Origin of the sequence: Pseudomonas sp. Root562, from assembly GCF_001427125.1 — a bacterium.
Taxonomy (GTDB): domain Bacteria; phylum Pseudomonadota; class Gammaproteobacteria; order Pseudomonadales; family Pseudomonadaceae; genus Aquipseudomonas.
In genome coordinates, this window is record NZ_LMGK01000009.1 from 1 (window position 1) to 84,783 (window position 84,783).

At 59.3% G+C, this 84,783-nt stretch carries 75 protein-coding genes, 9 tRNA genes and 4 pseudogenes; 26 read left to right on the plus strand and 62 right to left on the minus strand.

What is annotated here, in order from left to right; genetic code table 11:
- The 7 genes and pseudogenes from ASD60_RS08925 to ASD60_RS08950 all read left to right on the plus strand — a co-directional run.
- A pseudogene (locus ASD60_RS08925) lies at window positions 1-164 on the plus strand (electron transfer flavoprotein subunit beta/FixA family protein); the annotation flags it as partial.
- Window positions 165-305, plus strand: a pseudogene (locus ASD60_RS28790) (electron transfer flavoprotein subunit alpha/FixB family protein); the annotation flags it as partial. It abuts the pseudogene before it with no gap.
- A 1-nt stretch (window position 306) separates the two neighbouring features.
- Window positions 307-1,454: pseudogene (locus tag ASD60_RS08930) on the plus strand (electron transfer flavoprotein subunit alpha/FixB family protein); the annotation flags it as partial.
- 26 nt (window positions 1,455-1,480) lie between these two features.
- A complete protein-coding gene (locus ASD60_RS08935; protein WP_056853662.1) occupies window positions 1,481-2,323 on the plus strand; it encodes an FAS1-like dehydratase domain-containing protein in 843 nt (280 codons plus the stop codon).
- Complete coding sequence (locus tag ASD60_RS08940) at window positions 2,320-3,135, plus strand: HpcH/HpaI aldolase/citrate lyase family protein (RefSeq protein ID WP_056853663.1); 816 nt, start codon at window positions 2,320-2,322, stop codon at window positions 3,133-3,135. The genes ASD60_RS08935 and ASD60_RS08940 overlap by 4 nt, the downstream gene beginning before the upstream one ends.
- 61 nt (window positions 3,136-3,196) lie before the next feature.
- A complete protein-coding gene (locus ASD60_RS08945) occupies window positions 3,197-4,588 on the plus strand; it encodes an aldehyde dehydrogenase family protein (RefSeq protein WP_056853664.1) in 1,392 nt (463 codons plus the stop codon).
- A gap of 95 nt (window positions 4,589-4,683) precedes the next feature.
- Complete coding sequence (locus tag ASD60_RS08950; RefSeq protein ID WP_056853726.1) at window positions 4,684-5,598, plus strand: transporter substrate-binding domain-containing protein; 915 nt, start codon at window positions 4,684-4,686, stop codon at window positions 5,596-5,598.
- Window positions 5,599-5,768: 170 nt separating this feature from the next.
- On the opposite strand, the gene ASD60_RS08955 is transcribed toward ASD60_RS08950, so the two are convergent.
- From ASD60_RS08955 to thrS, 9 genes are all read right to left on the minus strand, one after another.
- Window positions 5,769-5,845: transfer RNA gene (locus tag ASD60_RS08955), tRNA-Pro, on the minus strand.
- Between the two features lie 89 nt (window positions 5,846-5,934).
- The gene (locus ASD60_RS08960) at window positions 5,935-6,291 is read right to left on the minus strand and encodes a MerR family transcriptional regulator (protein ID WP_003179985.1); all 357 of its coding nucleotides are present in this window, start codon (window positions 6,289-6,291) and stop codon (window positions 5,935-5,937) included.
- On the minus strand, window positions 6,272-6,574 hold the full coding sequence (gene ihfA, locus ASD60_RS08965; protein ID WP_002553164.1) for an integration host factor subunit alpha: 303 nt from the start codon (window positions 6,572-6,574) through the stop codon (window positions 6,272-6,274). The genes ASD60_RS08960 and ihfA overlap by 20 nt, the downstream gene beginning before the upstream one ends.
- 3 nt (window positions 6,575-6,577) lie before the next feature.
- A complete protein-coding gene (gene pheT, locus ASD60_RS08970) occupies window positions 6,578-8,959 on the minus strand; it encodes a phenylalanine--tRNA ligase subunit beta (RefSeq protein WP_056853665.1) in 2,382 nt (793 codons plus the stop codon).
- 26 nt (window positions 8,960-8,985) lie between these two features.
- Window positions 8,986-10,002 (minus strand): phenylalanine--tRNA ligase subunit alpha, encoded by a 1,017-nt coding sequence (gene pheS / locus ASD60_RS08975; RefSeq protein WP_056853666.1) that lies wholly within the window; start codon window positions 10,000-10,002, stop codon window positions 8,986-8,988.
- A gap of 109 nt (window positions 10,003-10,111) precedes the next feature.
- Window positions 10,112-10,468, minus strand: a complete 357-nt coding sequence (gene rplT, locus ASD60_RS08980; protein WP_007905879.1) for a 50S ribosomal protein L20 — start codon at window positions 10,466-10,468, stop codon at window positions 10,112-10,114.
- Window positions 10,469-10,496: 28 nt separating this feature from the next.
- The gene (gene rpmI, locus ASD60_RS08985; RefSeq protein WP_002553160.1) at window positions 10,497-10,691 is read right to left on the minus strand and encodes a 50S ribosomal protein L35; all 195 of its coding nucleotides are present in this window, start codon (window positions 10,689-10,691) and stop codon (window positions 10,497-10,499) included.
- Between the two features lie 60 nt (window positions 10,692-10,751).
- Window positions 10,752-11,303 carry a translation initiation factor IF-3 gene (infC, locus tag ASD60_RS08990; RefSeq protein WP_169843736.1) on the minus strand — a complete coding sequence of 184 codons (552 nt, stop codon included), beginning with the start codon at window positions 11,301-11,303 and terminating at the stop codon, window positions 10,752-10,754.
- A complete protein-coding gene (thrS, locus tag ASD60_RS08995; protein WP_056853667.1) occupies window positions 11,303-13,225 on the minus strand; it encodes a threonine--tRNA ligase in 1,923 nt (640 codons plus the stop codon). Before thrS ends, infC begins: the two co-directional genes overlap by 1 nt.
- 377 nt (window positions 13,226-13,602) lie before the next feature.
- Between thrS and ASD60_RS09000 the strand changes: the two genes are divergently transcribed.
- Entirely contained in the window at window positions 13,603-13,905 is a 303-nt protein-coding gene (locus ASD60_RS09000) for a hypothetical protein (RefSeq protein ID WP_056853668.1), read from the plus strand.
- Between the two features lie 292 nt (window positions 13,906-14,197).
- Complete coding sequence (locus ASD60_RS09005; RefSeq protein ID WP_003179963.1) at window positions 14,198-14,410, plus strand: cold-shock protein; 213 nt, start codon at window positions 14,198-14,200, stop codon at window positions 14,408-14,410.
- 73 nt (window positions 14,411-14,483) lie between these two features.
- On the opposite strand, the gene ASD60_RS09010 is transcribed toward ASD60_RS09005, so the two are convergent.
- On the minus strand, window positions 14,484-14,804 hold the full coding sequence (locus ASD60_RS09010) for an I78 family peptidase inhibitor (protein ID WP_056853669.1): 321 nt from the start codon (window positions 14,802-14,804) through the stop codon (window positions 14,484-14,486).
- A 167-nt stretch (window positions 14,805-14,971) separates the two neighbouring features.
- Window positions 14,972-15,277 carry a hypothetical protein gene (locus ASD60_RS09015; protein ID WP_056853670.1) on the minus strand — a complete coding sequence of 102 codons (306 nt, stop codon included), beginning with the start codon at window positions 15,275-15,277 and terminating at the stop codon, window positions 14,972-14,974.
- 132 nt (window positions 15,278-15,409) lie between these two features.
- Here ASD60_RS09015 and ASD60_RS09020 point away from each other — a divergent pair, with 132 nt between their 5' ends.
- A complete protein-coding gene (locus ASD60_RS09020) occupies window positions 15,410-15,622 on the plus strand; it encodes a hypothetical protein (protein ID WP_056853671.1) in 213 nt (70 codons plus the stop codon).
- 32 nt (window positions 15,623-15,654) lie between these two features.
- Here the strand turns inward: ASD60_RS09020 and ASD60_RS09025 are convergent.
- The 9 genes and pseudogenes from ASD60_RS09025 to ASD60_RS28795 form a co-directional block, all read right to left on the minus strand.
- Window positions 15,655-16,596 (minus strand): annotated as a pseudogene (locus ASD60_RS09025) (nucleoside hydrolase); the annotation flags it as partial.
- An 8-nt stretch (window positions 16,597-16,604) separates the two neighbouring features.
- Complete coding sequence (rbsD, locus tag ASD60_RS09030; RefSeq protein ID WP_056853673.1) at window positions 16,605-17,009, minus strand: D-ribose pyranase; 405 nt, start codon at window positions 17,007-17,009, stop codon at window positions 16,605-16,607.
- Window positions 17,006-17,923: a ribokinase gene (gene rbsK / locus ASD60_RS09035; protein WP_056853674.1), complete on the minus strand. Its 918-nt coding sequence runs from the start codon at window positions 17,921-17,923 to the stop codon at window positions 17,006-17,008. The genes rbsD and rbsK overlap by 4 nt, the downstream gene beginning before the upstream one ends.
- Before the next feature lie 40 nt (window positions 17,924-17,963).
- A complete protein-coding gene (locus ASD60_RS09040) occupies window positions 17,964-18,983 on the minus strand; it encodes a LacI family DNA-binding transcriptional regulator (RefSeq protein WP_056853675.1) in 1,020 nt (339 codons plus the stop codon).
- Between the two features lie 3 nt (window positions 18,984-18,986).
- Window positions 18,987-19,964 carry an ABC transporter permease gene (locus ASD60_RS09045; RefSeq protein ID WP_056853676.1) on the minus strand — a complete coding sequence of 326 codons (978 nt, stop codon included), beginning with the start codon at window positions 19,962-19,964 and terminating at the stop codon, window positions 18,987-18,989.
- A complete protein-coding gene (locus tag ASD60_RS09050) occupies window positions 19,961-21,514 on the minus strand; it encodes a sugar ABC transporter ATP-binding protein (protein ID WP_056853677.1) in 1,554 nt (517 codons plus the stop codon). The genes ASD60_RS09045 and ASD60_RS09050 overlap by 4 nt, the downstream gene beginning before the upstream one ends.
- A 55-nt stretch (window positions 21,515-21,569) precedes the next feature.
- A complete protein-coding gene (locus ASD60_RS09055) occupies window positions 21,570-22,529 on the minus strand; it encodes a sugar ABC transporter substrate-binding protein (RefSeq protein ID WP_056853678.1) in 960 nt (319 codons plus the stop codon).
- A 174-nt stretch (window positions 22,530-22,703) separates the two neighbouring features.
- Complete coding sequence (locus ASD60_RS09060; protein WP_056853679.1) at window positions 22,704-23,144, minus strand: hypothetical protein; 441 nt, start codon at window positions 23,142-23,144, stop codon at window positions 22,704-22,706.
- Window positions 23,135-23,488 carry a hypothetical protein gene (locus ASD60_RS28795; protein WP_156386257.1) on the minus strand — a complete coding sequence of 118 codons (354 nt, stop codon included), beginning with the start codon at window positions 23,486-23,488 and terminating at the stop codon, window positions 23,135-23,137. The genes ASD60_RS09060 and ASD60_RS28795 overlap by 10 nt, the downstream gene beginning before the upstream one ends.
- Between ASD60_RS28795 and ASD60_RS09065 the strand changes: the two genes are divergently transcribed.
- From ASD60_RS09065 to ASD60_RS09075, 3 genes are all read left to right on the plus strand, one after another.
- A complete protein-coding gene (locus ASD60_RS09065) occupies window positions 23,472-24,560 on the plus strand; it encodes an asparaginase (RefSeq protein WP_056853680.1) in 1,089 nt (362 codons plus the stop codon). The two genes, ASD60_RS28795 and ASD60_RS09065, sit on opposite strands and share 17 nt — an antisense overlap.
- Before the next feature lie 162 nt (window positions 24,561-24,722).
- Window positions 24,723-25,013, plus strand: coding sequence for a DUF1654 domain-containing protein (locus tag ASD60_RS09070; RefSeq protein WP_056853681.1), 291 nt, complete (start codon window positions 24,723-24,725; stop codon window positions 25,011-25,013).
- Window positions 25,014-25,017: 4 nt separating this feature from the next.
- Entirely contained in the window at window positions 25,018-25,707 is a 690-nt protein-coding gene (locus ASD60_RS09075) for an endonuclease (protein ID WP_056853682.1), read from the plus strand.
- Window positions 25,708-25,796: 89 nt separating this feature from the next.
- Here the strand turns inward: ASD60_RS09075 and ASD60_RS09080 are convergent, their stop codons facing one another.
- Window positions 25,797-26,162 (minus strand): hypothetical protein, encoded by a 366-nt coding sequence (locus tag ASD60_RS09080; protein WP_056853683.1) that lies wholly within the window; start codon window positions 26,160-26,162, stop codon window positions 25,797-25,799.
- A gap of 250 nt (window positions 26,163-26,412) precedes the next feature.
- Between ASD60_RS09080 and csrA the strand changes: the two genes are divergently transcribed.
- The gene (gene csrA / locus ASD60_RS09085; protein WP_007938114.1) at window positions 26,413-26,607 is read left to right on the plus strand and encodes a carbon storage regulator CsrA; all 195 of its coding nucleotides are present in this window, start codon (window positions 26,413-26,415) and stop codon (window positions 26,605-26,607) included.
- A 91-nt stretch (window positions 26,608-26,698) separates the two neighbouring features.
- On the opposite strand, the gene ASD60_RS09090 is transcribed toward csrA, so the two are convergent.
- From ASD60_RS09090 to ASD60_RS09100, 3 genes are all read right to left on the minus strand, one after another.
- Complete coding sequence (locus ASD60_RS09090) at window positions 26,699-27,154, minus strand: DUF2214 family protein (RefSeq protein ID WP_056853684.1); 456 nt, start codon at window positions 27,152-27,154, stop codon at window positions 26,699-26,701.
- Window positions 27,155-27,299: 145 nt separating this feature from the next.
- On the minus strand, window positions 27,300-27,494 hold the full coding sequence (locus ASD60_RS09095) for a hypothetical protein (RefSeq protein ID WP_056853685.1): 195 nt from the start codon (window positions 27,492-27,494) through the stop codon (window positions 27,300-27,302).
- Between the two features lie 717 nt (window positions 27,495-28,211).
- Window positions 28,212-28,288 (minus strand) — tRNA-Val (locus ASD60_RS09100).
- Between the two features lie 183 nt (window positions 28,289-28,471).
- Between ASD60_RS09100 and ASD60_RS09105 the strand changes: the two genes are divergently transcribed.
- Window positions 28,472-29,755 carry an NAD(P)/FAD-dependent oxidoreductase gene (locus ASD60_RS09105; protein ID WP_056853686.1) on the plus strand — a complete coding sequence of 428 codons (1,284 nt, stop codon included), beginning with the start codon at window positions 28,472-28,474 and terminating at the stop codon, window positions 29,753-29,755.
- A gap of 75 nt (window positions 29,756-29,830) precedes the next feature.
- Here the strand turns inward: ASD60_RS09105 and ASD60_RS09110 are convergent, their stop codons facing one another.
- The 5 genes from ASD60_RS09110 to ASD60_RS09130 all read right to left on the minus strand — a co-directional run bounded on the left by ASD60_RS09110 (window position 29,831) and on the right by ASD60_RS09130 (window position 36,522).
- Window positions 29,831-30,802 carry an XdhC family protein gene (locus ASD60_RS09110; RefSeq protein ID WP_056853687.1) on the minus strand — a complete coding sequence of 324 codons (972 nt, stop codon included), beginning with the start codon at window positions 30,800-30,802 and terminating at the stop codon, window positions 29,831-29,833.
- A gap of 1 nt (window position 30,803) precedes the next feature.
- Window positions 30,804-32,039, minus strand: a complete 1,236-nt coding sequence (locus ASD60_RS09115) for a c-type cytochrome (protein ID WP_056853688.1) — start codon at window positions 32,037-32,039, stop codon at window positions 30,804-30,806.
- 2 nt (window positions 32,040-32,041) lie between these two features.
- Entirely contained in the window at window positions 32,042-32,581 is a 540-nt protein-coding gene (locus ASD60_RS09120) for a (2Fe-2S)-binding protein (RefSeq protein WP_007982256.1), read from the minus strand.
- Entirely contained in the window at window positions 32,574-35,405 is a 2,832-nt protein-coding gene (locus ASD60_RS09125; RefSeq protein WP_056853689.1) for a xanthine dehydrogenase family protein molybdopterin-binding subunit, read from the minus strand. The genes ASD60_RS09120 and ASD60_RS09125 overlap by 8 nt, the downstream gene beginning before the upstream one ends.
- Window positions 35,406-35,580: 175 nt before the next feature.
- Window positions 35,581-36,522: a LysR family transcriptional regulator gene (locus ASD60_RS09130; RefSeq protein ID WP_056853690.1), complete on the minus strand. Its 942-nt coding sequence runs from the start codon at window positions 36,520-36,522 to the stop codon at window positions 35,581-35,583.
- A gap of 124 nt (window positions 36,523-36,646) precedes the next feature.
- On the opposite strand from ASD60_RS09130, the gene ASD60_RS09135 reads away from it, so the two are divergent.
- The 4 genes from ASD60_RS09135 to aldA are packed head-to-tail and all read left to right on the plus strand — an operon-like array spanning window position 36,647 to window position 41,428.
- Window positions 36,647-37,942, plus strand: a complete 1,296-nt coding sequence (locus ASD60_RS09135; RefSeq protein ID WP_056853691.1) for an MFS transporter — start codon at window positions 36,647-36,649, stop codon at window positions 37,940-37,942.
- Window positions 37,943-37,974: 32 nt separating this feature from the next.
- Window positions 37,975-39,159 carry an L-rhamnonate dehydratase gene (gene rhmD / locus ASD60_RS09140; RefSeq protein WP_056853692.1) on the plus strand — a complete coding sequence of 395 codons (1,185 nt, stop codon included), beginning with the start codon at window positions 37,975-37,977 and terminating at the stop codon, window positions 39,157-39,159.
- A gap of 14 nt (window positions 39,160-39,173) precedes the next feature.
- Window positions 39,174-39,974 (plus strand): aldolase/citrate lyase family protein, encoded by an 801-nt coding sequence (locus ASD60_RS09145; protein ID WP_056853693.1) that lies wholly within the window; start codon window positions 39,174-39,176, stop codon window positions 39,972-39,974.
- Window positions 39,975-39,994: 20 nt separating this feature from the next.
- Window positions 39,995-41,428, plus strand: a complete 1,434-nt coding sequence (aldA, locus tag ASD60_RS09150) for an aldehyde dehydrogenase (RefSeq protein ID WP_056853694.1) — start codon at window positions 39,995-39,997, stop codon at window positions 41,426-41,428.
- Between the two features lie 117 nt (window positions 41,429-41,545).
- Here the strand turns inward: aldA and ASD60_RS09155 are convergent, their stop codons facing one another.
- The 3 genes from ASD60_RS09155 to ASD60_RS09165 form a co-directional block, all read right to left on the minus strand.
- On the minus strand, window positions 41,546-43,969 hold the full coding sequence (locus ASD60_RS09155; protein ID WP_056853695.1) for a TonB-dependent receptor: 2,424 nt from the start codon (window positions 43,967-43,969) through the stop codon (window positions 41,546-41,548).
- Window positions 43,970-44,036: 67 nt separating this feature from the next.
- A complete protein-coding gene (locus ASD60_RS09160; RefSeq protein WP_056853696.1) occupies window positions 44,037-44,981 on the minus strand; it encodes a FecR domain-containing protein in 945 nt (314 codons plus the stop codon).
- Window positions 44,978-45,487, minus strand: a complete 510-nt coding sequence (locus ASD60_RS09165; protein ID WP_056853697.1) for a sigma-70 family RNA polymerase sigma factor — start codon at window positions 45,485-45,487, stop codon at window positions 44,978-44,980. The genes ASD60_RS09160 and ASD60_RS09165 overlap by 4 nt, the downstream gene beginning before the upstream one ends.
- A 29-nt stretch (window positions 45,488-45,516) precedes the next feature.
- Here ASD60_RS09165 and ASD60_RS28800 point away from each other — a divergent pair, with 29 nt between their 5' ends.
- A complete protein-coding gene (locus tag ASD60_RS28800) occupies window positions 45,517-45,696 on the plus strand; it encodes a hypothetical protein (protein ID WP_130907834.1) in 180 nt (59 codons plus the stop codon).
- A gap of 32 nt (window positions 45,697-45,728) precedes the next feature.
- Here ASD60_RS28800 and ASD60_RS09170 read toward each other — a convergent pair.
- The 19 genes from ASD60_RS09170 to leuC all read right to left on the minus strand — a co-directional run bounded on the left by ASD60_RS09170 (window position 45,729) and on the right by leuC (window position 64,980).
- Window positions 45,729-45,805: transfer RNA gene (locus ASD60_RS09170), tRNA-Asp, on the minus strand.
- 94 nt (window positions 45,806-45,899) lie between these two features.
- Window positions 45,900-45,976: transfer RNA gene (locus ASD60_RS09175), tRNA-Asp, on the minus strand.
- 53 nt (window positions 45,977-46,029) lie between these two features.
- Window positions 46,030-46,105 (minus strand) — tRNA-Val (locus ASD60_RS09180).
- A 129-nt stretch (window positions 46,106-46,234) separates the two neighbouring features.
- Window positions 46,235-47,008, minus strand: coding sequence for an SDR family oxidoreductase (locus ASD60_RS09185; protein WP_056853698.1), 774 nt, complete (start codon window positions 47,006-47,008; stop codon window positions 46,235-46,237).
- Window positions 47,005-48,216, minus strand: coding sequence for an O-succinylhomoserine sulfhydrylase (locus ASD60_RS09190; RefSeq protein WP_056853699.1), 1,212 nt, complete (start codon window positions 48,214-48,216; stop codon window positions 47,005-47,007). Before ASD60_RS09190 ends, ASD60_RS09185 begins: the two co-directional genes overlap by 4 nt.
- A gap of 132 nt (window positions 48,217-48,348) precedes the next feature.
- Complete coding sequence (gene purF / locus ASD60_RS09195; RefSeq protein ID WP_034150926.1) at window positions 48,349-49,854, minus strand: amidophosphoribosyltransferase; 1,506 nt, start codon at window positions 49,852-49,854, stop codon at window positions 48,349-48,351.
- 41 nt (window positions 49,855-49,895) lie between these two features.
- Window positions 49,896-50,456: a CvpA family protein gene (locus tag ASD60_RS09200; protein ID WP_056853700.1), complete on the minus strand. Its 561-nt coding sequence runs from the start codon at window positions 50,454-50,456 to the stop codon at window positions 49,896-49,898.
- Window positions 50,457-50,554: 98 nt separating this feature from the next.
- Entirely contained in the window at window positions 50,555-51,256 is a 702-nt protein-coding gene (locus ASD60_RS09205; protein WP_056853701.1) for an SPOR domain-containing protein, read from the minus strand.
- The gene (gene folC / locus ASD60_RS09210) at window positions 51,240-52,547 is read right to left on the minus strand and encodes a bifunctional tetrahydrofolate synthase/dihydrofolate synthase (protein WP_056853702.1); all 1,308 of its coding nucleotides are present in this window, start codon (window positions 52,545-52,547) and stop codon (window positions 51,240-51,242) included. Before folC ends, ASD60_RS09205 begins: the two co-directional genes overlap by 17 nt.
- A complete protein-coding gene (gene accD, locus ASD60_RS09215) occupies window positions 52,544-53,464 on the minus strand; it encodes an acetyl-CoA carboxylase, carboxyltransferase subunit beta (protein WP_056853703.1) in 921 nt (306 codons plus the stop codon). The genes folC and accD overlap by 4 nt, the downstream gene beginning before the upstream one ends.
- 238 nt (window positions 53,465-53,702) lie before the next feature.
- Window positions 53,703-54,329 (minus strand): phosphoribosylanthranilate isomerase, encoded by a 627-nt coding sequence (locus ASD60_RS09220; protein WP_056853704.1) that lies wholly within the window; start codon window positions 54,327-54,329, stop codon window positions 53,703-53,705.
- Window positions 54,330-54,392: 63 nt separating this feature from the next.
- Window positions 54,393-55,217 carry a tRNA pseudouridine(38-40) synthase TruA gene (gene truA / locus ASD60_RS09225; protein ID WP_056853705.1) on the minus strand — a complete coding sequence of 275 codons (825 nt, stop codon included), beginning with the start codon at window positions 55,215-55,217 and terminating at the stop codon, window positions 54,393-54,395.
- 280 nt (window positions 55,218-55,497) lie between these two features.
- Window positions 55,498-58,224, minus strand: a complete 2,727-nt coding sequence (locus ASD60_RS09230; RefSeq protein WP_056853706.1) for a FimV/HubP family polar landmark protein — start codon at window positions 58,222-58,224, stop codon at window positions 55,498-55,500.
- A 205-nt stretch (window positions 58,225-58,429) separates the two neighbouring features.
- Entirely contained in the window at window positions 58,430-59,440 is a 1,011-nt protein-coding gene (locus tag ASD60_RS09235) for an aspartate-semialdehyde dehydrogenase (protein WP_056853707.1), read from the minus strand.
- A gap of 215 nt (window positions 59,441-59,655) precedes the next feature.
- The gene (gene asd, locus ASD60_RS09240) at window positions 59,656-60,768 is read right to left on the minus strand and encodes an aspartate-semialdehyde dehydrogenase (RefSeq protein ID WP_056853708.1); all 1,113 of its coding nucleotides are present in this window, start codon (window positions 60,766-60,768) and stop codon (window positions 59,656-59,658) included.
- A gap of 68 nt (window positions 60,769-60,836) precedes the next feature.
- Window positions 60,837-61,919, minus strand: a complete 1,083-nt coding sequence (leuB, locus tag ASD60_RS09245) for a 3-isopropylmalate dehydrogenase (RefSeq protein ID WP_056853709.1) — start codon at window positions 61,917-61,919, stop codon at window positions 60,837-60,839.
- A gap of 68 nt (window positions 61,920-61,987) precedes the next feature.
- Complete coding sequence (locus ASD60_RS09250) at window positions 61,988-62,755, minus strand: class I SAM-dependent methyltransferase (RefSeq protein WP_056853710.1); 768 nt, start codon at window positions 62,753-62,755, stop codon at window positions 61,988-61,990.
- A 151-nt stretch (window positions 62,756-62,906) separates the two neighbouring features.
- A complete protein-coding gene (leuD, locus tag ASD60_RS09255; protein ID WP_056853711.1) occupies window positions 62,907-63,551 on the minus strand; it encodes a 3-isopropylmalate dehydratase small subunit in 645 nt (214 codons plus the stop codon).
- 10 nt (window positions 63,552-63,561) lie between these two features.
- Complete coding sequence (gene leuC / locus ASD60_RS09260) at window positions 63,562-64,980, minus strand: 3-isopropylmalate dehydratase large subunit (RefSeq protein ID WP_056853712.1); 1,419 nt, start codon at window positions 64,978-64,980, stop codon at window positions 63,562-63,564.
- A 146-nt stretch (window positions 64,981-65,126) separates the two neighbouring features.
- Between leuC and ASD60_RS09265 the strand changes: the two genes are divergently transcribed.
- The 3 genes from ASD60_RS09265 to ASD60_RS09275 all read left to right on the plus strand — a co-directional run bounded on the left by ASD60_RS09265 (window position 65,127) and on the right by ASD60_RS09275 (window position 71,994).
- Window positions 65,127-66,017 carry a LysR family transcriptional regulator gene (locus ASD60_RS09265; RefSeq protein ID WP_056853713.1) on the plus strand — a complete coding sequence of 297 codons (891 nt, stop codon included), beginning with the start codon at window positions 65,127-65,129 and terminating at the stop codon, window positions 66,015-66,017.
- Window positions 66,018-66,083: 66 nt separating this feature from the next.
- Window positions 66,084-69,362 carry a PAS domain S-box protein gene (locus ASD60_RS09270; RefSeq protein WP_056853714.1) on the plus strand — a complete coding sequence of 1,093 codons (3,279 nt, stop codon included), beginning with the start codon at window positions 66,084-66,086 and terminating at the stop codon, window positions 69,360-69,362.
- 355 nt (window positions 69,363-69,717) lie between these two features.
- Complete coding sequence (locus ASD60_RS09275) at window positions 69,718-71,994, plus strand: nitric-oxide reductase large subunit (protein ID WP_056853715.1); 2,277 nt, start codon at window positions 69,718-69,720, stop codon at window positions 71,992-71,994.
- A gap of 51 nt (window positions 71,995-72,045) precedes the next feature.
- Here the strand turns inward: ASD60_RS09275 and ASD60_RS09280 are convergent, their stop codons facing one another.
- The 10 genes from ASD60_RS09280 to gltX all read right to left on the minus strand — a co-directional run bounded on the left by ASD60_RS09280 (window position 72,046) and on the right by gltX (window position 77,931).
- Entirely contained in the window at window positions 72,046-72,492 is a 447-nt protein-coding gene (locus ASD60_RS09280; protein WP_056853716.1) for an Hsp20 family protein, read from the minus strand.
- Window positions 72,493-72,624: 132 nt separating this feature from the next.
- Window positions 72,625-73,584, minus strand: coding sequence for a tRNA dihydrouridine synthase (locus ASD60_RS09285; protein ID WP_056853717.1), 960 nt, complete (start codon window positions 73,582-73,584; stop codon window positions 72,625-72,627).
- Between the two features lie 75 nt (window positions 73,585-73,659).
- On the minus strand, window positions 73,660-74,097 hold the full coding sequence (locus ASD60_RS09290; RefSeq protein WP_056853718.1) for an acyl-CoA thioesterase: 438 nt from the start codon (window positions 74,095-74,097) through the stop codon (window positions 73,660-73,662).
- A 48-nt stretch (window positions 74,098-74,145) separates the two neighbouring features.
- Window positions 74,146-74,979, minus strand: coding sequence for an alpha/beta fold hydrolase (locus ASD60_RS09295; protein WP_056853719.1), 834 nt, complete (start codon window positions 74,977-74,979; stop codon window positions 74,146-74,148).
- Window positions 74,980-75,008: 29 nt separating this feature from the next.
- Window positions 75,009-75,548 (minus strand): TetR/AcrR family transcriptional regulator, encoded by a 540-nt coding sequence (locus tag ASD60_RS09300; RefSeq protein WP_056853720.1) that lies wholly within the window; start codon window positions 75,546-75,548, stop codon window positions 75,009-75,011.
- A gap of 184 nt (window positions 75,549-75,732) precedes the next feature.
- Window positions 75,733-75,808, minus strand: a tRNA-Glu gene (locus ASD60_RS09305).
- An 80-nt stretch (window positions 75,809-75,888) separates the two neighbouring features.
- Window positions 75,889-75,964, minus strand: a tRNA-Ala gene (locus tag ASD60_RS09310).
- A gap of 53 nt (window positions 75,965-76,017) precedes the next feature.
- Window positions 76,018-76,093, minus strand: a tRNA-Glu gene (locus tag ASD60_RS09315).
- 79 nt (window positions 76,094-76,172) lie between these two features.
- Window positions 76,173-76,248 (minus strand) — tRNA-Ala (locus ASD60_RS09320).
- A gap of 201 nt (window positions 76,249-76,449) precedes the next feature.
- Complete coding sequence (gene gltX / locus ASD60_RS09325; protein ID WP_056853721.1) at window positions 76,450-77,931, minus strand: glutamate--tRNA ligase; 1,482 nt, start codon at window positions 77,929-77,931, stop codon at window positions 76,450-76,452.
- A 220-nt stretch (window positions 77,932-78,151) separates the two neighbouring features.
- Between gltX and ASD60_RS09330 the strand changes: the two genes are divergently transcribed.
- Window positions 78,152-79,240, plus strand: coding sequence for an HlyD family secretion protein (locus ASD60_RS09330; RefSeq protein ID WP_056853722.1), 1,089 nt, complete (start codon window positions 78,152-78,154; stop codon window positions 79,238-79,240).
- A gap of 49 nt (window positions 79,241-79,289) precedes the next feature.
- Window positions 79,290-80,780: an MDR family MFS transporter gene (locus ASD60_RS09335; protein WP_177336562.1), complete on the plus strand. Its 1,491-nt coding sequence runs from the start codon at window positions 79,290-79,292 to the stop codon at window positions 80,778-80,780.
- A 125-nt stretch (window positions 80,781-80,905) separates the two neighbouring features.
- On the opposite strand, the gene uvrB is transcribed toward ASD60_RS09335, so the two are convergent.
- Window positions 80,906-82,921 (minus strand): excinuclease ABC subunit UvrB, encoded by a 2,016-nt coding sequence (gene uvrB, locus ASD60_RS09340; RefSeq protein WP_056853724.1) that lies wholly within the window; start codon window positions 82,919-82,921, stop codon window positions 80,906-80,908.
- Window positions 82,922-83,257: 336 nt separating this feature from the next.
- Between uvrB and ASD60_RS09345 the strand changes: the two genes are divergently transcribed.
- Window positions 83,258-84,454 (plus strand): amino acid aminotransferase, encoded by a 1,197-nt coding sequence (locus tag ASD60_RS09345; RefSeq protein ID WP_056853725.1) that lies wholly within the window; start codon window positions 83,258-83,260, stop codon window positions 84,452-84,454.
- Window positions 84,455-84,783: the final 329 nt, after the last annotated feature.

Here is an 84,783-nt window from a genome sequence, read left to right on the forward strand (position 1 = left end):
AGAAGCCTCTCGAGACGCTGACTCCGGACGCTTTGGGCGTTTCCACCGCCTCCACCAACAAGACCCTGAAAGTCGAAGCGCCTGCTGCACGCAGCGCGGGTATCAAGGTCAAGTCGGTGGCTGAACTGGTGGAAAAACTCAAGAATGAAGCGAAGGTGATCTGAATGACGATCCTGGTTATTGCTGACTATTCAACCGACCAGCAGGACAACAAAGTGCTGGCCCCGGCCACGCTGAACACCGTTGCTGCCGCTGCCAAAATCGGCGGCGACATCCACGTGCTGGTTGCAGGCCAAGGCGCTGGCNGACAACAAAGTGCTGGCCCCGGCCACGCTGAACACCGTTGCTGCCGCTGCCAAAATCGGCGGCGACATCCACGTGCTGGTTGCAGGCCAAGGCGCTGGCGCCGTGGCTGAAGCCGCTGCGAAAATCGCGGGCGTGAGCAAAGTCCTGAACGCTGACAACGCCGCTTACGCGCATCAGCTGCCGGAAAACATTGCTCCACTGGTCGCAGAGCTTGGCAAGGGCTACAGCCACATCCTGGCTGCCGCCACTTCCAACGGCAAAAACATCCTGCCGCGCGTTGCCGCTGCACTGGACGTTGACCAGATCTCCGAGATCATCCAGCTGCCGGAAAACATTGCTCCACTGGTCGCAGAGCTTGGCAAGGGCTACAGCCACATCCTGGCTGCCGCCACTTCCAACGGCAAAAACATCCTGCCACGCGTTGCCGCTGCGCTGGACGTTGACCAGATCTCCGAGATCATTTCGGTAGAAAGCGCCGACACCTTCAAGCGTCCGATCTACGCCGGTAACGCCATCGCGACCGTTCAATCGAACGCTGCGGTCAAGGTSATCACCGTGCGTGCCACCGGTTTCGACCCGGTTGCCGCTGAGGGTGGTTCGGCTGCCGTTGAAGCGGTTGCTGCTGCTCACGACGCTGGCATCTCCAGCTTCGTCGGCGAAGAACTGGCCAAGTCCGATCGTCCGGAACTGACCGCTGCCAAGATCGTCGTTTCCGGCGGCCGCGGCATGCAGAACGGCGACAACTTCAAACACCTGTACGCCCTGGCCGACAAGCTGGGCGCTGCCGTTGGACCGCTGCCAAGATCGTCGTTTCCGGCGGCCGCGGCATGCAGAACGGCGACAACTTCAAACACCTGTACGCCCTGGCCGACAAGCTGGGCGCTGCCGTCGGTGCTTCGCGCGCCGCGGTCGACGCAGGTTTCGTACCCAACGACATGCAGGTCGGCCAGACCGGCAAGATCGTTGCTCCACAGCTGTACATCGCGGTCGGTATCTCCGGCGCGATCCAGCACCTGGCCGGCATGAAAGACTCCAAGGTGATCGTTGCGATCAACAAGGACGAAGAAGCGCCGATCTTCCAGGTGGCCGATTACGGTCTGGTGGCGGACTTGTTTGAAGCGATTCCTGAACTGGCCGCCCTGGCCTGATCACCGACCAAACTGGAGAAACCAATATGAGCAATTCCGATTTTTCTTCATGGGTCGGTCGACGTCAGGAAAGCCAGGATCGGATCAGTTACACCCTGGTCAAACGCATAGCCGCCACATTGGGCGAGTCGGCGCCACAACCAGGTGAACCGCTGCCGCCTCTCTGGCACTGGGCATTTTTTCAGGAGCCGGTCGGCGCCAGTGAACTAGGACCGGATGGCCATCCAGCGCTTGGCGGCTTTTTGCCGCCTGCCCATAACCGCAATCGCATGTGGGCTGGTAGCAGAATCGAGTTTTACCAGCCGTTGACGGTGGAAGCTGAAGTGACCTGTGTGTCGACCATCCTCAACGTCGAGGAGAAGCACGGTCGCACGGGTTCCTTATTGTTCGTCACAGTACGCCATGAGTTTTTCCAGGACGGCAAACGCGCCCTGCAAGATGATCAGGACATTGTTTACCGAGAACCTGTTCCACCCAAACTGGGCGGCACCGAACCGTTACCGGAAGGCCAATGGCAGGAATCGATCGAGCCCACCCCGACACTGCTGTTCCGCTATTCCGCAGTCACTTTCAATGGTCATCGGATTCACTATGACTGGCCCTATGTGACGGAGACCGAAGGTTATCCAGGCCTGGTAGTACATGGCCCGTTGATTGCCACGTTGAACCTGCGAGCCTTTACCAAAGCGCATCCAACTGCACGCCTGGAGCGTTTCGTCTTCCGCGGAGTGAGGCCGCTGATTTCACCACACCCCTTCGAAGTGGGCGGACGTTTGATCGAAGAAGGCAAAGCGCAAGTATGGGCTGGCAATCAGGACGGCACGGCACAGATCGGAGAAATCGAGTTCAGCAATGGAGCAAAGCCATGAGCACATCAATTATTCGATCCGCCCTGTTTGTGCCGGCCACTCGACCCGAGCGTATCGCCAAAGCTCTCGCCACCGGCGCCGACCGGGTCATCGTAGACCTGGAAGACGCGGTACAGGAAAACCTGAAGGAGCAGGCAAGAAACAATCTTGAATCCTTCCTCAGCGAAAACCCGGAGGCGCGGATTCTGGTGCGGGTGAATGCCCCGGATCACTGGGCGCATGGCGCAGATCTGGATCTTTGCCAGCACCACGCGGGAGTGATCGGCATCCTGCTGCCCAAAGCAGAAAGCGCGGCTCAAGTAAAGACTGCGGCAGGTTGCAAAAAACCGATCTGGCCGATCATAGAAAGTGCCAAGGGCTTGTCGGCACTCACCGAGATTGCCGGCACTGTGGGAGTCGAGCGTTTGTCGTTCGGGAGTCTGGACCTGGGTCTGGACATGAACCTGACGGTTGGCAGCCCTGCCGCTGAAGCAATCCTCAGCCACGCCCGTTATGCGGTTTTGCTCGCCACGCGAGTTGCCGGGCTCGCTCCAGCGCTGGACGGCGTGTTTCCCTCGATCCAGGACACCACCGGGCTACTGGGCGCTGTGCAATTTGCCCGGGACATGGGTTTTGGTGGCGCGCTGTGTATCCACCCAAGCCAGGTCGCGATCATTCATCAGGCGCTCAAACCCAGCCTGGAAGAGTTGAATTGGGCGCAACGCATTATCCAGGCCGCCCGCTCGGGTGAGGGCGTTTTCGTGCTGGATGGGCAGATGGTCGATGCACCTGTCATAGGTCGTGCGCAATCGATCATGGCTCGCGCAACCTGACCCCACGCCAACGCTTTTGCTTCGATGCTGTGCATCCCTCCACTCTCTGCAGGACGGTGTCATGACCCACGTTTCCAGCCACACCCATGCCATATCGATCAACCCCACCAACGGTGAGCAGATAGGCCACTACCCCTTCGAGTCTGCAGCAGAACTGGAAGCCTCACTGTCCCGCGCGATCAAGGGGTTTTCCCTCTGGCGCAGCCAGTCTGTCGAAATGCGTTCCCGCGCCCTGATCGCTCTGGCAAGGGCATTACGCGACAACGCAGATTCAATGGCGAAAATGATCACTCAAGAGATGGGCAAACCCACTACTCAGGCGCGCGCTGAAATTGAAAAGTGTGCGCAGCTATGCGAGTGGTACGCCGAACACGGTCCTGCCATGCTGACCGCCGAACCTACTCAGGTTGAGGGAGGGAAAGCACGCATAGAGTATCGTCCCCTGGGTCCTATTCTCGCCGTGATGCCGTGGAACTTTCCCATCTGGCAAGTATTGCGCGGCGCCGTTCCTGCATTGATTGCCGGCAACACCTACGTACTCAAACATGCGCCGAACGTGATGGGATGCGCGTACTTGCTGCAAGATGCGTTCAAGCGCGCCGGCTTCGCCGAGGGTGTGTTTGATATCATCAATGTCACGCCCGAAGTTGTTTCCATGGCAATCCAAGACCCTCGCATTGCCGCGGTAACGCTTACAGGCAGCGTCCGTGCGGGCATGGCCATCGGTGCGCAGGCGGGTGCAGCCTTGAAGAAGTGCGTGTTGGAACTGGGTGGCTCGGATCCCTTTATCGTGCTTGACGACGCCGATCTGGACGAAGCCGTCAAAGCTGCTGTGATTGGCCGTTATCAAAACACCGGACAAGTCTGCGCGGCTGCCAAGCGCTTGATTGTCGAGCAAGGCGTTGTCGAGGAATTTACCCGCAAATTTGTGGAGGCCGCTTCGAGGTTGGTTATTGGCGATCCACTGGCCGAAGACACTTACATAGGACCCATGGCTCGCTTTGATTTGCGCGATGAACTGGATCGTCAGGTCCGAGACACCCTGGAAGAAGGTGCGACCTTGTTGTTGGGAGGCAGAAAGGCCGAAGGCCCTGGCAACTACTACGAGCCTACGGTATTTGGTGATGTCACCGACCAGATGACCTCATTCAAACAGGAATTGTTTGGGCCCGTGGCATCAATCATCACCGCGCGGGACGCAGCACACGCACTGGAACTGGCCAACGACAGTGAATTCGGGCTTGCCTCGACCATCTACACACGCAACGTCGAACTGGCCCAGAAGCTGGCCGGCGAACTGGAAACCGGAGGCGTATTCATCAATGGATATTGCGCAACCGACCCACGCGTCACTTTCGGGGGTGTAAAGAAAAGCGGTTTTGGCCGTGAACTGTCGCATTTCGGTGTGCGCGAGTTCTGCAATGCACAGACTGTCTGGCTGGACCGTCACTAATAATAAGCAAGACGCCAAGCCCAGCAAGAACGTCCGCTGAGCCAAAGATGGGCGAGTCAGAGAAAGACTCGCCTCACACTTATGAGGAGCTTTTGATGCGAGTCTTCCCTGCAATCCTGGGCGTTACCCTGACTGCGGCCTTAAGTAGTACTGCCCTCATGGCTGCCGAACCCACCGGCACGCTTAAGAAAATCAAGACCTCGGGGACCATCACCCTGGGTCACCGAGACTCGTCCATTCCCTTCTCTTATATTGCCGACGGATCCGGTCAGCCGGTGGGCTACTCCCATGACATTCAATTAAAGATTGTCGAGGCTATCAAGCAAGAACTCGGTATGCCCAAGCTGAACGTACAATATAACCTGGTGACATCACAGACGCGTATCCCACTGGTGCAAAACGGCACTGTGGACCTGGAGTGCGGCTCAACAACCAATACCGCTGAGAGAGCTCGGCAGGTCGACTTCTCGGTCGGCATTTTTGAAGCCAGCACCCGCCTGTTGGTCAGGAAGGATTCGGTTTACAAGGACTTTCAAGATCTCAACGGCAAGAACGTAGTGACTACTGCTGGCAGCACCGCCGAGCGGATGCTCAAGGTCATGAATGCCGAGAAAAAGATGAATATGAACGTAATCTCTGCCAAAGACATTGGCGAGTCTTACCAAATGCTCGAGTCCGGCCGCGCCATTGCGTTTATGCAGGACGACGCATTGCTAGCGGGCGAGATGGCCAAGGCAAAGAAACCGGAAGATTGGGTCGTGACCGGCACCCCGCAATCCAACGAAATCTATGGTTGCACAATGCGTCGGGGTGATCCGGATCTCAAAAAAGTCGTGGATGACTCGATCAAGTCACTTTTCGTCTCGGGCGAAATCAACGCCATCTACGATAAATGGTTTACTCAGCCCATCCCTCCCAAAGGCTTGAATCTCAAATTCCCCATGAGCGCAGAGCTCAAAACAATCATCGCCCAACCCAACGACCAACCGGCGCCGGAAAAGGCTCTTTAACGGTCGTCCCTTTCTGCTCGAGTGACCAGGACACAGCGAGACAATCTTATCGCGCCATTACCTTTGCATCAGCTGAAGACTCCACCAAGAGCCAGAGTTTTTGTAGGGGCAGTAACGCCTAAAAATAAAAAAGGGTCGCGAGATAAAATCTCGCAACCCTTTGAATTATATGGTCGGGACGGAGTGATTCGAACACTCGACCCCTAGCACCCCATGCTAGTGCGCTACCGGACTGCGCTACGCCCCGACTAGGCGTGAAACTTGTTCCTCTTCTCGAGGAACGCTCAAGAATATATCGCAAGCTTTTGAAAACTGGAAGTATTTAAAAGCAGGAATTTATTTCTTGAGGACTACCAGGACATCTTCCAGCTCAGCGATCATCTGGCGAATCATTTGCTTGTATTGGGTGGTGTCGTCTTTGGCTTCATCGCCGGACAAGCGCAAGCGTGCGCCGCCGATGGTGAACCCCTGATCGTAAAGAAGCGCGCGGATCTGCCGGATCATCAGCACATCCTGGCGCTGATAATACCGGCGGTTTCCGCGGCGTTTGACGGGGTTGAGTTGAGGAAACTCCTGCTCCCAATAGCGCAGTACGTGCGGTTTTACCGCACACAGCTCGCTAACTTCACCAATGGTGAAGTAGCGTTTGCCTGGGATGACGGGTAGCTCGTCGTTATGACTTGGTTCCAGCATAAGCCTCAACTCGGGCCTTCAACTTCTGCCCTGGACGAAAGGTGACCACACGGCGAGCCGTGATAGGGATTTCTTCTCCCGTTTTCGGATTGCGGCCAGGCCGCTGGCGTTTGTCCCGAAGGTCGAAATTGCCGAAACCGGACAATTTGACTTGTTCGTTGTCTTCAAGAGCGTGCCTGATTTCCTCGAAAAACAGTTCAACCAATTCCTTGGCTTCCCGCTTGTTCAGGCCCAGCTCTTCATACAGACGTTCCGCCATCTCAGCTTTCGTCAAAGCCCCCATACGTCACTTCCTTAACGTGGCGTCCAACCTTTGTTCGAGCGAGGTGAGGATGTTTTGCGTCGTGGTATTCACCTCATCGTCATTAAGAGTGCGCGATGGATGCTGCCAGGTCAAGCCAACTGCGAGGCTTTTTCTATCAGGATCAATGCCTTTACCCTGATATACGTCAAATAGCCTGAGGTCTGTCAGCCATTCGCCTGCATTTTCACGGATAACGTCCAATACAGCCGAGGCTGCAACGTCTTTGTGCGCAATCAGTGCAAGGTCACGACGCACTTCAGGAAAGCGCGACAACTCGTGGAATTTAGGCATTTTGCCCGACGCCACTTCAGCCAGAACCATCTCGAAAACAAATACCGGACGATCGAGACCCAGGGTTTTCGACAACTCAGGGTGGATGGCGCCAATGAAGCCCACCAGACGACCTTCGCGTTCGATGCGCGCGGTTTGACCCGGGTGCAATGCCGGGTGCTTGCCAGGCACGAACGTGAATGCATCCAGAGCACCGGCGAAGCCCAGCACCGCTTCAACGTCAGCCTTGACGTCGAAGAAGTCTACGGTGTCGCGACCTTGCGCCCAGCCTTCCGGCAGGCGGCTACCGCAAACCACACCGGCCAGCATCGGCTCTTGTTTCAAACCTTCGAGCTGGCCGATGAAACGCAGACCGCTCTCGAACAGGCGCACCCGATCCTGTTGGCGGTTCAGGTTGTGCTGAAGCGCCTTGACCAGGCCTGGCCACAGCGACGAACGCATGGCAGCCATGTCATTGGAAATCGGGTTGGCGAGCAGCAACGGCTCTACACCCGGATTAAACAGCTCGAATTGTTTCGGATCGATGAAGCTGTAGGTGATCGCTTCCTGATAACCACGGGCAACCAGCAGACGACGCAGTTCCGGCAAATCGCTACGTGCTTCTGCCTTGGCTTGCGGCGCAAGACGCGCTTGCGGGTAACGAACCGGCAGGCGGTTGTAGCCGTACAGACGCGCCAGCTCTTCGATCAGGTCGACTTCCAGGCTGATATCGAAGCGGTGGCTTGGCACTTCTACGCGCCACTGCCCTGCCCCGTCTGCGGTAATGGTCAGGCCCAAGGCGCTGAGCAGACGCTCAACTTCAGCCGGGTCCATTTCCATGCCCAGCATTTGGGTGATGCGCTGAGCGCGCAGGGTCACCGGTGCGATCGACGGCAGGTGCTGCTCACTCACGGTTTCGATGATCGGGCCGGCTTCGCCACCAGTGATTTCCAGCAGCAGGCCAGTGGCGCGCTCCATGGCTTCACGGGCGAGCTGCCAGTCCACGCCACGCTCGTAGCGGTGCGATGCATCGGTGTGCAGGCCATAGGAACGAGCCTTGCCAGCAACCGCGATTTGATCGAAGAACGCGCTTTCCAGGAAGATATCGCGAGTGGTCGCGGTATTGACGCCGCTGTGCTCGCCCCCCATGACGCCGGCAATTGCCAGTGCGCGGGTGTGGTCGGCGATCACCAACGTATCGCTACGCAGGCTGACTTCCTGACCGTCGAGCAGTACCAGCTTCTCGCCTTCTTCGGCCATGCGCACGCGGATGCCGCCATTGATTTCGGCAAGATCGAAAGCGTGCAGCGGCTGACCCAACTCAAGCATCACGTAGTTGGTAATGTCGACCGCGGCATCGATGCTGCGCACGTCAGCACGACGCAGGCGCTCTACCATCCACAGCGGCGTAGGCCTGGACAGGTCGACGTTACGGATCACACGCCCCAGGTAGCGCGGGCAAGCAGCCGGTGCCAGGACTTCAACCGAACGCACTTCATCGTGGACAGCTTGAACGCTGGCAACGACCGGACGCGTGACCGGGGTGGCATACAGCGCGCCGACTTCACGGGCCAGACCGGCCAGGGACAGGCAATCACCACGGTTCGGGGTCAGATCGACCTCGATGCTGGCGTCTTCCAGGTTCAGGTATTCACGAATGTCCTGACCCACTGGCGCATCGGCCGGCAATTCCATCAGGCCATCGTTGCCCTCGCCCACTTGCAATTCGGCTTGCGAGCACAGCATGCCGTTGGACTCAACGCCACGCAGCTTGGCTTTCTTGATTTTGAAGTCGCCCGGGAGTTCGGCGCCGATGGTGGCGAATGGAATCTTCAGGCCAGGGCGCACATTTGGCGCACCGCATACGACCTGAAAGGTTTCCGAACCGTTGCTGACCTGGCAAACACGCAGCTTGTCGGCATCCGGGTGCTGTTCGGTGCTGAGCACCTCGCCCACGATTACACCACTGAATACGCCGGCGGCCGGGGTAACGCTATCGACCTCAAGACCGGCCATCGACAGACGAGCAACCAGCTCATCGCGACTTACCTGCGGGCTAACCCAGCCACGCAGCCATTGTTCACTGAATTTCATCCTGCTCTCCTAAGAATTCGTTACGACTAGCGAAATTGCGCGAGGAACCGCAAGTCGTTGTCGAAGAACAGACGCAAGTCGTTCACGCCGTAACGCAGCATGGCCAGACGCTCAACGCCCATGCCGAAGGCAAAGCCCGAAAACTCTTCCGGGTCGATCCCGGACATGCGCAGCACGTTCGGGTGGACCATGCCGCAACCCATGACTTCCAGCCAGCCAGTCTGCTTGCAGACACGGCAGCCTTTGCCGCTGCACATCACGCATTCCATGTCGACTTCGGCGGATGGCTCGGTGAACGGGAAGTACGAAGGACGGAAGCGCACCGCCAGTTCTTTTTCGAAGAACACCCGCAGGAACTCTTCGATGGTGCCTTTGAGGTCGGCAAAATTGATGTCGCGATCAACCAGCAGGCCTTCGACCTGATGGAACATCGGCGAGTGGGTGATATCCGAGTCGCTACGGTACACACGGCCTGGGCAGACGATGCGGATCGGCGGTTGTTTCGACTCCATGGTGCGGACCTGTACCGGCGAGGTATGGGTGCGCAGCAACATGTTGGCATTGAAATAGAAGGTATCGTGCATCGACCGGGCCGGGTGATGGCCTGGGATGTTGAGCGCTTCGAAGTTGTGATAATCGTCTTCGACCTCAGGGCCTTCGGCGATGCCGTAGCCGATGTGGGTGAAGAATTGTTCGATGCGTTCCAGAGTGCGGGTAACCGGATGCAGACCACCGGAGGTCTGACCGCGGCCCGGCAGGGTCACGTCAATGGACTCGGCGGACAGTTTGGCAGCCAGGTCGGCCTCTTCAAACAACGCCTTGCGCGCATTGAGAACGTCTGTGACACGCTCCTTGGCAACGTTGATCAGCGCACCGACTTGCGGCCGCTCTTCTGCCGGCAAATTCCCCAGGGTCTTCATCACCTGAGTCAATTCACCCTTTTTGCCAAGGTAGTGAACCCGGATTTGCTCCAGGGCATTGATATCTTCAGCGCTTTGCACAGCCTCTAGTGCTTGAGAGACGAGCGCATCCAGGTTTTCCATGTACAGACTCCAGATACAAAATAGGGGAAGAGCTTGAAGGCTCTTCCCCTATTTATGACGTTTAACACCTGGCCCCACAGAGGTGAGGCCGGGTGACTGTCGGGGGTACTTAAGCCAAGGTGGCTTTAGCTTTCTCGACAATCGCAGCAAACGCCGCTTTTTCGTTCACTGCCAGATCAGCCAGAACCTTACGGTCGATCTCGATGGACGCTTTTTTCAGGCCGGCGATGAAACGGCTGTAGGACAGACCGTTGATACGAGCACCAGCGTTGATACGAGCGATCCACAGAGCGCGGAACTGACGTTTTTTCTGACGACGGTCACGGTAGGCGTATTGGCCTGCCTTGATTACCGCTTGCTTGGCAACACGGAATACGCGGGAGCGTGCGCCGTAGTAGCCTTTAGCAAGTTTCAGAATTTTTTTGTGACGCTTACGGGCAATGACGCCACGCTTTACACGAGCCATGAGTTACTTCCTCTATTCTTGACTAAAATTAACGAAGGCGCAGCATGCGCTCGACTTTTGCCACGTCAGACGGATGCAGCAAGCTGCTACCGCGCAGTTGACGCTTACGCTTGGTCGACATTTTGGTCAGGATGTGGCTCTTGAAAGCGTGCTTGTGCTTGATACCGTTAGCAGTTTTCAGAAACCGCTTAGCAGCACCACTTTTGGTCTTCATTTTTGGCATGTTCGGATACTCCGCATTCAGTTGATAAACATAATCAGAAGGCCTGCCGTGCCCTGTTGATTACTTCTTCTTTTTCGGGGCGATGACCATGATCAGCTGGCGTCCTTCCATCTTAGGATGCTGTTCGACCGAACCGTACTCGAGCAAGTCACCTTCAACTCGCTTGAGGAGTTCCATCCCCAGCTCCTGGTGGGCCATCTCACGGCCGCGGAATCGCAAGGATACCTTGGCCCTGTCCCCGTCACTCAGGAAACGTACCAGGTTGCGCAGTTTTACCTGGTAATCCCCTTCCTCCGTCCCTGGACGAAACTTGATTTCTTTTACCTGAATCTGCTTCTGGTTTTTCTTCGCTGCCGCAATCTGCTTCTTCTTTTCGAAGATCGATTTGCCGTAGTCCATCACCCGGCAAACTGGCGGGACTGCGTCGGCGGAGATTTCTACCAGATCAAGCTTGGCTTCTTCAGCAATACGAAGCGCTTCATCAATCGAGACGATGCCAATCTGCTCGCCGTCAGCGCCAATTAACCGAACCTCGCGTGCCGAGATATTCTCGTTGATCGGGGCTTTCGGTGCAGCTCGTTTATCTTGTCTCATTTCACGCTTAATAATAATTACTCCGAATCTTGGCGACCACGCCGGGAAACCGCTTGCGCGAGGAACTCGGCGAACTGGGCGACGGGCATCGAGCCCAGGTCAGCACCTTCACGAGTACGCACAGCGACAGTCTGCATCTCGACTTCCTTATCTCCAATAACCAAGAGATAGGGAACCTTGAGCAAGGTATGCTCGCGGATTTTAAAGCCGATCTTTTCATTTCTCAAGTCAGACTTGGCACGAAACCCGCTTTCGTTGAGAGTTTTTTCTACTTCGGCAACAAAATCTGCCTGTTTATCAGTGATATTCATGATCACTGCCTGGGTCGGAGCCAGCCACGCAGGGAATGCACCCTCGTAGTGCTCGATCAGGATTCCGACGAATCGTTCGAAGGAGCCCAGGATCGCCCGATGCAACATCACCGGATGCTTGCGGCTGTTGTCTTCGGAGACGAATTCGGCGCCCAGACGGACAGGCAGGTTAAAATCGAGCTGCAGGGTACCACACTGCCAGACGCGACCGAGGCAATCTTTCAGCGAGAACTCAATCTTCGGACCGTAGAACGCACCCTCGCCCGGCTGCAGGTCGTACGGCAGGCCAGCGCTATCAAGGGCTGCAGCCAATGCCGCTTCGGCGCGATCCCAAAGCTCGTCGGAGCCAACGCGTTTTTCCGGACGAGTGGACAGCTTCATTTCGACGTCTTTGAAGCCGAAATCGGCGTAGACATCCATGGTCAGCTTGATGAATGCCGCGGATTCGGCCTGCATCTGCTCTTCGGTGCAGAAGATGTGGGCGTCATCCTGAGTGAATGCGCGCACACGCATGATGCCGTGCAATGCACCCGATGGCTCGTTACGGTGGCAGGCACCGAATTCGGCCAGACGCATCGGCAACTCGCGGTAGCTCTTCAGGCCCTGATTGAACACTTGCACGTGGCAAGGGCAGTTCATTGGCTTGATCGCGTAATCGCGGTTTTCCGACTGAGTGGTGAACATGTTGTCGGCGTAGTTGGCCCAGTGCCCGGATTTTTCCCACAGGCTGCGGTCGACAACCTGAGGCGTTTTGATCTCCAGGTAACCGTTGTCGCGTTGAACCTTGCGCATGTACTGCTCAAGCACTTGGTACAGGGTCCAGCCATTGGGGTGCCAGAACACCATGCCCGGCGACTCTTCCTGGGTGTGGAACAGGCCCAGGCGCTTGCCGATCTTGCGGTGATCGCGTTTCTCGGCCTCTTCGATGCGCTGAATGTAGGCGGCCAGTTGCTTCTTGTCCGCCCAGGCTGTGCCATAAACGCGCTGCAATTGCTCGTTCTTGGCGTCACCGCGCCAGTAGGCGCCAGACAGCTTGGTCAGCTTGAAGGATTTCAGGAAACGGGTGTTCGGCACGTGCGGACCACGGCACATGTCGACATATTCTTCGTGATAGTACAGGCCCATGGCCTGCTCGTTCGGCATGTCCTCGACCAGGCGCAACTTGTAGTCTTCGCCACGGGCCTTGAATACTTCGATCACTTCGGCGCGCGGAGTGACTTTCTTGATCACGTCGTAATCTTTCTCGATCAGCTGCTGCATGCGCTGTTCGATCGCGGCCAGATCGTCCGGAGTAAAAGGACGCTCGAAGGCGATATCGTAATAGAAGCCTTCATCGATGACCGGACCGATGACCATTTTGGCCGTCGGGTACAACTGCTTGACCGCATGCCCCACCAGGTGAGCGCAAGAGTGGCGAATGATCTCCAGCCCCTCTTCATCCTTTGGCGTGATGATTTGCAGCGTAGCGTCGCTGTCGATGATGTCACTGGCATCGGCCAGTTTGCCATTGACCTTGCCGGCCACGGTGGCCTTGGCCAGACCGGCACCGATGGATGCGGCGACCTCGGCGATGGAGACCGGGTGATCGAATGAACGTTGACTGCCGTCGGGAAGAGTAATAGTTGGCATGGCGCCTCCTCTCCTAGTGGTGACCCCTACCAAAGGTCACGTGGGTTGGGATGAGCCAGTACAAGATCCGGTCCAGGCCATTCAATGACGAACGCCTGCCTTACAGCGGCAGGAGCCTTGCGGCCAACCGGAAAACCGAACCAGAGTGACTGGGATTCAAATCAGGGTTATTCAGGCAGTTGCCGCGTCCGGGACTGAAGGTCGACCGGAGCCAGCAACGAAAAGCCTGAGCGGGGCATGCTAGCACAGATGAACGGTCGTGGCTGTGGGTGGCTTTCAGCCAAGGCAAATATGGCGTTTTTGTGCCAGAGTGCTGAACTTGATTCGCGCTTTACCCCTCAGATAAAAGACATTGACCCCACAAGGAGCATCCCGGCATGCGTCTGAATCGTTTGTTCGCTGTAGTCGCACCTATCGTTCTGCTGTTGCCTCTGGCTGCGCACGCCGATTGGCCCAAGGGCGAGCGCGAAAAATACATGGCCCAGTGCACTGAAGCGGCGACGCCGCAGATCGGCGCTGCGGCGGCCAAGTCTCACTGCGCCTGTGGTGCCGATGCAATCAAATCGTACCCGGCCAAGGACCTTCAGTCCTTGATGGACAACACTGCCAGTGACTCACTGAAACAGCAGGCCCTGACTCAGATTTCCAAGTGCAAGGCCAACGCTCCGGCGAAAAAGTGAGCCTTGAAACGGGCTTGAATTGCGATTTGAGCCGGTAAAAAGCCTCTGAAAATCGCGTTTTCCTACAATTTATGCAGGTTTTACAGCTTTTTTTATCGTCTTTACTTTCGGCTGAAAGCCTTTTAAATCGGGGCTTTCAGCCATATCAGGCAACAAAGAAAGCGTGACTGCAGGGCAAACAGCACCTGCGGGGGGGTGCCAAAGCGCACATTTCGACTATGATACCCCGGTGTGCCCAGTTGGCCTGAGCAGCACAGTACTACTGAAAATATATGTTTCTTGGAGATACACCATGTCTAATCGCCAAACCGGCACCGTTAAATGGTTCAACGATGAAAAAGGCTTCGGCTTCATCACTCCTCAAGGTGGCGGTGACGACCTGTTCGTACACTTCAAAGCTATCGAAAGCGACGGTTTCAAAAGCCTGAAAGAAGGCCAAACCGTTTCCTTCGTGGCTGAGAAAGGCCAAAAGGGTATGCAAGCTGCTCAAGTTCGCCCAGAGTAATTTCCAGGCGCACTAAAAAAACCCCGTCCATGTGACGGGGTTTTTTGTGGTCAATGCAAAAGCCTGGGGGTGATCAGCCGCAGTTGACGCGGGTGACGACCCGATTGGCGTCAGTGTTGAGATTCAAGCGATCAGAGCGGTACTCCAGCGTCACCATATCGGTCGGCAGAAGGAACCGCGCATTCTGCGCGCCGGCACGCGTACGCGCCTGCTCCAGCAACTCGGGCGAAGCTTGTTTGCCGATGGTGAACTCGGCCGCTTTGGCCTCGCAACGGCTGTGACCTGTGTCAGTCGTCGTGACAGGGTCTGTTGCCGACTCGGTGGTGCCGGTGCTGCAACCGGCCAACGTGGCAGCGGCCAACAAAGTACCCAATGACGCGAGCTTCCAAGGCATGAAGCCTCCTTTTTTCATTAGTTAAGCTGAGATCGTGCGACCGCCAATCCGGCGTTTGGTTTCACAGGGAGGCCAGGTACCCTGCCCTTCGCCGCGGACAAACGGCAAGTTTGCCTGAGCATTGCCACACCCTTCACCCTGCAATCGTGACTGAATATTTACAAGGCTCAATACACGTCGATGTAATCGAATGCCGGTCGTGGCCAGTTCTCTTTCAATGCATTGAAAATCTGCATGACCCAGACTTCGTCGCTGGCCGCAACCAGGCCGACGTATCCCGACCCTTTAGCCCACGTTTCCAGGCGAAACAGAAGGCCGTCGATGTCGCTACCACCCACAACACCCGATGAAATATAGGCGATGCCGCCCTTGGTCACGCGCAGCTGCGTATGCTCATCATCACTGGCCGACGCCAACAGCTGGCGAACGGTTTCAAGGGTCAAGCCGTCAGGAGTGTTCAAATCGATCTGCACAGCGCAGTCCTTGAATGGTAATCAAAGACCAAGTGTCGCATAGCCCTGCGCTCATGCCTAAGTCGGAGTGCCAAAAGCGCCACGAAATGGTTAACTCGAGGCTCAGACTCTTCCGACCGTACGAGCGCCATCATGACCACTGTAAGTATCGACGCCGACATCAAAGCAAAGTGGCAGGACGGCCATAGCTCTTACAGCCCAGGCTCTACGGAGGAACTTGTCATCATCGGCATCGACCTGTTGGTCAGAGACCTGGGGACCGAGGCTGCGCAATCCTTCATAGAACAGGTTTTCGAGAAGCACCTGGCAGACCAAAAGGGCGCGACAAAATCAGCGCAGGAATAAGCTGCACCGGCATGCATCTGCAGCAATGAACGTTACTTCAGACGACCCAGGCGCTCAGTCAGCAGATTGAAGAACCCCTGGGCGTCGCCGCTATCAACCCAGAAAGCATTCTTTGGCGCTTTGAGGCGGTCGTGCCAGTCGACAATGGTCTGCCCGAAAGTCGGCCCCTCGCGACTGTCGATCACCACATTGACCGCGCGGCCGCTAAACAGCTGCGGCTTGAGCAGCCAGGCGATGACCGCGGCGTCGTGCACCGGACCGCCCGGAATATCGTAGTGCTCCATGTCGGCCTTGATGTAATCATTCAGGATATCGCCTACCAATCGGCTGGCTTGGTTGTTCAATGCGGCAATCTGCTTCAGGCGCTCGTCACTGGTGAGGATCTTGTGAGTTGCATCCAGAGACAGATACGTCAGTTTCATACCGCTGTTGAGTACCACTTCGGCCGCATGCGGGTCAGCGAACAGGTTGAATTCGGCCACCGGTGTGATGTTGCCGCCATTGAAGTGCGCACCACCCATGATGACTACTTCCTTGATGCCCTGAATGATTGCCGGCTGCTGCATGAGCGCCAAGGCCAGATTGGTCTGCGGTCCAAGCATCGCAATAGTGATGCTGTGGGGGCTGGCCGACATCAACGTATCGATCAGGTAGGCGACCGCATTGCCCTCGGCCAGGGCGGCTTTCGGCTCGTATACAGAAACACCTGACAGGCCTTCCTTGCCGTGGATGTCCTCGGCATAGATAGGCGTGCGCATCAGCGGCCGAGACGCGCCGGCGTAGACTGGCACGTCCTCGCGCCCTGCCCACTCGCGCGCCAGCCGCGCGTTTCGTGATGTCTTGTCCAGGCGCACGTTGCCGGCGACCGTGGTCAAAGCAAGGATATTCAACTCCTGAGGCGACGCCAGCGCCAACAACAAGGCCACCACATCGTCGGCACCAGGGTCGGTGTCGATGATCAGGTCGACCCTTTCCATGCGAATCAAAACGTGACCCCGGCAATCAGCACAACATTGCAGTACGGCTGGCATTCCCCGGTACGAACGACTGCCCGTGCCTGCCGGGTGAGGACTTTGAATTGCTCATGACTGAGCAACTCGCGCCGCCCCAGCGCCCCTTCCGCATTGAGGGTATCCAGGGTTGTCAGTGCCGCTGGCCTCTTCTCGAGGATTTCCTGCGCCAGCACATGACTTTCAACCTGCATTTCGCTGAGCACAACCTTCAGAGTACTGACGAAATCCGGGATGCCATGGGTCAGTGCCAGGTCGATCAGCTCGATGCCTGGCGGCACCGGCAGACCGGCGTCGCCGATGACCACGATGTCGCCATGGCCCAGCGATGCGATCAGGCGCGACAGTGCGACATTGAGCAACGGTGTTTTTTTCATGATGTCTTGAATGCCTGAACGTCGGACAAGGTAGGAATCGAGGGTTGCGCGCCGGCACGGGTTACCGACAACGCCGCGGCAATCTGACCGAAGCGAATCGCTTCAGCTTCGCTCTGGCCGCCGGCCAGTGCAGCGGCAAAACCACCCACGAACGTATCGCCGGCCGCCGTGGTATCAATCGCTTTCACCGCAGGCGCCGGGAAATGCGCACAGCTTTTTCCATCGGCAAACAGCGAGCCCTCGGCGCCGAGGGTGATGATCACCTTGCCGGCCCCCATTTCGATCAATCGCGTCGCGGCAGCTTCTGCACTTTGCCGAGACTCCACCGCCAAGCCACTCAAGGCCGACGCCTCGCTTTCGTTGGGTATCAGGTAATCGATGTTCGCATACCAATCCGTCGGCAATGGCTGACTGGCGGGTGCCGGATTGAGAATCACCACTTTGCCCAACTCTCGAGCGCGCTTGAGCGCGTGGCCCACCGTGACATCCGGCACTTCAAGCTGACAGATGATGACATCGGCAGCTTGCAGCACCGCATCGAAACAACCGATCAGCGCAGGTGTCAGAGCACCGTTGGCGCCTGCGACGATCACGATTGTGTTCTGGCTGTTGTCATCGACCACAATCAGCGCCACGCCACTGGAGCCTTCGACGGTGCTGACTGCCTGGCAATCGATCTGCTCGGCCAAAAGAGCCTCGCGCAGTTCTTTGCCATAGGCATCGCTGCCGACGCAGCCGACCATTGACACCTGTGCGCCCAGTCGTGCGGCGGCCACAGCCTGATTGGCGCCCTTGCCACCGGAAACCGTGGCAAACGACTCACCGATCAGCGTTTCTCCGCCGCGCGGCAATCGCGGCGCCCGCGTCACCAGGTCCATGTTCAAGCTGCCTATCACCACTACTTTTGCTGGCATACATCAATACTCACTCATTCGATTTCAGCGGCACGCCGGGTTAGCGGAACTGCGCAAACAGGCCGGTCAGGGGCGCGGTCGATTCGCGCATGACAATGCTCGGCGTGACGATCCGCTGGCTGGTGGCCAGATCCGGCGTTGCGATTCGCCGTAGCAGCACTTCGGCCGCCATCTCGCCAAGTTGCAGGATTGACTGCCCCACCGTGGTCAACGCCGGATAGACATAGCGGCTCATCTGGATATCGTCGAAGCCAATGACCGACAACTGCGTCGGCACACGAATATTGCGCTCGGCCGCTGCGCGCAGCACGCCGATACCAATCATGTCGTTGGCTGCGAAAATGGCGCTGGGCGGATTGCGCTCCAGCAAGATCGCGGCGGCGTTGTAACCGCCGGTGCTGGTGAAATCGCTTTCCAGCATTCGGTCACCCGGCACCGCGAGGCCCGCATCGCTGAAGGCACGACAAAAACCGGCCAAACGCATTTGCGCCACGCTGGTGGTTGCCGGACCGCTGATGGTGGCGATATCCCGATGCCCCAACTCCAGCAGATGTCGGGTCGCCAGATAAGCGCCGTACTCGTGGTCGATACGGACCAGGTCCGCATCGACGCCCTCCAGACCACGGTCGACGATCACCATGGGTGTACGCACGCCAGCCAAACCTTGCGCCAGGCCGCTGTCGCCACCGGCCGAGGCGACGATCAGTCCGTCGACACGTTTTTCCAACAGTACGCGCAGGTAGCTGCGTTGTTTGTCGGGGTTGTCGTCGGAGTTGCAGAGGATGACGCAGTAGCCGTTACGCTCGCAAAAGTCCTCAATACCCCGGGCCAGCTCGGCGAAGTACGGGTTGAGGCTGTTGGGCACCAGCAAACCGATGGTGGCCGTTGTTTTGGCCTTCAGGGAACGCGCCACGGCACTGGGGACGTAGTCGAGGGTTTTGATCGCCTCCTCCACCTTGAGCCGCACTTCTTTGCTGACTGGCCGAGTCTTGTTCACCACGTGGGAAACCGTGGTGTAGGAAATACCCGCGAGCGCTGCCACATCTTTGATCGTTGCCATGACTCAGGTCCGCCGACTTGCGCGCTGGCTGCGGTAGGTATCGAGCACCACCGCAACCACGATGACCGCACCGGTGATGATGCGCTTGGTCGGTTCGGTGGCACCGATCTGGGCCAGGCCGGCCGCCAGCACGGAAATGATCAACACGCCAAAAAAAGTACTGATGACCGAACCGCGCCCACCCATCAGGCTGGTACCGCCGATGACGACGGCGGCGATCACCTGCAACTCCAGGCCGGAGCCGGCGTTCGGGTCCGCCGCTTCCAGTCGCGAAATCTGGAACAGCGCGGCGATACCGGCCAGCAAGCCCATCAGGCTGAACACCAGAATCTTGTAGGGCTTTGGATTGATACCGGCCAGCCGCACCGCCTCTTCGTTGGTACCGATGCCAATCAGGTAGCGACCGAACACGGTCCGGGTCAACACGGCCTGGGCGATGAAAATGATCAGCAAGGCGATGATAAACGATGGCGAAATCCCGAAAGCGATCGGGTTGGACAACCAGGCAAACGCATCGCCGATGTACGCCGTGCGCGATCCGGTCATCTGATAGGCAACCCCGCGTGCCATTTCCAGCACGCCGAGGGAAACGATAAACGATGGAATACGCCACGCCACGGTAATCGAGCCGGTGATGGTGCCCGCGAGGGCTGCGGCCGCCATGCCGAGCAACGCTGCCGGCAGCACACTCCAGCCCCAACCGAGAATCGCCACACTGACCGTCGAGGCTGCCAGCGCCAACACTGAACCCACCGACAGGTCGATGCCGCCGATAATCAGCACGAAGGTCATGCCGACCGCCAGGACCATCAGGTCCGGAATCTGGTTAGCCAAGGTGCTGAAGGTGTCGTAGGACAGGAAATGGCTGCTCAGGAGCGAGAACAGCACGACCATCGCCAGCAAGGCACCGGCCAGCCCCAGATAAGTGCCCAAGCCGTAAAAATTGCCACTGCGTGGACCGACGCCAGATACGGTTTTCATGAAAGATCCCTAGGCGCGGCTTCGTTGAGCAGCGCATCACGTTTTTGGTAGCCGGCAAAAGCGGCGGCAAGCAAATCATCCTGAGTCCAGCTGTCGCGCTCGAACGTATCGATCAGACGCCCCGCCGAGAGCACGCCGATCCGGTCGCAGATCAACATCAATTCGCGCAGGTCACTGGAGACCACCACCAGCGCTTTGCCCTGGCGTGTCAACTCGCCGAGCAGGGCATAAATGTCGAACTTGGCGCCGACGTCGATACCACGGGTGGGTTCGTCAAACAGCAGGACCGAGCAATCACGCTCCAGCCAACGGCCGATCACGACTTTCTGCTGATTGCCACCGGACAGCTCGGACACCACTTGCGCCGGGCCGGAACTGCGAATGCGCATGGCGTCGATCTGACGCTGGGCCAGTGCAGTTTCGTCATCTTTGTTGACGAACCCGCCACTGGAGATGCCCGGCATGTTGCCCAGGGCAATGTTGGCGCCGATCGACTGAGTCAGCAGCAAGCCTTCGCCCTTGCGGTCTTCAGTGATCAGGGCGATGCCGTGGGCAACCGCATCCACCGGCGAGCGAATGCTGACGACTTGCGCGGGAGAGCCTAGCGCTACGGTGCCGCTGTCTGCGGCGTCGGCACCGAAGATCAGCCGCAACAACTCGGTGCGCCCTGCCCCGATCAATCCGGAAATACCAAAGATTTCTCCGGCACGCACCTCAAAGGACACATCCCGAACTTTGTCGGCGCGGGACAAGCCCTTGACCGTCAATGCCGGAGCACCGATGTTGCGCACGCCCATGTCGATGTGTTCGCCCAGCTCCCGCCCCACCATCAAGGTGACCAGTTGTTCACTGTTGTAACTGGCCATCGGCTCGACGCACACCAGGTTGCCGTCGCGCAGCACTGCAATGCGCTGGGCGACTTGGGCGAGTTCTTCCAGGCGATGGGAAATGTAGATGATCGACACGCCACGCGCTTGCAGACGGGTGATCTGCTCGAACAGCATCTCGACTTCGCGGGCCGTCAGCATCGCGGTCGGCTCGTCGAGGATCAGAACATGACAGTCGCCGATCAGGTTGCGGGCAATCTCGACCATTTGCTGATGACCGATGCCCAGTTCGCCAACCAGCGTGTCCGGATCGATTGCATCGAGCCCGACTTGTGCCATGGCTTCGATCGCCGCCTTGCGCAGTTGCTTGCGGCTGATCCAGCCGCCGTTGTTCGGCAGGTTATCGAGAAACAGGTTTTCCGCCACCGACAAGGTCGGCAACAGATTGAGCTCCTGCATGACCATGCGAATGCCCAGATTCTCAGCCTGGGTGCGGCTGCCCGGGCGATAGTCCTGCCCCTGAAATTGCATCTGGCCGGTGGTCGGCGTGACCAACCCGCCGATGATCTTCGACAGGGTGCTTTTGCCAGCGCCATTTTCACCGGTCAGCGCCAGCACTTCCCCGCGCATCAGCGTCAGGTCGATGCCGGTCAGGACCGGTTGCGCATAGGTTTTGCCGATGCCGCTGACCGAAAGGACAGCGTTCGGGTCGCGAACGGACATAAGAACTCTCCATGTGCTCGCCCGGACGGGCGAGCACCGTTGTGTCGCCAGAGGACTACTTTTTAGTGACCAGCTCTACCGGCGTCTCGATCACGCCACTGGCGCTGCTGTCGACTTTCTCGCCCTTGATGATTTTCAGCGCGGTCTCGATGCCGAACACCGCTTGCTTGGCGGCAAACTGATCCGCCGTGGCCAGCACGCGCCCGTCAGCGAGCATCGGCTTGATGGCGTTGATATTGTCATAGCCGACCACTTCAACCTTGCCGGCCTTGCCCGCGGCGCGTACCGCCGACACGACACCGAGCGCCATGCTGTCGTTACCGGCCAGCAGGGCTTTGGTTTGCGGGTATTCGCTGAGGATCGACGCGGCGACTTTGTTGCCCTTGTCGATCTCCCAGTCACCGGACTGAACCGAGACGACCTTGATCTGCGCCGCTTCCATCGCATCCTTGAAGCCGGCAGTGCGGGCCTGAGCGTTGGTGGTGGTGGACACGCCTTCGATGATGCCGACTTCGTCACCCGCCTTGAGCTGCTTGGCCAGGTACTCACCCACCAGTCGCGCGCCTTTACGGTTGTCCGGGCCTACGAACGGAACATTGAGGTTCTTGCTTTTGACCACGGTCGGATCAAGCTGATTGTCGATGTTGATCACGGTGATACCGGCATCGATGGCTTTCTTGATCACAGGAACCATGGCCTTGGAATCTGCGGGAGCGATCACCAGCGCATTGACCTTGGCCAGAATCATTTGCTCGACGATGCGCGTCTGGCCAGCGGTATCAGTCTCGTCCTTGATCCCGTTGGAAATCAGATCGAATTCACTGGAGTGTTCTTTCTGGTAGGCCTTGGCGCCATCTTCCATGGTCAGGAAGAATTCGTTGGCCAGGGATTTCATGACCAGGGCGACTTTAGGTTTTTCAGGCGTTTCGGCGAAAGCCGAAGAGACAGGCAACGCGGCGGATGCAGCAGCCAGCATTGCGACAGCGAGAAGACGTCCAGCGAATGGCAGCTTCATGGGTTCACTCCGATCTTATGATTATTGTGAGCAACGCTTGCGCTGACGTAAGCTGCGAGGCCTTCGCCGATGGTTTTAACCCATCAGTGAAGGCGCGCAAACGTTTGCGTAGACCGGACTATGCGAATCTTGTCGAGATTTGTCAATGCTGTGAAACGTTGTCAGGGTAGCCGCTCACGCCGTAGTGCTGATCACGTTTCCAGAGCTTGTCAGCTCTTTCGCCAGCGCGGCCGCCACTTGCATCAATGCCGCAGACGTATCGGCAATCTGTGCCTGAATCGACATGACGGCAGTGGCCTTGGCTTCTGCCGACTGGAACGACGCGGCTTGGGTTGCTGCCAATTGCTGTTGTTGCTCGCGCAGTTGTTGCTGCAACTCCTGCATGCGTTTGAGCAACATCTGCACCGCAATGCTTTGCTGGCTGTCGGTGCTTTGCGCTTTCTCGCTGCCCTGAGCGCCGCCGCCTAGACTTACCGACTTTTTATCGCCCCCTTCCAGCCCCAGGCGCTGCGTCGAAGATTCGGATGTCTCGTCAGTCAATGTCGCGACCGTCGACGGCGCTTTACCACCGATGTTTATCACGGACGCATTTGGAAAACCGACGGTCAACGACATGTGAACTCCCTGAAAAAATGATTCCTCAAGGACAGATCGGCGTGCGCAGCGATTTCTTTAACGCTCTTCGACAACCCACGCTTAAACAAACTTTCGGAGAGCCGAACGACAAACTCAAAATCAGTCGGAAACCCGGACGACAGCGCGGTGAACCGCGTTGAAAATTTGTTTGAATCTTTAAACAAATCAGTTACTTGAATAGCTTTCTCAATACGAAGTGTAATTGGTACGGATTCTGCTCTTCTCAAGCACCCCTGGCGTTCAGATCCGCCGGGGGCGCATCTAGATGAACCTGCATCAGCACCGTCACTACTAGAGAGAAAAATAATGACATCTGCTTTCAAGACCTTTGTTCCGGGCGCATTGGCCCTCCTGCTGCTTCTACCGACTGCCGTTCAGGCAAAAGAAGTCGACACCCAACAGAAACTGGCAAACGTGGTGATCCTGGCCACCGGCGGCACCATTGCCGGCGCGGGTGCGAGCGCTGCCAACAGCGCCACTTATCAAGCCGCGAAAGTCGGCGTCGACAAACTGATCGCCGGCGTTCCGGAGCTCAGCCAGGTGGCCAACGTTCGCGGCGAGCAAGTGATGCAGATCGCGTCCGAGAGCATCACCAACGAAAACCTGCTGCAACTGGGTCGCCGCGTCGCCGAACTGGCCGACAGCGAAGACGTCGATGGCATCGTGATCACCCATGGCACTGACACCCTGGAAGAAACTGCCTATTTCCTGAATCTGGTGGAAAAGACCGAGAAGCCGATCGTTGTCGTCGGCTCCATGCGCCCGGGCACCGCAATGTCGGCTGACGGCATGCTGAACCTGTACAACGCGGTGGCGGTGGCCAGCAGCAAAGAAGCGCGGGGCAAAGGCGTACTGGTGACCATGAACGATGAAATCCAGTCGGGTCGCGATGTCAGCAAGATGATCAACATCAAGACCGAGGCGTTTAAAAGTGCCTGGGGGCCGCTGGGAATGGTGGTCGAGGGCAAATCCTACTGGTTCCGCCTGCCGGCCAAGCGCCACACCATGGATTCGGAATTCGACATCAAAACCATCAAGAGCCTGCCTGACGTCGAAATTGCCTATTCCTATGGCAACGTCAGCGATACCGCCTACAAGGCACTGGCTCAGTCTGGTGCCAAAGCGATCATTCACGCCGGCACCGGCAATGGCTCTGTCTCTTCGCGAGTTGTTCCAAGCCTGCAAGCCTTGCGCAAGGATGGCGTGCAGATCATCCGCTCTTCTCACGTCAACGCTGGCGGTTTCGTTCTGCGCAACGCTGAACAGCCTGACGACAAGTACGACTGGGTCGTGGCGCATGACCTGAATCCGCAGAAGGCCCGCATCCTGGCCATGGTCGCACTGACCAAGACCAACGACAGCAAAGAGCTGCAACGGATGTTCTGGGAATACTGATTCGCCCTCGCCCCACTGAATCCGGTCGGGCACCGTACAAGCCACTCGCCTGCGTCGGCGAGTGGCTCGCATCTAACGACTGACAAAAAAATCCCTTCTTCCTACACCAAACGGAACAAATCGCTGTCAGAGGATTTTCTTGAATTTTAAGCAGTTGCGAAAATGCCTACAGTTAAATACTGTATGCACGTACAGCTTAATAAGGATAATTCCGTGGACACCACTTCTGCCTCACCTGACTCCTATGTACGCATGGGCACGCGCGTTCAGAAAATCATCAACTCCCCCACCGCTCAAAAAGCCAAGGCTGCGCTGATTTTCCGTCTCCCGGACGAACCGGTGGATGAGTGGGAACGTTTGCTCGAAGAAATCGATGAAAACGACAACGTCACCCTCGCCTATCGCGATGACGGCGGTGTGCAGATTTTCTGGGTTGTGCCGAAGGAAGACTGAGTCAATGAGTGTCCGTTGTTTCGCTTTGCTGTTTCTGCTGTTCACCATGGGCGCCCATGCCGATGCTCCACGCACTTTCAGCGAGGCCAAGAAAGTCGCCTGGAAGTTGTATGCGCCGCAATCCACCGAGTTTTATTGCGGCTGCAAATACACAGGTAACCGGGTGAACCTCGCCGCCTGCGGCTATGTACCGCGCAAAAACGCCAAACGTGCTTCGCGTATCGAGTGGGAGCATATTGTTCCAGCCTGGCAAATTGGACATCAGCGCCAGTGCTGGCAGGAAGGCGGTCGCAAGAATTGCACACGGTATGACCCCGTTTATCAGAAAGCCGAGGCAGACTTGCATAACCTGGTGCCGAGCATCGGCGAGGTCAATGGCGATCGCAGCAACTTCAGTTTCGGTTGGCTGCCGGAGCAATCAGGCCAATACGGTTCGTGCCTGACTCAAGTTGATTTCAAGGCGAAAAAGGTCATGCCGCGCCCATCCATTCGCGGGATGATCGCCCGGACTTACTTCTACATGAGCAAACAGTACGGCTTGCGCTTGTCGAAACAGGACCGGCAACTGTATGAAGCCTGGGATAAAACCTATCCGGTCCAGGCTTGGGAACGTCAGCGAAATCAAAGCGTGGCGTGCGTCATGGGGCGCGGCAATGAATTTGTCGGCTCAGTCGATATGAAAGCCTGCGGTTAAATGCTTTCTGAATGACAAAAGGCCTCGGATCCGCCATCCGAGGCCTTTTTTGTTTTCTAGCGCAGGCTTTGTTGCAGCGCCAAACGGTATTACTGAACTGCCGGGCGCTCAAGCACCAACACTTCAATGTTCTGCTTCTTCGCCTTGACCAGCGCTGCGTTCACCTGCGCTTGCTTGGCGTCGGCTTCGGCCTTTGAGTTGTATGGCCCCATCAGAATCCGGGTCTTGCCGTTTTCGCGAATCACGTTGGATATGAAACTATGCTCGATCAGCCAGCCGCTGAGATCGCTGACCGCCTGCGGCGTTTCACCTCGCACTTCCAGATCCCATTGTGGACCCGAGACCTGAGCCGGGGTACCCACCGCTGTAGCCTGCGGCTTTGGCGCATCCACTCGCTTGCCCTCACCGCATCCCGCCAGCGCCAATACTGCAATCACCAAGACCATTTTGCGCACTGCGTTTCCCTCTGAATGCTTAAAGCGCGGATTTTAGCACCCATGAATACTTCTCGAGTGCCGCAAAATGGGCTCAAAACAACGAGAATGATGGTTACGGCCTCTGTATAGTTACACCTTGGGAATTAATGCTGCATCTGCGCGTCAGAAAGAGGCACCCAAATTGTGAGACTTCGCACTAATCTATACATACCACCGACCTCTGCACTGTCCGAATCAGGTGCCCCAGAAAGCAATCAAGGAGAAGACCATGCTGATACTCACCCGCAAAGTCGGTGAAAGCATAAACATTGGTGATGACATAACGATCACCATCCTCGGCGTAAGCGGCCAGCAAGTCAGGATTGGCATCAACGCCCCGAAAGACGTTGCGGTGCATCGCGAAGAGATCTATCAGCGCATTCAGGCTGGCCTGACTGCTCCGGACAAGCCGCAAACTCCCTGAATCCTGATGCAGTCAGTAGCCAGCCCGTTCACCCCCGGAACGACGGCTGGCTAAAGATTCTCGAAATGCAGCGCCGTTCCCCCCACACTCGTTACCCAAACGTCACGCCACGCGCCATACCAGTGGCTGCCATGACCATCAGCAGCATCAACATCCCTTCAACGTGACTGATGCGCGCAAACAGCTTCGCCCGCCCAGCCTCGATCGCCGTACCGCGCGCCAGCGCTACTCGCCATTTGATCAGCGTGATCATGGGCGCTACTTCCAGCAGCAGAATCAGTACGAACAGGGTCATCTTCAGATGAAACAACGGCTGTTGCAGGTAATAGTCCGTGCCCTTTTCAAATCCGCCAAACGCTCGCATCCCACCGGTTACCAACAGAATGAGCGCGGAAATTCCCCAAAGGTTGTCTGCGATCAGCACACTGCGAACTTCCCCCGTGCCAGCCGCCAAACGTCGAAAATTCGTACCACGCACAAGAACCGCCCAGAATCCCAGCACAACCGCTAAAAGATGCACGGCCGCAAGAAGCCAGTGAGTCAGCATCGAGACACTCCTTTCAGGATGAGTTGAATCAGCCTGTCAGTAGTAGCCCATCAATCAAAGGATTGCACTGGCGAGAAACTGCCGGGTTTGCCATAGCGGTCCATACGCCAGATACGAAGAGCCCAGCGCAATGGCTGGGCTCTGGTTATTTTCTGTTTTCCATCATTTTATCGGCGAGGGCCTTGGCCCTTTCGATCAATAGATTCTGCCTGTCTTCGTGAGTGGCACCGCCGACGACAGGTGCCGTCAGATTACTTTCGGCAATCAACGCAGCGCAAAAATATTGATCCCAAACAGTCCTGTTTTCGGACGACTGCTGGTTCGTTTGATCGGAGATCATTGGTGACTCCTTTGGATCAGATCACGCCCGAGTCACAGCGTTACAGGATCCATCTTAGAAGTACATGAGTGGCGATCCACGGTGATGCTTGAACCACAGCCCATTGAAGCAGAAGGCAAATGAACAGGTAAGCCGCAAAGAATTGCATCATCGCACGCTTCCCCATTAACACCTCTCCTGCCTCATGAACCAAGTCATGCGCCTGGCCGCCCGTTCTGATTGGATGAAGTTTGATGGTCGCAGTTCAATATCGAGCTGAAATGATTGTCATTTGGACTGCATCGAAGGTGCAGAAGCCTTCTTTTCCTCCAGGCTGGCATTCTTGCCTTCGGCTCGGCAGCGCCTGCAAGTGGTGGGTACGGGAGCCCAGCTGCAGTGATAGCGAAATTGCTCGCCGCATACAGAACAAATTGTCTCCGGCCACTCCCTGTTTCTACGTTCGCTCGTCAACGTTGCTTTCAGCTTTCGCATCGACTCGAGATTCTTCGCGCCCATGAAAACTCTCCGGTTTTTTTGTTCACGGCCAAACGTTTTTTTCTTTAATCACCGACTGGCGCACTGCCGACGAGTTCAATGCAGTAGCTTGAGCGGTATGATGTTTTAGAGGGACGCGCTGAACTGGCGTTCTGAGATGGGTGTTTTGCAAATCGCAAAAAGCAAAAAGGGGTTACCGTTTCCGGTAACCCCTCTAGACCGCCCAGCAGAGCGGATTTTGTTTGGTAGGCGCGATTGGACTCGAACCAACGACCCCCACCATGTCAAGGTGGTGCTCTAACCAACTGAGCTACGTGCCTGCTGTGAGGCGGCATTCTACGGAATTCCGGAGGGGTGTCAACACCTTTTTTCGAGCTAACCCTATGAATATGCAAAATATTTAATTTTGCCGCTGCAAAGAAGATTTTCCGGTGGCTGGCGGTGGATTTTTAACTCGGGTAGGATCGACGCACTCGTAAAATATATTAAACAGAGGCTGCAGGATGGCGCACACCCCCTACCCAGAGTCCTATTACGCTGCGTCGGCCAATGCGGTTCCGCCTCGCCCGGTGCTGCAGGACGACGTTGAGACTGATGTCTGTGTAATCGGTGCCGGTTATACCGGTCTGTCCTCTGCCCTGTTCTTGCTGGAGAACGGTTTCAAGGTCACGGTACTGGAAGCCGCCAAAGTCGGTTTTGGTGCGTCCGGGCGAAACGGTGGCCAGATCGTTAACAGCTACAGCCGCGATATTGATGTGATCGAGCGCAGTGTCGGCCCCAAGCAGGCTCAGTTGCTGGGGCAAATGGCGTTTGAGGGCGGGCGGATCATTCGCGAGCGCGTGGCCAAATACAATATCCAGTGCGACTTGAAGGACGGCGGCGTGTTTGCCGCCATCACCCCCAAGCAAATGGGTCATCTCGAATCCCAGAAGCGTCTGTGGGAACGTTTCGGTCACACGCAGCTGGAGTTGATGGATAAAAGCCGTATCCGTGAGGTGGTGGCCTGTGATCAATACGTCGGCGGTATGCTCGACATGAGCGGCGGACATATTCACCCGCTTAACCTGGCGCTGGGCGAAGCGGCGGCTGTAGAGTCGCTGGGTGGCGTCATTTATGAGCAATCGCCGGCGGTACGCATCGAGCGCGGCGCCAATCCGGTGGTGCACACGCCGCAAGGCAAAGTCCGGGCAAAATTCATCATCGTGGCGGGCAACGCTTATCTGGGCAATCTGGTGCCGGAGCTGGCGGCCAAGTCGATGCCTTGCGGCACCCAGGTCATCACCACAGAGCCCTTGGGCGACGCGTTGGCGAAAAGCCTGTTGCCGCAGGATTATTGCGTCGAGGACTGCAATTACCTGCTCGATTACTACCGACTGAGCGGCGACAAGCGCCTGATATTCGGTGGTGGCGTGGTGTACGGCGCGCGTGACCCGGCCAACATCGAAGCGATCATTCGACCGAAAATGCTCAAGGCTTTCCCGCAGCTCAAGGATGTAAAGATCGATTACGCCTGGACCGGTAATTTCCTGCTGACGTTGTCGCGTCTGCCGCAAGTGGGGCGGCTGGGTGACAACCTCTATTACTCCCAGGGTTGCAGCGGCCATGGCGTGACGTACACACATCTGGCGGGCAAGGTCCTGGCCGAAGCGTTGCGTGGCCAGGCCGAGCGTTTCGACGCGTTCGCCGACCTGCCCCACTACCCGTTCCCCGGTGGGCAATTGCTGCGCACACCGTTTGCAGCGTTGGGCGCCTGGTATTACGGGCTGCGGGATAAGTTCGGATACTAATGCAAAAAAAGGGTCGCTGAATGCGGCCCCTTTTTTGTAGGAGTGAGCCTGCTCGCTCCTACAAGGGATCAGTGATTACAGCTTGTCCCGTGCGATACCACTGCGGATTCGCAGGATGTCGGCCAGTACCGCAAGAGCAATTTCCGCTGGCGTCTTGCTGCCCAGGTTCAAGCCGATTGGCGCATGAATCCGCGCCAGTTCGGCATCGCCCAAGCCACCAATGCGCCGCAAGCGCTCGAAGCGCTTGCGCGAAGTCTGCAGCGAGCCCATCACGCCGATGTAGAACGCCTCGGTGCGTACCGCTTCCATCATGGCCAAATCGTCGATACGCGGATCGTGGGTCAGCGCCACCACGGCCGTGTCGCTGTGGCAGCCGCCGTCGGCAATGAATACGGATGGCAATTGACGACGAATCTCTACGTTTTCCAAGACCACGCCTTCCAGCACTTCATCCCGCGGATCGCACAGAATCACTTCGAAGCCCAGGCCCACGGCAAACTCCGCACAGGCCTGGGCCACGCTGGAGTAGCCGGCGAGCAACAAGCGCTGAGCGGCACCGATGCGCAGCCGCACACGGTCGACCTCACGCTCGACGCGAACACCCTGCTCGCGATCATCGAGCAGACTGCGCGCCCCACTGGCCAGATCGACTTCACGGATCAAGCGGCGTCGGCCCAATAGCGCCGACTCCAGCTCCCGCAAATGCGCCTGAACATCGCAATCAGATTCAAGCGTCTCTACCAGTACGTCGAGCACGCCACCACAGGGCAAGCTGACCCGCGAGCGCGGATCGTCACCTTCGCCGTAACGCACGACGCCGACGGCGTCGTCAAACGCGCCTTCGGCGACGCGCTCAAGAAAGTCTTCCTCGACACAGCCGCCAGACAGCGAACCGATCCACTGGCCGTCGGTATTGACTGCCAACAGCGAACCCGGCGCACGGGGCGCCGAGCCGTAAGTGGCGAGCACCGTGCACAGCCAGACGCGTTGCCCGGCCAACGACCACTCCAGCGCCCGCCGCACCACTTGCAGATCGAGATGCTGCATGTCAGTGCGCCTTGTGCTCGAGCGGCGCATCGGCCCGCAGCTTCTGCACGTCGTTTACCGCCAGGTCGCCCGGTAGACCACCCCAACCCTGACGCAGGTAGTTCAGCAAGTCGGTGAGTTGTGCATCGCTGAGTTTTTCCATGAAACCGGGCATCGGTTGCATGTGCTCGAACCCGGAGAATTTCTGTTCACCGATACCGTCGTCGATTACCCGCACCAGATTGCGCGGATCTTCCAGACGCAGCGTGGTATTGCCGCGCATGGCCACGGCGATGTGTGGCTTGCCTTCGCCATCGACCGCGTGGCAACCGGCACAGACGTTCAAGTAGTCCTGACGCCCGCGCTGGGCGCTGGCGCTGAGTTTTTCCAGTGGTACGTCGGTCAGCACTTTTGCCGCTGGCGGCTGATCGCCGAGCAGGAAGGTGGCCATGGCGGCCAGATCCAGGTCAGTGAGGCCCTGAGTGCTGTTGTGGAACACCGGGAACATCTCGTTGAACATCGTGCCCTGGGCGCTCATGCCGTGCTTGAGGAACGAGCTCAGGTCCTGATGATTCCAGCCACGCGCGGCCAGGTCAGTGGCCAACAGGCTCGGCGCCAGATAGCCATTGAGAACGCCACCGGTCATGCGCTTGTCCATCTGCATCGCACCAGGCAAACCGCGTGGCGTGTGGCACTCGCCACAGTGACCGAGCACGTCGACCATGTACTGGCCGCGCTTCCAGGCTTCGCTCTTGCCTTCGGCGGATTCCAGCTTCACGTCCTTGCCGTACATCATGTTCCAGCCCATCAGGCCAGGACGCACATTGAACGGAAAGCTCAGGCTGGTGACCGGAGCGGCGCGCTCTATCGGCGCGATGGTTTTCAAGTAGGCATGAATCGCGTCGGAGTCTGCACGCGGGATCAAATGATACGAGGTGTACGGCATCGCCGGGTACAGGTTCGCCCCATCGCGGCGCTTGCCTTCGGTCAACGCAGCGAAGAATTCGTCATCGTTGTACAAACCGATGCCGTGCTCTTTGCTCGGCGTGATGTTGGTGCCGTAGATCGTGCCGAACAGCGAGACGATCGGCAGGCCGCCCGCATACGGCGCGCCACCCGGCGCGGTATGGCACGCCATGCAGTCGGCGGCACGGGCCAGGTATTCGCCCTGCTTGACCTGCGCATCGTCAGCGTGAGCCAGCAACACAGGCGCTGCCAGGCCGACCGTCAACGCGAGACGGCTAAGTAGTTGTTTCATGCTTAACCCTCCTTGACCAGGCCGAGATCAGTCAGCACGTTGCGCGTGGCGCTGTAGTAGCGCACGTAGCCGGTGCAACGGCAGATGTGATGACCGAGGCTGTCCTCGATGACTTTTTCCAGTTGGCTTTTGACGATGGGCTGTCGCTGCAGCTTCTCTACCAGCACCGTCGCGGCATTGACGAAGCCAGGCGCGCAGTAACTGCACTGGAAGGCGAATTCGTCGACGAAGCGCTGCTGGATCGGGTTCAGTTCAGTGACCTTGCCCTGCTCGTCGCGGGTCGCGTGGCCTTCGATGGTGCGCACCTTCTTGCCTTCGAAATAGTGCGCGCCAGTAATGCAGGTGCGCACTTCTTCGCTGGTGCCGTCCGGGTTATCAACGATCACCACGCAGGCGTGGCAAATGCCCTGGCCGCAGCCCAGGCGTGAACCGGTGAGGTTCTTGTACTCGTGCAGGTAATCGATCATCGGCAGGTCATCAGGGATGTCCACCGGGCCGACGGATTGACCGTTGAGGGTCAGTTGAAGCGGACGGTTAGCCATTGAGGGCCTCCTTGATGCGGGCAGAAGTGATAGGCAAGTCGCGGACACGTTTGCCGATGGCATGGGCCACAGCGTTTCCGATGGCACCGACCACCGGGATCATCACCACTTCGGCGATGCCTTTGGACGGGTCGCTCGGCGACAATGGCGGCAGGATTTCCGCGGTCTGTTTCCACACCGCAACGTGACGCGCCATCGGCAGGCGATAACGGTTGAAGTTCCAGTCACCCTCCCCCGGCCCGCCTTCGTACAGCGGCATTTCTTCCATCAGCGCATGGCCGATGCCCATGGCGATGCCGCCTTCGAGCTGACCCTTGACCAGTTCTGGCACCAGCACCCGACCGCACTCGACCCACGAGTGATGGTTGAGCACCGACACTTCGTGCGAACCCTTGTTGACCTTCACTTCCACCAGCGTCGCCACCGGGCTGTAGTAAGTCACCGCCGCGTTGTTCAACTGGGTCGCCGGGTAGGCGATGTTCTGCCGATCCAGCAGGTGGAAACCGGCACTGTTCATCTGCGCTTTCTTCGCTTTCGGCGCACCATCACCGTACTTCACCGCCAGGCCATCGAGCGGCAGACGCTCGCGCACGCCATCGATGCTGAACTCGGCCTCGGCCCAGCTCCAGCGGTTGAAACCATGGACCGTCGCGCCAGTGACCAGACCGCGCTCGTGAGCACGTTTGGCCAGCACTGCAAAAGGCAAAGGTTCCATGCCGTTGGCGGTGAGCTTGCCGTCGACCCAATGGGCGTCTTCACGGCGTACCACATAAGGGTTGGCCTGGCCGCCGTAAGGGCCTTGGCGCCAGATCTCCAGCGCCGCTGGCCACAAGCCGTGGTTGAACAGCACACGCGCCGCTTCACGGGTGGCGTGGCTGAAGTAGTACGCCGAGTTGGTCGCCGACGACGCCGAAGCGACCTTGCCGACCCAGCGCGGGTTGCGCAGGAAGTTGTCCTGCTCGGCCTGGCTCATGATGTAGGGGTTGCCGCCACTGATCAGCTGCAACTCCTTCCATTCGGTTTCGCCAGTCTTCACTTCGTGTGCCGGGTTGCCGAGGAAATCGGCCACCACCATTGCCTGGGAAGTGGACATGCCGGTGCCGATTTCAATACCGATGTGGCGCAGGGTGATACGACCGTCAACGGTGTATTCGATGCTGGCCATCGGCGCTTCCGAACCGGTGCCGAAGTCTTTCTGGCAGATGGCGAAACCGACGCCGTACCAGTTGTCCGGGTCGGCTGATTCGCGTTGTTGCTTGATCGCGTGACGATTTTTCCAGGTGTCGTGAACGGCAGCCTTGTCGAGAATTTCATGCAGGCGCAAGGCACCGGCCGGGATCGCGCCCTGGGTGTTTTTCATGCCCGAACGCAGCGCATTCTTGCGCCGCAATTCGATGGCATCGACACCGAGGCGATCGGCAATTTCGTCGACCATCATCTCGGTGGACGCCATGCTTTGCAGGGTGCCGTAGCCACGCATCGAACCGGCTTCCACCGCGCGCGAATGATAGGCCGTGACCTGCAAATCGTTCTGCGGCATGTAGTAGATCGACTGCGCCGCCGTAGCGCCAACCGCTGCCACGGATGGGCTGTAGTTGACGCGTCCACCGCCGTCGACGCTCATCTCGGCGCGGAAAATCCTGAAGCTGTGATCGGTCTTGTCCACGGCCAGTTGATAGCGGATATCGAATGGATGGCGCTTGATGCCGCTCTGGAATTGCTCGTAGCGGTCGTTGGCCAGACGCACCGGTACACCGGCGCCGTACAACGCTGCGAGGGCGGCGTAGTAGACGAAAATGTTGTGGTCTTTGGAGCCGTAACCAACGGTGTAGCCCGGGTGCATGTTGAGGTTGGCCAGGCCGAAGCGCGACGGCGCGATCATCTTCGCGGTCTCGGTCGCGGTTTCCAGCGGACATTGGGTAGCGACGACAAAGTGCAGGGTCTTGGTGGCCGGGTCGTACCAGCCGTTGCCGTTGTCCGGTTCCATCGCGGCAGGTTCGATCGACGGCGTCTTGTAGCGCTCGTCGAACACCAGCCAGTTATCCGGCGGGGTGTCGATCTGCTGCTTCATGCGCTCGGCGTAGAACAAGCCGCGCTCGGTCAGGTTGCCGTGCAGGTTCGGCTGGGAATTCCACACCGGGCGACGGTTTTTCAGCATCGGAAACAGGATCGAGTCCTTGAGGCTGGCGAATTCGTCTTCGTCCGCCGAGGTCGGCCCGCCCACGCGCACATAGCGGAAGCTGCCGTAGGGATCGCCTTCGTAATACGGCACCTTGGCACCGTAACGAATCGCTTTGTCATTGAATTTGAGTTGAGCCTTGGCCTTGCGGAACCGCTCGAAATCGTTCCAGATCAGGATCGCCACCGGGTGACCGATGAACATCGGCACCTTGCCTGCCGGCAGCAGCGGATCCGGCGCGTGTTCTTCAGGGAACACGATGCCGTCCTTGACCAGGTCTTCGGCGGTGACGATGCGATCCGGTTGCAGATCGGCGCCAAGCCACGCCAGGTCGATGCCGGCAAAGATGTGGTCGGCCTTGATGGTTTTCAGCAGCATGGCGTGGCCTTGCTGCTGCGGCCAGCCCGGCATGTCCTTGGCGCGGATGTCGCGGGCAAAAACCTTGCTGCCGCAAACCTTGGACAAGGCATCGTTACGGGCGCGCGCCTGGCCATTGTTGCCGAGCCACTGCTCGGACGGCACGGTCACGCTGTTTTCCATCAAGGCGGCCAGCGCCTGGCTGCTCAATGGCGTGAGCGTCACGCTCACACCCGCTACCAGCCCGCCCTGAAGGAACGAGCGCCGGGATATATCACGGTTGGACATGGATCATCCTCTGGGCGGTTATGGGGTCCGCCCTTCTGGTTATGTACTGGGAATCTCGAGTCTTGCAGAAGCCCTTCTTGACGATGCAAAGGGCTGTGTCGACAGTGCAAAGCTGACCGAAAGGTTAACTTTAAAGGTTTATGCGCGCGCGGAAAACAAAAAACTGACCATGAGATCAAAAAACCGCGGCTTTTCGCCGCAGCAGGTCAATGAACAAACCCAACTCCCGACTGATGTGCTCCCCCTTGCGCAACAACAGTCCGAATGGCGCCAATTGCACATCCAGCTCCACCGGCAGCGCCACCACCAGGCCCATTTTCAGGTAGTCGCGCAGTGCGGTTTCCGACAGCACCATGATCGCGTCGGTCAGTTGAATCAGTTGCTGCATCGAGTACACCGAGCTGCATTCAATAATGTCTGCCGGCAGCGGCAGCGCCAGGCGCTGCAAGGCTTGATCCAGGCCGATGCGCGCCGGACTGGTTTCAGGTTGCAGAATCCAGGGCCAGCCGTTGACCAGTTCCGCCATTTCCAGCTTCTTGCGTCGGGCCAGCGGATGGCCGGCGTGCACCACCACCAGCAAACGTTCATTGCCCAGTTGTTCGAAGACGTAGTGCTCACTGTCGGTGGCGGCGTTGCGCCGGGCGATGGCGAGGTCGATACGGCCCTGTTCCAGCAACTGGATCACCTGGTCACTGGTGTCACCCATGATGCGAATCCGCAATTGCGGATTGAGCGACTTGATCTCGGCAATCGAATCCATGACCAGATCCGGCGCTGCGCCCATGATGGTGCCGATCGACAAGTAGCCGTAACCGCCCTGCTGCCGCGCCATCAGGTCCTCGGCGCAACGGTCAAGACCGCTGAGGGCCGATTCGGCAAAACGCACCAGTTCCTGGCCCAGCGCCGTCGGTCGCATGCCCCGGGGCAAGCGTTCGAACAGGTCGCAACCGAACATGTCTTCAATTTCATGGAGCATGCGCGTGGCCGCCGGTTGCGACATGTTCAGGCTTTGCGAAGCGCGGTGCAGGTTCTGGCTGGTGCTGAGCGTCACCAGCATGTGCAAATGCTTGTAGCGCAGGCGATTGAGCAGGCTGCGGGAGATGATCGGCGTGGTCATGGCAAACCTTTATATCGATACCCTCAAGGTATCAGTTGTGAGCTAGATTCGATTTGTAACGCATCGATCAGCGGCCGTACAGTCTTCCCCATAAGAACAAATGCCCTACCAAAGGAAAACTGCGATGAAGACTCTACCTGCGCCTCTGCTCGCCAAAATTTCCTGGCGGCTGCTGCCGTTTCTCTTGTTGATGTACATCATGGCCTTCCTCGACCGCGCCAACGTCGGGTTCGCCAAGCAAGCCTTCCAAGCCGATACCAACATCAGTGATGCCGCGTTCGCCTTTGGCGCCGGGGTGTTCTTTGTCGGTTATGCGCTGCTCGAAGTACCGAGCAACCTGATCCTGCACCGCGTCGGCGCCCGTTTGTGGATGTGCCGGATCATGGTCACCTGGGGCCTGGTTTCTGCAGCCATGGTCTTTGCCCACAACGAAACCACCTTCTACGTCCTACGCTTTTTGCTGGGCGTGGCTGAAGCCGGGTTCTTCCCCGGGGTGATCCTTTACCTCACCTACTGGTTCCCCAGCGCTGTGCGCGGCAAGGCCATGGGTTTCTTTTACTTCGGTGCGCCGCTGGCGTTCATCTTCGGTAGCCCGTTGTCCGGTCTGCTGCTGGAACTGGACGGCTTTGCCGGGTTCCACGGCTGGCAATGGCTGTTCGCCGTTGAAGGCTTGATGGCCTCGGCAGTGGGCGTCTGGGCCTACTGGTATCTGGACAATCGCCCGGCCGATGCCAAGTGGCTGACCGTCGAAGAGCGCCAACAAGTGCAGAGCCTGCTCGATCAGGAAGACAGCCATAAACAGAACCACGGCCGCAGCCTGCTCAACGTGATTTGCCAGCCGTCGATACTTTACCTGTGCCTGATCTACCTGCTGATCCAGGCCAGCGTCTACGGCGTGGTGTTTTACCTGCCGACCCAGGTCGGTGGACTGCTCGGCACCAAGGTCGGGCTGATGGTTGGACTGGTCACCGCGATCCCATGGATCTGCGCTCTGATCGCGGCCTACCTGATTCCCGGCTACAGCGACCGTACCGGCGAACGTCGCCGCACCGCATGCCTGACTTTGCTCATGGCCGCCGCCGGGATCGCCTGCTCGGTAACCTTCAGCAACCCGCTGCTGGGCATCATCGCCCTGTGCTTCGCTGCTTCAGGTTTCATCGCCGTGCAACCGGTGTTCTGGACCTTCCCTTCCAGCTACCTCGCCGGCAGCGCCGCCGCGGCCGGGATCGCCCTGATCAACTCGTTCGGCGCCCTCGGCGGCTTCATCGCCCCGGTGCTGAAGAACTGGGCCGAAGGCGCTTTCCATTCACCGGCAGCCGGCTTGTATGTGCTGTCCGCTACCACTGTCATCGCCGCGTTGCTGGTGCTGGGCGTACGTGCGCCCGGGCATAAAGCCTCGAACAAACCGGCCACCATCTAACCTGACCGCCGTTTAAAAAAAGGAATCACACCATGGGCATTCCAACCATCAAGCACGTCCGCGCTTTCACCCTGCGCGGCGGTGGCGCGGATTATCACGATCAAGCGGACGGCCACTGGATCGACGATCACATTGCCACGCCAATGAGCAAATACCCCGAATACCGCCAGAGCCGCCGCACCTTCGGCATCAACGTGCTCGGCACCTTGGTGGTCGAGATTGAAGCCAGCGACGGCACCGTCGGTTTCGCCGTGACCACGGGCGGTGAGCCTGCCGCTTACATCGTCGAGAAACACCTGGCGCGCTTCCTCGAAGGGGCTCGCGTCACCGACATCGAAAAAATCTGGGACCAGATGTACCAGTCGACCCTGTATTACGGGCGCAAGGGCATCGTCATCAACACGATCTCCGGCGTCGACCTGGCGCTGTGGGACTTGCTCGGCAAGATCCGCCAGGAGCCGGTGCATCAGTTGCTCGGTGGCGCGGTACGCGACGAATTGCAGTTCTATGCCACCGGCGCCCGCCCGGACCTGGCGCAGAAAATGGGCTTCATCGGCGGCAAGATGCCGCTGCACCACGGCCCCGCCGAAGGCGAGGAAGGCTTGCGCAAGAACCTCGAAGAACTGGCGACCATGCGTGAACGCGTTGGCCCGGACTTCTGGCTGATGCTCGATTGCTGGATGAGCCTGGACCTCAACTACGCCACCAAACTGGCGGTCGGCGCCCACGAACATGGCTTGAAATGGATCGAAGAGGCCCTGCCGCCGGACGATTACTGGGGCTACGCCGCCCTGCGCAACAACGTGCCCAAGGGCATGCTGGTGACCACCGGCGAACACGAAGCCACGCGCTGGGGCTTCCGCATGCTGCTGGAAATGGGCTGCTGCGACATCATTCAGCCGGATGTCGGCTGGTGCGGAGGCCTCACTGAACTGGTGAAAATCTCGGCCCTCGCCGACGCGCACAATGCGTTGGTCATTCCGCACGGTTCCTCGGTGTACAGCTATCACTTCGTCGCCACTCGCCATAACAGCCCGTTCGCCGAATTCCTGATGATGGCGCCCAAGGCAGACGAAGTGGTGCCGATGTTCCATCCGCAATTGCTCGGCGAACCGGTGCCGGTCAATGGCCGCATGCGTCTGTCGGAACTTGATCAGCCCGGTTTCGGCGTGACACTCAACCCCGAATGCCAACTGCATCGGCCCTACAGCCGCTGAGAAAGGAGCTCGACATGAACATGCCGCACAACGCTTTCAAGGCTGCGCTGAACAAACCCGCGACCCAATACGGCATTTGGGCCGGGTTCGCCACCGGCTACGCCGCCGAGATCGTCGCCACCACCGGTTACGACTGGATGCTGATCGACGGCGAGCACGCGCCGAACACCGTGCCCGGCGTACTGACGCAATTGCAGGCAGTCGCCCCCTACTCCACCGCACCAGTCGTGCGCGCGGTGAATGGCGATGCCAACCTGATCAAGCAACTGCTGGATATCGGCGCGCAGACACTGATGATCCCGATGGTTGAAACCGCCGAACAAGCCCAGGCACTGGTGCGCGCCATGCGTTACCCGCCCCACGGCATTCGCGGTGTCGGCGGCGGCCTGACCCGCGCCACACGCTGGGATGGCGTACCCGACTATCTCAATACCGCCCACGAACAACTGTGCCTGATCGTGCAGGTGGAATCGCGGATCGGCGTGGAAAACGTCGAAGCGATTGCTGCCGTCGAAGGCGTGGATGCGGTGTTTATCGGCCCGGCGGATCTGTCGATTGGCCTGGGCCACGCCGGCAATCCTGGCCATCCGGACGTTCAGCAACGTATCCGCCACGCGGTGGACGCCACGCTCTCGGCGGGCAAGGCCTGCGGCATCCTCGCCCCCAACGAAGAAGACGCCCGTCGCTACCAAAGCTGGGGCTGCCAGTTCATCGCGGTAGCCATCGACATCAGCTTGCTGCGTCAGAGCGCCATGGCCACCCTCGCCCGTTACCGCGAACCCGCCAGCACTCAAGCGCCTTCACGCACTTACTGAACTGCCAAGGAGTCGTCCCCATGTCGTCCGTGCCTGTTTACGAAAACTTCATCAACGGCCAGTTCGTGGCCAGCGCTGCCCACATCGATGTGATCAACCCGGCTACCGGCGCCGTGTTGTCGAAAGTCCCCGCCTCAACCGCCGAAGACGTCGAACGCGCCCTCGCCGCTGCCCGTGCGGCGCAAAAGGACTGGGCGCGCAAACCGGCCAATGATCGCGCCGGCTACCTGCGCCGCATCGCCACCAAGCTACGGGAAAACGTGCCGCACCTGGCACGCACGATCACCTTGGAACAAGGCAAGATCAGCAGCCTGGCCGAGGTCGAAGTCAACTTCACCGCTGACTACCTCGACTACATGGCCGAATGGGCGCGGCGTATCGAAGGCGAAATCATCACCAGTGACCGCCAGAACGAAAACATCTTCCTGTTCCGCAAACCGCTGGGTGTGGTGGCCGGGATTCTGCCGTGGAATTTCCCGTTCTTTCTGATCGCCCGCAAAATGGCCCCGGCCCTGTTGACCGGCAACACCATCGTCATCAAACCCAGCGAAGAAACCCCGAACAATTGCTTCGAATTCGCCCGCCTCGTGGCCGAAACCGACCTGCCGCCCGGCGTGTTCAACGTGGTATGCGGTGACGGCCAGGTTGGCGCGGCGCTCAGTGGGCACAAAGGCGTGGACATGATCAGCTTCACCGGCAGCGTCGCCACCGGATCGCGCATCATGGCCGCCGCCGCGCCGAACATCACCAAGCTCAACCTGGAACTGGGCGGCAAAGCCCCGGCGATTGTACTGGCTGACGCTGACCTCGATCTGGCGGTCAAAGCCATCCGCGACTCACGCATCATCAACAGCGGCCAGGTGTGCAACTGCGCCGAGCGGGTGTATGTAGAGCGCAAGGTAGCGGATCAATTCATCGAACGCATCGCTGCGGCGATGAGCGCGACTCGCTATGGCGACCCGATCGCACAGCCCGACGTCGAGATGGGACCGCTGATCAACCGCCAAGGCCTGGATAGCGTCAACCGCAAAGTCCGTACTGCGTTGAGCCAGGGTGCAAACTTGATCAGTGGCGGACAGATGGCCGATCTGCCCAATGGTTTCCACTTCCAGCCCACTGTTTTAGCCGGTTGCCGCGCCGACATGGAAATCATGCGCGAAGAGATTTTCGGTCCGGTGCTGCCGATCCAGATCATCGATGACCTGGACGAAGCCATCGCCTTGGCCAACGACTGCGACTATGGCCTGACCTCGTCGATCTACACCCGTGACCTTGGCAAAACCCTGCATGCCATGCGCGAGCTGGATTTTGGCGAAACTTACGTCAACCGCGAGAACTTCGAAGCGATGCAAGGCTTCCATGCCGGTGTGCGTAAATCCGGGATTGGCGGAGCGGATGGCAAGCATGGGCTGTATGAGTACACCCATACCCATGCGGTTTATTTGCAGGGCTGAACGTTGCTTTGAACCTGTGGCGAGGGAGCTTGCTCCCGTCGGGGTGCGAAACGCCCCATGCGGGGACTGCTGCGCAGTCCAGCGCGAGCAAGCTCCCTCGCCACACTTGCTCAATGCTCAAAAATCCACAGTCGCCGACAGCAAATAGGTCCGCGGCGTCGACAGCGTCAAACCCGGCTCGCTGTCATCCGAAGCCCCGGCCGAACTCCAGTAGCGCTTGTCGGCCACGTTCTCGACATTGGCCCGCACGGTGATGGTCTTTTCGTCGACCCTGAACGCATAGCGTGCGCCGACGTCGAATCGCACCCAAGAGTCGATTTCTTTGTTGTTGGACTGATCCAGATACTGCGAACTGGAATAGATCCCGCGACTGGTCAAAGTCAGGCCCTGCTCGTTCGGCACGTCCCACTCGGCACCGAGGTTGACGTTGTATTTCGGCGTCGCGGGCGCCCGGTTGCCGTCAAATGTGCCATTGGTGGTATCGGTCAACTCGCTGTCGATGTACATCACACCGCCGAGCAACCGAAACCCTTTGAGCGGTTCGCCAAAGACGCTCAACTCGACACCCTCGTTATTGCGTTTGCCATTGGGGCCAAAGACTCGCGTCGTGGCGTTGGTCTCGTAGGCCGGCTGCTTGATGCGAAACACCGCAGCGGTGACGGCGAATGCTCCGGCGTCGTACTTGGCACCGACTTCGACCTGGCGACTGATGAACGGCGGAAAAATCTCGTCCTCGTTCACCGAGGTCGACGGCGCGATCTTGCCCTGGCTCAAGCCTTCCATGTAGTTGGCGTACAGCGACAGCTTGTCGGTCGCCTTGAACAGAACGCCGCCCGATGGCGAGAACTTTTCTTCGTCGTAGGCGGTATCGCCTTTGACGTCATCCGACCAGTCATCAACCTTGACCCGCTGCCAACGGCCACCGAGTGTCAGCAAAACTCGATCATCAAAAAAGCCCAGGGTGTCGGACAACGCTACGCTGCTGAAGCGGTTTTCGGTGTAGACCTCTGGATCCTGACGCGTCGGGCGCACTGGCGTTGGCGTTTCCACAGGGTTGTAAAGGTTGCTCGGAGCAGCGGCATAACGGGCGCCGCCGTTTTCGAAGTCCATGTAGAAATAGCTGGCCGCCAGGTTGACCTGATGGCTCACCGGCCCGGTATGGAACCAGTTGCGCACGCCCGCCGTGGCCGTGCGGACATTTTCGTCGCGGGTAAAGTCGCGCGGCTGCACGCTGAAATCGCCAGCGTCATTGGTGACCGCAACGGCATGCCGGAGGAAGTCATGGTTGCTTTTGCGCGCGCCCACGCCGCCGTACAGCATGACTGAATCGCTGACATCGAACTCGCCGTTCAGCGTGCCGAAGGTGTCCGTGGTTCGCGCCTGACTCCAGGGCTGCGCATAGTTGTCGCGAACATCGTTGGCATTCGGCACCTTTGCATTGGGGCCGATTTGCACGCGCTCTTGCGGGGCATCGGTATCGCGCTCAGTGTGGCCGATGTCAGTCGAAAGCCGCAGGCGCTCACCGCGAAAATCCAGACCCAGCACGGCCATCTCGCGGTCAACACTCTGGTGATCCCAGTCGGTGTCGCCGGACTGTTTCACGCCGTTGAAGCGAATGCCGAACATGTCACCTTCACCGAAACGCCGCCCGACATCCACGGCACCGCCGAGTTGGTTATCGGATGCATAGCTGCCGGTAAACGATGTGATCGGCTGGTCAGTGGCGCGCTTGGGCACCACGTTGATCCCGCCGCCCACGCTGCCTCGCGGCGAGATGCCATTGATCAGTTGGCTCGGGCCTTTGAGAATGTCGACGCGGTCGGCCATTTCCATATCGATCGTATAGGTTGGCAAGACGCCGTAGAGACCGTTATAGGAAACGTCGCTGTTGAACAGGCTGAGCCCGCGAATGGTGAATTGCTCGTAACGCCCGCCAGCCGGGTTGGTGGTGCGCACTGATGGATCGCTGGCGACCAGGTCGCCCAAGGTCCGTGCCTGTTGGTTTTTCACCGTTTCACTGGTGTAGGTGGTCATGCTGAACGGTGTTTCCATGAAATCCTGCGAGCCCAGCAACCCTTGCGACCCTCGGCGCGCGACCTGGCCGCCGACATAGGGGTCGCCATGTTCGGAATCAACGGCACCGAGGATGGAAGTCGCGCCCAATTGCAGGCTGCTACCTGATGGTGCCGGAATCAGAATGTAGGCCCGTTCGCCCACTGGCTGCAGTTGCAAGCCCGAGTTCTGCAACAAGCGGGCAAAGCCCTCTTCCACTCCGAACTCACCGGACAAGCCGGCGCTGCTGCGACCGCTGACCAGCGCCGGATCGACCGACAGATTGACTCCCGCCAAACCGGCGAACCGTGTCAACGCATCGCCAAGGCCACCGGCGGGCACCTGGTAACTGCGACGGGCGGCGTCATCGGCCCAACTGCTGTTCATCAAAAGCGGGCTGGCACTGAGGCTCAACATCAGGCTCAGGCGCAACAACGGACGCAGACCGGACGACACCGGGCGCGGACAGCAGGACTTTACTGCGGGCATTTGAAGAAGCTCTCTTGTTCGTTCAGTTGCCTTGAATGACAAGCGAGTCGAGAAAAGGGGACAGACCTCACACAACTTTTTTGCGTGGCAGCAACGTCACCCAATAGCGGGTCCGCATTTGCACTTCCAGCGGCAGACTCGCAGAGAGCAGCGCGAGAATGCGATCGGTATCGTCCAGCCGAAAACTGCCGGTCACACGCAGCGTTTCGAGTTCCGGCTCCCAGCGCAAGACACCTGGCCGATAGGTGTCGAGTTCACGCAGGAAATCCCCCAACGGCTGATTGTTGGCCATCAGTACGCCTTCACGCCAACCGGGTTGGAGCACGTCAAAGGCTTGCACCGCTCCGGCACCTGACGCTCGCAAATTGGTTTGCTGACCGGCCCCAAGCGTGAGCAAGGCGCCCTGCAAAGGTCGCAACTGCACTGCACCGCTAAACACCGACACCCGGCAGCCCAGGGCATCCTGACGAACACAGACGTCGCTTTGATCAACGAGCACCTGACCGAACCGGGTCTGGATCGTCAGCGGTGAGACACCCGACACCTTCAACGACATTTCGCCCTCCACCAATTTCACATGGCGATTCGGCATGTCCACATCGACGGCGCTGGCGGTATTGAGTTGCAATTTGCTGCCATCGGCCAATTGCACCTGTTTGCGCTCGCCGGTGGCGGTGTGCAAATCGGCACGCCAGATTTCCAGCGGCAACTGCCGACTGATCAGCCAGGCCGCTGGCACCAAAGCCACCGCGCCCAAGGCACGCTTGAGCACCACGCGCCGTCCGGGATCAGGGCGGTCGAGCGTGCTCAGGGCCAATGCCGGTGGCAGGTCGGTAAAGCGTTGACGCAAGGCCTGTGCCTTCTGCCACGCGTGCTCGTGACTGGCCGAGGTTTCGCGCCACCGCTGCAGATTCGCGCGATCCTGCTCGGTGGCTGCGCCGGACTCCAGCAACGCCAGCCATTGCGCAGCGGCACGGACCACTTGGCGGGCGTCGGGCGCGGCACTGTTCACAGTTCCACCAACAGGCAGTGCTCGTAGGCCTGTGCCATGTAGCGCTTGATCGTGCGCTGCGACACTTTCAGGCGCTCGGCAATGTGCTGATAGCTCAAACCTTCAAGTTGACTCCAGAGGAACGCCCTGCGTACTGGGCGCGGCAATCCGTCGAGCAACTCGTCCAGCGCTTGCAGGGTTTCCAGCAACAGCCAGCGCTGTTCCGGGGACGGCACGCAGTCTTCAGGCAGCAATGCCAGCGCGTTCAGGTACGCCTGCTCCAGGCTACGTCGCTTGTAGAAGTTGCTCAGCAGGCGCTTGCCCACCGTCAGCAAATAGGCACGGGGTTCGTGCAGATCGGCAATCCGCTGAGAACTGGCGAGCAAACGCAAAAACGTATCCTGGCTGAGATCCGCCGCATCGCAGGCATTGCCCATGCGCCGCCTCAACCAGCCTTCAAGCCAGCCACGGTGATCGCGGTACAGGTCGTGAAGGGTTTGCTCCTTCGGCATCGCTGCATCACTCATCTCAAGAAGCCCTGTGCCAGGAGTCGTAAATGAGAGTGATTCTAATTAATGTTGCAGCGACGAACCAAGTGCTTTATGCAGCAAGTGCGCAGAAAGATCAGCAGCCAGGAGAAAAAGAAAGTAAAAGCCAAATTTCAGACACAAAAAACCCCGGTCTTTCGACCAGGGTTTTTGCTATCGACTCGAAGCAACCAGTGGTTTCTTCGTAGCGCCAAGGCGTTCAGTGGCCTTGGTGCGGATATGGCGCAGCGGACGGGACTCGAACCCGCGACCCCCGGCGTGACAGGCCGGTATTCTAACCGACTGAACTACCGCTGCGTATCGCTTTGGACTTTCGCCCAAGTAACTCGTTTGACTGAAAGCTTCGGTGCTTTTCAATCGCGAACCAGACCTTGATCTGCTTCGTAAATAATGGCGCAGCGGACGGGACTCGAACCCGCGACCCCCGGCGTGACAGGCCGGTATTCTAACCGACTGAACTACCGCTGCGCGTCGGTGGAGGCATTTCAGCCTACCTCTTGCTTTCGCAAGTTTCTCGGAAGTGGTGGGTGATGACGGGATCGAACCGCCGACATTCTGCTTGTAAGGCAGACGCTCTCCCAGCTGAGCTAATCACCCGTTTGCATCTCCGAGGCCGCGAAATTTACGCAGGTAGCGAACCTAAGTCAATAGCAGGATTGAAGTTTTTCTGAAAAAGACAAAATCGTTTCAATCCGGACAATCTCGCCAACAGTCCGACCGCTGGAGTTACTCGCTGTAAATCATCTTCTTGGTCATGCCGCCATCGACCACGAATTCCTGCCCGGTGACAAAACCGGCGTTCTTCGATAGCAGCCAGGCCACCATCGCCGCCACGTCCTCGACCGTCCCTACCCTGCCCGCTGGATGCTGGGCATGATCGGCGTCGGTCAACGGCTCGGCACGGCGCACGGACGGGTCACGTGCATCGATCCAGCCCGGGCTGACGGCATTGACCCGAATCTCCGGGCCAAGGCTGATGGCCAGTGCATGAGTCAGGGCCAGCAAACCGCCCTTGCTCGCCGCGTAAGCCTCGGTATCAGGTTCCGATTGCCCGGCGCGGGTCGAGGCCAGGTTGACGATCGACCCGTTGTGAGCACGCAGATACGGCGCACAGTGCTTGGCCAATAGCATCGGCCCACTGAGATTCACTGCCAGCACCCGATTCCAGTAAGCCAGGTCGAGGCTTTCCAGGGTGATGTTGTGCGGATCGGCCACCGCCGCGTTGCACACCAGCGCATCCAGCCGCCCGAACTGCCCCAGCACTTCGGCCACGCCCAGGGCCACCTGCCCTTCGTTGGAAACGTCCATGGCGATGAACCAGGCGTTGTCGCCGAGCGCTTTCGCCACTTTCGAACCGCGTTCACGATCCAGATCCGACAGCACCACTTGCCAGCCTTCGCTGATCAACCAGGCCGTGATACCCAGGCCAATGCCCCGCGCAGCGCCGGTCACCAGCGCCACGCGGCCGTTGGAGCCGGTTGGCGTCGACAGCTCGATCACAAGGCAGCCAACCCGCGCGCCAGGTCGGCTTGCAGGTCTGCCACGTCTTCCAGACCGACCGCGATGCGGATCAGGCTGTCACGGATACCCGCCGCTTCACGCTCTTGCGGCGCCAGACGGCCGTGAGACGTGGTGCTCGGATGGGTAATCGTGGTCTTGCTGTCACCAAGGTTGGCTGTGATGGAAATCAGGCGCGTCGCATCGATAAAGCGCCAGGCGCCCTCTTTGCCGCCCTTGACCTCGAAACTCACTACAGCCCCGAAACCTTTCTGCTGCCGCAGCGCCAGCTCGTGTTGCGGATGGCTCTTGAGGCCGGCGTAATGGACTTTTTCGATACCGTCCTGTTGCTCCAGCCATTCGGCCAGTTGCTGGGCGTTGGCGCAATGCGCCTTCATCCGCAGGTTCAGGGTTTCCAGGCCCTTGAGGAAGATCCAGGCGTTGAACGGGCTGAGAGTAGGCCCGGCAGTGCGCAGGAAACCGACCACTTCTTTCATCTGCTCGCTGCGACCGGCTACCACACCGCCCATGCAACGACCCTGGCCGTCGATGAACTTGGTCGCCGAGTGCACGACGATGTCCGCGCCCATTCTCAGCGGCTGCTGCAACGCAGGCGTGCAGAAGCAGTTGTCGACCACCAGCATTGCGCCTTTGGCGTGGGCGATTTTCGCCAGTTCGGCGATATCGACCAGTTCGGCCAGCGGGTTGGACGGCGATTCTACGAACAGCAGCTTGGTGTTGGCCTTGATTGCCGCATCCCAACCGGACAAGTCAGCCAAGGCTACATAATCGACTTCAATGCCAAAACGCTTGAAGTACTTCTCGAACAGGCTGATGGTCGAACCGAATACGCTGCGCGACACCAGCACATGATCGCCAGCGCTGCACAGGCTCATCACCACCGCCATGATCGACGCCATGCCTGTGGCAGTGGCCACGGCTTGCTCGGCGCTTTCGAGGGCGGCGATGCGCTCTTCGAAGGCGCGTACGGTCGGGTTGGTGTAGCGCGAGTAAACGTTGCCCGGCACTTCCCCGGCGAAACGCGCAGCGGCATCGGCAGCGGTGCGGAACACGTAGCTGGATGTGAAGAACATCGGATCACCGTGTTCGCCTTCCGGCGTACGGTGCTGACCGGCACGTACGGCCAGGGTATCGAACGCTACGCCTTCGAGGTCGCTGTCCAACCGACCGGCATCCCAATCCTGACTCATGCTGTCACTCCTTGCCCTATTCGATGGTAGATACAAAACCGGCCCGCAGGAGCGAGGCTTGCCCGCGAAGAGTCCCTTGGGGACGCCAAAAGCTTCGCGGGCAAGCCTCGCTCCTACAAGGCCGGTTCTTACTTAGTTGTTGTACAGGTCGATGATCGCGCTGACTGCCTGGGTCTTGACCTTGGAGGCATCGTTGCGTGCCTGCTCGATCTTGTTCAGATAAGCCTCGTCGACATCGCCAGTCACATACTGGCCATCGAACACAGCGCAATCGAACTTGTCGATCTTGATCTTGCCGCCACCGACCGCTTCGATCAAGTCAGGCAAGTCCTGATAGATCAGCCAGTCGGCGCCGATCAGGTCGGCCACGTCCTGGGTCGAACGGTTGTGAGCGATCAGTTCGTGGGCGCTCGGCATGTCGATGCCGTAGACGTTCGGGAAACGCACGGCCGGTGCAGCCGAGCAGAAGTAGACGTTCTTGGCGCCCGCTTCACGAGCCATCTGGATGATCTGCTTGCAGGTGGTGCCGCGCACGATCGAATCGTCCACCAGCATCACGTTCTTGCCGCGGAATTCCAGTTCGATGGCGTTGAGCTTCTGGCGTACGGATTTTTTCCGTGCAGCCTGGCCCGGCATGATGAAGGTCCGGCCGATGTAGCGGTTCTTCACGAAGCCTTCGCGGAACTTCACGCCCAAATGGTTGGCCAGTTCCAGGGCCGCGGTGCGGCTTGTGTCCGGAATCGGGATAACCACGTCGATGTCATGCTCAGGACGCTCGCGCAGAATCTTCTCGGCGAGCTTCTCGCCCATGCGCAGGCGGGCCTTGTATACCGAAACGCCGTCGATGATCGAGTCAGGACGCGCCAGGTAAACGTGTTCGAAAATGCACGGTGTCAGGGACGGGTTGGTCGCGCACTGACGGGTGTGCAGCTTGCCGTCTTCAGTGATGTAGACCGCTTCGCCCGGCGCCAGGTCGCGAATCAAGGTAAAACCGAGCACGTCGAGGGAAACGCTTTCGGAAGCAATCATGTACTCAACGCCTTCGTCGGTATGACGCTGGCCAAACACGATCGGGCGGATGCCGTGCGGATCGCGGAAGCCGACGATGCCGTAGCCGGTGACCATCGCCACGACAGCGTAACCACCGACGCAACGGTTGTGCACGTCGGTCACGGCAGCAAACACGTCTTCTTCGGTCGGCTGCAACTTGCCGCGCTGGGCCAGTTCGTGGGCGAACACGTTAAGCAGTACTTCCGAGTCAGAGCTGGTGTTGACGTGGCGCAAGTCAGATTCGTAAATCTCCTTGGCCAGCTGTTCAACGTTGGTCAGGTTACCGTTGTGCGCCAAAGTGATGCCGTAAGGCGAGTTGACGTAAAACGGTTGAGCTTCGGCCGAAGTCGAGCTGCCCGCGGTCGGATAACGCACATGGCCAATGCCCATGTGGCCGACCAGCCGTTGCATGTGACGCTGATGGAAAACGTCACGTACCAGGCCATTGTCCTTGCGCAGGAATAACCGGCCATCATGGCTGGTCACGATACCGGCAGCGTCCTGGCCGCGGTGCTGGAGGACGGTTAGCGCGTCATACAGCGCCTGATTGACGTTCGACTTACCGACGATACCGACGATGCCACACATGCGACGCAACCCCTACTTAATGGATCTGAACTGAACACAACTCACTGAGGCGTTTTGGCCGTCGGCAAGAGGTGCTCCTTGAACGGAATATCAGCGGGTACGCTGATTCCGCTGGCAAGCCACTGACTGCTCCACCCGAGGATCAGGTTTTTGGACCAGTCGGCGACCAATAGAAATTTTGGCACGAGCTGTGACTGCTGCCACCACTCGTCCTGCTGTACCGGCCCCAGGCTCAACAGCCCGACCGCCACGACCACCAGCAACACGCCACGCGCGGCGCCGAAGGCCATGCCGAGGAATCGATCGGTCCCGGACAACCCGGTGACCCGTACCAATTCGCCGATCAGATAATTGATCATTGCGCCCACCACCAGGGTGGCGACAAACATGATGGTGCAGCCCGCGATCACGCGAGCCGATGGCGTCTGGATATATCCGGCGAGGTACTCGGACAGTGAGCCACCAAACATCCAGGCAACAGCTCCTGCGATGATCCAGGTCACCAGCGACAGTGCTTCTTTGACGAAGCCGCGGCTCAGACTGATCAATGCAGAGATGGCGACGATTGCAACGATCGCCCAGTCAACCCAGGTAAATGGCACAGTGCAGCCTACAGACGGATAAGGCGGCGCATTTTAGCAGAGCCCATGCTTATCGGTAAGCTGCGATTGTCAGTGCATTTCAAATCGCTGCGATAGATTTAGCCGCGTTCTGGCTGAAAGCGCACCACGAACCCCTTGAGGTTCTGCTGGCGATTCAACAAGTCGCGCAGACGATCGGCTTCGGCGCGTTCGATCAGCGGCCCGACAAACACCCGATTCTTGCCGTCGGCAGTGCGGATATAGGCGTTGTAGCCTTGGCTGCGCAGGGTTTTCTGCAGCTTTTCCGCGCTTTCACGGTTGGCCAGGCTGGCCAGTTGCACCGACCAACTCACCGACAGACCATTGGCGTCGACACGGCTTTGCGTGGTGTCTGGCTTACCCGGTGCCGCGCTGATTGGTTGGGACGGCGCAGTCGCCGGCTTCGCGGCCAATGCCGGAACCGGTGCCGGCGCAGGCGGCGTGACCGGTTTTGCCGTTGGCGCGGGAGCGACCGGTGCAGCCGGTGCAGCCGGTGCAGCCGGTGCAGCCGGTGCAGGCGCTGTAACCGGTAGTTCTTGCTGGGCGATTTCGTCGTCGCTCGGCACAAGTTCTTGCGGCAAGGCTTGCGGCTCGGGCACTACGACCGGCTCCACTTGAACCTGCGGCATCGCTGGCGCCTGAGGGGCGGACGGGGCTTCGACCGTTACCTGGCGCTGCTCATCCTGACGGGAGAACAGCATCGGCAGGAAAATCACGGCCAGTGCGACGAGTACGAGCGCGCCAACCATGCGCTGTTTGTAGGCCTTATCCAGCAATGCCATTTGCCGCTTCCTCCGTGGAGCGCCGAGCCAGCCACTCAAGGGCCTCGGCGACACAATAAAATGATCCGAACAACAATATTTCATCGTCGCTCGTTGCCAGCGCGCACTGCCCTTCCAGGGCGGCCGCCACGCTGTCATAGCATGCTACCGACGCACCGCGCTTGAGTAGCGCATCTTGCAGATCGGCCACCGGCCGCGCCCGTGGCGAATCCAGCGGAGCGACAGCCCAGTGCTCGACACTAGCATTCAATTCGCCAATAACACCATCCAGATCCTTGTCGGCCAGCAATCCGAACACCGCCAGGCGTTTGCCAACCGGAGGACGACTGGCCAATCGCCGGGCCAGATACTCCGCCGCATGGGGGTTATGCCCCACGTCCAGTAACAGATTAAGACGCTTGCCCTGCCAGTTGAACTGCCGGCGATCGAGACGACCGACCACCCGCGTCGCTTGCAGCGCCTGGACAATCTGCGCATCGACCCACGGCAGACCCAGCAACAGATACGCCTGCAAGGCGAGCGCCGCATTCTCCATCGGCAAATCGAGCAGTGGCAGGTCGTGTAACTCGACGGCGTGCCCCTGAATATCCAGGCCGCGCCATTGCCAGTTGTGATCGGTGACCCCGAGATCGAAATCGCGCCCACGCAGGAAAAACGGGCAGGCAAGCTCGCGCGCTTTGTCCAGCAGGGGTTGCGGGGGATTGAGGTCGCCACACAGCGCAGGCGCGCCCTGGCGGAAGATTCCGGCCTTCTCGAAGGCCACGGATTCGCGGGTATCACCCAGGTAATCCGCATGATCGACGCCAATGCTGGTGACCAGCGCCATGTCGGCATCAACCACGTTGACCGTGTCCAGGCGCCCGCCTAGACCGACTTCCAGCACCACGGCATCGAGCCGGGACTGTTGAAACAGCCAGAACGCGGCCAATGTGCCCATTTCGAAGTAAGTCAGGGAAGTGTCACCACGCCCCGCCTCCACCGCAGCGAAGGCCTGGCACAGTTCGGCGTCAGTGGCTTCGACGCCATTGACCTGCACCCGCTCGTTGTAACGCAGCAGGTGCGGAGAATTGTAGACACCGACTTTCAGGCCCTGGGCGCGCAGCAATGAAGCCACGAACGCACAGGTGGAGCCCTTGCCATTGGTGCCGGTGACCGTGATCACCCGAGGCGCCGGCTTGCCCAGTCCCATGCGGGACGCTACCTGTTGCGAGCGCTCAAGGCCCATGTCGATGGCCGAAGGGTGCAACTGCTCAAGGTAGGCGAGCCACTCGCCAAGGGTACGTTGGGTCATATATTGGCAGGCACCGGTGGGACGACGATCGGTTCGATTGGTGCAGCGACGAATTTCGGCGTCGGCAGGCCCATCATTTGCGCCAGCAGGTTACCCAGGCGTGGGCGCAGTTCCTGACGGTGAATGATCATGTCGATCGCGCCGTGCTCCAGCAGGAACTCGCTGCGCTGGAAGCCTTCCGGCAGTTTTTCGCGCACGGTCTGCTCGATCACGCGCGGACCGGCAAAGCCGATCAGGGCTTTCGGTTCGCCGACGATAACGTCGCCGAGCATCGCCAGACTGGCAGAAACACCACCGTAGACCGGATCGGTCAGTACCGAGATGAACGGAATGCCTTCTTCACGCAGACGCGCCAGCACCGCGGAGGTCTTGGCCATTTGCATCAGGGAAATCAGCGCTTCCTGCATCCGCGCACCACCGGAGGCGGAGAAGCAGATCATCGGGCAGCGTTTTTCCAGGGCGTAGTTGGCGGCGCGCACGAAGCGCTCACCGACGATGGCGCCCATCGAACCGCCCATGAAGGAGAATTCGAACGCCGACACCACGACCGGCATGCCCAGCAGCGTACCGCTCATGGACACCAGCGCATCTTTTTCGCCGGTCTGCTTTTGTGCAGCGGTCAGGCGATCCTTGTACTTCTTGCCGTCACGGAATTTCAGGCGGTCGACCGGCTCCAGGTCCGCACCGAGTTCGGTACGGCCTTCGACATCGAGGAAAATATCGATACGGGCGCGGGCGCCGATACGCATGTGGTGGTTGCACTTGGGGCAAACGTCCAGGGTCTTTTCCAGCTCCGGACGATACAGCACAGCCTCGCAAGACGGGCATTTGTGCCAAAGACCTTCAGGCACCGAGCTCTTCTTGACCTCGGAACGCATGATCGAAGGGATCAGTTTGTCTACTAACCAGTTGCTCATGCTTTCTTTCTCCAGTACCGGCGGCCCGAACGCTCTGGTTCGCAGCCCCGCGTATGCCCTTGAGCTAAATTCATATGTGTGGCGATGATCGTCGAGCGCACACGGTCAGCGCGAAACTTGACCTGCGTGCAACTGCGAAAACCCTCAGCCCTGCCTGCTTTTTGCAAGTGCAGTTAAAGACGGCGGCAGTGTGCCAGCCGTCACATCGCAAACCGGATCAAAAGATCGCAGCCTGGTTTCACTCGACAGCCCCTGCAACAGCCTTGATGAAGGCGTGAATCTTTGCATGATCCTTGATGCCCTTGCTCGCCTCTACCCCGCCGCTGACATCCACGGCGTAGGGCCGGACCCGCGCCACTGCCTCGGCGACGTTATCCGGGGTCAGTCCACCCGCCAGAATAATCGGCTTGCTCAAGGCTTGCGGTATCAATGACCAGTCGAAGGCTTCGCCGGTTCCCCCGGGGATGCCTTCGACATAGGCATCGAGCAAAATACCGCTGGCACTCGGGTAAGCGTCGCAAGCGGCCGCAATGTCATCACCGGCCTTGACCCGCAACGCCTTGATATAAGGACGCCGCCAGCCTTCGCACTGCGCTGCTGTTTCATCACCATGAAACTGCAACAGGTCCAACGGCACCGCATCGAGGATCTCAGCCAGTTCGGCGTGACTGGCATCGACGAACAATCCAACAGTCGTGACAAACGGTGGCAGTGCCTTGATGATCGAGCGCGCCTGCTCCAGCGTCACAGCCCGCGGGCTTTTTGCGTAAAACACAAACCCTATGGCGTCGGCCCCGGCTTCGACCGCTGCCAACGCATCTTCTATGCGGGTAATCCCGCAAATCTTGCTGCGAACGGCTGACATGTCGTTAAAACCTCACGGCAAATCCGAGAAAGTCCCGGATGGTAACAAAAGCGTTCGAGGGCGTCAGCCGTCAAGTTCGGAGAACCCGGTAAGGAAATGCGGCCCGATGTAACGCTCGGGCAGTTCGAACTCATCGTGGTACTCGACTTGCACCAGATAAAGGCCAAACGGATGTGCCGTCACCCCGCCCGTTCGACGGATACGGCTCTCCAGTACTTCCTTCATCCACTCCACCGGGCGCTCACCAGCACCGATGGTCATCAGCACACCGGCGATGTTGCGCACCATGTGGTGCAGGAAGGCACTGGCGCGGATATCCAGCACGATCATCTTGCCGTGGCGCGTCACGCGCAGGTGATGCAGCTCCTTGATCGGCGACTTGGCCTGGCACTGACCGGCGCGGAAAGCGCTGAAATCATGGGTGCCCACCAGGTACTGCGCCGCCTCGGCCATACGCTCGACGTCCAGCGGACGGTGGTTCCAGGTGATCTCTTCGTTCAGGTGCGCCGGGCGGATCTGATCGTTGTAGATGACATAGCGATAACGGCGAGCGATGGCTTTGAACCGCGCATGGAAGTGCGCCGGCATGACCTTGGCCCAGCTGACGCTGACATCGTGGGGCAAGTTGATGTTCGCGCCCATCACCCAGGCTTTCATCGAACGCTCGACCTGGGTATCAAAATGCACCACTTGCCCGCAGGCATGTACACCGGCATCGGTTCGCCCGGCGCACAGCAGCGAAACCGGTGAATCGGCGACTTTGGACAAGGCGTTTTCGAGGGTTTCCTGCACGGTGAGCACACCGGAAGCCTGGCGCTGCCAGCCGCGATAACGCGAACCTTTGTATTCAACGCCCAGTGCGATCCGGAAAAAGCCGTCGGCCGCCATTTCAGCAGCCGGGTTATCAATATTTGCCAAGGGGGAACAGCCTGCTGAAGTACGCAAAGGCAGGCATTATAAGGTGCTTGGACGGGGATGCCAGTGGATATCCTGTGACTGTTCCGGCCTCATCGCGGGCGAGCCCGCTCCCACAGGGATTTATTTCAACCGCAAAACCTGTGGGAGTGGGCTCGCCCGCGATGAGGCCCTGAAAGACAACATCGAAACGACCGCCTGAAACAAAAACGGCAGCCTCGAGTGGGCTGCCGTTTCATTTGCAACGATTGACTCAAGCCAAACGCGAAAGCATTTCCTTGGCTTCGCTCTTCTGACCGTCATCACCTTCGGTCACCACCTCATTGAGGATGTCCCGGGCGCCGTCGTTGTCGCCCATGTCGATGTAGGCCTGGGCCAGATCGAGCTTGGTCGCGACCTCATCGGTACCGGACAGGAAATCGAAGTCCGGCTCGTCGTCCACTGTGGCCAGGGCATCGTCCACGGTGAAGGTTGGCTCACTGATGCTCTGTGACAGGCGATCCAGCTCGGCGTTGACGTCATCCAGCTCGGATTCGAATGCATCCGGAGTGGTTGGAGCGTCCATCTCATCGGCCAATGACAAGTCGAAATCGGCTGGCAGTTCCAGGTCATCCAGCGGAGCTTCGGCCACTGCGGGAGTGTCGACCGAAGGCAGGTCCTTCACGTCTGCGTCCAGATCCAGCAGGAAATCGTCTTCCGCCAGCAGGGCCGGAGACGGCTCGCCACCGAGATCCATGTCCAGGTCGAAATCCGACAGGTCACCCAGGTTGTCCTTGATTTCCGTCTGCTGCTGCAGCACCGACTCGAAGCTCAGGTCGTCGTCCAGCGGGAAATCTTCAAGTTCGTCCAGGGTCGCGGCCGGCTCGGGCTCCACCACAGGTGCTGGCGGAGCGGCTACCGGGGTGATGTTGTCCAGATCATCGAGACTGAGGTCGAAGGCGCTGTCGAGATCGTCACCAGCCGGCGCTGTGTCGGCTGGGGCCGCTACCGGCGCCACGTTTTCCAGATCGTCGAGGCTCAGATCGAAAGCGCTGTCGAAGTCATCGTCGGCCGGTGTCGGTTCTGGTGCTTGCGGCTCGTCCAGCAACAGGTCCTTGACGTATTGTGCGTCCAGTTCGGCAGCGGCCGCCGCCGCGGCGATACCGCCCGCCGCAACCAGCGCCATGGCCGGGAAACGGCTTTTCAGTTTTTCGACCTGGGCGAAGTTGTCGCCGTTGGCCACCAGTTGACGTTCCTGAACCACGAAGGCATCGCGGTCGCCCTGCAAACCGTAGACTTCCATCAGTTTGAGGCGCAGATCGCTGCGCTGCGGCTCTTGTTTGACGCCCTCTTCCAGCAACGCGGCAGCCTGATTGAGACGACCGGCTGCGATGTGCGACTGGGCTTGACCCAACACGTCGTCGGAGCGCTCGGCCGCCGGCGAGACCAGTGGCGCGGCAATCGGTGGCGTTACCACGACCGGCGTAATCACCGGCGCCGGGGCTGGGGCTGGGACTGGCGCGGGTGCCGGAGCAGTCGCAAGATTCACGCTTGGCGGTGGAACCTCCAGGCCTTCGAAGCTGCTTTCAGGCAAGTCGAGATCAGCAGAAAACTCCTGCTCTTCGGACAAGGCGCGAGCCATGCGCAGATGTTTCTCGGCTTCCTGTTGAGCTTTGCGGCGACGTGCCAGCAACAGCAGCAAGAGCAACACAACCACTGCCCCGCCACCCGCCAGGCCCAACAACCACGGATTGGTCAGCAGTTCGTTGAATTTCTGCTCGTCGGAGACAGCAGGCGCCGGCTCAACCGGTTGCTCGGTTGGCGCGGGAGCGGTTTCAGGCGCAGCCGCCGCAGGTGCTGGCGCCGCTTCGGCAGGTGTCGCCGCCGGGTCCGCCGCCAGTTCCGCTGTGATCGCAGGCGCTGTTGCCGCAGCCGGCGCACCCGCTGCGCCTTCGGCTTGCAACTTGGCCAGTTGATTGTTCTTCAGTTCGATCAGACGCTGCAGCTTGTCCAACTGGCTTTGCAGGTCGCTCATGCGGCTCTTCAGTTCGGCATTGTCACGACGCGTCGTATCAAGGCTTTCCTGGGTGACCGCGAGTTTGTTACTCAGGGCCTTGGCATCGCCTGCCGGCCCCTTGCCCGCAGCCTTGCCGGATTCAGCGGAAACCAGGCTCAGGTTGTCCCGGCCGGCTTGCGTGGACACGGCTTCGCCACGGCCACGATTAGTGGCATCAAGTTGCTGCTGCCCGGTTCCAGGCTTCGCTACATAGCGGCGGCCCTGGCGCCAGGCGGTGTTCTGCGCAGCGACTTCGGCCATGGCTTTAGGTTGTGCCAGGCTGGTGCTCTGCGCCTGATCCGGCAGACGCAACACTTGGCCGGTTTTAAGCCGGTTAATGTTGCCGTCGATAAAAGCGTCCGGGTTCAGCGCCTGGATGGCCAGCATGGTTTGTTGAATCGAACCGCCATTACGCGCCTTCGCCGCGATTTCCCACAGGGTATCGCGCGACGTGGTGGTGTATTCGGACGGTTTGGTCGCAGCGGTGACCGGCGTGGTGCCCGTCGGTGCAGGTTGCGCAGCCGCTTCAGCGGTCTGCGGCGAGAATTTGGAAGGATCGAGCAGCACGCTGTAATCGCGTAGCAGGCGACCGTTTGGCCACATCACCTGAACCAGGAATTTCACCATCGGTTCAGAGAGTGGTTTGCTGGAGGTCACACGCAGGATGCTTTTGCCGCTGGCGTTCAGCACAGGGGTAAACGTCAGGTCGTTGAGAAACGCCTGGCGATCGACACCGGCCTTGGCGAAATCTTCAGGTGAAGCCAGGCTCGGCACCACTTCGGCAGCGGTGAGTTCCTTGACGTCCAGCAATTCGATTTCCGCCACCAACGGCTGGTTCAGCGTCGATTTCAGGGTCAGCTCCCCGAGCCCGAGGGCATGCGCCATACCGGAGGACAGCGCCGAGGCGGCCGCTATTGCTAACACCAGTTTGCGAACTTGAACCATAGCTCATCCTTAGTTTGAACATTCCTCGGCCAGCGAGAAGGTGTTGATAGTCGCTGCCGTAAGGCATTGCGCGCGGCGACGAAGGGTCGTCGCGCGCGATTGTTTCGTGCATGCCCCGGAAAGCCCCGCAGGGTGGCTGACCTTCAGCATCCCGGCAAGCATGACGCCGACCCGGAATCATTCGAAAATTGTTGCCAAGTATCTTTTACAGCAGGTCTTTTATCAACAATTCGGCCAGCTGCACAGCATTGAGCGCGGCCCCTTTGCGTACGTTATCTGACGTCAGCCACAAATTAAGTTCCGACAGGTCGTCGATACCGTGGCGAACCCGACCAACGTAGACCACATCCTGCCCTACCGCATCGCCGACCGGTGTCGGGTAATCACCCGCCTCGACCAGTTCGATACCGGGTGCATCCTCCAGCGCGGCATTGACTTTCACCAGTTCGATAGCGCTTGCAGACTGCAGGGTCACGCTAAAGCTATCGCCAAAAAACACCGGGGCTTGAATGCAAGTGACAGAAATTTTCAGCGAAGGCAGCGCCAGCACCTGACGCAGTTCACGCACCAGGCGTTTTTCCAGCAGTGTATGGCCCTGCTCGTCCGGCTTGCCGACTTGCGCCAGCAAATTGAAAGCCATCTGTCGATCGAAGAATTTGGGTTCCAGTGGACGCACGTTGAGCAGTTCGGCGGTCTGTCGCGCCAGTTCGCTCACCGCTTCACGGCCTTGGGCAGACACTGCCAGGCTGGCGGTCAGGTTGATGCGCTGCAAGTCGAGCAAATCCAGCAGCGGCGCCAGCACCACCGCCAATGTGGTAGCCGACGGACTCGGGCTGCTGACCTGAAACGGTTTTTTCAGGCCAGCCAGCACTTGGGCATTGGCTTCCGGCACCACTTGCGGCGCCTGATCGGCGGGCAAGGCGCCGGACAGGTCGATGATCGAGCAACCGGCCGCCGCGGCACGGGAGGCGAAACTCAAGCTGGCCGCCGGACCTGCGGCGAAGAACACCAGCTGCACCTTGCCGAAGTCGAACTCATCGACCTCTCGCACCCGCACATTCTTGCCCCGGAACGGCACCGAACTGCCAGCGGACTCACTGCTGGCCAACAGGTGCAGGTCGCCGACCGGGAAATCGCGCTCTTCGAGTATCTGCACCAGCGTTTCGCCAACAGTACCGGTGGCGCCGATCACGGCAATATCAATGGACTGGCTCATGGTTCTACCTCTGGCGAAACGGCGGGAGCGGCACTTTACCGGGTGGTGGGTGTACAGGCAATTTCTGCCCACCACGACAGCGGACGCAGAGCGTCCATGGCGGCATTCCCACGCAGAGCGTGGGAACGATCGGACGCGGGGCGTGGGAATGATCGGTGGGGATAAAAAAACCCGCACCTCCTTCAAGGCGCGGGTTCTTTCATTGCAGCTATCGATCAACGCTCAAGCAGAATCCGCAACATGCGACGCAGCGGCTCGGCCGCGCCCCACAGCAGTTGGTCGCCAACGGTGAACGCGCCGACGAACTGCGAGCCCATGTTCAGCTTGCGCAGACGGCCAACCGGAATGTTCAGGGTGCCGGTGACCTTGTTCGGGCTCAGCTCCTGGATGCTCGCATCGCGGTTGTTCGGCACCAGCTTGACCCATGGGTTGTGCTGGCTGATCAGACCTTCGATATCAGCAATCGGCACGTCTTTGTTCAGCTTGATGGTCAACGCCTGGCTGTGGCAGCGCATGGCGCCGATGCGCACGCAGATGCCATCCACCGGGATCGGGCTCTTGAAGCGACCGAGGATCTTGTTGGTCTCGGCCTGGGCTTTCCACTCTTCGCGACTTTGACCGTTTGGCAGTTCCTTGTCGATCCACGGAATCAGGCTGCCGGCCAACGGTACGCCGAAGTTTTCGGTCGGGTACGCGTCGCTGCGCATGGCTTCGGCCACTCGACGGTCGATATCGAGGATCGCGCTGGCCGGATCGGCCAGTTGATCAGCGACAGCGGCGTGGGTTGCGCCCATCTGCTTGATCAGCTCACGCATGTTCTGTGCGCCGGCACCGGAAGCCGCCTGGTAAGTCATGGCGCTCATCCACTCGACCAGACCGGCTTCGAACAGGCCACCCAGGCCCATCAGCATCAGGCTGACGGTGCAGTTGCCGCCGATGTAGTTCTTGGTACCCGCGTCCAGCTGCTGGTCGATGACCTTGCGGTTGACCGGGTCCAGTACGATGACCGCGTCATCCTGCATGCGCAGGCTGGAAGCGGCGTCGATCCAGTAACCCTGCCAGCCGGCTTCGCGCAGTTTCGGGAAGACTTCGCTGGTGTAGTCGCCACCCTGGCAGGTCAGAATCACGTCGAGGGTTTTCAGCTCTTCAATGCTGTAAGCGTCCTTGAGCGGAGCAATGTCCTTGCCCACGGACGGGCCTTGGCCACCGACATTGGAAGTGGTGAAAAACACCGGCTCGATAAGATCGAAATCCTGCTCTTCCAGCATCCGCTGCATGAGCACGGAACCGACCATACCGCGCCAACCGATCAGACCTACACGTTTCATCGCAACTACACCTTCTTGAAATGTGGGCCGCTGCTTTCGGGGGTGAAATGGGCAGCGGGCCCGAGAGATTACAGATTCCGCAGCGCGGCGACTACTGCGTCACCCATTTCCTGCGTCCCGACTTTAGTGCAACCGGCCGACCAGATGTCGCCCGTGCGCAAACCCTGATCCAGCACCAGGCTGACGGCTTGTTCGATGGCATCGGCCGCGGCCTGCTGGTTGAAGCTGTAACGCAGCATCATCGAAACCGACAAAATGGTCGCCAGCGGGTTGGCAATGCCTTTGCCCGCGATGTCCGGCGCCGAACCGTGGCACGGCTCGTACATGCCTTTGTTGTTGGTGTCCAGGGACGCCGAAGGCAGCATACCGATGGAACCGGTGAGCATCGACGCCTGGTCGGACAGAATGTCGCCGAACATGTTGTCGGTGACGATCACATCGAACTGCTTGGGCGCACGCACCAACTGCATGGCGGCGTTGTCGACGTACATGTGGCTCAGTTCGACTTCAGGGTAATCCTTGGCCACTTCCTCGACAATTTCACGCCACAGTTGGCTGGACGCCAATACGTTGGCCTTGTCCACCGAGCACAGCTTCTTGCCACGCACCATGGCCATGTCGAAGCCGACGCGGGCGATGCGGCGTATTTCGCTTTCACTGTACGGCAGGGTGTCGTAGGACTGACGCTCGCCGTTTTCCAGGGTGCGGGTGCCGCGTGGCGCGCCGAAGTAGATGCCGCCGGTCAGCTCGCGAACGATCAGGATGTCCAGGCCGGCAACGATTTCCGGCTTCAGGCTGGAGGCCTCGGCCAATTGCGGGTACAGGATCGCCGGGCGCAGGTTACCGAACAGGCCCAATTGCGCACGGATTTTCAGCAGACCACGCTCAGGGCGGATGTCACGCTCGATGGCATCCCATTTTGGGCCGCCAACGGCGCCCAGCAGCACGGCATCGGCTGCGCGGGCACGCTCCAGGGTTTCGTCGGCCAGCGGCACGCCGTGTTTGTCGATGGCCGCGCCACCGATCACGTCATGGCTCAGCTCGAAGCCCAGGTCGAACTTGTCGCTGGCCAATTCCAGCACTTTGACCGCTTCGGCCATGATTTCCGGGCCAATACCGTCGCCTGGGAGAATCAGAATCTGCTTGCTCATGCTTTCCTCATGTCTTCTGTCGGCGCGACATCAACCGGCGCGCCCGGAAAAATGCTTACGTTCGACGCTTATCGTTCAGCCATCAGCACCAGCACATCGGTGCTGAACGAACCATCGGCCTCAATCTGAAAATATTCGCGTACTTCGTTGCCCATCGATTGCTGCAATTCGCGGATCGCCGCGCGCATCACTTCAGGTGTACGCATGCGCTCGACCCAGCTGTTGTATTCCAGACGTAGCCGCTGACGACTAGTGCTGCGGGTATGCAACCCCGCCTCGCTGACCTGCCGCAACCACTCGCCAGCAGAATAATCGCGCACATGGCTGGTGTCGCGCAGCACTTCGACGCTTTGCAGGTAAGTGTCGAACAACGGGCTGCCCGGTGACAACACGTCGACGAACGCCGCCACGCCACCCGGTTTCAATACCCGGCGCACTTCGCGCAAGGCCAGGCCAAGATCGCTCCAGTGGTGCGCCGAATAACGGCTGAACACGAAGTCGAACTCGCCATCGGCAAACGGCAAGCGTTCGGCGGCGCCGTTAACCGTGATCACGTTGCTCAAGCCACGATCGACGGCAGCGGCAGCGACCACGTCGAGCATCTGCTGCGACAGGTCGTAGGCCACCACTTCTTTCACCAGCGAAGCGACGTGAAAACTGACGTGGCCGGCGCCGCAGCCCAGATCCAGCACCCGGGCATCGCCCTGCCCCACCAGCTCGGCCTGTAGCAGCGCAAATTCAGTGCCTTGAGCGTGGACGGCGCTGCTCAGGTAGGCGGCGGCCTGTTCACCGAATTGCTTCTGGACTACCTGACTGTGCTGGGCGGTGCTGGTCATGGGGACTTCCTTTTTCGGGGTCTAGTCTTGTAGTGCCTGGGCCGTCGTCATCGCGAGCAAGCTTTGCTCCTACAAGTCTGTGGCGCTCACAAAACCTGTAGGAGCTGAGCTTGCTCGCGATGAGGCCGGCCCTGGCTACATCGATTTCGGATCAAGCGTCGCGGAACAACCACGGCTGGCTCACACGGTGTTTGGCTTCAAACGTTGCAATCGCATCGCCGTCCTGCAAGGTCAGGCCGATATCGTCCAGGCCGTTGAGCAGGCAGTGTTTGCGGAACGCGTCGATTTCGAAACTCAACACCTTGCCATCCGGGCGGGTCACGGTCTGGGCTTGCAGATCGATCTGCAACTGATAACCCGGTTCGGCTTCGACCTGCTTGAACAGTTCATCGACTTCGGCATCGCTCAAGATGATCGGCAGCAAGCCGTTCTTGAAGCTGTTGTTGAAGAAAATGTCGGCGTAGCTTGGCGCGATGATGCTGCGGAAACCGTACTCTTCCAGCGCCCACGGCGCGTGTTCACGACTGGAGCCGCAACCGAAGTTCTCGCGGGCCAACAACACGCTGGCGCCTTGGTAACGCTCGGCATTGAGCACGAAGTCCTTGTTCAGCGGACGCTTGGAGTTGTCCTGATACGGTTGGCCCACATCCAGATAACGCCATTCATCGAACAGGTTCGGACCGAAACCGGTGCGTTTGATCGACTTCAGAAATTGCTTCGGAATGATCTGGTCGGTATCGACGTTGGCACGATCCAGAGGCGCGACAAGTCCAGTGTGCTGGGTAAAAGCTTTCATGCTGCGCTCCTTAGATCAATTCACGGACGTCGACGAAACGACCGTTCACAGCGGCGGCGGCGGCCATGGCCGGGCTGACCAGGTGAGTACGACCACCGGCACCCTGACGGCCTTCGAAGTTACGGTTGGAAGTCGAGGCGCAATGCTCGCCACTTTCCAAACGGTCCGGGTTCATCGCCAGGCACATCGAGCAACCCGGCTCGCGCCATTCGAAACCGGCGTCGAGGAAAATCTTGTCCAGGCCTTCCGATTCAGCCTGCGCCTTCACCAGACCCGAGCCCGGCACCACGATGGCCTGCTTGATGGTCGAAGCCACCTTGCGGCCCTTGGCGATCACGGCCGCAGCGCGCAAATCTTCGATGCGCGAGTTGGTGCAGGAGCCGATGAATACGCGGTCGAGCTGAATGTCGGTGATCGCCTGATTGGCGGTTAAACCCATGTACTTCAAGGCGCGTTCGATGGAACCACGCTTGACCAGGTCCATTTCCTTCGCAGGGTCCGGCACGTTCTGATCCACGGCCAGCACCATCTCGGGCGAAGTGCCCCAGCTGACTTGCGGCTTGATCCGGGTTGCATCGAGTTCGACGACGGTGTCGAACTTGGCATCGGCGTCAGACACCAGGTCTTTCCAGGCTTCGACGGCCAAGTCCCATTCCGCGCCTTTCGGAGCGAACGGACGGCCCTTGACGTAGGCCACGGTTTTTTCGTCGGCGGCCACCAGGCCTACACGAGCGCCGGCCTCGATGGACATGTTGCAAATGGTCATGCGGCCTTCGACGGACAGGTCGCGAATCGCGCTGCCGGCGAATTCGATGGCGTGACCGTTACCGCCCGCGGTGCCGATCTTGCCGATGACGGCAAGGACGATGTCCTTGGCGGTCACGCCGAACGGCAATTGCCCTTCGACACGCACCAGCATGTTTTTCATTTTCTTGGCGACCAGGCACTGAGTGGCAAGCACGTGCTCGACCTCAGACGTGCCGATACCGTGGGCCAGAGCGCCGAACGCGCCGTGGGTCGAGGTATGGGAGTCGCCGCAGACCACGGTCATGCCCGGCAAGGTTGCGCCCTGCTCAGGGCCGATGACGTGGACGATGCCTTGGCGGACGTCGTTCATCTTGAACTCGACGATGCCGTATTCATCGCAGTTGTCGTCGAGGGTCTGAACCTGCAAACGCGAGACCTGGTCGGCAATGGCTTCGATGCCGCCCTTGCGCTCCGGAGTGGTCGGTACGTTATGGTCCGGGGTCGCGATGTTGGCATCGATGCGCCATGGCTTGCGCCCGGCCAGACGCAGGCCTTCGAAGGCTTGCGGCGAGGTCACTTCGTGGATGATGTGACGATCGATGTAGATCAGCGCAGAGCCATCGTCGCGCTGCTTGACCAAATGCGAATCCCAGAGCTTGTCGTAGAGCGTTTTGCCGGCCATCAGACGTTTCCTCATCAGCTTGTTTCTATGCCCCGGGCTTTGAGATTTCAATAACCCTTTGGCTTGTGAGGCTGATCCTATGGGGTTACATTAAATAACTCAAATTCATATTTTTTATGCTTTGGATAACCAACTGGAATGCGACCATGGACCTGGCCAACCTTAATGCCTTTATTGCCATTGCCGAGACAGGTAGCTTCTCCGGCGCGGGAGAACGGCTGCACCTGACGCAACCGGCGATCAGCAAGCGCATCGCCGGGCTCGAGCAACAACTGAAGGTGCGCCTGTTCGACCGGCTGGGCCGCGAGGTCGGGTTGACCGAGGCCGGTCGCGCCCTGCTGCCGCGGGCTTACCAGATATTGAATGTCCTCGATGATACGCGCCGCGCCCTGACCAATCTCACAGGCGAGGTGACCGGTCGTCTGACCCTCGCCACCAGTCACCACATCGGCCTGCACCGTTTGCCTCCCTTATTAAGGGAGTTCACCCGGCGCTATCCCGCAGTGGCATTGGATATTCAGTTTCTCGATTCCGAAGTGGCCTACGAAGAAATCCTCCATGGCCGTGCCGAACTGGCGGTTATTACCCTCGCACCGGAGCCCCATGGGCTGGTCAAGGCCACGCCGGTGTGGGATGACCCGCTGGACTTCGTGGTCGCCCCGGAGCATTCGCTGCTCAACAATGGCGCAGTCAACCTGGCGGATATCGCCCGGCACCCGGCGGTTTTCCCCGGGGGAAACACCTTCACCCACCACATCGTCCAGCGTCTGTTCGAAGCCCAGGGCCTGACGCCGAACATCGCCATGAGCACCAACTACCTGGAAACCATCAAGATGATGGTGTCGATCGGCCTGGCCTGGAGCGTGCTGCCACGCACAATGCTCGACGATCAAGTTGCGCGGATACCTTTGCCGGGCATACAACTGTCTCGCCAGCTAGGCTATATCCTGCACACAGAACGGACGTTGTCGAATGCGGCACGGGCCTTCATGGCCTTGCTGGATGCTCAGATCGATCTGCCAGGGACTCACGGCTAACTTGTGCTACTCCTATAGAGCCGCGAAATCCCGTGCCCTATGTTCAATTCAGCCTAAGGCTTGCCAATGCCGAAATCTGTTGACCGTGTTCCGCCGATGCCGCGTATCCAGGCACTTGACCCCAAACGCTCCGAGCAGAGCTGGGAAAGTGCCCCGCAATTACTGGCAGCCCTGAACGGCGCGCGTTTGGGTGCCTGGTATTGGGACATCGAACGGGGACAGATCAGTTGGTCGCGGGGTACCCAGGCGCTGTTTGGCTTCGATCCCCGGCAACCGCTGCCGGAAGACCTCGAATACCTCGATTTGCTGCCGCCCGAAGACCGGGCAAAAACCGTGCGCGCCTTCCACGCGGTGATTGCCGGCGCACCGCTGGAACAGGCGATGCACCACCGCATTCGCTGGCCCGACGGCAGCCTGCATTGGCTGGAAATCAACGGCAGCCTGTTGCCGGACAAACACGGCCGGCCCCGGATGATCGGCGTGATCCGCGAGATCACCCACCAGCGCCAGCGCGAACAGGCGCTGAGCAGCTCGGAAAAACGTTTCGCCACACTGTTTCACCTGTGCCCGAACATGGTCCTGCTGACCCGCCAGGAAGACGGTTTGATCACCGAAGCCAATCAATATTTCGAAAGCCTGTTCGGCTGGCCGGTGCAAGATGCGATCGGCCGCACCACACTGGAACTGGGCCTGTGGGTGCACCCCGAACAACGGGCGGAGTTGGTCAAGGCCACCAAGGCCAAAGGCGAGTTGACCAGCATGGAGGTGCAATTTCGCGCCAGCAACGGGCAGATTCATGACGGCATCCTCAGCGCGCAAAAGGTCGAACTCGAAGGCCAGCCCTATTTGCTGAGCACGTTCCTCGACACCACCGACCGCAAAGCCGCCGAACACGCGTTGAAGGACAGCCAGGAGCGCCTCGACCTGGCGCTGGACTCTGCGCAACTCGGCACCTGGGACTGGCACATTCCCAGCGGCATGCTTTACGGTTCGGCCCGCGCCGCACAGTTGCACGGCCTGGACGCCAAGCCCTTCCATGAATCCTTCGACGAGTTCTTCGAAGGCGTGCCGGGCGAAGAACGCGACACCATGCGTGACGCCTATCGCAGCCTGCGCGAAGGCCCGGCCGGCAACTATCAGCTGACCTATCGCGTGCAACTGCCGGATGGCAGCTCGCGTTACCTGGAAAGCCGCGCCCGCCTCTACCGCGATGAAAACGGCCTGCCACTGCGCATGGCCGGCACCCTGCTCGACATCACCGATCAGGTCGAACGCGAACAACGACTGGTGGCCTCCGAGGAGAAATTCGCCACGCTGTTCCAGGTCAGTCCGGACCCGATCTGCGTGACCCGCCAGGACACCGGACAATTCATCGAGATCAACTCCAGCTTCACCCAGACCTTCGGCTGGACCACCGCCGATGTGATCGGACGCAGCGCCGATGAAATAGGCCTGTGGGACGCCTCGGCAAAAAGTTTGCAGCGGATCGAACAGGTGATTCGCGAACAAGGCCTGAGTAACGTAGCGATTGTCGTCCAGCACAAAAACGGACAAACCCTGACCTGTGTAATTTCCAGCCGGCAGATCAGCGTCGGTGACCAGCCGTGCATCGTTACCACCCTGCGCGACATCACCCAGCAACAGCGCTCGGAGGCGGCGCTCAAGGCCAGCGAAGAGAAATTCGCCAAGGCGTTTCACTCCAGCCCCGATGCCATCACCATCACCGAGCGCGACACCGGGCGCTACCTGGAGGTCAACGACGGTTTCTGCCGCCTGACCGGTTACCGCGCCGACGAGGTCATTGGCCGCACGGTGTATCAGGTGGGAATCTGGGCCGAAGAGAAACAACGTTCGGCGTTGTTGGCCGAGTTGCAGATCAAGGGTCGGGTGCATCACCAGGAAATGCTCGGACGCAACAAGCGCGGCGAGTTGCTCACCGTCGAGGTCTCGGTGGAACCGATCACTCTCAACGAAACCGCGTGCCTGCTGCTGACCGCACGGGACGTCAGCTTGCTGAAAAACGCCGAGGCGCAGATCCGTCACCTGGCCTACCACGACCCGCTGACCAACCTGCCCAACCGCGCCTTGCTGATGGATCGGCTCAGCCAGCAGATTGCCCTGCTCAAACGCCACAATTTGCGTGGCGCGCTGATGTTCCTCGACCTCGACCACTTCAAGCACATCAACGATTCCCTCGGCCATCCGGTGGGCGATACCGTGCTGAAGATCATCACCGCACGCCTGGAAGCCAGTGTGCGCATGGAAGACACCGTCGCGCGGCTGGGCGGCGATGAATTCGTGGTGTTGCTCAGCGGTCTTGAAGGCTCGCGCAACGACGTCAGCGCCCAGGTGCGGCAACTGGCCGACACCTTGCGCGAATTGCTGTCGGAACCGATGTTCCTCGACGGCCAGCGCCTGCAAGTGACGCCGAGCATCGGCATAGCGCTGATTCCCGACCACGGCTCCACGCCCACCGACCTGCTCAAACGCGCCGACATCGCCCTTTACCGCGCCAAGGATTCGGGGCGCAACACCGCGCAGATGTATCACAACACCATGCAGAAGGCCGCAAGCGAGCGCCTGCGCATGGAAACCGACCTGCGCCTGGCGCTGTCCCGCGGTGAATTTCGCGTGCATTACCAGCCGCAACTCGATGCCCGCGACAACCGCATCGTCGGCGCTGAAGCACTGGTGCGCTGGAACCATCCGGAGCTTGGTGCGCAATCGCCCGCAGAGTTCATCAAGGTGCTGGAGGACAGCGGATTGATCCTCGAGGTCGGCACCTGGATTCTCGACGAAGCCTGCCAGGCTTGCCGACTGATGATCGCCAACGGCCTGGTGGACCCGCTCGATTTCAGTCTGTGCGTGAACATCAGCCCACGGCAGTTCCGCCAGGCCGATTTCGTTGAGCGCGTCGAAGAAAGCCTCACCCGCTACGGCCTGCCTTGCTCGCTTTTGAAACTGGAAATCACCGAAGGCATCGTCATCCAGAACCTGGAAGACACCATCAGCAAAATGCGTCGCCTGAAAAAACTCGGCGTCAGTTTCGCCATGGACGACTTCGGCACCGGTTATTCATCTCTGACCTATCTCAAGCGCCTGCCGGTCGACACCCTGAAAATCGACCAGTCGTTCATCCGCGACGCCACCACCGACCCCAACGACGCCGAGATCATCCGCGCCATCGTCGCCATGGCCCGCAGCCTGGAATTGAAGGTGATCGCCGAAGGCGTGGAAACCGCTGAGCAATTGGCGTTTCTGCAGGGATTGGGCTGCCACTTTTATCAGGGGTATTTGCATAGCCAGCCGTTGCCGGTTGAAGAGTTTCAAAAACTGCTCAGGTAACACCTCTTTCTCGTAGGAGCATGGCTTGCCCGCGATGGCGATTTCATGGGTGTCATCGCGGGCAAGCCATGCTCCTACAGTGCTCTGCACGCTTTCATACCTCTGTATGAATGGTTAAAACCAATACATCACCCCACTGAACCTGTGTAGGAGAGACGCCGCACCGGTGTGCGCCGTACATTGATCCCACGCATTCGGTCCGCGGACAAACGTCCTGCACCGCTAGTCAAATGATCGCGACAACCGATCATTTTCCCGAAGCAACACCCCGGCGTCTCTTCCCGATCACACGGCCGGGTTTTCTGCGCCCGCATACTCGTTATGCGGGCGCTTTTTTTTGACATAAAGGTGATCCATGGGTGAATACCGCAAATTATGGTGGTCGCTGATTGGCGTCCTCGGCGTGACCTTCTGCCTGCTCGGCTGGTTCGGCCACGAGATTTACCGGCAGGCGCCACCGATCCCGGAAACTGTACAAAGCGTCGAGGGCAAAACCCTGTTTCGTGCCAGCGACATCCTCGACGGCCAGACGGCCTGGCAGGGCATCGGTGGCATGCAGCTGGGCTCGATCTGGGGCCATGGTGCCTATCAGGCGCCGGACTGGACCGCCGACTGGCTGCACCGCGAACTGCTCACCTGGCTCGACCTGGCGGCGCAGCAGAATTATGGCAAGCCTTACCAGCAAATCGATGATGATCAGCAGGCGCTGCTGCGTCATCAACTCAAACGCGAATACCGCGGCAATCGACTGGTTGACGGCACACTGGTGCTCAGCGATCGCCGCATCCAGGCCATCGCGCACACCGCCGAGTATTACCATGCCCTTTTCGGCAATGACCCGGCGCTGCATCACAGCCGCGAAAGCTTTGCCATGAAAGAAAACACCCTGCCCGATAGCGCCCGGCGCCAGCAGCTCACGCGCTTTTTCTTCTGGACGGCCTGGGCTGCCGCCACCGAGCGCGAAGGCCAAAGCGCGACATTCACCAACAACTGGCCCCACGAGCCGCTGATCGACAACCACCCGACCGCCGAAAACATGGTCTGGTCCATCGTCAGCATCGTCGTACTGCTGGCGGGTATCGGTTTTCTGGTCTGGGGCTGGGCGTTTTTGCGCAACCACGACGAAGGCCAACCCAAGGTCCCGGCCCAGGACCCGCTGAGCCTGATCAGACTCACGCCTTCGCAAAAAGCCCTGGGCAAATACCTGTTGCTGGTCGGAGCGCTGTTCGGTTTTCAGGTGCTGATGGGTGGCGCGACCGCGCACTACACAGTCGAAGGCCAGGATTTCTACGGACTGCCGCTGTCGAAATGGTTTCCGTACTCACTGACCCGAACCTGGCATTTGCAAAGTGCTATGTTCTGGATCGCCACTGGTTTCCTCGCGGCGGGGCTGTTTCTGGCGCCGTTCATCAATGGCGGCAAAGACCCCAAATGGCAGAAGCTCGGAGTGGACGTGCTGTTTTGGGCGCTGGTGTTGGTGGTCGTGGGTTCCTATGCCGGCAACTTCCTCGCCATCGCCCAATTGATGCCGGCGCAATGGAGCTTCTGGCTGGGGCACCAGGGTTACGAATACGTTGATCTGGGCCGTCTGTGGCAGATCGCCAAGTTCGCCGGGATCGTGTTCTGGCTGGTGCTGATGTTGCGCGCAATGGTGCCCGCCTTGCGTCAGCCGGGCGATAAAAACCTGTTGGCTCTGCTGGCCGCGTCGGTGGTGGCGATCGGTCTGTTCTATGGCGCTGGCCTGTTCTATGGTGAGCGCACCCATCTGTCGGTCATGGAGTACTGGCGCTGGTGGGTCGTGCACCTGTGGGTCGAAGGCTTCTTCGAAGTGTTCGCCACCACCGCCCTGGCCTTCATTTTCACCAGCATGGGACTGGTCTCGAAACGCCTGGCCACCACCGCCACCCTCGGCTCGGCCTCACTGTTCATGCTCGGTGGTGTACCCGGTACGTTCCACCACATCTACTTCGCCGGGACCACTACGCCGGTGATGGCGGTCGGCGCAACCTTCAGCGCCCTGGAAGTGGTACCGCTGATTTTGCTCGGACATGAAGCCTGGGAAAACTGGCGCCTGAAGGAACGCGCGCCGTGGATGGCCCGGCTGCGCTGGCCGTTGCAGTTCTTCATCGCCACCGCGTTCTGGAACATGCTCGGTGCCGGGGTGTTCGGCTTCCTGATCAACCCGCCGATTGCGCTGTATTACATTCAGGGCCTGAACACCACGCCGCTGCATGCCCATGCGGCGTTGTTCGGGGTTTATGGCTCGTTGGCACTGGGCTTCAGCCTGCTGATCCTGCGTTACCTGCGACCGAACCTGCAGTTCAACGATCGACTGATGAACACCGGTTTCTGGTGGCTCAACGGCGGGCTGATGCTGATGATCGTTACCAGCCTGTTGCCGATTGGCATCCTGCAGTTTTACGCCAGCGCCAGCCAAGGGCTGTGGTACGCCCGGAGCGAAGCGTTCATGCAGCAAGACCTGCTGCAAACCCTGCGTTGGGTGCGTACGTTCGGCGATGTCGTGTTTCTGGTCGGCGCGTTTGCGCTGATCTGGCAGATCGCTGGCGGCTTGCTGTTTTCGTCGCGCCATCCCCGTGGAATCGAAGCAGCGGCAGTCAAGGGCCAACGTTAAATTGCAGGCAGTAAAAAGGGCGCCGTTGGCGCCCTTTCCTGTTGCTCTGGATTAGTGTTGCAGAGCCGGTTTTTGCGTCCCGTTGATCGGGATACGCTTGGCTTTCGCCTCTTCTGGCACTACCCGCAGCAAGTCGATGCTCAACAGACCGTTGCTCAGGCCAGCGGATTTGATCTCGATGTGGTCCGCCAGACGGAACGACAATTTGAAGGCCCGCTGGGCGATGCCTTGGTGCAGGAAGGTCACGCCTTCGTTGCCGTCACGTTTGCCGCCACTGATGGTCAGCACACCCTTCTCGACTTGCAGCTCCAGGTCTTCTTCCTGGAAACCCGCCGCGGCCACGACGATGCGGTATTGGTCGTCGCCGTGTTTTTCCACATTGTAGGGTGGATAGCTGCTGCCTGGCTCGTTACGCAGGGCGGTTTCAAACAGGTCGTTGAAACGGTCGAAGCCAACCGAGGAACGGAACAGAGGCGCCAGGGAAAATGCAGTAGTCATAATTCAAATCTCCTGAAAACAATCAGCAAGGTTTTGTGTCTCCGCGACCCGAATTCGGCATCGCGTAACCCATACATAGGGACCACTGATTGCTTTTCAAGAGCGCATTTTCTGCTTTTTTAATAAAGAGCTTCAGGCCGCTTCGGCCACCGGCAAACCCAGCAAGCGCGATACGTTATCGAGTTCGGTCTCACGACGCAGCACCGTGAACAGCTCGACAGCCTCGGGATAATTGCGCGTCAACATCGCCAGCCATTGCTTCAAGCGGCCCGGGGATTGCCGAGCCGTCATCTGCGCCTTGGCTTGCAACCAGAAATCCTGGATCAACGGCAACAGCTCGGTCCAGGTCATTTCCACGATCTCTTCACCCGCTCGTGCGGCGGCGATTTGCCTGGCCAGATCGGGACGCGAAACCAGACCCCGACCGAGCATGATGTCTTCCACACCGCTGATTTCGCGGCAACGGCGCCAGTCGTCGACGCTCCAGATATCACCGTTGGCGAACACCGGCACCTTGACCACGTCCTGCACCCGCGGAATCCACTCCCAGTGCGCTGGCGGCTTGTAGCCATCCACTTTGGTCCGGGCATGCACCACGATGTGTTCCGCCCCGCCTTCGGCCAGCGCCGTGGCGCAAACCAGCGAGCCGTCCGGGCTGTCGAAACCCAGGCGCATTTTCGCGGTAACAGGAATGTGCGCCGGAACGGCACGACGGACATGCTCGACGATCCGGTTCAGAAGCTCGGGCTCTTTGAGCAGCACCGCACCGCCACGGGATTTGTTCACGGTCTTGGCCGGGCAACCAAAGTTCAGGTCGATCACCTCGGAACCCAGCTCACAGGCCAGTGCGGCGTTTTCCGCCAGGCATACAGGGTCGGAACCGAGCAGTTGCACACGCAGCGGTACACCGGAGGCCGTGCGGGCGCCGTTGAGCAGCTCTGGGCCGAACTTGTGGAAATAGGCCGGCGTGAGCAACTGATCGTTGACCCGAATGAACTCGGTCACACACCAATCGATGCCACCCACTCGGGTCAGCACGTCGCGCAGGATGTCGTCGACCAACCCCTCCATGGGCGCCAAAGCAATTTGCATGAAAAAACACACTCAACGAAAAAACGTGCGGCAGTTTACTGGATTATCGAGCGAAAGACTTGCCACACAGTCTTGTCAAATCAGGACCTGTAAGGCCGGGCCATAGCCTTCGATGAACTCGGCCGGCATGCGCTTGGGCTTGCCGCTGGACAGCTCAATGCAGACGAAGGTGGTTTGCGCCCGCAACAAGGTCGAATTGTCACTTGGACGCTTGAGCTGGAAATGCCGGGTCATTTTGAGGCGCTGATCCCAATCGACGATCCAGGTCGCCAATTGCAACTCATCACCTTCATAGGCGGCAGCCAGGTAATCAATTTCGTGCCGTACCACTGCCATGGCCCGGTCCAGGCGACGGTATTCGACCAGATCCAGACCAAGGCGCTGGGAATGGCGCCAGGCACAGCGTTCGAGCCAGGTCACGTACACCGCATTATTGGCGTGGCCCAAACCGTCAATGTCCTCGGCGCCCACTTGCAAATCAATGATGAACGGCGTTGCCCGATCCCAGCCCATGCCCCACTCCCGGTCAGATTATTTCGACCGGGGCAGTGTAACGGAAGCTCAGGCCGATTGGCGCGATTGCAGGCTGCGACCGGCCAGCAGTGATAACACGCCATCAATCACCCGAGGGTCGGCCAGCACTCGCTGATGACCGCCCTCCGGCAAGCGCAGCAAGCGACTGTCGAACCAGGCTTCGTGGATCAGCTGCGACTCCCTGACCGAGACAAAGTCGTCGTCTTCGGCGTGAACGATCAGGCCAGGCATGTCGAGTTGATAGTGGGCGACATCCAGCATCGCAGCGCGCATCCCGACATCTTTCTCGACTTGGCGAATAAACGCCGAACGGGCTTTGGGCGGCAGGCCCACATACCGGGCAAATCCGCGCAACACGCCAAGAATGCGAGCCGGAGCGCCAATGGTGACCAGCGTTTCGGTGCGCAAGCCCAGTTGCACCGCAAGCATGGCACTGGCGCCGCCCATTGAATGCCCGATGACGGCCTGCAACGGCGGCAGCTCGGCGGCCGCTTCCAGCATGGCGCGGGCGAACAACACGACGTTCGCTTCACTGCCGGGTGAGCGACCGTGGGCCGGACCATCCAGGGCGACCACCGAGTAACCGGCGTCGACCAGCGCAGTAATCAAACTGGCGAACTGTGTCGGCCGCCCTTCCCAGCCGTGCATCAGCAATACCGCTGGGCCTTGCCCCCAACGCAACGCCGACAGGCCAAACCGCAAGGTAATCCGCTCGGACCTCGCCAGCAGCGGAAGCTCCCAATCACGGGGCGGCAAATCCCTTGGCGTCATGAACGCCAGTCGCATCTTGCTTGCCACCAGTTTCGGTGCAAACCAACCCAAGGTGCCATTCACGCCACGAACCCACTTCAACGTGCTCATCGCATTCTCCCCAGGCCGCAGCCTTCAGGTCACAGCACCGCTGATTTGGCGGCGCGAAGTAAACGATCGGACAACTCTCCCGGCCCCAGCGCCCGCGCCAGAGCCAGACCTCCCACCATCAACGCCATATCAGCCAGGGCCTTGTCGGTGTCTTCCGGGCTGGCCGCCAACTGCGCGACCATCATTTCCACGTGTTCATTCAGGGCGATTCGAAATGCTTCCGGCAGTCGCCCCAGCTCACCGACGGACGCCGGGATCGGGCACGCCGATTCCGACGAGTCCCGGTGTTTGCGCGACAGATAAAACGCCGCCACCAACGCGCGACGCTCTTCACCGGTCAATTCGGCATCCATATCGGCAATCAGGCCTCGGCGATGACCGAGCAACTGCTTGAACGCCTCCAGCATCATTGCGTCCTTGCTTTCGAAGTGCGCATAGAAGCCGCCAACCGTCAGACCGGCCGCCCCCATCACTTCACCCACGCTCGGTTCGGCCGGGCCACGCTGAATCAGCGCTGCACTGGCGGCCTTGAGAATGCGTTCGCGGGTTTGAGCTTTTTTATCGTTCATCGTTGCCTCCGAATATTACGATTAGAATATTATTCTCATAATAATATTCTGCAAGTGGTGGATGTGACCGCTGGTCTGAAGAACAGTTTGAAAGAATTGGGGAGATTTGGCCAAACGCCAGACAAACAAAAGGGCCATTCAATAATTGAATGACCCTTATAAAATCCCGCAGAGCGGGTAATCGTGGCGTCCCCTAGGGGACTCGAACCCCTGTTACCGCCGTGAAAGGGCGGTGTCCTAGGCCACTAGACGAAGGGGACACAAACCCTTCTATACAACTGATCAGTGCTGAGAGCTGATCGATTCAAGGCCGGTGTGGCCAGACCTTGAACTGTAAAATTGGTGGAGCTAAGCGGGATCGAACCGCTGACCTCCTGCATGCCATGCAGGCGCTCTCCCAGCTGAGCTATAGCCCCGGATTTTTCGCCTCGCGGCGGAGTGACATCTTTCAACATCACTTCTGTGAAACTGGCGTCCCCTAGGGGACTCGAACCCCTGTTACCGCCGTGAAAGGGCGGTGTCCTAGGCCACTAGACGAAGGGGACGCAAACCCTTCTATACAACTGATCAACGCTGAGTGTTGATCGCTTCAAGACCGGTGTGGCCAGGCCTTGAAGTGTAAATTGGTGGAGCTAGACGGGATCGAACCGTCGACCTCTTGCATGCCATGCAAGCGCTCTCCCAGCTGAGCTATAGCCCCTCATCGTTGATGTCATCGCTGAGGACGGGGCGAATCTTAAGGGCGTATCGGAAGCCTGTCAAACTTATTTTTCAAAAAAATTAAAATTTTTTGCCGACATAACAACCACTTACCGCCCTCCCCCCGAAAATCCGGGGGAAGCGCCGAAGATCTGGATCAAAAGATCGCGGCCTTCGGCAGCCCCTGCAGAGTCAAACGCAATCAGGCAATAGCGCCCAAGAGCTTTTCCCACTCCTTGTTTTCTTTCTTCGACACGCCACCGAGCAGGTCAATGGCCTGGCGCAGACGGAAACGGGTCAGGTCAGGTCCGAGGATTTCCATCGCATCGAGCACCGATACCGAACTGGCCTGACCGGTAATCGCAGCGAACATCAGCGGCATGGCGTCACGCAGCTTCAGCTCCAGGGACTCGACCACGGCCTGAATGGTCGCGGTGATGTTGTCCTTCTCCCACTGACGCAGACTTTCGAGCTTCCAGAGGATCAACTGCATCAACTGCCGAACCTGATCACCCGACAGCTTTTTCGATTCAAACAGTTTGGCATCCGGGTTGACACCACCGGCAAAGAAGAACCCCGCCAGCGGTGCGACTTGACTGAAGGTTTCAACCCGGCCCTGCACGTGCGGGGCAATCTTCATCATGTATTCGGAGTTGAATGCCCACTTCTGCACGCGCGCGGCGAACTCTTCCACCGGCAGGTCACGCAGCCATTGGCCGTTTAGCCACGACAATTTTTCGATGTCGAAAATCGGCCCGCCAAGGGAAACGCGCTTCAGATCGAAATTGTCGACCATCTCCTGCAACGAGAACTTTTCACGCTCGTCAGGCATCGACCAGCCCATGCGTCCCAGATAGTTGAGCATTGCCTCAGGCATGAAGCCCATGCGCTCGTAGAAAGTCACCGAAGTCGGGTTCTTGCGCTTGGACAGCTTGCTCTTGTCCGGGTTACGCAGCAGCGGCATGTAGCACAGCTCCGGTTGTTCCCAGCCGAAGTATTCGTAAAGCAGGATCAGCTTCGGAGCCGACGGCAGCCACTCTTCGCCGCGCAGTACGTGGGTGATGCCCATCAGGTGATCGTCGACCACGTTGGCCAGGAAGTACGTCGGCAAGCCGTCGGTCTTCATCAGGACCTGCATGTCCATGCGGTCCCACGGGATTTCAACGTCGCCACGCAGCATGTCCGGCACCACGCAGACGCCTTCGCTCGGCACCTTCATGCGGATCACATGCGGCTCGCCGGCAGCGAGGCGGCGCGCCACTTCTTCTTTGGACAGCAACAGTGCACGGCCGTCGTAACGCGGGGTTTCGCCACGCGCCATCTGCTCGGCGCGCATCTGGTCCAGCTCTTCGGCGGTGCAGAAGCACGGGAAGGCATGGCCCATGTCGACCAGTTGCTGGCAATACTTCTGATAAATATCACCGCGCTCGCTTTGCCGGTATGGACCGTGCGGGCCGCCGACGTCCGGGCCTTCGCTCCAGTCGATCCCCAGCCAGCGCAGGGCGTCGAAAATCTGCTGTTCGGACTCGCGGGTCGAGCGCAACTGGTCGGTGTCTTCGATCCGCAGGATGAACTCACCGCCATGCTGCTTGGCAAAGCAGTAATTGAACAATGCGATGTAAGCGGTACCTACATGGGGGTCCCCGGTAGGCGATGGCGCGATGCGCGTGCGGACGGTGGTCATGGCAAGTCTCGAAAAGAAGATCAAACAAAGGGCGAATGGTAACAGGCGACACCCGTCCCGCTCCAGCGAACAGGGCATTTAAGCCAAGGTTGCGACTACAACGCCGGTACGGTGCGGTGAATGGCCGAATATCAGCCACCGCCATTTACCGTTTATCGGCTGTATGCCAGATTCACCTGCTGATAACTTTTCTTACATATTCTCGACTACAGTTTGCCCCATGCCTGCCCAACTCAAGCGTCGCCTTTCCATTTTCCTGCTGATCGTCCTGCTGATTGCCGGGGGTTTCTTTGCCCAGTGGTTCTTCAAGGGACGGTTTTATGAAAGCACTGACAACGCCTATGTGCAGGGCGAAATCACCCGTGTGTCGAGCCAATTGGGCGCGCGCATCGATCAAGTGCTGGTGCAGGACAACCAGCACGTCGAGAAAGGCCAACTACTGATCCGCCTCGAAGGCGATGACTTCCGCCTCGCTGTCGACCGCGCCAACGCGACCCTCGCCACCCGGCAAGCCGAACGCCTGCAAGCCCAGAGCAAGCTGACCCAGCAAGCCAGCCTGATCGCCGCCAGCGATGCGCAAGTCGCCTCCAGCCAAGCCAGCCTCGGCCGCTCGCAGATTGACCTGAACCGCGCCGAAACCTTGCGCAAACCGGGTTATGTCTCGGAAGAGCGCGTGACCACCCTCTCCGCCGACAACCACATTGCCCGCTCGCAACTGGCCAAGGCCCAAGCGGACGCCCAGGGTCAGCGCCAGCAGATCAACGCACTGAACGCCGAAATCAAACGCCTCGACGCACAGATCGCCAACGCCAGGACCGACCTGGCCCAGGCCGAACTGAACCTGACCCGCAGCGACATTCACGCGCCCATCAGCGGCCTGATCGGCCAGCGTGCCGCGCGCAATGGCCAATATGTGCAGGCCGGCGCTTACCTGCTGTCGATCGTGCCGGATGAAGACATCTGGATTCAGGCCAATTTCAAGGAAACCCAGATTGGCCACATGCAGCCCGGGCAGAAAGCCGAACTGATCTTCGATGCCTACGGTGACACGCCGATCGAAGCGCGGGTCGACAGCCTGTTCGCGGCCTCGGGCGCACAGTTCAGCCTGTTGCCACCGGACAATGCCACGGGCAACTTCACCAAAGTCGTACAGCGGATCCCGGTCAAGCTGACGTTCGCCGTCGACAATCCGCTGCGCGGCAAGATTCGCCCGGGCATGTCGGTCACCGCCAAGGTGAACATCAAGGACACCCCGGAACACGTCAGCGCCAGCTTGAGCAGCAAAGACGCCGCTGACGATGGCCGGTGATCAACTGATCCGCCCGGTCGGGGAACCGACGCGGCGGGACTGGATTGCGGTGATGAGCGTGATGCTCGGCGCGTTCATGGCGGTGCTGGACATCCAGATCACCAACTCGTCGCTCAAGGACATTCAGGGTGCACTGTCGGCCACCCTGGAAGAAGGCTCGTGGATTTCCACCTCGTACCTGGTGGCGGAAATCATCATGATCCCGCTCACCGCCTGGCTCGTGCAGTTGCTTTCGGCGCGGCGTCTGGCGGTGTGGGTGTCCCTCGGTTTCCTGGTCGCTTCCCTGCTGTGCTCCATGGCGTGGAGCCTGGAAAGCATGATTGTCTTCCGCGCCCTGCAGGGGTTCACCGGTGGCGCGCTGATTCCGCTGGCCTTCACTCTCACACTGATCAAACTCCCGGAGCATCACCGCGCCAAAGGCATGGCCATGTTCGCCATGACCGCCACCTTCGCGCCCTCCATCGGCCCGACGCTTGGCGGTTGGCTGACAGAGAATTGGGGTTGGGAATACATCTTCTACATCAACATTCCGCCCGGACTGATCATGATTGCCGGCTTGATGTACGGCCTGGAAAAGAAAGAAGCGCATTGGGAACTGCTGAAAAGCACCGACTACGCCGGCATTGTCACACTGGGTGTGGGACTGGGCTGTCTGCAGGTGTTTCTGGAAGAAGGCCATCGCAAGGACTGGCTTGAGTCGGATCTGATCGTGACGCTGGGCAGCATCGCCCTGATCAGTCTGATCACCTTTGTGATCGTGCAGTTTTCCAAACCCAATCCGCTGATCAACCTCGGTATCCTCGGCAATCGCAATTTCGGCTTATCGAGCATTTCCAGTATCGGGATGGGGGTTGGCCTGTATGGCTCGATCTACCTGTTGCCGCTGTACCTGGCGCAGATCCAGAACTACAACGCACTGCAGATCGGTGAAGTGATCATGTGGATGGGTGTGCCGCAACTGTTTCTGATTCCGCTGGTGCCCAAGCTGATGAAATACGTCTCGCCGAAATGGCTGTGCACGCTGGGTTTCGGTTTGTTCGGCCTGGCGAGCTTCTCTTCAGGCGTATTGAATCCGGATTTCGCCGGGCCGCAGTTCAATCAGATCCAGATCATCCGCGCCCTGGGCCAGCCATTGATCATGGTCACCATTTCGCTGATCGCCACTGCCTACATTCTTCCGCAGGACGCCGGGTCCGCGTCGAGCCTGTTCAACATCCTGCGCAATCTCGGCGGGGCCATTGGCATCGCCCTCCTCGCCACGCTGCTGGATGCCAGGACCAAGACCTATTTTGATTACTTGCGCGAGGCGATAGTGCCGACCAACCCGCAAGTGGCGGAGCGGTTGGCGTCACTGACAGACCGGTTTGGCAGCGAGGCTGCGGCGCTGGGCAAGCTCAGTGAGATCGCCCATCAGCAGGCGTCGATCATGGCGTACAACGATGCGTTTCACTTTGTCGGGATTGCGCTGGGAATCAGCATGCTGGCGGTGTTGCTGACCCGGAAATTACCCGAGGGGTTGAAGGCTGGCGAGGCGCATTGAGATCGAGGCGCGGCCTTCGCGGGCAAGCCTCGCACCTACAGTTCTTGCGGCGCCCACAGGACGACACAAACCTGTAGGAGCGAGGCTTGCCCGCGAAGGGGCCTGTACAGACACCACAAAGAAACTCAAACGGTAATCAAGCGCTCCCGCAACTTGCCAATTTCATCGCGCATCTGCGCCGCGGCTTCGAATTCCAGATCACGCGCCAATGCATACATTTTCTCTTCCAGAGCCTTGATGCGCTTGGCGATCTCCCCTGGTGTACGCAATTCCGCCTCGTATCTGGCGTTTTCTTCGGCCGCCTTGGCCATGCCCTTGCGCTTTTTGCTGCGCGAACCTGGCACGGTGGCGCCTTCCATGATGTCGGCGACATCCTTGAACACGCCTTTGGGCGTGATGCCATGCGCCAGGTTGAAGGCGATCTGCTTGTCGCGACGACGTTCGGTTTCCCCGATCGCCCGCTCCATGGACCCGGTAATCCGGTCGGCATACAAAATCGCCCGACCGTTGAGGTTACGCGCTGCCCGACCGATGGTCTGGATCAGCGAGCGCTCGGAACGCAGGAATCCTTCCTTGTCGGCGTCGAGAATCGCCACCAGCGACACCTCAGGCATGTCCAGACCTTCGCGCAGCAGGTTGATCCCCACCAGCACGTCAAAAGTGCCCAGGCGCAGATCACGGATGATTTCGACCCGCTCTACGGTGTCGATGTCCGAGTGCAGGTAGCGCACGCGCACGCCATGATCGGCCAGGTAGTCGGTCAAGTCTTCGGCCATGCGCTTGGTCAGCGTGGTGACCAGCACGCGCTCTTCCAGGGCAACGCGCTTGGTGATTTCCGAGAGCAAGTCATCGACCTGAGTCAGTGCCGGGCGGATTTCAATTTGCGGATCCACCAACCCGGTCGGCCGCACCACCATGTCGATGACGCGCCCGGCGTGCTCGGCTTCATAATTGCCCGGGGTCGCCGAGACGAAGATCGTCTGCGGGCTGATGGCCTCCCATTCATCGAAACGCATCGGCCGGTTGTCCAGCGCCGATGGCAGGCGAAAACCGTATTCCACCAGTGTTTCTTTACGCGAGCGGTCACCCTTATACATCGCGCCAACTTGCGGCACGCTGACGTGGGATTCGTCGATCACCAGCAAGGCATCGGCCGGCAGGTAATCGTAGAGGGTCGGTGGTGGCGCGCCGGCTTCACGGCCGGACAGATAGCGCGAGTAGTTTTCGATGCCATTGCAGTAACCCAATTCGAGGATCATCTCCAGGTCGAATCGGGTGCGTTGCTCCAGGCGCTGGGCTTCCACCAGTTTGTTGTTGGAGCGCAGGTATTCCAGGCGCTCCTTCAATTCGACCTTGATGCCTTCCACCGCGCCCATCAGGGTTTCCCTTGGCGTCACGTAGTGGCTTTTCGGATAGAAGGTGAAGCGCGGCAGTTTGCGGATCACTTCGCCGGTCAGCGGATCGAACGCCGACAGGCTTTCGACCTCGTCGTCAAACAGCTCGATGCGGATCGCTTCGAAATCCGATTCCGCCGGGTGGATATCGATCACGTCGCCACGTACGCGGAAGGTCGCACGGGCGAAATCCATGTCATTGCGGGTGTATTGCAAGTCAGCGAGGCGTCGCAGCAATTCGCGCTGATCGAGCCGATCGCCGCGATCCACATGCAGCACCATTTTCAGATAGGTTTCCGGGCTGCCCAGACCGTAGATGCACGACACCGTGGTGACGATGATCGCGTCCTTGCGCTCCAGCAACGCCTTGGTCGCGGACAGACGCATCTGTTCGATGTGGTCGTTGATCGAGGCGTCTTTCTCGATGAAGGTGTCCGACGATGGTACGTAAGCCTCGGGCTGGTAGTAGTCGTAATAGGAAACGAAGTACTCCACGGCATTGTTCGGGAAGAACGCCTTGAACTCGCCGTACAACTGCGCCGCCAGGGTCTTGTTCGGCGCCAGCACCAGCGTCGGACGCTGCACCTGCGCGATTACGTTGGCGATACTGAAGGTCTTGCCCGAACCAGTCACACCGAGCAATGTCTGGTGCGCCAACCCGGCTTCGATGCCCTCGACCATCAGGCGAATGGCTTCAGGCTGATCGCCGGCAGGTTCGAAACGGGTGACTAGCTGGAATTCAGACATGTAAAACCTCTGGGATCACGCTTGCCGGCAAAACCGGCACGAACGAGAAAGACCGCAAACGACCGATGTCGCCCGAGGAAAAAACTGGATTGCGCTCAATGTGGAGCCGATTGCCGTCGCTTTCAAGGCAAACGTCCTACATCGCGTAATGCTTTGGACGACACCAATCGACTAACGGTCGAAAAATAATCGGAAAAACTTAACGTAAAAGCCGATTCGTCTGTCGCCATCGATCGCAGATGGCCTCTATACTAGCTCCCCGTTTGTGCACCGCTCTAGTGCATTCGGCTGGAGCGCGACACGTCCCTCCATTCTCCATTCAGAGCCGCCGCAAAAATGAGCCTGTTCTCCGCTGTCGAAATGGCACCACGCGATCCAATCCTGGGCCTCAACGAAGCATTCAACGCCGATACCCGTACCAACAAGGTCAACCTGGGAGTCGGTGTTTATTGCAACGAGGAGGGGAAAATTCCACTCCTGCGCGCCGTTGTCGAAGCCGAAACCATTCGCGTCGCTCAACACGCTTCCCGGGGCTACTTGCCCATCGACGGCATCGCGGCCTACGACCAGGCTGTGCAAAAACTGCTGTTCGGCAATGATTCGCCGCTGATCGCTGCCGGTCGCGTCATCACCACTCAGGCTGTGGGTGGTACCGGTGCACTGAAAATCGGTGCCGACTTCCTCAAGCAACTGCTGCCGAACGCCGTCGTGGCAATCAGCGACCCGAGCTGGGAAAACCACCGCGCGCTGTTCGAAACCGCCGGTTTCCCGGTGCAGAACTACCGTTACTACGACGCCGCGACCCACGACGTGAACCGTGTGGGCCTGCTGGAAGACCTGAACGCCCTGCCAAACGGCTCGATCGTTGTGCTGCACGCCTGCTGCCACAACCCGACCGGTGTGGACCTGAGCCCGGCGGACTGGAAAAACGTCCTGGAAGTGGTCAAGGCCAAAGGCCACGTGCCTTTCCTCGATATGGCCTACCAAGGTTTTGGCGATGGCATCGACGAAGACGCCGCAGCCGTGCGCCTGTTTGCCGAATCGGGCCTGACCTTCTTCGTCTCCAGCTCGTTCTCCAAATCGTTCTCACTGTATGGCGAGCGCGTGGGTGCCCTGTCGATCGTCAGCGAATCGAAAGAAGAAAGCGCGCGCGTGCTGTCGCAAGTCAAGCGCGTGATCCGTACCAACTACTCCAACCCGCCGACCCATGGTGCGAGCATCGTTGCAGCCGTGTTGAACAGCCCGGAACTGCGCGCCCAGTGGGAAGCCGAACTGGCCGAAATGCGCCTGCGCATTCGCGGCATGCGCACCCAGATGGTCGAGACCCTGGCGAAAAACGCACCACAGCGCGATTTCAGCTTCGTCGGTCGTCAGCGCGGCATGTTTTCCTACTCCGGCCTGAGCGTTGAGCAGGTTCACCGTCTGCGCAACGAGTTCGGCATCTACGCCCTGGACACCGGTCGTATCTGCGTAGCTGCGTTGAACCAGAGCAACATCAAGGCTGTAACGGATGCGATTGTTCAGGTGATCTGAATCGCGCCGTGACACGAAAACGGGAAGCCTTTGGGCTTCCCGTTTTTTTGTTTGTGGCAGATAAATCTCAAAGCGGTGGCTGCGACCTCTAAACTCCACCCAAGTAAATTGTAGGAGCGAGCCTGCTCGCGATGGGTATCAACGATAACGCTGGCAACCTGACACCCAGCGATGTCCGCAGGTTCATCGCGAGCAGGCTCGCTCCTTGTATGTTGACCCTGAGTCCAAAGAGAGAGGTTACGCTCAAGGACTCATACAACAGCAAGTGCGTTTCTGGGGGGAGGCCGATCGCTCCTGAAGGCAGGATTTGCTCCTGACCTTGTCTGTAG

Bases quoted from the DNA above. Each gene is read 5' to 3' on its own strand.
- ASD60_RS08945 (WP_056853664.1), top strand. From the start codon at position 3,197: ATGACCCACGTTTCCAGCCACACCCATGCCATATCGATCAACCCCACC.
- ASD60_RS09155 (WP_056853695.1), bottom strand. From the start codon at position 43,969: ATGCCCGCAGTAAAGTCCTGCTGTCCGCGCCCGGTGTCGTCCGGTCTG.
- ASD60_RS09055 (WP_056853678.1), bottom strand. From the start codon at position 22,529: ATGAAGCTGCCATTCGCTGGACGTCTTCTCGCTGTCGCAATGCTGGCT.
- rbsK (WP_056853674.1), bottom strand. From the start codon at position 17,923: ATGCCAGCAAAAGTAGTGGTGATAGGCAGCTTGAACATGGACCTGGTG.
- gltX (WP_056853721.1), bottom strand. From the start codon at position 77,931: ATGACCACCGTCCGCACGCGCATCGCGCCATCGCCTACCGGGGACCCC.
- truA (WP_056853705.1), bottom strand. From the start codon at position 55,217: ATGGCGGCCGACGGCTTTTTCCGGATCGCACTGGGCGTTGAATACAAA.
- ASD60_RS09135 (WP_056853691.1), top strand. From the start codon at position 36,647: ATGAAGACTCTACCTGCGCCTCTGCTCGCCAAAATTTCCTGGCGGCTG.
- csrA (WP_007938114.1), top strand. From the start codon at position 26,413: ATGCTGATACTCACCCGCAAAGTCGGTGAAAGCATAAACATTGGTGAT.
- ASD60_RS08935 (WP_056853662.1), top strand. From the start codon at position 1,481: ATGAGCAATTCCGATTTTTCTTCATGGGTCGGTCGACGTCAGGAAAGC.
- ASD60_RS09145 (WP_056853693.1), top strand. From the start codon at position 39,174: ATGAACATGCCGCACAACGCTTTCAAGGCTGCGCTGAACAAACCCGCG.
- ASD60_RS09105 (WP_056853686.1), top strand. From the start codon at position 28,472: ATGGCGCACACCCCCTACCCAGAGTCCTATTACGCTGCGTCGGCCAAT.
- ASD60_RS09000 (WP_056853668.1), top strand. From the start codon at position 13,603: ATGCGTCTGAATCGTTTGTTCGCTGTAGTCGCACCTATCGTTCTGCTG.
- ASD60_RS08940 (WP_056853663.1), top strand. From the start codon at position 2,320: ATGAGCACATCAATTATTCGATCCGCCCTGTTTGTGCCGGCCACTCGA.
- ASD60_RS09290 (WP_056853718.1), bottom strand. From the start codon at position 74,097: ATGGGCTGGGATCGGGCAACGCCGTTCATCATTGATTTGCAAGTGGGC.
- ASD60_RS09065 (WP_056853680.1), top strand. From the start codon at position 23,472: ATGACATCTGCTTTCAAGACCTTTGTTCCGGGCGCATTGGCCCTCCTG.
- rbsD (WP_056853673.1), bottom strand. From the start codon at position 17,009: ATGAAAAAAACACCGTTGCTCAATGTCGCACTGTCGCGCCTGATCGCA.
- ASD60_RS09250 (WP_056853710.1), bottom strand. From the start codon at position 62,755: ATGACCAGCACCGCCCAGCACAGTCAGGTAGTCCAGAAGCAATTCGGT.
- ASD60_RS09095 (WP_056853685.1), bottom strand. From the start codon at position 27,494: ATGATCTCCGATCAAACGAACCAGCAGTCGTCCGAAAACAGGACTGTT.
- ASD60_RS09040 (WP_056853675.1), bottom strand. From the start codon at position 18,983: ATGGCAACGATCAAAGATGTGGCAGCGCTCGCGGGTATTTCCTACACC.
- leuB (WP_056853709.1), bottom strand. From the start codon at position 61,919: ATGAGCAAGCAGATTCTGATTCTCCCAGGCGACGGTATTGGCCCGGAA.
- ASD60_RS09110 (WP_056853687.1), bottom strand. From the start codon at position 30,802: ATGCAGCATCTCGATCTGCAAGTGGTGCGGCGGGCGCTGGAGTGGTCG.
- ASD60_RS08960 (WP_003179985.1), bottom strand. From the start codon at position 6,291: ATGCTGGAACCAAGTCATAACGACGAGCTACCCGTCATCCCAGGCAAA.
- ASD60_RS09190 (WP_056853699.1), bottom strand. From the start codon at position 48,216: ATGAGTCAGGATTGGGATGCCGGTCGGTTGGACAGCGACCTCGAAGGC.
- pheT (WP_056853665.1), bottom strand. From the start codon at position 8,959: ATGAAATTCAGTGAACAATGGCTGCGTGGCTGGGTTAGCCCGCAGGTA.
- ASD60_RS09050 (WP_056853677.1), bottom strand. From the start codon at position 21,514: ATGTCCGTTCGCGACCCGAACGCTGTCCTTTCGGTCAGCGGCATCGGC.
- ASD60_RS09285 (WP_056853717.1), bottom strand. From the start codon at position 73,584: ATGCAAATTGCTTTGGCGCCCATGGAGGGGTTGGTCGACGACATCCTG.
- pheS (WP_056853666.1), bottom strand. From the start codon at position 10,002: ATGGAAAACCTGGATGCGCTCGTCTCTCAAGCACTAGAGGCTGTGCAA.
- ASD60_RS09045 (WP_056853676.1), bottom strand. From the start codon at position 19,964: ATGAAAACCGTATCTGGCGTCGGTCCACGCAGTGGCAATTTTTACGGC.
- ASD60_RS09280 (WP_056853716.1), bottom strand. From the start codon at position 72,492: ATGACTACTGCATTTTCCCTGGCGCCTCTGTTCCGTTCCTCGGTTGGC.
- ASD60_RS09020 (WP_056853671.1), top strand. From the start codon at position 15,410: ATGACCACTGTAAGTATCGACGCCGACATCAAAGCAAAGTGGCAGGAC.
- ASD60_RS09205 (WP_056853701.1), bottom strand. From the start codon at position 51,256: ATGGCATTGCTGGATAAGGCCTACAAACAGCGCATGGTTGGCGCGCTC.
- ASD60_RS09120 (WP_007982256.1), bottom strand. From the start codon at position 32,581: ATGGCTAACCGTCCGCTTCAACTGACCCTCAACGGTCAATCCGTCGGC.
- uvrB (WP_056853724.1), bottom strand. From the start codon at position 82,921: ATGTCTGAATTCCAGCTAGTCACCCGTTTCGAACCTGCCGGCGATCAG.
- ASD60_RS09265 (WP_056853713.1), top strand. From the start codon at position 65,127: ATGGACCTGGCCAACCTTAATGCCTTTATTGCCATTGCCGAGACAGGT.
- ASD60_RS09075 (WP_056853682.1), top strand. From the start codon at position 25,018: ATGAGTGTCCGTTGTTTCGCTTTGCTGTTTCTGCTGTTCACCATGGGC.
- asd (WP_056853708.1), bottom strand. From the start codon at position 60,768: ATGAAACGTGTAGGTCTGATCGGTTGGCGCGGTATGGTCGGTTCCGTG.
- ASD60_RS09005 (WP_003179963.1), top strand. From the start codon at position 14,198: ATGTCTAATCGCCAAACCGGCACCGTTAAATGGTTCAACGATGAAAAA.
- ASD60_RS09295 (WP_056853719.1), bottom strand. From the start codon at position 74,979: ATGAGCACGTTGAAGTGGGTTCGTGGCGTGAATGGCACCTTGGGTTGG.
- thrS (WP_056853667.1), bottom strand. From the start codon at position 13,225: ATGCCAACTATTACTCTTCCCGACGGCAGTCAACGTTCATTCGATCAC.
- ASD60_RS09165 (WP_056853697.1), bottom strand. From the start codon at position 45,487: ATGAGTGATGCAGCGATGCCGAAGGAGCAAACCCTTCACGACCTGTAC.
- accD (WP_056853703.1), bottom strand. From the start codon at position 53,464: ATGAGCAACTGGTTAGTAGACAAACTGATCCCTTCGATCATGCGTTCC.
- ASD60_RS09300 (WP_056853720.1), bottom strand. From the start codon at position 75,548: ATGAACGATAAAAAAGCTCAAACCCGCGAACGCATTCTCAAGGCCGCC.
- ASD60_RS09235 (WP_056853707.1), bottom strand. From the start codon at position 59,440: ATGAGCCAGTCCATTGATATTGCCGTGATCGGCGCCACCGGTACTGTT.
- leuC (WP_056853712.1), bottom strand. From the start codon at position 64,980: ATGGCCGGCAAAACGCTCTACGACAAGCTCTGGGATTCGCATTTGGTC.
- ASD60_RS09345 (WP_056853725.1), top strand. From the start codon at position 83,258: ATGAGCCTGTTCTCCGCTGTCGAAATGGCACCACGCGATCCAATCCTG.
- ASD60_RS09270 (WP_056853714.1), top strand. From the start codon at position 66,084: ATGCCGAAATCTGTTGACCGTGTTCCGCCGATGCCGCGTATCCAGGCA.
- rhmD (WP_056853692.1), top strand. From the start codon at position 37,975: ATGGGCATTCCAACCATCAAGCACGTCCGCGCTTTCACCCTGCGCGGC.
- purF (WP_034150926.1), bottom strand. From the start codon at position 49,854: ATGTGTGGCATCGTCGGTATCGTCGGTAAGTCGAACGTCAATCAGGCG.
- leuD (WP_056853711.1), bottom strand. From the start codon at position 63,551: ATGAAAGCTTTTACCCAGCACACTGGACTTGTCGCGCCTCTGGATCGT.
- ihfA (WP_002553164.1), bottom strand. From the start codon at position 6,574: ATGGGGGCTTTGACGAAAGCTGAGATGGCGGAACGTCTGTATGAAGAG.
- ASD60_RS09090 (WP_056853684.1), bottom strand. From the start codon at position 27,154: ATGCTGACTCACTGGCTTCTTGCGGCCGTGCATCTTTTAGCGGTTGTG.
- ASD60_RS28800 (WP_130907834.1), top strand. From the start codon at position 45,517: ATGAGAGTGATTCTAATTAATGTTGCAGCGACGAACCAAGTGCTTTAT.
- ASD60_RS09125 (WP_056853689.1), bottom strand. From the start codon at position 35,405: ATGTCCAACCGTGATATATCCCGGCGCTCGTTCCTTCAGGGCGGGCTG.
- ASD60_RS09275 (WP_056853715.1), top strand. From the start codon at position 69,718: ATGGGTGAATACCGCAAATTATGGTGGTCGCTGATTGGCGTCCTCGGC.
- ASD60_RS09010 (WP_056853669.1), bottom strand. From the start codon at position 14,804: ATGCCTTGGAAGCTCGCGTCATTGGGTACTTTGTTGGCCGCTGCCACG.
- rplT (WP_007905879.1), bottom strand. From the start codon at position 10,468: ATGGCTCGTGTAAAGCGTGGCGTCATTGCCCGTAAGCGTCACAAAAAA.
- ASD60_RS09060 (WP_056853679.1), bottom strand. From the start codon at position 23,144: ATGTCGTTGACCGTCGGTTTTCCAAATGCGTCCGTGATAAACATCGGT.
- folC (WP_056853702.1), bottom strand. From the start codon at position 52,547: ATGACCCAACGTACCCTTGGCGAGTGGCTCGCCTACCTTGAGCAGTTG.
- ASD60_RS09070 (WP_056853681.1), top strand. From the start codon at position 24,723: ATGCCTACAGTTAAATACTGTATGCACGTACAGCTTAATAAGGATAAT.
- ASD60_RS08950 (WP_056853726.1), top strand. From the start codon at position 4,684: ATGCGAGTCTTCCCTGCAATCCTGGGCGTTACCCTGACTGCGGCCTTA.
- rpmI (WP_002553160.1), bottom strand. From the start codon at position 10,691: ATGCCAAAAATGAAGACCAAAAGTGGTGCTGCTAAGCGGTTTCTGAAA.
- ASD60_RS09230 (WP_056853706.1), bottom strand. From the start codon at position 58,224: ATGGTTCAAGTTCGCAAACTGGTGTTAGCAATAGCGGCCGCCTCGGCG.
- ASD60_RS09115 (WP_056853688.1), bottom strand. From the start codon at position 32,039: ATGAAACAACTACTTAGCCGTCTCGCGTTGACGGTCGGCCTGGCAGCG.
- ASD60_RS09220 (WP_056853704.1), bottom strand. From the start codon at position 54,329: ATGTCAGCCGTTCGCAGCAAGATTTGCGGGATTACCCGCATAGAAGAT.
- ASD60_RS09330 (WP_056853722.1), top strand. From the start codon at position 78,152: ATGCCTGCCCAACTCAAGCGTCGCCTTTCCATTTTCCTGCTGATCGTC.
- ASD60_RS09130 (WP_056853690.1), bottom strand. From the start codon at position 36,522: ATGACCACGCCGATCATCTCCCGCAGCCTGCTCAATCGCCTGCGCTAC.
- aldA (WP_056853694.1), top strand. From the start codon at position 39,995: ATGTCGTCCGTGCCTGTTTACGAAAACTTCATCAACGGCCAGTTCGTG.